Annotated in this window: 95 protein-coding genes, 2 tRNA genes, 1 pseudogene and 1 riboswitch (2 of these 99 only partly in view); of the genes and pseudogenes, 36 read left to right on the top strand and 62 right to left on the bottom strand. The window is 72.8% G+C overall.

Annotated features, from left to right (window positions below; translation table 11 throughout):
- Positions 1 to 669, bottom strand: partial view of a cystathionine beta-synthase gene (locus AB0A69_RS11080; protein ID WP_361418331.1) — the beginning only. The gene continues 717 nt to the left of window position 1, outside the view; only the first 669 of its 1,386 coding nucleotides appear in the window; its start codon is at positions 667 to 669; the stop codon falls past the left edge of the window.
- 105 nt (positions 670 to 774) lie between these two features.
- Here AB0A69_RS11080 and AB0A69_RS11075 point away from each other — a divergent pair, with 105 nt between their 5' ends.
- The 3 genes from AB0A69_RS11075 (at position 775) to AB0A69_RS11065 (ending at position 4,521) form a co-directional block, all read left to right on the top strand.
- Positions 775 to 1,809 (top strand): SGNH/GDSL hydrolase family protein, encoded by a 1,035-nt coding sequence (locus AB0A69_RS11075; RefSeq protein WP_361418328.1) that lies wholly within the window; start codon positions 775 to 777, stop codon positions 1,807 to 1,809.
- A gap of 140 nt (positions 1,810 to 1,949) precedes the next feature.
- Positions 1,950 to 3,170 carry an acetyl-CoA C-acetyltransferase gene (locus AB0A69_RS11070; protein WP_361418325.1) on the top strand — a complete coding sequence of 407 codons (1,221 nt, stop codon included), beginning with the start codon at positions 1,950 to 1,952 and terminating at the stop codon, positions 3,168 to 3,170.
- Positions 3,171 to 3,651: 481 nt separating this feature from the next.
- Positions 3,652 to 4,521, top strand: a complete 870-nt coding sequence (locus tag AB0A69_RS11065) for a hypothetical protein (RefSeq protein ID WP_361418471.1) — start codon at positions 3,652 to 3,654, stop codon at positions 4,519 to 4,521.
- Here AB0A69_RS11065 and AB0A69_RS11060 read toward each other — a convergent pair.
- Positions 4,505 to 4,840, bottom strand: coding sequence for a hypothetical protein (locus AB0A69_RS11060; protein ID WP_361418322.1), 336 nt, complete (start codon positions 4,838 to 4,840; stop codon positions 4,505 to 4,507). The genes AB0A69_RS11065 and AB0A69_RS11060 overlap by 17 nt on opposite strands.
- A 99-nt stretch (positions 4,841 to 4,939) precedes the next feature.
- On the opposite strand from AB0A69_RS11060, the gene AB0A69_RS11055 reads away from it, so the two are divergent.
- Entirely contained in the window at positions 4,940 to 5,170 is a 231-nt protein-coding gene (locus AB0A69_RS11055) for a DUF4287 domain-containing protein (protein WP_355362153.1), read from the top strand.
- Between the two features lie 95 nt (positions 5,171 to 5,265).
- Here the strand turns inward: AB0A69_RS11055 and AB0A69_RS11050 are convergent, their stop codons facing one another.
- Together AB0A69_RS11050 and AB0A69_RS11045 are read right to left on the bottom strand one after the other, a co-directional pair.
- The gene (locus AB0A69_RS11050; protein ID WP_361418318.1) at positions 5,266 to 6,144 is read right to left on the bottom strand and encodes a Bax inhibitor-1/YccA family protein; all 879 of its coding nucleotides are present in this window, start codon (positions 6,142 to 6,144) and stop codon (positions 5,266 to 5,268) included.
- Positions 6,145 to 6,495: 351 nt separating this feature from the next.
- Positions 6,496 to 6,576 (bottom strand) — tRNA-Leu (locus AB0A69_RS11045).
- Positions 6,577 to 7,047: 471 nt separating this feature from the next.
- On the opposite strand from AB0A69_RS11045, the gene AB0A69_RS11040 reads away from it, so the two are divergent.
- Complete coding sequence (locus AB0A69_RS11040; protein ID WP_361418315.1) at positions 7,048 to 7,818, top strand: ABC transporter ATP-binding protein; 771 nt, start codon at positions 7,048 to 7,050, stop codon at positions 7,816 to 7,818.
- Between the two features lie 110 nt (positions 7,819 to 7,928).
- On the top strand, positions 7,929 to 10,457 hold the full coding sequence (locus AB0A69_RS11035; RefSeq protein ID WP_361418312.1) for an ABC transporter permease: 2,529 nt from the start codon (positions 7,929 to 7,931) through the stop codon (positions 10,455 to 10,457).
- Between the two features lie 64 nt (positions 10,458 to 10,521).
- On the opposite strand, the gene AB0A69_RS11030 is transcribed toward AB0A69_RS11035, so the two are convergent.
- The 15 genes from AB0A69_RS11030 to AB0A69_RS10960 form a co-directional block, all read right to left on the bottom strand.
- A complete protein-coding gene (locus AB0A69_RS11030) occupies positions 10,522 to 11,829 on the bottom strand; it encodes a cyclopropane-fatty-acyl-phospholipid synthase family protein (RefSeq protein WP_361418309.1) in 1,308 nt (435 codons plus the stop codon).
- A 215-nt stretch (positions 11,830 to 12,044) separates the two neighbouring features.
- Positions 12,045 to 13,433: an NAD(P)/FAD-dependent oxidoreductase gene (locus AB0A69_RS11025; protein ID WP_361418306.1), complete on the bottom strand. Its 1,389-nt coding sequence runs from the start codon at positions 13,431 to 13,433 to the stop codon at positions 12,045 to 12,047.
- A 382-nt stretch (positions 13,434 to 13,815) separates the two neighbouring features.
- Complete coding sequence (locus AB0A69_RS11020; RefSeq protein WP_361418303.1) at positions 13,816 to 14,736, bottom strand: Ppx/GppA phosphatase family protein; 921 nt, start codon at positions 14,734 to 14,736, stop codon at positions 13,816 to 13,818.
- Positions 14,733 to 15,263 (bottom strand): DUF501 domain-containing protein, encoded by a 531-nt coding sequence (locus tag AB0A69_RS11015; RefSeq protein WP_361418300.1) that lies wholly within the window; start codon positions 15,261 to 15,263, stop codon positions 14,733 to 14,735. The genes AB0A69_RS11020 and AB0A69_RS11015 overlap by 4 nt, the downstream gene beginning before the upstream one ends.
- A gap of 14 nt (positions 15,264 to 15,277) precedes the next feature.
- A complete protein-coding gene (locus AB0A69_RS11010; protein ID WP_361418297.1) occupies positions 15,278 to 15,775 on the bottom strand; it encodes a septum formation initiator family protein in 498 nt (165 codons plus the stop codon).
- 103 nt (positions 15,776 to 15,878) lie between these two features.
- On the bottom strand, positions 15,879 to 17,174 hold the full coding sequence (gene eno, locus AB0A69_RS11005; protein WP_361418294.1) for a phosphopyruvate hydratase: 1,296 nt from the start codon (positions 17,172 to 17,174) through the stop codon (positions 15,879 to 15,881).
- A 242-nt stretch (positions 17,175 to 17,416) separates the two neighbouring features.
- Positions 17,417 to 18,124, bottom strand: a complete 708-nt coding sequence (locus AB0A69_RS11000) for a transglycosylase family protein (protein ID WP_361418291.1) — start codon at positions 18,122 to 18,124, stop codon at positions 17,417 to 17,419.
- Positions 18,125 to 18,127: 3 nt separating this feature from the next.
- Positions 18,128 to 18,298, bottom strand: a riboswitch (cyclic di-AMP (ydaO/yuaA leader).
- 273 nt (positions 18,299 to 18,571) lie between these two features.
- Positions 18,572 to 19,495, bottom strand: a complete 924-nt coding sequence (locus AB0A69_RS10995) for a transglycosylase family protein (RefSeq protein WP_361418288.1) — start codon at positions 19,493 to 19,495, stop codon at positions 18,572 to 18,574.
- A 165-nt stretch (positions 19,496 to 19,660) separates the two neighbouring features.
- Positions 19,661 to 20,938 carry a cytochrome P450 gene (locus AB0A69_RS10990; protein WP_361418285.1) on the bottom strand — a complete coding sequence of 426 codons (1,278 nt, stop codon included), beginning with the start codon at positions 20,936 to 20,938 and terminating at the stop codon, positions 19,661 to 19,663.
- Entirely contained in the window at positions 20,935 to 22,821 is a 1,887-nt protein-coding gene (locus AB0A69_RS10985) for a hypothetical protein (RefSeq protein ID WP_361418282.1), read from the bottom strand. The genes AB0A69_RS10990 and AB0A69_RS10985 overlap by 4 nt, the downstream gene beginning before the upstream one ends.
- A 32-nt stretch (positions 22,822 to 22,853) precedes the next feature.
- Entirely contained in the window at positions 22,854 to 23,822 is a 969-nt protein-coding gene (locus AB0A69_RS10980; protein WP_361418279.1) for a nucleoside triphosphate pyrophosphohydrolase, read from the bottom strand.
- A 9-nt stretch (positions 23,823 to 23,831) separates the two neighbouring features.
- A complete protein-coding gene (locus AB0A69_RS10975) occupies positions 23,832 to 24,467 on the bottom strand; it encodes a SurA N-terminal domain-containing protein (RefSeq protein WP_361418468.1) in 636 nt (211 codons plus the stop codon).
- 323 nt (positions 24,468 to 24,790) lie between these two features.
- The gene (locus AB0A69_RS10970; protein WP_361418276.1) at positions 24,791 to 25,321 is read right to left on the bottom strand and encodes a hypothetical protein; all 531 of its coding nucleotides are present in this window, start codon (positions 25,319 to 25,321) and stop codon (positions 24,791 to 24,793) included.
- 275 nt (positions 25,322 to 25,596) lie between these two features.
- Complete coding sequence (locus AB0A69_RS10965) at positions 25,597 to 26,058, bottom strand: GtrA family protein (RefSeq protein WP_361418273.1); 462 nt, start codon at positions 26,056 to 26,058, stop codon at positions 25,597 to 25,599.
- Complete coding sequence (locus AB0A69_RS10960; protein ID WP_361418270.1) at positions 26,055 to 27,029, bottom strand: glycosyltransferase family 2 protein; 975 nt, start codon at positions 27,027 to 27,029, stop codon at positions 26,055 to 26,057. The genes AB0A69_RS10965 and AB0A69_RS10960 overlap by 4 nt, the downstream gene beginning before the upstream one ends.
- A 126-nt stretch (positions 27,030 to 27,155) precedes the next feature.
- On the opposite strand from AB0A69_RS10960, the gene AB0A69_RS10955 reads away from it, so the two are divergent.
- Both AB0A69_RS10955 and AB0A69_RS10950 read left to right on the top strand, forming a co-directional pair.
- Positions 27,156 to 29,588 carry a YfhO family protein gene (locus tag AB0A69_RS10955; protein ID WP_361418267.1) on the top strand — a complete coding sequence of 811 codons (2,433 nt, stop codon included), beginning with the start codon at positions 27,156 to 27,158 and terminating at the stop codon, positions 29,586 to 29,588.
- Between the two features lie 10 nt (positions 29,589 to 29,598).
- Positions 29,599 to 30,411, top strand: coding sequence for a class I SAM-dependent methyltransferase (locus AB0A69_RS10950; protein ID WP_361418264.1), 813 nt, complete (start codon positions 29,599 to 29,601; stop codon positions 30,409 to 30,411).
- Positions 30,412 to 30,447: 36 nt separating this feature from the next.
- Here AB0A69_RS10950 and AB0A69_RS10945 read toward each other — a convergent pair whose 3' ends face one another.
- The 3 genes from AB0A69_RS10945 to AB0A69_RS10935 all read right to left on the bottom strand — a co-directional run bounded on the left by AB0A69_RS10945 (position 30,448) and on the right by AB0A69_RS10935 (position 34,728).
- Complete coding sequence (locus AB0A69_RS10945) at positions 30,448 to 31,980, bottom strand: protein kinase (RefSeq protein WP_361418261.1); 1,533 nt, start codon at positions 31,978 to 31,980, stop codon at positions 30,448 to 30,450.
- Complete coding sequence (locus AB0A69_RS10940; RefSeq protein ID WP_361418258.1) at positions 31,977 to 32,585, bottom strand: hypothetical protein; 609 nt, start codon at positions 32,583 to 32,585, stop codon at positions 31,977 to 31,979. The genes AB0A69_RS10945 and AB0A69_RS10940 overlap by 4 nt, the downstream gene beginning before the upstream one ends.
- 130 nt (positions 32,586 to 32,715) lie before the next feature.
- Positions 32,716 to 34,728: an N-6 DNA methylase gene (locus AB0A69_RS10935; RefSeq protein ID WP_361418465.1), complete on the bottom strand. Its 2,013-nt coding sequence runs from the start codon at positions 34,726 to 34,728 to the stop codon at positions 32,716 to 32,718.
- A gap of 318 nt (positions 34,729 to 35,046) precedes the next feature.
- On the opposite strand from AB0A69_RS10935, the gene AB0A69_RS10930 reads away from it, so the two are divergent.
- Positions 35,047 to 35,784 (top strand): hypothetical protein, encoded by a 738-nt coding sequence (locus tag AB0A69_RS10930; protein ID WP_361418255.1) that lies wholly within the window; start codon positions 35,047 to 35,049, stop codon positions 35,782 to 35,784.
- 394 nt (positions 35,785 to 36,178) lie between these two features.
- Here AB0A69_RS10930 and AB0A69_RS10925 read toward each other — a convergent pair whose 3' ends face one another.
- Both AB0A69_RS10925 and AB0A69_RS10920 read right to left on the bottom strand, forming a co-directional pair.
- The gene (locus AB0A69_RS10925; RefSeq protein ID WP_361418252.1) at positions 36,179 to 39,616 is read right to left on the bottom strand and encodes a hypothetical protein; all 3,438 of its coding nucleotides are present in this window, start codon (positions 39,614 to 39,616) and stop codon (positions 36,179 to 36,181) included.
- 71 nt (positions 39,617 to 39,687) lie between these two features.
- On the bottom strand, positions 39,688 to 40,452 hold the full coding sequence (locus tag AB0A69_RS10920) for an HNH endonuclease family protein (RefSeq protein ID WP_361418249.1): 765 nt from the start codon (positions 40,450 to 40,452) through the stop codon (positions 39,688 to 39,690).
- Positions 40,453 to 40,700: 248 nt separating this feature from the next.
- On the opposite strand from AB0A69_RS10920, the gene AB0A69_RS10915 reads away from it, so the two are divergent.
- On the top strand, positions 40,701 to 41,174 hold the full coding sequence (locus AB0A69_RS10915; protein ID WP_361418246.1) for a carboxymuconolactone decarboxylase family protein: 474 nt from the start codon (positions 40,701 to 40,703) through the stop codon (positions 41,172 to 41,174).
- A gap of 103 nt (positions 41,175 to 41,277) precedes the next feature.
- On the opposite strand, the gene mfd is transcribed toward AB0A69_RS10915, so the two are convergent.
- Complete coding sequence (mfd, locus tag AB0A69_RS10910) at positions 41,278 to 44,832, bottom strand: transcription-repair coupling factor (protein ID WP_361418243.1); 3,555 nt, start codon at positions 44,830 to 44,832, stop codon at positions 41,278 to 41,280.
- Between the two features lie 243 nt (positions 44,833 to 45,075).
- Here mfd and AB0A69_RS10905 point away from each other — a divergent pair, with 243 nt between their 5' ends.
- The 3 genes from AB0A69_RS10905 (at position 45,076) to AB0A69_RS10895 (ending at position 48,080) form a co-directional block, all read left to right on the top strand.
- Positions 45,076 to 45,819 carry a DUF2079 domain-containing protein gene (locus tag AB0A69_RS10905; protein ID WP_361418240.1) on the top strand — a complete coding sequence of 248 codons (744 nt, stop codon included), beginning with the start codon at positions 45,076 to 45,078 and terminating at the stop codon, positions 45,817 to 45,819.
- A 105-nt stretch (positions 45,820 to 45,924) separates the two neighbouring features.
- A complete protein-coding gene (locus tag AB0A69_RS10900; RefSeq protein WP_361418462.1) occupies positions 45,925 to 47,403 on the top strand; it encodes an MFS transporter in 1,479 nt (492 codons plus the stop codon).
- 32 nt (positions 47,404 to 47,435) lie between these two features.
- Positions 47,436 to 48,080, top strand: a complete 645-nt coding sequence (locus AB0A69_RS10895) for a hypothetical protein (protein WP_361418237.1) — start codon at positions 47,436 to 47,438, stop codon at positions 48,078 to 48,080.
- Between the two features lie 352 nt (positions 48,081 to 48,432).
- On the opposite strand, the gene AB0A69_RS10890 is transcribed toward AB0A69_RS10895, so the two are convergent.
- From AB0A69_RS10890 to AB0A69_RS10875, 4 genes are all read right to left on the bottom strand, one after another.
- On the bottom strand, positions 48,433 to 48,831 hold the full coding sequence (locus AB0A69_RS10890; protein WP_361418234.1) for a hypothetical protein: 399 nt from the start codon (positions 48,829 to 48,831) through the stop codon (positions 48,433 to 48,435).
- Between the two features lie 144 nt (positions 48,832 to 48,975).
- Positions 48,976 to 49,299 carry a hypothetical protein gene (locus AB0A69_RS10885; protein ID WP_361418232.1) on the bottom strand — a complete coding sequence of 108 codons (324 nt, stop codon included), beginning with the start codon at positions 49,297 to 49,299 and terminating at the stop codon, positions 48,976 to 48,978.
- Positions 49,300 to 49,434: 135 nt separating this feature from the next.
- Positions 49,435 to 51,972, bottom strand: a complete 2,538-nt coding sequence (locus AB0A69_RS10880; protein WP_361418229.1) for an SUKH-4 family immunity protein — start codon at positions 51,970 to 51,972, stop codon at positions 49,435 to 49,437.
- A 7-nt stretch (positions 51,973 to 51,979) separates the two neighbouring features.
- Positions 51,980 to 52,966, bottom strand: a complete 987-nt coding sequence (locus AB0A69_RS10875; RefSeq protein WP_361418226.1) for an SMI1/KNR4 family protein — start codon at positions 52,964 to 52,966, stop codon at positions 51,980 to 51,982.
- Between the two features lie 228 nt (positions 52,967 to 53,194).
- Between AB0A69_RS10875 and AB0A69_RS10870 the strand changes: the two genes are divergently transcribed.
- Positions 53,195 to 53,803 carry a YwqJ-related putative deaminase gene (locus AB0A69_RS10870; protein ID WP_361418223.1) on the top strand — a complete coding sequence of 203 codons (609 nt, stop codon included), beginning with the start codon at positions 53,195 to 53,197 and terminating at the stop codon, positions 53,801 to 53,803.
- 10 nt (positions 53,804 to 53,813) lie between these two features.
- Entirely contained in the window at positions 53,814 to 54,302 is a 489-nt protein-coding gene (locus tag AB0A69_RS10865; protein WP_361418220.1) for an SUKH-3 domain-containing protein, read from the top strand.
- A 36-nt stretch (positions 54,303 to 54,338) separates the two neighbouring features.
- Here AB0A69_RS10865 and AB0A69_RS10860 read toward each other — a convergent pair whose 3' ends face one another.
- Positions 54,339 to 55,670, bottom strand: coding sequence for a histidine kinase (locus AB0A69_RS10860; protein ID WP_361418217.1), 1,332 nt, complete (start codon positions 55,668 to 55,670; stop codon positions 54,339 to 54,341).
- 155 nt (positions 55,671 to 55,825) lie between these two features.
- Between AB0A69_RS10860 and AB0A69_RS10855 the strand changes: the two genes are divergently transcribed.
- The 7 genes from AB0A69_RS10855 (at position 55,826) to AB0A69_RS10825 (ending at position 61,499) form a co-directional block, all read left to right on the top strand.
- Positions 55,826 to 56,686, top strand: coding sequence for a hypothetical protein (locus AB0A69_RS10855; protein ID WP_361418214.1), 861 nt, complete (start codon positions 55,826 to 55,828; stop codon positions 56,684 to 56,686).
- Positions 56,687 to 56,711: 25 nt separating this feature from the next.
- A tRNA-Gln gene (locus tag AB0A69_RS10850) sits at positions 56,712 to 56,783 on the top strand.
- 118 nt (positions 56,784 to 56,901) lie between these two features.
- Complete coding sequence (glmU, locus tag AB0A69_RS10845; protein ID WP_361418211.1) at positions 56,902 to 58,353, top strand: bifunctional UDP-N-acetylglucosamine diphosphorylase/glucosamine-1-phosphate N-acetyltransferase GlmU; 1,452 nt, start codon at positions 56,902 to 56,904, stop codon at positions 58,351 to 58,353.
- A 109-nt stretch (positions 58,354 to 58,462) separates the two neighbouring features.
- Positions 58,463 to 59,440 (top strand): ribose-phosphate diphosphokinase, encoded by a 978-nt coding sequence (locus tag AB0A69_RS10840; protein WP_031068797.1) that lies wholly within the window; start codon positions 58,463 to 58,465, stop codon positions 59,438 to 59,440.
- A gap of 206 nt (positions 59,441 to 59,646) precedes the next feature.
- A complete protein-coding gene (locus AB0A69_RS10835) occupies positions 59,647 to 60,240 on the top strand; it encodes a 50S ribosomal protein L25/general stress protein Ctc (RefSeq protein ID WP_361418208.1) in 594 nt (197 codons plus the stop codon).
- 89 nt (positions 60,241 to 60,329) lie between these two features.
- Positions 60,330 to 60,926 carry an aminoacyl-tRNA hydrolase gene (gene pth, locus AB0A69_RS10830; RefSeq protein ID WP_361418205.1) on the top strand — a complete coding sequence of 199 codons (597 nt, stop codon included), beginning with the start codon at positions 60,330 to 60,332 and terminating at the stop codon, positions 60,924 to 60,926.
- A gap of 90 nt (positions 60,927 to 61,016) precedes the next feature.
- Complete coding sequence (locus AB0A69_RS10825) at positions 61,017 to 61,499, top strand: hypothetical protein (protein ID WP_361418202.1); 483 nt, start codon at positions 61,017 to 61,019, stop codon at positions 61,497 to 61,499.
- A gap of 67 nt (positions 61,500 to 61,566) precedes the next feature.
- Here AB0A69_RS10825 and ppc read toward each other — a convergent pair whose 3' ends face one another.
- Positions 61,567 to 64,296, bottom strand: a complete 2,730-nt coding sequence (gene ppc, locus AB0A69_RS10820; RefSeq protein WP_361418198.1) for a phosphoenolpyruvate carboxylase — start codon at positions 64,294 to 64,296, stop codon at positions 61,567 to 61,569.
- A gap of 228 nt (positions 64,297 to 64,524) precedes the next feature.
- Between ppc and AB0A69_RS10815 the strand changes: the two genes are divergently transcribed.
- Entirely contained in the window at positions 64,525 to 65,517 is a 993-nt protein-coding gene (locus AB0A69_RS10815) for an acyl-CoA desaturase (RefSeq protein ID WP_361418196.1), read from the top strand.
- Positions 65,514 to 66,191 carry a TetR/AcrR family transcriptional regulator gene (locus tag AB0A69_RS10810; RefSeq protein ID WP_084899105.1) on the top strand — a complete coding sequence of 226 codons (678 nt, stop codon included), beginning with the start codon at positions 65,514 to 65,516 and terminating at the stop codon, positions 66,189 to 66,191. The genes AB0A69_RS10815 and AB0A69_RS10810 overlap by 4 nt, the downstream gene beginning before the upstream one ends.
- 69 nt (positions 66,192 to 66,260) lie before the next feature.
- Here AB0A69_RS10810 and AB0A69_RS10805 read toward each other — a convergent pair whose 3' ends face one another.
- A complete protein-coding gene (locus AB0A69_RS10805; RefSeq protein WP_361418193.1) occupies positions 66,261 to 67,088 on the bottom strand; it encodes a trans-aconitate 2-methyltransferase in 828 nt (275 codons plus the stop codon).
- Positions 67,089 to 67,219: 131 nt separating this feature from the next.
- Here AB0A69_RS10805 and tamR point away from each other — a divergent pair, with 131 nt between their 5' ends.
- Complete coding sequence (tamR, locus tag AB0A69_RS10800; RefSeq protein WP_355361846.1) at positions 67,220 to 67,714, top strand: MarR family transcriptional regulator TamR; 495 nt, start codon at positions 67,220 to 67,222, stop codon at positions 67,712 to 67,714.
- Here tamR and AB0A69_RS10795 read toward each other — a convergent pair.
- From AB0A69_RS10795 to AB0A69_RS10760, 8 genes are all read right to left on the bottom strand, one after another.
- Complete coding sequence (locus AB0A69_RS10795) at positions 67,676 to 68,560, bottom strand: response regulator transcription factor (protein ID WP_361418190.1); 885 nt, start codon at positions 68,558 to 68,560, stop codon at positions 67,676 to 67,678. The genes tamR and AB0A69_RS10795 overlap by 39 nt on opposite strands.
- 221 nt (positions 68,561 to 68,781) lie before the next feature.
- Positions 68,782 to 69,927, bottom strand: coding sequence for a galactokinase (galK, locus tag AB0A69_RS10790; protein ID WP_361418187.1), 1,146 nt, complete (start codon positions 69,925 to 69,927; stop codon positions 68,782 to 68,784).
- On the bottom strand, positions 69,924 to 70,889 hold the full coding sequence (gene galE, locus AB0A69_RS10785; protein ID WP_361418184.1) for a UDP-glucose 4-epimerase GalE: 966 nt from the start codon (positions 70,887 to 70,889) through the stop codon (positions 69,924 to 69,926). Before galE ends, galK begins: the two co-directional genes overlap by 4 nt.
- Positions 70,886 to 71,929 (bottom strand): galactose-1-phosphate uridylyltransferase, encoded by a 1,044-nt coding sequence (galT, locus tag AB0A69_RS10780; RefSeq protein WP_361418181.1) that lies wholly within the window; start codon positions 71,927 to 71,929, stop codon positions 70,886 to 70,888. Before galT ends, galE begins: the two co-directional genes overlap by 4 nt.
- 112 nt (positions 71,930 to 72,041) lie before the next feature.
- On the bottom strand, positions 72,042 to 72,731 hold the full coding sequence (locus AB0A69_RS10775) for a LuxR C-terminal-related transcriptional regulator (RefSeq protein WP_361418179.1): 690 nt from the start codon (positions 72,729 to 72,731) through the stop codon (positions 72,042 to 72,044).
- 250 nt (positions 72,732 to 72,981) lie between these two features.
- Positions 72,982 to 74,757, bottom strand: a complete 1,776-nt coding sequence (locus AB0A69_RS10770; RefSeq protein ID WP_361418177.1) for a PQQ-binding-like beta-propeller repeat protein — start codon at positions 74,755 to 74,757, stop codon at positions 72,982 to 72,984.
- 46 nt (positions 74,758 to 74,803) lie between these two features.
- On the bottom strand, positions 74,804 to 76,597 hold the full coding sequence (locus AB0A69_RS10765) for a PQQ-binding-like beta-propeller repeat protein (protein ID WP_361418174.1): 1,794 nt from the start codon (positions 76,595 to 76,597) through the stop codon (positions 74,804 to 74,806).
- Between the two features lie 259 nt (positions 76,598 to 76,856).
- Positions 76,857 to 78,665 carry an ABC-F family ATP-binding cassette domain-containing protein gene (locus tag AB0A69_RS10760; protein WP_361418170.1) on the bottom strand — a complete coding sequence of 603 codons (1,809 nt, stop codon included), beginning with the start codon at positions 78,663 to 78,665 and terminating at the stop codon, positions 76,857 to 76,859.
- Between the two features lie 63 nt (positions 78,666 to 78,728).
- Here AB0A69_RS10760 and AB0A69_RS10755 point away from each other — a divergent pair, with 63 nt between their 5' ends.
- Complete coding sequence (locus AB0A69_RS10755) at positions 78,729 to 79,415, top strand: lipoprotein (RefSeq protein ID WP_361418168.1); 687 nt, start codon at positions 78,729 to 78,731, stop codon at positions 79,413 to 79,415.
- Positions 79,416 to 79,452: 37 nt separating this feature from the next.
- On the opposite strand, the gene AB0A69_RS10750 is transcribed toward AB0A69_RS10755, so the two are convergent.
- The 6 genes from AB0A69_RS10750 to rsmI all read right to left on the bottom strand — a co-directional run bounded on the left by AB0A69_RS10750 (position 79,453) and on the right by rsmI (position 85,162).
- Entirely contained in the window at positions 79,453 to 80,352 is a 900-nt protein-coding gene (locus tag AB0A69_RS10750) for a 4-(cytidine 5'-diphospho)-2-C-methyl-D-erythritol kinase (RefSeq protein WP_361418165.1), read from the bottom strand.
- Positions 80,349 to 81,212, bottom strand: coding sequence for a 16S rRNA (adenine(1518)-N(6)/adenine(1519)-N(6))-dimethyltransferase RsmA (gene rsmA / locus AB0A69_RS10745; protein ID WP_361418162.1), 864 nt, complete (start codon positions 81,210 to 81,212; stop codon positions 80,349 to 80,351). The genes AB0A69_RS10750 and rsmA overlap by 4 nt, the downstream gene beginning before the upstream one ends.
- A complete protein-coding gene (locus AB0A69_RS10740) occupies positions 81,209 to 82,618 on the bottom strand; it encodes a ubiquitin-like domain-containing protein (RefSeq protein WP_361418159.1) in 1,410 nt (469 codons plus the stop codon). Before AB0A69_RS10740 ends, rsmA begins: the two co-directional genes overlap by 4 nt.
- Before the next feature lie 163 nt (positions 82,619 to 82,781).
- On the bottom strand, positions 82,782 to 83,651 hold the full coding sequence (locus AB0A69_RS10735) for a TatD family hydrolase (RefSeq protein ID WP_361418155.1): 870 nt from the start codon (positions 83,649 to 83,651) through the stop codon (positions 82,782 to 82,784).
- A gap of 31 nt (positions 83,652 to 83,682) precedes the next feature.
- A complete protein-coding gene (locus AB0A69_RS10730) occupies positions 83,683 to 84,126 on the bottom strand; it encodes a hypothetical protein (RefSeq protein ID WP_361418152.1) in 444 nt (147 codons plus the stop codon).
- Between the two features lie 142 nt (positions 84,127 to 84,268).
- On the bottom strand, positions 84,269 to 85,162 hold the full coding sequence (gene rsmI, locus AB0A69_RS10725) for a 16S rRNA (cytidine(1402)-2'-O)-methyltransferase (protein ID WP_361418149.1): 894 nt from the start codon (positions 85,160 to 85,162) through the stop codon (positions 84,269 to 84,271).
- A gap of 61 nt (positions 85,163 to 85,223) precedes the next feature.
- On the opposite strand from rsmI, the gene AB0A69_RS10720 reads away from it, so the two are divergent.
- Together AB0A69_RS10720 and AB0A69_RS10715 are read left to right on the top strand one after the other, a co-directional pair.
- Entirely contained in the window at positions 85,224 to 86,963 is a 1,740-nt protein-coding gene (locus AB0A69_RS10720; RefSeq protein WP_361418146.1) for a phospholipid carrier-dependent glycosyltransferase, read from the top strand.
- A 97-nt stretch (positions 86,964 to 87,060) separates the two neighbouring features.
- The gene (locus AB0A69_RS10715; RefSeq protein ID WP_361418143.1) at positions 87,061 to 88,725 is read left to right on the top strand and encodes a penicillin-binding transpeptidase domain-containing protein; all 1,665 of its coding nucleotides are present in this window, start codon (positions 87,061 to 87,063) and stop codon (positions 88,723 to 88,725) included.
- A gap of 83 nt (positions 88,726 to 88,808) precedes the next feature.
- On the opposite strand, the gene AB0A69_RS10710 is transcribed toward AB0A69_RS10715, so the two are convergent.
- Positions 88,809 to 89,315 (bottom strand): SMI1/KNR4 family protein, encoded by a 507-nt coding sequence (locus tag AB0A69_RS10710; protein ID WP_361418140.1) that lies wholly within the window; start codon positions 89,313 to 89,315, stop codon positions 88,809 to 88,811.
- A gap of 161 nt (positions 89,316 to 89,476) precedes the next feature.
- Here AB0A69_RS10710 and AB0A69_RS10705 point away from each other — a divergent pair, with 161 nt between their 5' ends.
- Positions 89,477 to 90,373: an NAD(P)-binding domain-containing protein gene (locus AB0A69_RS10705; RefSeq protein ID WP_361418137.1), complete on the top strand. Its 897-nt coding sequence runs from the start codon at positions 89,477 to 89,479 to the stop codon at positions 90,371 to 90,373.
- 61 nt (positions 90,374 to 90,434) lie between these two features.
- Here AB0A69_RS10705 and AB0A69_RS10700 read toward each other — a convergent pair whose 3' ends face one another.
- The 5 genes from AB0A69_RS10700 to AB0A69_RS10680 are packed head-to-tail and all read right to left on the bottom strand — an operon-like array spanning position 90,435 to position 94,782.
- Positions 90,435 to 90,932, bottom strand: a complete 498-nt coding sequence (locus tag AB0A69_RS10700) for a peptidylprolyl isomerase (protein WP_361418134.1) — start codon at positions 90,930 to 90,932, stop codon at positions 90,435 to 90,437.
- Positions 90,933 to 90,942: 10 nt separating this feature from the next.
- Complete coding sequence (locus AB0A69_RS10695; RefSeq protein WP_361418131.1) at positions 90,943 to 92,115, bottom strand: serine hydrolase domain-containing protein; 1,173 nt, start codon at positions 92,113 to 92,115, stop codon at positions 90,943 to 90,945.
- Between the two features lie 39 nt (positions 92,116 to 92,154).
- Positions 92,155 to 92,943: an ABC transporter ATP-binding protein gene (locus AB0A69_RS10690; protein WP_361418128.1), complete on the bottom strand. Its 789-nt coding sequence runs from the start codon at positions 92,941 to 92,943 to the stop codon at positions 92,155 to 92,157.
- A complete protein-coding gene (cbiQ, locus tag AB0A69_RS10685) occupies positions 92,940 to 93,701 on the bottom strand; it encodes a cobalt ECF transporter T component CbiQ (RefSeq protein ID WP_361418125.1) in 762 nt (253 codons plus the stop codon). Before cbiQ ends, AB0A69_RS10690 begins: the two co-directional genes overlap by 4 nt.
- A gap of 1 nt (position 93,702) precedes the next feature.
- Entirely contained in the window at positions 93,703 to 94,782 is a 1,080-nt protein-coding gene (locus AB0A69_RS10680) for an energy-coupling factor ABC transporter permease (RefSeq protein ID WP_361418122.1), read from the bottom strand.
- A gap of 213 nt (positions 94,783 to 94,995) precedes the next feature.
- On the opposite strand from AB0A69_RS10680, the gene AB0A69_RS10675 reads away from it, so the two are divergent.
- Positions 94,996 to 95,346 carry an SsgA family sporulation/cell division regulator gene (locus tag AB0A69_RS10675; RefSeq protein ID WP_361418119.1) on the top strand — a complete coding sequence of 117 codons (351 nt, stop codon included), beginning with the start codon at positions 94,996 to 94,998 and terminating at the stop codon, positions 95,344 to 95,346.
- Between the two features lie 21 nt (positions 95,347 to 95,367).
- On the opposite strand, the gene AB0A69_RS10670 is transcribed toward AB0A69_RS10675, so the two are convergent.
- Both AB0A69_RS10670 and AB0A69_RS10665 read right to left on the bottom strand, forming a co-directional pair.
- Positions 95,368 to 97,536, bottom strand: coding sequence for an MMPL family transporter (locus AB0A69_RS10670; RefSeq protein WP_361418116.1), 2,169 nt, complete (start codon positions 97,534 to 97,536; stop codon positions 95,368 to 95,370).
- Between the two features lie 93 nt (positions 97,537 to 97,629).
- Positions 97,630 to 98,202 (bottom strand): TetR/AcrR family transcriptional regulator, encoded by a 573-nt coding sequence (locus AB0A69_RS10665; RefSeq protein WP_361418112.1) that lies wholly within the window; start codon positions 98,200 to 98,202, stop codon positions 97,630 to 97,632.
- Positions 98,203 to 98,375: 173 nt separating this feature from the next.
- Between AB0A69_RS10665 and AB0A69_RS10660 the strand changes: the two genes are divergently transcribed.
- On the top strand, positions 98,376 to 101,663 hold the full coding sequence (locus AB0A69_RS10660; RefSeq protein ID WP_361418109.1) for a S41 family peptidase: 3,288 nt from the start codon (positions 98,376 to 98,378) through the stop codon (positions 101,661 to 101,663).
- Between the two features lie 380 nt (positions 101,664 to 102,043).
- On the opposite strand, the gene AB0A69_RS10655 is transcribed toward AB0A69_RS10660, so the two are convergent.
- The 4 genes from AB0A69_RS10655 to AB0A69_RS10640 form a co-directional block, all read right to left on the bottom strand.
- A complete protein-coding gene (locus AB0A69_RS10655; RefSeq protein WP_361418106.1) occupies positions 102,044 to 102,238 on the bottom strand; it encodes a hypothetical protein in 195 nt (64 codons plus the stop codon).
- A gap of 98 nt (positions 102,239 to 102,336) precedes the next feature.
- Positions 102,337 to 103,233, bottom strand: a complete 897-nt coding sequence (locus AB0A69_RS10650; RefSeq protein ID WP_361418103.1) for an SDR family oxidoreductase — start codon at positions 103,231 to 103,233, stop codon at positions 102,337 to 102,339.
- A complete protein-coding gene (locus tag AB0A69_RS10645; RefSeq protein WP_361418100.1) occupies positions 103,230 to 104,099 on the bottom strand; it encodes an alpha/beta hydrolase in 870 nt (289 codons plus the stop codon). Before AB0A69_RS10645 ends, AB0A69_RS10650 begins: the two co-directional genes overlap by 4 nt.
- Positions 104,096 to 105,601: an NAD(P)/FAD-dependent oxidoreductase gene (locus tag AB0A69_RS10640; RefSeq protein WP_361418098.1), complete on the bottom strand. Its 1,506-nt coding sequence runs from the start codon at positions 105,599 to 105,601 to the stop codon at positions 104,096 to 104,098. Before AB0A69_RS10640 ends, AB0A69_RS10645 begins: the two co-directional genes overlap by 4 nt.
- A 381-nt stretch (positions 105,602 to 105,982) precedes the next feature.
- Here AB0A69_RS10640 and AB0A69_RS10635 point away from each other — a divergent pair.
- A pseudogene (locus tag AB0A69_RS10635) lies at positions 105,983 to 106,630 on the top strand (MerR family transcriptional regulator); the annotation flags it as partial.
- Between the two features lie 23 nt (positions 106,631 to 106,653).
- Here AB0A69_RS10635 and AB0A69_RS10630 read toward each other — a convergent pair.
- Entirely contained in the window at positions 106,654 to 107,688 is a 1,035-nt protein-coding gene (locus AB0A69_RS10630; protein ID WP_361418095.1) for a DUF6528 family protein, read from the bottom strand.
- A 152-nt stretch (positions 107,689 to 107,840) separates the two neighbouring features.
- The gene (locus AB0A69_RS10625; RefSeq protein ID WP_361418092.1) at positions 107,841 to 108,659 is read right to left on the bottom strand and encodes an exodeoxyribonuclease III; all 819 of its coding nucleotides are present in this window, start codon (positions 108,657 to 108,659) and stop codon (positions 107,841 to 107,843) included.
- 51 nt (positions 108,660 to 108,710) lie between these two features.
- Here AB0A69_RS10625 and AB0A69_RS10620 point away from each other — a divergent pair, with 51 nt between their 5' ends.
- Complete coding sequence (locus AB0A69_RS10620) at positions 108,711 to 109,196, top strand: GNAT family N-acetyltransferase (RefSeq protein ID WP_361418459.1); 486 nt, start codon at positions 108,711 to 108,713, stop codon at positions 109,194 to 109,196.
- 206 nt (positions 109,197 to 109,402) lie between these two features.
- Positions 109,403 to 110,386 carry a peptidase gene (locus tag AB0A69_RS10615; RefSeq protein ID WP_361418089.1) on the top strand — a complete coding sequence of 328 codons (984 nt, stop codon included), beginning with the start codon at positions 109,403 to 109,405 and terminating at the stop codon, positions 110,384 to 110,386.
- Positions 110,387 to 110,523: 137 nt separating this feature from the next.
- Here AB0A69_RS10615 and AB0A69_RS10610 read toward each other — a convergent pair whose 3' ends face one another.
- Positions 110,524 to 111,096, bottom strand: a complete 573-nt coding sequence (locus tag AB0A69_RS10610) for a TetR family transcriptional regulator C-terminal domain-containing protein (protein ID WP_361418086.1) — start codon at positions 111,094 to 111,096, stop codon at positions 110,524 to 110,526.
- Between the two features lie 61 nt (positions 111,097 to 111,157).
- Between AB0A69_RS10610 and AB0A69_RS10605 the strand changes: the two genes are divergently transcribed.
- Together AB0A69_RS10605 and AB0A69_RS10600 are read left to right on the top strand one after the other, a co-directional pair.
- Complete coding sequence (locus tag AB0A69_RS10605) at positions 111,158 to 112,348, top strand: FAD-dependent monooxygenase (RefSeq protein WP_361418083.1); 1,191 nt, start codon at positions 111,158 to 111,160, stop codon at positions 112,346 to 112,348.
- Between the two features lie 99 nt (positions 112,349 to 112,447).
- Entirely contained in the window at positions 112,448 to 114,100 is a 1,653-nt protein-coding gene (locus tag AB0A69_RS10600; protein ID WP_361418080.1) for an amidohydrolase, read from the top strand.
- Here the strand turns inward: AB0A69_RS10600 and AB0A69_RS10595 are convergent.
- Positions 114,085 to 114,187, bottom strand: the 3' end of a protein-coding gene (locus AB0A69_RS10595; RefSeq protein WP_361418077.1) for an FBP domain-containing protein. 392 nt of this gene lie beyond the right edge of the window; the window shows 103 of its 495 coding nt (coding positions 393–495); its start codon lies off the right edge, out of view; its stop codon occupies positions 114,085 to 114,087. The two genes, AB0A69_RS10600 and AB0A69_RS10595, sit on opposite strands and share 16 nt — an antisense overlap.

Raw genomic sequence — 114,187 nt, 5'->3', positions numbered from 1 at the left:
GATCAGGTACGGACGCCCGGAGCCGCCGGAGTACACCGAGCCCTCCGGGTCGGCGCCGATGACGCGGACCTTGCCGCCGCTGACCTCCTTCAGGTAGCGGCCGGTACCGGTGATGGTGCCGCCGGTGCCGACGCCCGCGACGAAGTGGGTGATCCTCCCGTCCGTCTGGTCCCACACCTCGGGACCCGTGGTCTCGTAATGCGAACGGGCGTTGTTCGGGTTCGAGTACTGGTCCGGCTTCCAGGCGCCCGGCGTCTCCCGTACGAGCCGGTCGGAGACGTTGTAGTACGAGTCCGGGTGCTCGGGGTCGACGGCCGTGGGGCACACCACGACCTCGGCGCCGTACGCCCGGAGCACATTGATCTTGTCCGTGGAGACCTTGTCGGGGCAGACGAAGACGCACTTGTAGCCCCGCTGCTGGGCCACGATCGCGAGGCCGACACCCGTGTTGCCGGACGTGGGTTCGATGATGGTGGCGCCGGGCTTGAGCTCACCGCTCTGCTCGGCCGCCTCGATCATGCGCAGGGCGATCCGGTCCTTCACCGAACCGCCCGGGTTGAAGTACTCCACCTTGGCGAGGACGGTGGCCTGCAGGCCCTCGGTCACACTGTTGAGCTTCACCAGCGGGGTGTTGCCGATGAGGCTGATCATCGAGTCGTGGAATTGCACCGTAGTTCTCCGGGGTCTCCGTAATGGTCCCGCCAGCGTATGCGTAGGACGAGGCGGTTACGGGGCAGTTAGCTCTTGTACTGCCTGGAGGAGGTGACTGCCCCTATGTCGAGGGCGAGGGTGGCGCGGCGGATCGCCGCGGGCGCGGCGTACGGCGGCGGGGGCATCGGGCTGCTGGGCGCGGCGGCGGTGGGGGTGCTGCTGGCGGAGGTCCAGCTGGCGAAGCGTTCCGTGGGCGGCGGGGTGGCGCCGCTGCCACCGGCGGCTGACGGGCTGTACGGCCGTGGTTTCGAGGGCTCCGAGCCGGTCAGGCTCGCCCTTCTGGGCGATTCTACGGCGGCGGGCCAGGGTGTGCGGCGGGCCGGCCAGACACCGGGCGCGCTGCTGGCCTCGGGGCTCGCGGCGGTCGCGGAGCGTCCCGTCGAGCTACGCAACGTCGCCCTGCCCGGCGCCCGCTCCGACGACCTGGAGCGCCAGGCCACGCTGCTGCTCGCGCACCCGGGGCGGGTCCCCGACGTGTGCGTGATCATGATCGGCGCGAACGACGTGACGCACCGGATGTCGCCGACCCAGTCCGTGCGGTACCTGTCGACGACCGTGCGGCGGCTGCGCACGGCGGGCGCGGAGGTGGTGGTCGGCACCTGCCCCGACCTGGGCACGATCGAGCCGGTGTACCAGCCGCTGCGCTGGGTGGCGCGGCGGGCCTCGCGCCAGCTGGCCGCCGCGCAGACGATCGTGGTCGTGGAGCAGGGCGGCCGTACGGTCTCGCTCGGCGACCTGCTGGGTCCGGAGTTCGAGGCGAACCCGCGCGAGATGTTCGGCGCGGACAACTACCACCCCTCGGCGGAGGGGTACGCGACGGCGGCGATGGCCGTCCTGCCCACGGTCTGCGCCGCCCTGGGCGTCTGGCCGGAGGAGGAGCGGCTGGAGGCCGACCGCCGCGAGGGCATCCTGCCGGTCGCGAAGGCGGCGGCGGAGGCCGCGGAGGAGGCCGGTACGGAGGTCACCCCGGCCCGCGCCCCCTGGGCCCGCCTCAAGCACCGCCGCCGCCGGCGCCTGCCCCCGGTCACGGGCCCGGCGCCCGCGCCGTCGCCGGACTGGCCGGACGCCCGCGGCGACGCCCGGGAGCGCCCCGCGTAGCAGCCCGTACACCCGGCACGCCTGAGCGAGCGCTTAGAAATGCGGCGCTCATCACACGTTCCGTGCAGTGACCTGCGCGATACGTGCGGGTAACTTCACCTCACAGGTCCGCCATCCGCCCCACCGCACCTGGAGCCCCGATGCCCGAAGCCGTGATCGTCTCAGCCGCCCGCTCCCCCATCGGCCGGGCCTTCAAGGGCTCCCTGAAGGACCTGCGGCCGGACGACCTGACCGCCACGATCATCCAGGCCGCGCTCGCCAAGGTGCCCGAGCTCGACCCGCGCGACATCGACGACCTGATGCTCGGCTGCGGCCTGCCCGGCGGTGAGCAGGGCCACAACCTCGGCCGTATCGTCGCCGTGCAGATGGGGATGGACCACCTGCCCGGCTGCACCGTCACGCGCTACTGCTCCTCCTCGCTGCAGACCTCCCGCATGGCGCTGCACGCCATCAAGGCGGGCGAGGGCGACGTCTTCATCTCCGCCGGCGTCGAGATGGTCTCCCGCTCCGTGAAGGGCACCAGCGACGGCCTGCCCGACACGCACAACCCCCTCTTCGCCGAGGCCGAGGCCCGCACCGCGGCCCGCGCGCAGCAGGAGGGCGCCGACTGGCACGACCCGCGCGAGGACGGGCTGCTGCCCGACGCGTACATCGCGATGGGCCAGACCGCCGAGAACCTGGCCCGCCTCAAGGGCGTCACCCGCCAGGACATGGACGAGTTCGGCGTACGGTCCCAGAACCTCGCCGAGGAGGCCATCAAGAACGGCTTCTGGCAGCGCGAGATCACCCCCGTGACACTGCCCGACGGCACGGTCGTCTCCCAGGACGACGGCCCGCGCGCGGGCGTCACGCTCGAGGGCGTCCGGGGCCTCAAGCCCGTCTTCCGCCCCGACGGCCTCGTCACCGCCGGCAACTGCTGCCCGCTGAACGACGGCGCCGCCGCGCTCGTCATCATGTCCGACACCAAGGCGCGCGAGCTGGGCCTGACCCCGCTGGCCCGCATCGTCTCCACCGGTGTCTCGGGCCTGTCCCCCGAGATCATGGGGTACGGCCCGGTCGAGGCCAGCAAGCAGGCGCTGCGCCGCGCCGGGCTGACCATCGGCGACATCGACCTGGTCGAGATCAACGAGGCGTTCGCCGCGCAGGTCATCCCGTCCTACCGGGACCTGGACATCCCGCTGGAGAAGCTGAACGTCAACGGCGGCGCCATCGCCGTCGGCCACCCCTTCGGCATGACGGGCGCGCGGATCACCACCACGCTGATCAACAGCCTCCAGTTCCACGACAAGCAGTTCGGCCTGGAGACCATGTGCGTGGGCGGGGGCCAGGGCATGGCGATGGTCATCGAGCGGCTGAGCTGAGCTGGAGCGCAGGGTAGGGGTCGCCCGAGGAACGAGGGCGGCACCTGCCCGCAGCGGTAGCGAAGCGAAGCGCGACCAAAAGACCGAGCGGCTGAGCTGAGCTGGAGCGCAGGGTAGGGGTCGCCCGAGGAACGAGGGCGGCACCTGCCCGCAGCGGTAGCGAAGCGAAGCGCGACCAAAAGACCGAGCGGCTGAGCTGAGCTGGAGCGCAGGGTAGGGGTCGCCCGAGGAACCGCCTGAGCCCTGAACTGGGCGGTTAATCGCACCGCATCCCAGTCGTGACCGAATCTCCCCCAGGATGTGACCTACATCCCGGGGGAGATCCATTTATGCAGGTCAACTGGGGAAGGAGTGAAATCCAGGTGACGAAAAACCTGTCCAATTCGTGACGTAATGCACTGACAGGGGGCGCGAGGACACGACAAGCTGATGTAGGAAGTGCGGGGGATCGATTGAAACCGGGAGTAAGTCAGTGAGCGCCATGTCTCTCGCCCTGCTGCTGACCACGGCCACCGCCACGGCCGTGGGCGCCGCCGCCCTGCACGCTGCGCACGGGCTGCGCAAGCAGGTGGTCGCCCTGCGCGCCGATCTCGCCGCCGCGCACGACCTCGCCGACCACGCCCCCACCGTGCCCCACGCCCGCGCCACCACCGACGACATACGCGCCGCCGTCGCCGAGGCCCTGGCCGAGGAGCGCGAACGCGAGCTCGCCGAGGCGCGCGCCTTCTGGGCCGCCCAGGAGGCCCGCGACGCCGCCGACGCCCCCGGCACGCTGCTGGGCGGCGGCCTGTCCGGCCTCCCCGACGACGGCCCGTTCTTCGTGCCGCGCCAGGCGGACTTCGTGGGCCTGGAGGCCCTGGGCCTCGACGGCGACCACGACCGTGACCGCGACGACGCGGACTACGCCGAGTACGCCGCCGAGTACGAGCTCCCCGAGTTCCCCGAGGACTCCCCCGAGCTGGCCGCCGCCCGCCGCCGGCACCCCTCGCACCCGGACTTCGTGCCGGTCCAGACGCCCGTCGTCACCGACCACGAGCGCACCGTGGCCCGCCTGGAGGAGCTCGCCGAGGCCCGTACGGCGCTCACCGACGTACGGCCCGGCCCCCTCGGCACGCTCGACGTGTACGTCTTCGCCGACGGCACGACGCTGTGCATGACCCCCGGCCACCGCGAGACCGCCGAGCGCCTCGCGGACGCGCTGCGCAAGGGCGCGGCGCCGGTCCTGCTCGGCGGCTCCGGCGTCTCCGGCGCGTACGCCCTGACCTTCTCGTGCGGCGACGGCGAGGGCGAGGGTGACGGCGGCTCCGAGAACGTCTACGTCCTCGCCGACCGCGTCATAGCCTCGCTCTAGCAGCCGCCCGCTCCACCAGCCCCACGGCCTCGTCCAGCTGCTCGGCGGCCGCACCGCCGGGGGCCGGGGCCGTCCGCAGAACCTCCGCCAGATCGTTACCGGCCACCACAAGTTGGTCGGCGACGCTGAAGACCCCCGCGTCCGGCATGGTCCGCGGCTCCGCCCCCGGGTCCTCGAGACGCTGCGCCCGCAGCGCCAACTCCCTTGCCAACGCGAGCCCTTCGGCGGCCGCGCCCCGTTGGAGGCGGCTCTGCGGGGCGGCCCGCAGCCAGTCGGCGAAACGTTCCACGGCGCGGGTCAATTCAGTCGTGTCCACCACGCCGCGACCCTATGCGCCGGTACGGCACTGTTGCCAATACGCGAACGCTCAGGCACGGTGACGTGAAGGAGCACACGCGCACAGCGTCCGGAGGCGCCGATGTCCCAAGTCTTCTCCGAAGAGACCCACCGAAATCTGCTCGCGCGCATTCCCGCCTGCACCGGCCGTGAAGTGGCCGACTGGCTTCGCACCGTCGAGGAAGGCCCCTCCCTCCTCCGCTTCGAGGAGAAGGTGAGCTGGCTCCGGGGCGAGCACAACCTCGCGTACGGGCACGCCAAGGCGATCATCCACGAGTACGACCTGCGCCGGGCGGCGCGCAAACTCCTCTGACGGCACTCGGACGGGACAGACGGGAAGGCCCCGTACCGGCTCTCGCCGGTACGGGGCCTTCCCTGTTCCGCGTGACGCGTTCCGCGTGGGCGGGGTCAGTCGTCGCCCTGCAGGATCGAGATCAGCCGCAGGAACTCCAGGTAGATCCACACCAGCGTCATGGTGAGGCCGAAGGCCGCCAGCCACGACTCCTCGCGCGGGGCACCGTAGGTGATGCCGTCCTCGACCTGCTTGAAGTCCAGGGCCAGGAAGCACGCGCCGAGGACGATGCCGATCACGCCGAACATGATGCCGAGGCCGCCGCTGCGGAAGCCGAGGCCGTCACCGCCGCCGAAGACGGCGAACAGCGCGTTCACCGCCATCAGCAGGATGAAGCCGAGCGCGGCCGCCATCACGAAGCCGTAGAAGCGCCGCGTGACGCGGATCCAGCGCATCTTGTACGCGATGAGCACGCCGGCGAAGACCGCCATGGTGCCGAGCACCGCCTGCGGGACCGCGCCCGGCGTGACGTACGTGGAGACGGCGCTGGAGATGACCCCGAGGAAAACGCCCTCGAAGGCCGCGTACGCCAGGATCAGCGCGGGCGACGCCTTGCGCTTGAAGGCCTGGATCATCGCGCAGACGAAGGCCACCAGGGCCGCGCCGATGCCGATGCCGTACGACTTGCCGATGTTCGCCGGGTCGACGGGCAGCAGGAGCCAGGCGAGCGTCGCGGTGACGAAGACCGTACCGAGCGTGATGCCCGTGCGGGTGACCACGTCGTCGATCGTCATGGCCCCCGGGCGCGCCGGTGCCTGCGGGGCGCCGAGCTGGACGGCGTCCTGCGCGTAGGGGTTGGTGGCGTAAGGGTTCGTCGCGTACGGGTTGGTTCCAGCGGCGGGGCCCCCGGCCGGCTGCTGCGCGTTGAAGCCCGCGTAGCCGCCGTTGTCGCGGCTGAACCCCCGTCGCGAGAAGACCGGGTTGCTGCTCCTCATCTCACTCCTCCATGGCCGCCGTGCGCGGCCTTGAGACAAGAGTAATGGGGACGCAAAAGAAACACCCTAGTGCTCGGGGAGGATCTTTCGGGCCGGAACGCACAGAACGCACGCTCAGCAGGCATACGGCCCTTTCCGGGGCGCCGCCTGTGATCGCCGGGCACCGCGCCGCCCGCCGCACCGCCCGTCCCCGCCGGCGCGGCCCGCCGACGACCGTGACCGCCGCTCGCGGCGGCCGGTCGCCGACCACCGGGTCGCACCTGCCAACGCCCGAGGACGGCATCGTCCGCTTCCTTCCGGGCGGGTCCCGGGCGAAGCCGTGGGACCGCTCCCGGCGGTGCGGACGGTGAGTGCCCGGAGCCGGACTCGAACCGGCACGGCCTAAGGCCAGCGAGGTTTAAGCTCGCCGTGTCTGCATTCCACCACCCGGGCGCGGAACGCGGCTCCGCATGGCACATGAGCCTATCCGGAGGCGTCCCTCGAACAGCGGAACACTGGCCCGATGTTGTCTTATTTTATTGACGCTTGAGGGTGCGTCAGCGCAGGTGAGGCGCGTGGCGCGGCAGCCGTGTCGGGCTCGCGGCAGCAAAGAACCGCGCAAAGGAATGACGGAAAGTCGCCGCCCCGCTCCGGCGCGCGGACCATCGGATGACAGACCGATGACCGACCGATGACCGGGCGATGACCGGCGAGGGGCACCGAGGGCCGCCCGCGGGGCGACCGGGCCCGGTGGCGGGGTGGTTCTCAGGGGTCGTGTCATACCTCAGGAGGAGGGGCGGAGCCTCCGGTCCGACTCGAGACTGCCCCGGATACGGGCACGCGGACGGACGTCCGGCGGGGTGGCCGGCGCGGACGATGGACGAGTCCTCGATTCGAACCGCCGTTCCCGACAGGAGCACCCTCGTGACCACCACCCCCCTCGCCCACCGCGCCACCACGGTGGCCGCCCGCGCCACGGATCTGTCCAAGGTCTACGGACAGGGTGAGACCCAGGTGGTCGCCCTGGACCGGGTCACCGTGGAGTTCGGACAGGGCGAGTTCACCGCGATCATGGGCCCGTCGGGGTCCGGCAAGTCGACCCTGATGCACTGCGTCGCCGGCCTGGACACCTTCAGCTCCGGCTCGGTCCGCATCGGTGAGACCGAGCTCGGCTCCCTCAAGGACAAGCAGCTCACCCAGCTGCGCCGGGACAAGATCGGCTTCATCTTCCAGGCGTTCAACCTGCTGCCGACGCTGACGGCGGCCGAGAACATCACCCTCCCGATGGACATCGCGGGCCGCAAGCCCGACAAGGAGTGGGTGCGCAAGGTCATCGACATGGTGGGCCTGTCGGGCCGCCTCTCCCACCGCCCCGCGCAGCTCTCCGGCGGCCAGCAGCAGCGCGTGGCGGTCGCCCGCGCGCTGGCCTCCCGCCCCGAGATCATCTTCGGCGACGAGCCCACCGGAAACCTCGACTCCCGCTCCGGCGCCGAGGTGCTGGGCTTCCTGCGCAACTCCGTGCGCGAGCTCGGCCAGACGGTCGTCATGGTCACCCACGACCCGGTGGCCGCCTCGTACGCGGACCGCGTGGTCTTCCTGGCGGACGGCCGCATCGTCGACGAGATGCTCCGCCCGACGGCGGACGGCGTGCTGGACCGCATGAAGGAGTTCGACACCAAGGGCCGCACCAGCTGACCGGCTGACCTGACCGGCTGACCGGACCGGCTGCCCAGCCACCCAGTCGGCCGACCGGTCGACCAGCCGACCGCCCCGTACGCCCGCACCCACTCCCAGGACCTCACCTCATGTTCCGTACCGCCCTGCGCAACGTGCTCGCGCACAAGGCCAGGCTGCTGATGACCGTGCTCGCCGTCATGCTCGGCGTGGCCTTCGTCTCCGGCACTCTGGTCTTCACCGACACCCTCTCCCACGCCTTCCGCAACCAGTCGGCCAGGAGTTACGACGACGTCGCCGTCGCCGTCACCTCGTACGCCGACCAGAACGACGCCAAGCAGGAGCCCGGCCTCTCCCAGCAGACCCTCGACAAGGTCGGGAAGCTGGACGGGGTCGCCTCCGTCACCGGCCGGGTGGACGGCTTCGCCGGCGTCGCCGACCCCGACGGCAAGCTCATCGGCGTCGGCTGGTCCAACAAGGGCTCCAACTTCGCCCCCGGCAAGGACGGCAAGGACGTCGCCTACGACTTCACCGAGGGCTCCGGCCCGGTGAGGGACGACCAGATCGCGCTCGACAAGGACACCGCCGCCAAGGGCGCGTACAAGGTCGGCGACCGGGTGCGGGTGGCCACCAACGGGCCGGTGAAGGAGTACACCCTCGCGGGCGTCTTCACCACCGAGGACGGCGCCGTGAACGCCGGCGGCAGCCTGGTGCTGTTCGACACCTCCGTCGCCCAGCAGCTCTACCTGAAGCCGGGCTACTACAAGGAGCTGACGGTCACCGCCGCGCCCGGCGCCGACGACGCGAAGATCCTCGACGCGGTGAAGCCGCTCATCCCCGAGAGCGCCACCGCACAGACGGGTGCCGCGCTCGCGGACGAGCAGGCGGAGATGATCGAGAGGGAGCTGAACAGCCTCAACCAGATGCTGCTGGGCTTCGCCGGCATCGCGCTCTTCGTCGGCGTGTTCCTGATCTCCAACACCTTCACCATGCTGGTCGCGCAGCGCACCAAGGAGCTGGCGCTGATGCGCGCCGTCGGCGCGTCCCGCAAGCAGATCACCCGCTCGGTGCTGGCCGAGGCCGGTCTGGTCGGCCTGGTCGCGTCCGTCGTCGGCTTCGCGCTCGGTGTGGCCCTGGCCGTGGGACTGCGCTCGGGGATGGCGGCGTTCGGCATGAAGATGCCCGACGGGTCGCTCGTCATCGGTACGACGCCGATGCTCGCCTCGCTCGCCGTGGGCGTCCTGATCACCATGTTCGCCGCCTGGCTGCCCGGCCGCCGCGCCGCGAAGATCCCGCCGGTGGCCGCGATGAGCAGCGTTCACGCGGTGGCGACGACGAAGTCCCTGGTGGTGCGCAACTCCATCGGCGCGCTCATCACCGCCGCCGGCGCGGCGCTGATCGTGGCGGGCGCCGCGGCCGGCTCCGACGGCCGGTGGCTGATCGCCGGCGGTGCCTTCCTCGCGCTGGTCGGTGTGATCGTGCTCATCCCGCTGCTCGCCCGCCCGGTCATCGCCCTCGTACGCCCGCTGCTGGTACGCGCCTTCGGCGTCTCCGGCAAGCTCGCCGGGCAGAACGCGGTCCGCAACCCGCGCCGCACCGGCGCCACCGCCTCCGCGCTGGCCATCGGCCTCACGCTCGTCACCGGTCTGTCGGTGCTGGGCGTCACGGTCGGCACGGCGCTGGACAAGATGACCACGGACCAGATCAAGGCCGACTACATGGTCGCCATGGCCAGCGGCGGCGCCCTCGACGAGTCCGCGCTGACCGCGCTGCGGAAGGCCCCGGGCGTCACGGCCGTCTCGCCGCAGCAGGCCACGTCCTTCGACATCAAGGACGACTGGGTCTCCGCGTCGGCCATCACGCCGGGCGACATCGAGCGGGTGCTGAAGGTCGAGCTGGTGGACGGTTCGCTGGCCTCCCTCGGCGAGGGGCGTATCGCGGTCGCCGAGAAGACCGCCGCCAAGCGGGGCTGGAAGGTCGGTGACACCCTGCCGGTCACCTTCGCCGACGAGAAGAAGGGCGAGCTGACCGTCGGTGCCGTCTTCAAGGACACCGAGTTCCTGTCGCCGGTGCTGGTGGACACCAAGGTCGTCGCGCCGCACGAGAACAAGCCGTTCATCCCGCAGATCTTCGTGACGATGGACGGCGGTCAGACCGCGGCGAACGAGAAGGCCCTGGTCAGCGCGCTCGGCGAGAACCCGGCGATCAACGTGATGGACAAGCAGGACATCCGCGACCAGTTCGGCGGCATGATCAACATGATGCTGAACATCATGTACGGCCTGCTGGCGATGGCGCTGATCATCGCGGTGCTCGGCGTCGTCAACACCCTGGCCATGTCGGTCTTCGAGCGGCAGCAGGAGATCGGCATGCTGCGGGCGATCGGCCTGGACCGGCGCCGGGTGAAGCGGATGGTGCGGCTGGAGGCCGTGGTCATCTCGGTCTTCGGCGCGGTGGTCGGCATCGGGCTCGGCACGTTCCTGGGCTGGGCGATCGGCCAGTCCATCAAGTCCGGCCTGCCCGACTACGCCCTGGTCATCCCGTGGGACCGGATCGGTGTCTTCCTGGTGCTGGCCGCGCTGGTCGGCGTCCTCGCCGCGATGTGGCCGGCGCGCAGCGCCGCGAAGCTGAACATGCTGAACGCCATCAAGGCCGAGTAGCTCCGCCGGTGAGGTGCCGAAGGGCCGGGTCCCCCCGTGGTGCGGGGGCCCGGCCCTCGGCGTGTCAGCGGTCGCCGCCCCCGGTCCACCGTCTGGGCCGCAGCGGCATCCCCGACGCCCCGCTCTCGGGCGTCTTCACCGCCAGGACCTGGTTGACGCCGATGCGGTTGCGCTCGAAGGAGACGGCGGACGCCGCCATGTAGAGGCGCCAGACCCGGGCGCGGCCGGGGGAGGTGAGGCGCTGCGCCCGGGCCCAGTCGGCCTCCAGGTTGGCCACCCACTGGCGCAGGGTGAGGGCGTAGTGATCGCGGAGGGCCTCGATGTCGCGGACCTCGAACCCGGCCTCCTCCAGGGTGGCGGTGGTGCGGCCGATGGGTGCGAGCTCCCCGTCGGGGAAGACGTACGCGTCGATGAACTCGTCCACGTGGTACGCGGTCTCGTCCGGCTCGGGGCGCCGCGAGATCTGGTGGTTGAGGAGCCGGCCGCCCGGCTTGAGCAGGGCGTACAGGTCGTCGGCGTACTCGCGGTAGCGGACGGCGCCGACGTGTTCGGCCATCCCGATGGAGGAAATCGCGTCGTACGGACCGTCCCTGACGTCCCGGTAGTCCTGGATGCGGATCTCGATCCGGTCGGTGAGGCCTTCCTCGGCGATGCGCTTGCGCGCGAAGGCGGCCTGTTCGGTGGAGAGGGTGACGCCGACGACTCTGGCGCCGTATTCGCGGGCGGCGTGGATGGCCATGGAGCCCCAGCCGCAGCCCACGTCGAGCAGCCGGTCGCCCTCCTTCAGGCCGAGCTTGCGGCAGATCAGGTCGAGCTTGTCGCGCTGCGCCTCCTCCAGGGTGCCGCCGTCCGTCCAGTACGCGCAGGAGTAGACCATCGAGGGTCCGAGGACGAGCTCGTAGAAGTCGTTGCCGACGTCGTAGTGGTGGCTGATGGCCTCCTTGTCGCGCCGCTTGGTGTGCAGCGGCCCGGAGCGCCGCCGGACCTCCTCGGCGGGCGGCGCGGGCGGCGGCCAGGGCCCGGCGATCTTCACCAGCCCGCGGACCGCCGCCCGTACCCGCGGGTCGCGCAGGGCGTGGACGGGGTCCTTCGCGTCGGCGCCGCGCTCCCAGAGGAAGCCGGCGAGCCGGTCGAGGGCCTCGTACAAGTCGCCGTCGACGTCGAGCTCCCCGGCCACCCACGCCCGCGCCAGGCCCATCTCCCCCGGCTTCCACAGCATCCGCCGCAGGGCCCGGCGGCTGCGGATGACGAGCACGGGGACGTCACCCGGAGGCCCCGCCTCACTCCCGTCCCAGGCCCGGACCCGGACCGGCAGGGGAACCCCCAGCAGGTCCTCGGCGAGAGTGGTGAGCCGCGACGCGGCGTCGGCCATGGTGCACACCTCCGTGACGTTCGATCCCAGAAATGCTCGTCACCACATAAACACCGACAGCGACGGGTGACAGTCCCGGAACGACGCAATGGAAGGGCAAAAAAGCGCGCAGGCCGGCGCTTGGGCAACGCGAAGGGGCCGCCCGCACCACGGATGGCGGGCGGCCCCTCGGTGAGCCGGACTCACGGTCGGTCCGGCTCAGCGCTGAGCGTGCGTCAGGAGGCCTTGGCCTTCTGCGGCGGCGTCGCGGAGGAGGACGACGCCTGCGGCGCCGGCTTGGCCGCCTCGTAGAACTCCTCGCGCGGCGACTCGATCGCGCCGAGCGAGACGACCTCGCGCTTGAGGAACATCGCGAGCGTCCAGTCCGCGAAGACGCGGATCTTGCGGTTCCAGGTCGGCATGGCCATGCCGTGGTAGCCGCGGTGCATGTACCAGGCGAGACGGCCCTTGAGGCGGATCTTCATCTTGCCCATGACGATCATCGCGACGCCCTTGTGCAGGCCGAGACCGGCGACCGCACCCTTGTTGGCGTGGCTGTACTCCTTCTGCGGGAAGCCCCGCATGCCGGAGATCACGTTGTCGCCGAGGACCCGGGCCTGGCGCAGCGCGTGCTGGGCGTTCGGCGGGCACCAGGCGTTCTCGTTGCCCGCCTTGCGGCCGACGAGGTCCGGGACCTGGGCGTTGTCGCCCGCGGCCCAGATGTAGTCGGTGCCCTTGACCTGGAGGGTGACGTCGGTGTCGACGTGGCCGCGCGGGCCCAGGGGCAGGCCGTAGCGGGAGAGGACCGGGTTCGGCTTCACACCGGCGGTCCAGACGATGGTGTTGGAGTCGACCTCCAGGCCGTTCTTCAGCACCACGTGGCCGTCGACGCAGGAGTCCATGGAGGTGTTGAGGTAGATCTCCACCCCACGGCTCTCCAGGTGCTCCTTGCCGTACTGGCCGAGCTTCGGGCCGACCTCGGGGAGGATCTTGTCGGCGGCGTCCACCAGGATGAAGCGCATGTCCTCGCGCTTCACGTTCTTGTAGTACTTCGCGGCGTCGCGCGCCAGGTCCTCGACCTCGCCGATGGTCTCCGCGCCGGCGAAGCCGCCGCCCACGAAGACGAAGGTCAGCGCCTTGCGGCGGACCTCCTCGTCGGTCGTCGAGTCGGCCTTGTCGAGCTGCTCGAGGACGTGGTTGCGCAGGCCGATGGCCTCCTCGATGCCCTTCATGCCGATGCCCTGCTCGGCGAGGCCGGGGATCGGGAAGGTGCGGGAGACCGCGCCGAGCGCGATGACCAGGTAGTCGAACGGCAGCTCGTACGCCTCGCCGACGAGCGGCGAGACCGTGGCGACCTTGCGGTCCTGGTCGATGCTGGTGACCCGGCCGGTGAGTACCTCGGCCTTGGGCAGCACGCGTCGCAGCGGGACGACGACGTGCCGCGGCGAGATGCTGCCGGCGGCGGCTTCGGGCAGGAAGGGCTGGTAGGTCATGTACGACCGGGGGTCGACGACCGTGACGGTCGCCTCGCCATAGCGCATCTTCTTGAGAATGCGCCGAGCTGCGTACAGGCCTACGTACCCACCGCCTACTACGAGGATCCTGGGACGCTCCGTGGTGCTCATGCCATCGAGTATCCACCCGCTGGAGGGGGGTCGCTCGTGCGCCCCTTCACAAGCTTCCGGGGGACCTCTGCTACACTCCGCCGCCCACGTGACCGAGGTCATGGCGCCGCAGGGGAACCGCGGTGTAACGGAAGACGTTGTTCACCCCCGTTGAACTGGGACAGAGAGCACCTTGCAACGGTGGACCGCACCGGAGTTCACGCCTGCGAAACATAGGTGAGGTGCCCCTCGCGGGGGCGGGAAAGGGCCCCGAAGGGGCCCTTGGAGGCCCCGAAACGCCTCCAGGACACCCCTCAGGGCCCTTTTCCTTGTGAAGAACTTCACGAACTTTCCCGACGGGCCGTCCGGCGACCCTTCCGGCCGGCCGTCCGGCGGTCCCGCGTCAGACCAGCGAGAGGGCGATTCCGTCCAGAATGTCGTGTTCGGAGACCACGACCTCCCGCGCCCCGATCCGATCCATCACGGCCAGCAGCACCAGCGCCCCGGCGGCGATGACGTCCACCCGGCCCGGGTGCATCACCGGGATCGCGGACCGCTCGTCGTGGGTGGAGGCGACCAGCCGCCCGGTGACCTCCGCGACCCGCTCGTAGGCGATGCGCGAGCCGTGGATCGCGGCCGAGTCGTACTCCTTCAGACCGAGCGCGATCGCCGCCACCGTGGTGACCGATCCGGCCAGCCCGACCAGCGTCCCCGCCTCGCGCAGCGGAACGGTCTCCTCCGCGAGGTCGAGGGCCGCCTCGACGTCCGCCCGGATCGCCGCGACCTCCGCCTCCGAGGGCGGGTCGCTGCGGACGTGACGCTCGGTCAGCCGTACGCAGCCGATGTCGACGGAGCGGGCCGCGCGCGCGTGCTCGGTGCCGACGACGAACTCGGTGGAGCCGCCGCCGATGTCCACCACCAGGTACTCCTCCCCGGTGCCGGGCAGTTCCTTGGTGGCCCCGGTGAAGGAGAACTCCGCCTCCTGGTCGCCGGTGACGACCTCGGGCTCCACGCCCAGGATCTCCCGCACGCCCCGGACGAAGTCGTCCCGGTTCTCGGCGTCGCGCGAGGCCGAGGTGGCCACGAAACGCAGCCTCTCGGCGCCGTACTCCTTGATGACGCCGGCGTACTCGCGGCACGCGGCGAAGGTCCGCTCCAGCGCCTCGGGGGCGAGCCGGCCGGTCCGGTCGACGCCCTGGCCGAGGCGGACGATCGTCATCCGCCGGTCCAGGTCGGTGACCTGACCGGTGGTCGGGTCGACATCGGCGACGAGCAGGCGGATGGAGTTCGTACCGCAGTCGATGGCGGCGACCCGGGTCGTCACTGCGCGTCCTCCCGGTGGGCGCCGACGCACGGGCCCTTGGCCCACCACTCCGGCAGCATCGCCAGCGCCTCGTCGCCCAGCGGGTTCACGCCGGGGCCGGCCACCAGCGAGTGCGCGACGAGCACGTGCAGGCACTTCACGCGGTCCGGCATGCCGCCCGCGCTCGGGAAGCCCTCCAGGACCTCGATGGCGTCCCGGCGCGCGATGTAGTCCTCGTGCGCGGCCCGGTAGGCGGCCGCCAGCTCCGGGTCGGACTGCAGCCGGTCGGTCATCTCCTTCATGACGCCGTTCGCCTCCAGCGTGCCGATCGCGGAGTTCGCGCGCGGGCAGGTGAGGTAGTACGTCGTCGGGAACGGCGTGCCGTCCGGCAGCCGGGGCGCGGTCTCCACCACGTCGGGGTTGCCGCACGGGCAGCGGTGCGCGATGGCGCGCAGGCCGCGCGGCGGGCGGCCGAGCTGTTCCTCGAACGCCGCGACGTCCGCCTCGGTGGGCTCGGTGCGTTCGGTCTGCGGAGGGGGCGTTTCCATGCCTGCCTTGGGTTCTACTTGCGGTCGGTGCGAGCGGCGCGGTCCGTGCCGTCGGTGCGGTCGGCGGAGTCCACGCCGTCCCAGAGGTTGGAGTACCAGGCGCGGTCGGCCGCGCCCTGGTCGGTGCGGCGCTGGCGCACCGCGTCGGGGTCGATGACCGTGTAACCGGTCTCCCCGGGGCGTACGTAGTGCAGGTGTGCGCGGGCGAGGCGCCTGATGTAGGCGTCGTCCTGGAGCCGCGCCTTCTCGTCGCGCAGCCGCTCGACGCGCTCGGCCGCCTCGTCCGCCAGCCGCTCCTGCTCGGCGATCTCGCTCTGCTGGGAGACCCACTGGCGCATCGGGTACGCCAGGGCCACCACCATCGAGCAGACCACGAGCGCGAGGAAGGCCGCGCGGCCGGTGAGCCGGGAGCGGCGGTCCTGACGGCGCGTCTGGGAGCGGTACACGCGGGCGGCGGTCTGCTCCGTGAGCAGCCGCAGCCTGGTCGCGGTGGAGAACCGGTCCCGGGCCATCCTCGCTCCTCCCCTGCACCCCGTTACGTACGTACGTCCCCGGACACGGTACGGGACCGTGGCCGGGGACGTACGTAACCGGGCTACTGAGGGCCTATCGGCCTTACTCGCCCGAGAAGCGGAAGCGCGGGAAGGCGCTGCGGCCGGCGTACACCGCCGCGTCGTCGAGGATCTCCTCGATGCGCAGCAGCTGGTTGTACTTGGCGACGCGCTCGGAGCGGGCCGGGGCGCCGGTCTTGATCTGGCCGCAGTTGGTGGCGACGGCCAGGTCGGCGATGGTGACGTCCTCGGTCTCGCCGGAGCGGTGGGACATCATGCACTTGAAGCCGTTGCGCTGGGCCAGCTCGACGGCGTCGAGGGTCTCGGTCAGCGAGCCGATCTGGTTGACCTTGACGAGCAGCGCGTTGGCCGCGCCCTCCTCGATGCCGCGGGCCAGGCGCTCGGGGTTGGTGACGAACAGGTCGTCGCCGACCAGCTGCACCTTGGCGCCCAGCTTCTCGGTGATGGTCTTCCAGCCGTCCCAGTCGTCCTCGAACAGCGGGTCCTCGATGGAGACCAGCGGGTACGCCTCGACGAGCTCGGCGTAGTAGTCGGTCATCTCGGCGGCCGAGCGGGACTTGCCCTCGAACGCGTACGCGCCGTCCTTGTAGAACTCGGACGCGGCGACGTCGAGCGCCAGCGCGATGTCCTTGCCCGGGGTGTAGCCGGCCTGCTTGATGGCCTCGAGGATGAGGTCGAGGGCGGCGCGGTTGGAGTCGAGGTTCGGGGCGAAGCCGCCCTCGTCGCCCAGGCCCGTGGAGAGGCCCTTGTCCTTCAGGACCTTCTTCAGGGTGTGGTAGACCTCGGCACCCCAGCGCAGGGCCTCGGAGAAGGACTCCGCGCCGATGGGCGCGATCATGAACTCCTGGATGTCCACGTTGGAGTCGGCGTGCGAGCCGCCGTTCAGGATGTTCATCATCGGAACGGGCAGCAGGTGCGCGTTCGGGCCGCCGAGGTAGCGGAAGAGCGGCAGGTCGGACGCCTCGGAGGCGGCGTGCGCGACGGCGAGGGAGACGCCGAGGATGGCGTTGGCGCCGAGCGAGGACTTGTCCGGCGTGGCGTCCAGGTCGAACATCGCCTGGTCGATCAGCCGCTGCTCCGTGGCGTCGTAGCCGACGAGCTCCGGGCCGATCTGCTCGATGACGGCGAGGACGGCCTTCTCGACACCCTTGCCGAGGTAGCGGTCCTTGTCCCCGTCGCGGAGCTCGAGGGCCTCGAACGCACCGGTGGAGGCACCGGACGGAACGGCAGCACGGCCGGTGCTGCCGTCGTCGAGGCCGACCTCGACCTCGACCGTGGGGTTGCCTCGGGAGTCCAGGATTTCCCGGGCTACGACGACGTCGATGGACGGCACGAGCATCTCCTTCTGGGATGTGACGCGAATTGTGACGCGAGCGGTGCAGGGTGCAGGGTCTCTTTGGCCTTGCGCCGTGCGACAAGAGCCTAACCGGCCGGGGGGCCGGGGCCAGCCGACGCCCGCCTCGTGGGACGAAAAACGACCCGAGGGCCCCGATTCCGGGGCAAAACCCCGCAAGGTTTACCTGCGGGTAACCGCAAAGGCCCCGGCCCGCCGCGTGAGCGGCGGGCCGGGGCCTTCCGGGGTCAGCTCAGGTGGAGCTGCTGGCCCGGGTAGATGAGGTCGGCGTCGTCGACGATGTCCTTGTTCAGCTCGAACAGCTTCTCCCAGCCGCCCGCGACCTTCTTCTCGGCGGCGATGGTGCTGAGCGTGTCACCGGCCTGGACCTTGTACTCGCCGTCGCCCTTCTCGACCTTCTTGCCGGTCGGGGTGGTGACGGTCTTCGACGCGGCCTTCGGCGCGGACTCGGCGGCCTTCGGCGCCTTGGGGGCGGCCTTGGGCGCGGTGCGCTGCTCGCTGCGGGTGGTGGGCTGCTCGGCCGTGCGCTCGGCGGCGCCGCCGTTGTACGCGGCGTTGGACAGGCCCACGCCGCACACCGGCCACGCGCCCTTGCCCTGGCCGGCCAGGACCTTCTCGGCGATCTCGATCTGCTGGGCCTTGCTGGCCTGGTCGGCGGTGGAGGCGTACGCGGTGCCGCCGTACGCGGCCCAGGTGGAGGCCGAGAACTGCAGGCCGCCGTAGTAGCCGTTGCCGGTGTTGATGGACCAGTTGCCGCCGGACTCGCACTGGGCGACCTTGTCCCACTCGGCGGAGGTGGCGGCCGAGGCGGAGGTGGCGCCCATCAGCGGGGCGGCCACGGCGACGCCGGTGATGCCGGCGAACGCGGCGAAACGGACCGCCTTGGACGGGCGACGGTGCTTGGCCTTGCCGGAAACCTTGCTGGAAAACAGCATGGAGCATCTCCTCACCGACGCCTACGAGGTGAGCTGTCGGGTTAGGGCTGATGAGCTGCCCCGCCGCGCGACTCGCGCGGCCTCACCCCAAGCCGGCTCACGGACCGTCATTCGACGGCCGGGGGCCGGCACCTACCTTGGGTCCCCCGCTCCTGCCTTCGGCGCATGACGCGACGACTGTTCCCTCGCGTCCGGCGGCAGGATTCGGCGTACCGGTCGGAGGGGCCCGCGGTGGCGAGCGATAAAGACCGTAAACACAGAGCCCGGCGAAGTTCAAAGACGGACATCCGGGTCAATCCGCCCCTACTGCCTTGCGCTTGACGGACGTTTGCGCAGGTGAGGGGCGGAACGGACACATCGTGCGTTCGTGAGGCACCAGTTGGCGCAAAGAGACTCATGTCTCACTGGCGCAGAACCGGACATAGGGGCACCAATAGCCCCGGTCAACTAGGGCTTCTCGGGCGCCAGATCGAGGCTCTGGCCGGGGAGGATGAGGTCCGGATCCTCGCCCACGGTCTGGCGGTTGGCGTCGTAGAGGGCGGTCCAGCCGCCTTCGAGATCCTGCTCCGCGGCGATGGCGGAGAGGCTGTCGCCGGGGCGGACGGTGTACGCGCCCGGCTGGGCGTCCGCCAGGTCGCGTGCCGCGCCGTCACCCCGCGACGTGTGGCCGTCCGTTTCGCGCCCGTTGACCGAATTGTCGGCGCCGGTGGTGGTGTCACCTTCCGGTGCGGCCGGGTCCGTGGCCGCCGGGTCCGTCGCCGCGGGGGGCTCCGCGGGGTCGGGCGCGCCGCGGTGCTTTCCGGTGCCGGGGCCGGCCGGGGCGGTCGCCTCCGGTGCGGCGTCCGGCGTGGCCTGCTCGGCGGGCCTGGCGGGCTCGGCGGGCTCCGTCGGCAGGAGGCTCTCGACCGGGTCGGCCGGAGCCACGGGCTCCGTGGGCTCCACCGGCTGCGTGGCGTCGGCCCCGGCCGGGGCGGGCGTCTCGGGAGCGGCGTCCGGCGTGGCCTCGGGCGTCGCGGCGTCGGTGGACACGTCGGGCTTGGCGCCCTTCGCCGGCGTGGCGGCGGTGCCACCCAGGCCGACGATGGGGGCGCAGGTCTCCCAGGTCTTCACGCCCGTCGCGGCGTAGACCTGCTCCGCCACGGCTATCTGCTGGGCGCGGCTGGCGAGGTCGGGGCGCAGGGCGTACTGCTTGCCGCCGTACGCGTCCCACGTCTCCTGCGACAGCTGGAGTCCGCCATAGAAGCCGTTGCCCATGTCGGCGCTCCACGCGCCGCCGGACTCGCACTCGGCGACCCGGTCCCACGTGTGGGCGTCGACGGCCGACGCGGAGCCGGCGCCGAGCAGCGGAAGGGCGATGGCGGATCCGGTCACCCCTGCCGCGACAACGATGGCGGGGGCCTGACGGGGTCGACGGTGCCTGCCGTTCCCGGAGCGCATGCGGTGTGCCTTTCGCGTGACTGCTGAGGTGACGGTGAACGTAGCGGCATTCGAACGCTAGTCACAAGTCGATGCAGCGGAGATTACGCGAAGATCACATTACTGACGGATCGTCACATCCGAGGGCTCCGCAAAGGGGGTGAACTCGACCGGGAGCGTGCGCAGTCCCCGCATAATGAGCCCCCCACGCCACCGCAAATCGGCAGGATCCACCGCGAGCCGGAGGTCCGGCAGCCGGGTCAGCAGTGTCGCCAGCGCGGTCTGCCCTTCGAGGCGGGCGAGCGGCGCGCCGAGGCAGTAGTGGATGCCGTGCCCGTACCCGAGGTGCTGGTTGTCGCGCCGCGCCAGGTCCAGGGTGTCGGGCTCCGCGAACCGCTCCGGGTCCCGGTCTGCGGCCGCGAGCACCACCAGCACCGGGTCCCCCGCCGCGATGCGCTCCCCGCCGATGGTCAGCGGCTCGGTCGCGAACCGCCACGTGGCGAGCTCCACGGGCCCGTCGTACCGCAGCAGCTCCTCGACCCCGGTCTCCAGCAGCCCGTGCTCGCCCGCGGCGAGGGACTCCTGCAGCCGGGCGCGCTGGCCGGGGTTGCGCAGCAGGGCGTACACGCCGTTGCCGATGAGGTTGACCGTGGTCTCGAACCCGGCGAAGAGGAGGATGAACGCCATCGCCGCGGCCTCGTTCTCGGTGAGGTGCTCGCCGTGGTCGCTCGCCCGGATGAGCCCCGAGATCAGGTCCTCCCCGAGGTCCTCGCGCTTGCGGTGGATCAGCTCGGCGAGGTAGCCCCGCATCTTCTTCACCGACCGCGCGACTCCGCCGCGCGGCCCGCCGCCGTGCCGGATCATCATCCCGGCCCAGTCCCGGAAGTCGTCCTGGTCCTCGGGCGGGACGCCGAGCATGTCGCAAATCGCGTAAATGGGGAGCGGGAACGCGAACTCGTGGATGAGGTCCGCGCTCCCTTTTGTAGCGAAGTTGTCGATCAACCGGTCCGTCAGCTCCTGCACCCGCGGCGCGAACTCCGCCACCCGCCGCGGCGTGAACGCCTTCGACACCAGGCGCCGGAGCCGGGTGTGGTCCGGCGGGTCGATGTTCAGCAGGTGCGTCATCAGTTCCGCCTTGCGCTCCCCCGGAATGCCGGTCTTGCCCTTGGCGTGCGCGGGCTCGTCGTGATGCGCCGGATTCTTGCTGAGCCGCTGGTCGGCGAGCGCCTGCCGCGCGTCCGCGTACCGGGTGACCAGCCACGCCTCGACCCCACTGGGCAGCTTGGTGCGGTGCACGGGGGCGTGCTCGCGGAGCCAGGCGTAGGCGGGGTAGGGGTCGGTGGCGAACTCCCAGGTGAAGAGCTCGGGTGGCGTGTTCGGGTGGTTCGGGGCGTTCACCCCTCGACGGTATCCGCCCCGCCCGCCTCGGCGGCGAGGGCCTTCACGGCACCGGGGTGACCGGCGTCGGCGGCTTTGCGCATCCAGGCGCGTGCCGCTTCCGGCTTGCCCTCCTTGGCGAGGAGGCGGGCGAGGCGGAAGGCGCCGTAGGGGTCGCCGAGGTCGAAGCCCTTGGCGTAGCAGGCACGGGCTTCCGTCTCGCGGCCGTTCTCTTCGAGAAGCATCCCGAGGTGGGTGGTGTCCATCGGTTCCTCCTGGCCGGCGAACTCGCGCAAGTAGTCTTCGACGTCCTCTGGTGACCAGGGCTTCGCGCCGAGTGCCGCCGCTCCGAGCTCGTCGCCCGCGTCGGCGGCACGCTGGAAGAAGAACCTGGCGTACACCTCAGCCCCTGTGTAGCGGTAGTAGGCGCCGTAACTCCGCGCGACGCCGTCATACCCGGCAGCAAACGCGTCTTCGTACAGGTTGGCGGCGCGCGTTTCCTCCCCCGCTCCTAGATACAGGTCGCCCAGTAGGTGCGCCGCCTCCGGACTTCCGCCGTCCGTGGCCTTGGTCAGCCAGGCCACCGCCCGCTTCAGAAGCAGCTCCCCCAACTCCAACGCCGCCTCCGTGTCCCCCGCCTCGGCGGCGGCCTCCAGGTACCGCTCCGCCTCGCGGGTCTCGCCACGCCCGGCGAGCGACCGGCCCAGCTCGCGACAGGCGCCGGTATGGCCCGCGTCGGCGGCCTTCCGGAGCCACGCGTCGTCGTCCCACAGCCGCGCGAAGCGGTACATCGCCTCCGCGTCACCGGCCTTCGCCTTCTTCAGGTAGTGCACGCCCGCGTGCGGTTTCACCGCCATGGGGTCGTATGCGAGAGCGGCTTCCCAGACCGCGTCCAGCGTCGGAAAGGCGTCCGCTTTCATCGCGTCCACGATGAGCGAGCCGTACGCACGCCACCGACCCCCCGGCTCCTCCACGAGCAGGCCGGTGATGCCGAGCCGGGGGCGGGCCGCCCAGGCGAGGGCGTCCTCGAAGGATTCGCCGGAGCCGGCATCGACGTCGTACAGCTCATGCGTCTGGCGCAGCAGCTCCACCGGTAGCGGTTTCGTGCTCCCGCAGCGGTGCAGGTCGATGGCCGCCCTGACCAGCCGGTGGCCGCGCGGGTGGTTGGCCGGGCGGCGGGCCCGCTGCCATTCGGCCCACAGGTCGGGGCCGAGGCCCCGGTACTGCGTCACGTTGGTCCGGCCCCGCTGCCCTTCGAGCACGAACCAGTGGCCCGGGTCGCCACTCTCCGTCAGCCGCATGAGCTCCGGCAGACTCCACTCCAGGCCCAGCTCCACCGTCCGGGCCCGGCTCAGCACCCGCGCATGCGGCGACGGCTCGAAGCGGTGCTCGTCGTACGCCGTGTCCGACATCGTCGCGAGCACCGGCACGCCGAGGCTCGTGAGCCGGGCCAGCAGCCCCGCGTCCAGGCCGCGTTCGTGGAGGTGGCCCTCCAGGTCGTCGAGCCACAGCACCCACGGGCCGCCCTCGTGCCGGGCCAGGGGGCGCAGGTCGGCGCCCGGCGGGGGGACGCACACCTGGTGGTCCGGCAGCGCGCGGACCATCGCCGCCCAGGCCGTCGTGGTCTTGCCGGACAGCGGCTCGCCGGTGACGACGACCAGGCCGCTCAGCTCCGCCAGTTCGGCGTCGCGGTCCCGGAGGACGTACGGGCCGTCATAGTGACGGCCGCCCAGCGCCACCGGGTCCGTCTCGCGGACCGGCAGCCAGAGGAAAGGATCGGGCGGCGAGGCCGCGCCGACGTGGACGGCGCCGATCGAGCCGGACTGGACGACGGCCGAGAACTCGCCGCCGGACACCTGATTACGCACGGCGGCGACCTCGGCCGCCCGCGTCTCCTCGTCCATGGCCCCCGCCCCATTCGTCCTTCAAGGACACGCTACTGAGCCGCGTGCCCCTCCGCCGCCCGGATCGCGTCCCGGTACGCCCGCCCCGCCGCCCGCAGCGCCGCCTCCGGGTCGACGCCCTCGGCCTCGGCGCGGACCGCGAGGGCGAGGAGCTCGTAACCGATGCCCTCGCCCGACGGCAGGGAGACGTCCAGTCCGGCGTTGCGCACGCGGCTCGCGAGCTTGGCGACGAGGGCGAGACCGGGCTGGCCCAGCGGGACGCCGTCGGTCACCGACTCGCGCTGTTTCTCGATCGCCTTCGTACGGAGCCAGTGCTCCTTGACCTCCTCCGGCGTCTCGGCGCGCTCCTCGCCGAAGACGTGGGGGTGGCGGTGGATGAGCTTGTCGACGATGGTGCCGGCGACGTCGTCGATCGAGAACGGCTCCTCGTCGTGCTCCTGCGCGATGCGGGCGTGGAAGACGACCTGGAGGAGTACGTCGCCGAGCTCCTCGCGCAGCTCGTCGCGGTCGCCGTCCTCGATGGCCTCGACGAGTTCGTACGCCTCCTCGATGCCGTACTTGGCGAGGCCCTCGTGGGTCTGCCGCGACGACCAGGGGCATTCGCGCCGGATGCGGTCCATGACCTCGACCAGGTCCAGCAGCCGGGCGCCCGGCAGGTCGTACGAGCCGGGGAGCAGCTCCAGGTCGGGCATGGCCACGCGGCCGGAGCCGGCCATGCGGGCCAGCCCGTCCGTGAGGGCGCTGTCGCCCTCGCCGGACGGGACGACCACGACGGTGCGGCCGCCGGCGCAGGCGTCGACGAGCTCCTGCGCGGTGGGCGCGGCGATCTCCACGGCGACGCCCGCCTCGCGGAGGTACGGCAGCTGCGGGTGGCCGGCGTCGGCGCACAGCACCCGGTCGGCGGCGTGCAGCGTCTGCCACGCGGGCCAGGACAGCAGCCCGGGCGCGACGCGGTGGCTGGCGGTGAGCAGGACGATACGGCCGGGGGTGTCAGCGTTCACCCCACGAACCTACATCTGCTGCTGGGCGCCCTGCTCCCGGATCCAGGGGGCCCGGTACTCGCCCAGTTGGATCTTGTCGTTGTCCCAGGTGCCGTAGCGGGGGTTCACCTCGATGTCGAGCGCCTTGGACGCGGCGGCGAAGACCTCGGTGAGCTTCTTCTGCCCCTCGGGCGTATTCGTGGCCCCGAGCTTCTCGGCGATCTTGTTCATGAGGACGTTGCGGCGGACGACGGCGTCGATCTCGTCGGGCGCCACGCCCTGCTGCTGGAGCAGCATCGCGGCCAGCTGCTCCTCGCCGCCGGTCTGCCGGGCCGCCGAGCGCCGGGTCTCCTGGACCTCCTTGCGGCTGGCGGTGATGCCGTGGTCGGCGGCGACCTTCTCCACCACCCGGTCGAAGATCATGCCGTTGAGCTTCTCGCGGTTGAGGTCCCCGGTCGCCTTCACCAGCTCCGCGGCCTGCGGCGACGCCTCCTGCGCACTGCGCACGTCCTTGACCTGTGCCTGGAGGGCGGCCACCTCGATCCGCTGCCCGTCGATGACGGCCGCGGCCCCTGGATGCGCCTGGCTCCCGCACCCCGCCAGCAGGGGCCCGGCCACGAGGAACGCGGCCGAGACGGAGAGCGCGGTGCGACGGCGTCGATGCAGGCGGTGCAAAGGAGCCTCCCGGCGTGGGTCGTGCGTCAGTAGGAACGACCTTGCGGTGATCGATGGTAGGCAGTGGACGTGGCCTGGGCCACTACTTCGGCAGCAATGCCGCGGCCGATTCGGTCGTCGCCGGCTCTTCCGGCCGCTTCGGACAACGATTCACCGGCCCACCGGTCGCGCCGAAGGGATGTGCGCGGGAACGAGCGTGACCCGGCCGGAATCCCCGGCGGGCCGATGGGGCACACGGCGCGGGTCGACCGGACAGACCGGACCGGCGGCGACCACGTGGCACCGCCCGGCCCGGATGTCACCGACTGCGCACGCTACTTGCAGAACTTGTCCGCGGCGAGCTTCGCGCCCGCGTTGTAGCCCTTCTCGTAGTTCGGGTCCACGGCCTTGATGTTCTTCGGCGGCTTGGCGTTGCAGTTCTTCTTGATGGCGTTGAAGCCGTCGGTGTGGCCCTTGCGGTACTGCTCCTTCGCCTTCTTGTCTTCCTTCTTCTTGTCTTCCTTCTTCTTCTTGTCCTCCTTCTTCTTCTCCTCCTTCTTCTCGTCCGGCACATTGGCCTTCGCGCACGTCACTTTGCCGAACTTGGACGTCACGGTGTAGGTGTCGTTGGGCAGCCCGGTGAACTCGAACCCGCCACCCGGCACCGTGGTGGTGGTGCCCACCACCACACCCTTGGAGTTGGTGGCCGTCACCTTCTCGTTGTCCGGGAAGCCGCTCCCCGAGACGCCGAACGTCTTGCCCGCTCCCTGGGTCACCTGGCAGGTGATGGCCGGTGCCGCGGACGCCTCCGCGGCCAGGGCGCCGACGCCCACGCTTCCGGTGAGGAAGCATGCCGCTGTCGCCACCGAAATGATCCTTCTCTTCATCGCTCGTCTCCCATCGAGCGCACGCAGCCGGGGCTACCGGCAGGTGGCCTTGGATGGATGTGTCTGCTGATGTGAGACGGCCGTCGGGTGCGGGCCGGCCGGGCTCGGCCCGGTCCCGTCGCCCGCGGCCGTGAAGCACCGCGCTTCGGGTGCGGCACCGCCCTCTGGCCGCGTCGCCGGGCGACTGCGCCGGTGCGCGGCCCACTGATGTGCACGAGGGTTACCGGTGCGAGTTGTCCTCTTCAGGATCTCGCTCATACCTCGCCATGTCGAGCGCAGGGCACAGCCTCGGCTCGCTCCGCCGGAGGGGCGCTCGGCGGCTCGGGTCGCAGCATGATCGTCCGCGAGACGACGAAGGTGATCGGGATCGCCGCCGCCGCGGCGAGGAGCGGGGCGTAGCGGCTTGAGAAGCCCGCCACGTCGACCAGGAGCCAGACGCCGCTCGTCGTGATGACGAAGTTGGCGGCGTTGGTGAGGGGGAACAGCAGGAACTTCCGCCAGGTCGGCCGGGTGCGGTAGGTGAAGTGGCTGTTCAGGAAGAAGGAGCCGGTCATGGAGAGGAGGAACGCGACGACGTGCGCGGCCACGTAGGGCAGGCTCAGGGACAGGAACAGCAGGTAGAAGCCGTAGTACGTGGCGGTGTTCACCACGCCCACGAGCGCGAACCTGACGATCTGGCCCCGGACCTTGCCCTGGACCCGGCCCTGGACGGTCATCGGCGTACGAGCTCCCCGTGCTGCTGCTTCGGTACGGCGGCGTTCGTCGCCTTCACCAGGAAGTGCGGGCGGCGCTTCACCTCGTAATAGATACGCCCCACATACTCCCCGACGACCCCGAGCATCACCATCTGGACCCCCGCGAGCGCCGTCACCGTGACCAGCAGGGTGACGTAGCCGGGGGTGTCGACGCCCTTCACCAGGGCCGCGCCGACGATCCAGGCGGCGTACGCGGCGGCGAGGGCGACCAGCAGCAGGCCGAGGTGGAGGGCGGCGCGCAGGGGGCGGTCGTTGAAGGAGAGCAGACCGTCGAGGCCGTAGTTCAGGAGCTTGCGGAAGCTCCACTTCGAGCGACCCCGCTCCCGGGCCGCGTTCTCGTACGCGAGGGTCGTCGTGGGGAAGCCGACCCAGGCGAAGAGGCCCTTGGAGAAGCGGTTGTACTCAGTGAGCTCCAGGACCGCGTCGACGGCGCGCCGCGACAGGAGGCGGAAGTCGCCGACGCCGTCGACGAGCTCGACGTCGACGAGGCGGTTGATCAGCCGGTAGTAGGCGCGGGCGGCGAGGGTGCGGGTGACGCGGTCGCCCGTGCGGGTGCGGCGCGCGACGACCTGGTCGAAGCCCTCGCCGTGCAGCTCCAGCATGCGGCGCAGCAGCTCGGGCGGGTGCTGGAGGTCGGCGTCCATGACGACGACGGCGTCCCCGGCCGCGTGGCGGAGGCCGGCCAGCATGGCGGCCTCCTTGCCGAAGTTCCGGCTGAAGGAGACGTAGCGCGTACGGGAGCGGGGGTCGCGGTCCGCCATCTCCTGGAGCAGCGGGAGCGTACGGTCGTGGCTTCCGTCGTCCACGTAGACCAGCTCGAACTCGGTCCCGGTCTCGGCTTCGAGGCGTTCGAGTTCCGTGGTCACGCGTGCGTGGAAGCGGCCGATGATCTCCTCTTCGTTGAAGCACGGCACGACAATCGAGATCAGCACGGAAGTACGACAACGGACGCGCGTGTCACCGGCGGGCGACGCACATGGCGGTCCGGCGACCATTGAATGAACTGGCGTACGAAGCCCGCTTTCCGGGTGCCGGGCGCTGGCATATTCGGCGCCATCATGCAGAGAGACGCCTTCCGGGCGCGTGCGCGCGCCGGTGTGTTGGCCGGTGTGTTCGCGGGGCTGCTCACCGCGCTCGCGGTCTGCGCCGGTGACGCCGTCGCCCGCACCTTCCCCTTCGGGCCGGGTACACGCGCGGTCAACGACCTCGGCAACCAGTTCGTGCCGTTCCACGCCCACCTGTGGGACCTGCTGCACGGGCGGGCGGACGGCGGGCTGCTGTTGAACTGGCGGTCGGGGTACGGCACGGCCTTCCTGCCGGACCTCGGCACGTACCTGTCGAGTCCCTTCGCACCGCTCGTCGCGCTCTTCCCGCGCGACGAGATCGACCTCGCGGTGTACGTGATCACCGTCCTGAAGACGGCGGTCGCCGCGGGCGCCATGGCCGCCCTGCTCCTCGCGCTCCACCCGCGCGGTCCGTGGTGGGGTGCGGCGGTGCTCGGCGCGCCGTACGGGCTGTGCGGCTGGGCCGTCGTCGAGGCGTCGTACAACCCCATGTGGCTGGACGGGCTGATCGGCTTCCCGCTGCTGTGCCTGGTGGGCGAGTGGATCCGTACGGGGCGGCGCCCGCTGCTCGGGCCGCTGGTGGTGGCGCTGGTCTGGGTGGCGAACTTCTACACCGCGTACATGGCCACGCTCGGCGCCGCGCTGGTGCTGCTGGCACGGGGGCTGGGCGGGTGGCGCGCCCTCGGCCGGGCCGCCGGGACCGTGCTGCTGGGGGTCGGGCTGGCGGCGCCCGTGCTGGTGCCGGTGTTCCTGGGGTCGCGGCACGCGTACCCGGGGTGGACACGGGAGTTCCGGGCGGCCGGGTGGGCGGAGGTGGCGGCGCGGGCGCTCCCGGCGACGTACGGCTTCTTCACCCCGGCGCTCTTCGTCGGTACGGGCGCGCTGCTGCTCGCCGCGGCGCTCCCCTTCCACCGCGCGGTGCCGGTGCGGGAGCGGTGGGTGTTCTCCGGCCTGGTGGCGGGGGTCCTGCTGTCCCTGCAGTGGGAGCCCACGCACCTGGTGTGGCACGTGTTCGCCACGCCCAACGGCAGCCCGTACCGCCAGACGTTCGTGCTCGCCGGGGTGGTGGTCATCGCGGCGTGGACGGCCGTGTCGTACGGCTGGCCCGGGCGGCGGGCGCTGCTGGGCGGGACGCTGGTGTTGGGCGTGGTGGCGGCGGCCTCGGTGTCCGGGACCTCCGCGACGCGGTGGTCGTACGCGCTGTTCGCGGGCGGGCTGGCGGCCTCGGTGGGCGCGCTCGCGCTGGTACGCCGCCGGCCGTCCGGCGGCGCGGTGGCCGGGGCCGTACTGCTGGCGGGCGCGCTGGCCGTGCAGGCGGCGGCCACCACGGCGTACGCCGACCGGGAGCGGCCGGCCCGGCTGGACGACTACCCGGCGTGGGGCGCGGAGCACGCGGCGCGGGCGGCGGCGGTGTCCGGGGCGGACGGGTGGCCGCGGTACCGCACCGACCCCGGGCGGCCGCAGCTGACCGGGAACGACCCACTGCTGGTCGGCGGGCAGGGCGCCGCGTATTACAGCAGTCACACGCCCGCCGTGCTGACGCGCACGCTGGCGGCGCTCGGCGGCGGCTGGACGTCGAACGGGCGGAGCGTGCAGTCCCTCGACAACCCGGTGACGGACGCGCTGTTCGGGGTGGGCGCGCGGGTACGGGGGCCGGATGCCGTACGGCGGGACGGAGGCGCGCTGCCGCTGGTGACGTTCCGGACCCGGAGTGCGGAACTCCGGTACGGGGACTCGGCGTTCCACAACCAGGAGCTGCTGCTCGGGTCGCGCGTCTACGACCTCCCCGCCGATGGTGTGTGCCCGGTCGGCAGCGAGGTCTTCGTGTGGGCGCCCGACTTCACCGGGACGGCGCGGCTCGGCGCCGCGGGCGGCCCGCCCGTGGAGCTGCGCGGCGGCCTGCCCAAGCGGCGCGCGGCGATGGCGCCGCTCGGTACGCAGCGCACGGCTGGCGCGCGGGTGGTGCTGGAGGGCCGCGGCTCCGTGCCGCCCTCCGGCAGCGTCGGATGCCTGGACCGGGCGCGGCTCACGGCGGCCGTCGCGCGGCTGCGGGCGACCGCGGCGGTGGCGGTCGACGTCACGCCCGACGGCGTGCGCGCGGAGCTGCCGCCGGGCACCCGGACCGCCGGCACGGCGGTCCTGGCGGCACCGCGCATCGCGGGCTGGCGGTGCGAGGGCCGCCCGGCGGACGCGTACCTGGGTCTCGTCGCCATACCGGTGACGGCGGGTCAGACGTCGGTGAGCTGTACCTTCCGGCCGCCGGGGCTGCGGGCGGGGACGGCGGTCGGCGCGGCGGCGGTGGTGGTGTGGGCGGGCTGGGGTGTCGTACGGCGGTGGCGACGGGGCGGACGGGTGTCCACTGGGCGCCACCAAGACTTCACCGGAGCGGCACCGTCCGGTGGCCCGCGCGCGGGCGGTGCCGCGTAGCTTGCGGCGCATGCCCTCTCTACTGAGCAACCGGCTGGCGAAGCGGGTGCTGAAGCCCGCGTTCGCCCTGGTCGAGCAGCGCCTGGAGCGCGCCACGACCGCGCTCCAGTCCGACCTGGACGCCCTGCACCACGAGGTGGCGGACCTGCGGCGGCAGAGCTACGGGCTCGGGCTGCTGCTCGACCGGGCCGGGCGGGACGGCGACCGGATGCCGACCGCCACCCAGGTCGACACGCTGGTGCGCGAGGTCGCCGCCGTCACCGGGGAGCGCGGCGAGCGCGTGCGGCACGACATCACCGTCGCGTACCGCCACCTGGTCGCGCTGGAGGCGCTCGGGGCCGGCGGGCTCGGCGGGTCCGTGTCCGACGTGTGCGGACGGCTCGCGACCGTGCCGCTCCTCGCGCCGCCGAACGGCGAGGTCCTGGAACTCGGCACGCGGCACGGCCTGTTCGCGGCGGCGCTGCGGCGCATGCTCCAGCGCGGCGGCCTCGACACGCGGCTGACGGTCGTCGTCGACCCGCTGGGCGGCCCGCCCGCCCGCGAGGACGTCGTACGCGGCAACCTGGCGCTCGGCGGCGGGCATCCGGCCGGCGACGCGGCACGCCTGGTGCGGGGCTCCCTCGCCGAGGCGGCCGTACGGGACGAGGTCGGCGACCGGCGCTACGGCGTGATCGTCGTCAACGGCGACGGGCACGACGTGGCGGCGGCGCGGGAACTCGCCGCACCGGGCGCGGTGGTGGTCCTCGGCGACCAGCCGCGACCCGCGGGCCTCACCGGCCTGGGGCGGGTCGCGGACTCGGTGTACTGCCGGGCGGAGGCGTAAATCGTCCGCCTGACGACGTCGTCGTCGTACCACCCGCTAGAAGGTGCGTATCTGCTGCTGGCGTTCCAGCGCGCGCCGCAGCTCCGCCGCCTGCGGGTGGTACGGCCCGTAGACCCGCTCGGTGTCGTACAGCAGGCTCTGCAGCTGCTGGTACGCGGCCGAGTGGTCGCCCATCGCCAGCAACAGGTGGCCGATGCGGTGGCGCAGGTCGAAGGCGCGGCCGGGGTCGGGGGCGCCGGTCGTCTGGGTGCCGTTCTCGTAGTACGGGAGGAGCGCGCGGTACTCGGCGAGGGCGGCCGCCGTCTCGCCGAGCTGCTCCAGGCAGAGCGCCGCGTCGTACCGGAACTGAAGCGTCTGCGGGTCGCCCGGACCGGCCTCGGCCGCCCGGTCGTCCGCGAGGCGCCGCAGCTCGGGCAGGGCGCGGCGGTACTGGCCGTCGTCCATCAGGGTCGTCGCGTACTGCTTGCGCAGGATGCGGACGACCGGGGAGTGCTCGCCGTGCTCGGCGGCGGCCGCCGGGAGGATGCCGCCGAGGATGTCCACGGCCTGGGTGATGCTCCCCTCGCCGAGCAGCCGCTTGACCTCGTCCACGGCTGCGGCGACGTCGGGCCGCGCGGTGGCGGGCGGCACCGGCGGGCGCGCAGGCGGCGGGGGCGCGGCGGCACGGTCCGGCCAGGGCGCGTACGGGCGCAGGAAGGGGCGCGTCGGGTCGAGGGGCCCGGCCGGGGTGCCGCGCACGGGCAGCATCGGCGCGAGGGCCTCGTACACCTCCTGCGCTCCGGACGGCCGGTGCTGCGGGTCCTTGGCGAGCAGCCGCAGCACCAGGGCCTCCAGGGCCTCCGGTATCTCGGGGCGCAGGCGGCGCACGGGCAGCGGCGGCTCGTACAGGTGGCGGTGGAGAACGCCGAGGGCGGTGGAGCCGGCGAAGGGCACGTTGCCGCTGAGGAGTTCGTGGAGGAGGACGCCGAGGGCGTACAGATCGGTGTACGGGCCGACGGCGCCGCCCATGGCCTGCTCGGGCGCCATGTAGGCGGGGCTCCCCACGGGCGAGCCGGTGTGGGTGAGGCGGGTGGTGTCGGTGTCGATGACCGAGGCGACGCCGAGGTCGAGGACGGTGAGGGTGCCGTCCGGTTTCACCATCACGTTGCGGGGCTTGAGGTCGCGGTGGACGATCGGCACGGCGTGCACGGCGGCGAGCACGGCGCACAGCTGCGCGGCGACGGCGACGGCCCACTGCCAGGGGTAGGGGTCGTGCTCGGCGAGGTGGTCGGCGAGGTCGGCGCCCTCGACGTACTGCATGACGAGGTACAGGTCGTCGCCGTCGCTGCCCGCGTCGTGGACGGTGACCAGGCCGGGGTGGGAGACCTGGGCGGTGACGCGGCACTCGCGCACGAAGCGGCGGCGCATCTCCTCGGCGGCGGTGGCGGCGGCCATGTGGTCGGGGCGCAGCAGCTTGACGGCGACGCGGCGGTCGAGGCGGCCGTCGTAGGCCGTCCAGACCTGGCCCATGCCGCCCTGACCGATGACGGTGGACAGTTCGTACCGGTCGGCGATGATCCGTCCGCTCACCGGCGCTCGCCCCCGCCGGTCCCGGGGTCCTGGCGGAGGAGCTGGCTGAGCTCGTCGAGCTCGGCACGGACCTGGTCGATGCGGGGCGGCGGCTGGGACTGCGACGGCTGAGGCTGCTGAGGCTGCTGAGGCTGCTGAGGCTGGGGTTGCGCGGGGGGTGTGGGCGGCTGGGGCTGCGTGGGCGGCGGGCCGTATCCGTACGGCTGCGGCTGCTGCTGCGGCGGGCCGTAGGGAGGCGTGTGCGGTACGGGCGGCACGGGTGGCGCCGGGTGGAAGGGCGCCGCCTGCGCCGCCACGCGCCCGCGGTGGTGGATGTCGACGATCAGGTAGTACACGACGACACCGACCATCTGCAGCAGCAGCCCGGCCATGCCGACGTTCGAGATCCAGTGGTCCGCGAAGCGCTGCTCCAGGGTCACCAGACAGCCGATGTTCAGCGCCAGTTGGCACCAGAACAGCGTCCAGTCGCGGCCCGTGCGGCGCACGATCGCGATCCGGAGCATGGCCACCCAGGCGAGCATACCCAGGGTCAGCACGATCAGCATGCAAATGATCACGCGCACGGCGATCACGCCCGCCGTCACGGCGGGACGCGGTGGCGTCATGGGCGCGTGCCCGTGCATACGTCGCTCCAGGGGGTGCGGATCAGAGGAACTCGAGCGTATACACCGACACCGACAGCCGCCCCAGGGTTGTACGAAACGGCCGACCAGCTGATCACTCGGCTCGCTCAGCTCACTCGGGAAGCACCGTGCCGTCCGCCAGACCGTCGTACAGGCCCTGCACCAGCTGCTCGCCGAGCCGTCCCGCGAGGCGCAGCGCGTCCTCGAACTCCGCGAGGGCGCGGAAGCGTTCGCCGTAGCGGTGCTGCTCGGCCAGGGGCAACCGGGGCAGCCTGAGGCGCCGTACGTCGAGCCGGGTGGCGGTGGACGCATAGCTGCTGGCGCGGCGGTTGTTGGCGGTGCCGCGCAGGAAGCCGGCGAGGAACCAGGGGTCCAGGGCGGTGCGGTCGGGCCGCAGCAGCTGGAGGTTGCGGCCGAGTGCGACGCCGGCCGTGGCGGCGTCGACGACGCGCGCGACGGAGCCGCCGCCCAGGACGGGGACGACGACGTCACCCTCCTCGGTGAGCACCGGTTCTTCCGGGGGGCCGTCGGGGAGGGTGCCGGAGGGGGCCGTGCCGGCGAGCACGTCGTGCTCGGTGAGGACCGCGACGGGGTGGCCGGAGGGGGCCGTGCCGGCGCCGCCGGCGCGCAGCTGGAGGGCTCCGGCGCGGGCGAGTTCGCCGACCGTGGTGAGGGGCCGGGCGGCGGCACCCCCGGCGGGCGCGGCGGGCGGCGGCGTGAGCTCCATGGTGCGGCGCAGGGTGGCCCCGAGCCGGTCGCGTACGGCTTCCAGGCCGGCCGCCGAGCCGCCGGGGGCGGGGACGGGCAGGTGGCGGGCGGGGGCGAGGTCGACGTCGTCGTCGAGGAGTTCGATGACCGGTACGGAGCGGCTCACGCCCGGGACGCCGGGGTGGTCCCCGCGGCCGCGCCAGGCGTCGAGCACCGCCGACTGGAGCGCGGGCCAGGGCAGTTTGTCGCGACCGCCGTCCGGGACGACCCCGGTCGTGTCGACGAACAGCAGCTCCGGGGCCGGTCGCTGGTCCGCGCCGGGCCGGCACAGCACCCACAGGTGCAGCGGGATGCCGTACGGGGGCGCGGCCCCGGCGGGCAGGGCGATCACGGCGCGCAGGGCACCGCGGCGCAGCAGGTCGGCGCGGATGCGGCGGCCGGAGCGGCGGGAGGCCACGGCCGGGGGCATCAGGAGGACGGCGGTGCCGCCGTCGCGGAGACGGGCGAGGGCGTGCTGGACCCAGGCCAGTTCGGACTCCGTACGGGCCGGGAAGCCGTACTCCCAGCGGGGGTCGTAGGCGAGCTCGTCGTGGCCCCAGTCGCGTTCGTTGAACGGCGGGTGGCAGACGACGGCGTCGGCGGCGAGGCCGGGGAAGGCGTCGCGGCGCAGGGTGTCGGCGGCGGCCGTGCGGATCTCGGCCGACGTGTGCAGGGCGAGGCGCAGCGCGGTGAGCGCGGCGAGGTCGGGGTCGGCGTCCTGGGCGTGGAGGGTGCCGGCCCGGTCGACGGCGCGGTCGACGGCGCGCAGGAGCCCGCCGGTGCCGCAGGCCGGGTCGAGCACGGTCCGCGGGGACGGGCCGGCGAGGGCGGCCATCAGCTCGGCGAGGCCGGGCGGGGTGAGCGTGTACTGGCGGGGGTTGGCGTCCAGGTGCCGTCCGAGCAGGAACTCGAACGCCTGGCGCGCCCCGCCGAGCTGGGCGGCGAGTTCGGCGGCGCCGCGCAGCAGCGGCAGGGAGGGGGCGAGGTCGGCCGCCGTGGGGGTGCGTACGGAGCGGGGGGTGCCGAAGCGGGCGGTGAGCACCTCTTCCAGGGCGGTCGGCAGGGCGTCGGCGAGGCGGTCGTCGGGGAGGGCGGACCGCTCCAGCCAGCCGGTGGGCCGCTCGTGTACGAGGAGCAGGGCGCAGCCCGCGTGGACGAGGGCGGTGAGGGGCCCGGCGGGGTGGGCGGTGACCTGCTGCCAGACACGCTCGCGCAGCGGTACCTCGGCGAGCTTGCCCTGGTCGCGCAGCCATCGCTCGACGTCGGCGAGGGCGAAGGAGGGGCTGGTCTCGGTGCCGCCGACGGGCTTGGGGAAGTCGGCGTGGCGCCTGCGCCAGTTGCTGACGGCGGCGCGGCCCACCCCCGCGAGCCGGGCGATACCGGCGGCGGTGACTTCCGGCGCGACTGCTGCGGCCGGCGCGGCCGCCGCACCCGCCGCGGCCGTCGCGGCCGTCGCGCTCGCCGCTGCCGGCGCGCCCCCTGTGCCTGCTGTGCCTGCTGTGCGTTCCTGCGGCACGTGTCCGTCTCCCCTCGTCCGCGCTCTCACCGCGCTGAAGAAACGAGCATACCGATCCAACGGTTCACAGTGTGAGTCGATCCGATTTTCATGAACCGTGTTGACTCGGTTCACAGGCTCTGCTCTGATTGACCCATCGAACAACGGAGCAACTCCAGCGCCCGGGAAGGTGCCACAGCCATGTCTCAGTCCATGTACGCCCCGCAGCAGCCCCAGCAGCCGCAGCACGGCCGGCCGGAGAAGAAGCGCGGCTGGTTCGCCCGCCACAAGGTCCTCACCGGCCTGGGCGCGGTCGTCGTGGTCGTCGCGATCGCCTCCGCGGTCGGCTCGGGCGGTGACGACTCGTCCCCCAAGGCGGCGTCGGGCGACACCAAGGGCAAGCAGGAGCAGCAGGCCAAGCCCGAGGAGGCGAAGAAGGCGCCCTCGATCGCGGGCGACGGCGACCACGAGGTCGGCAAGGACGTCCAGCCCGGCCTGTACCGCACGAGCGGCAACGACGACGGTCTCTGCTACTGGGAGCGGGCCAAGGACTCCACCGGCGAGACCGACTCCATCCTCGCCAACGACAACGTCACGGGCACGAGCTACGTGCTCCTGAAGGCGAGCGACAAGATCTTCAAGTCCTCCGGCTGCAAGGACTGGGAAGCCGTCGACGAGAAGGCCGCCGGGACGCCCAAGGCGGAGGCGAAGGGCGACGGCGGCATGTACAAGGTGGGCGCGGACCTCGCCCCCGGCACGTACAAGTCCACGGGCAACGAGGACGACATGTGCTACTGGGAGCGCGCGAAGGACGCCTCCCACAGCTCGGACGCGATCCTCGCGAACGACAACGTCTCCGGCACGGCCATCGTGAAGATCACCGCGAGCGACGCGTACTTCAAGACGACCGGCTGCAAGGACTGGGTCAAGACGGGCTGACGCCCCCCCTGCGGGGAGCACCACTCCCGGCACCGGCCCCAGGAGCCTCCCTCCAGGGGTCTCCCGCCCCGAAGCCTCGGCCCCAGGTGCCTCGTCCGGGGCACCTCGCACCCAGGCGCCCCCTCGGAAACCTCTCCGCCGGCCTCACCCCCCGGGTGATGCACCTCCGGGGGACCTCGCCCCCAGGCGCCCCCTCCCGGAAACCTCTCCGCCGGCCTCACCCCCCGGGCGACTCACCTCCGGGGCACCTCACCCCTGGGCACGCCCGGGCGCCTCACCTCCGGGCACCCTCACCTCCGGGACCGCCTCACCCCCGGGCACGCCTGGGCACCTCCGGGCACCCCCGGGACACCCCCGGGCACCTCCACCCAGGGGCGCCTCGCCCCCGCCGGCCTCACTCCTGCTCCACCGTGACCGTCAGCGCCGCGTCCCGTACGTCCGCCACCGGGTGGCGGCGCAGCGCGCGCAGGGCGGCCCGCCAGGACGCGGGCCAGCCGAGGCGGACGCCGAGGGTGTGCACCAGGTCGACGGCCAGCAGTCCGGCCCCCGGGTCGCCCGCCGCCGCGCACCCCTCGGCGGCGGCCAGCAGCGGCGCCGGGTCCTGCGCCCGGTGCATGACCGCGACCCGCGAGCCCAGCCGGCCGGCGATCCGGGCGGCGAGCACCGGCCTGCCGTCGACGGCGTCGGCGACGGCGCGCAGCCGGGCCGTCAGCTCCGACGGCTCCGCGTCGAGGTCCACGAGGCTCACGAGGAGCTGGGCCCGGGCGGCCGCGAGGGACGGCTCGGCGGCCAGCTGCGCGGCGACCGCCTCCACCACAAGGCGGGCGCCGGCCGCCTGGCCCTGATCCGCGGGCAGGTTGCCCACCAGGGACAGCAGCCGCTGCCGGGCCGGCAGGTCACGGTCCTCCAGCGCCTCGTACTCCCCGGCCGCGACGGCCCTGAGCAGCCGGGCCACCGTGTCGTGGAGCAGGCTCCCGGGCGCCGCGCCGCCCAGCGGGTGCGGCAGACCGGAGACGGCGAGCGTCGCGACGGCCTGCGCGGCGCTGCGCCACGGGCGCTGCCAGTTGTCCGCTCCGAAGCGCTCCTCCAGCGCGGTGACCGTGCCGACCAGGACGTCCGCCACCTCGGGTGCGTCCGCGGCCCAGCGCGGCAGTCTCTCCAGCGCGGCCACCGCGACATCGCGGTCGGCGGACCGGCACACCTCCCCCACCAGCCGCGCGTACCGGGCCCGGTGGGGGGCCGGCACGGCCCCGTACTCCGCGCCCACCAGCGCCCGCAGCACCTGGTCGGCGCCGGCGCGCGCGGCCTCCGTGAGGACCGCCCACGCCTCCTCGCGCCCGAGGAGTTCAGTGCTCGCGGCGACCACGGCCGCCTGGACGTCCGGGTGGGCGCCGGGCGCGCGGTACGCGGCCGCCAGCAGCGCGGCGGCGCGGTGCGGCGGCAGGTGGCGGGCCGCGAGCCGGACGGCCTCCTTGCGGCTGGTCACCTTCACGCCGTCGCTCGCGGTCAGCAACGCCCGCAGTCGGCCGTCCAGTTCGGAGGGCGCGGCATAGCGGGCGGCGCGCCCCGCGGCGTACACGGCGACCCGGGCGCGGTCGCCTCCGGCGTGCGCCAGCAGCAGCGGCAGGGCGAGCTGTGGCTGCTCGGTCCACACCAGCGCGCCGAGAGCGGCCTCGACGAGCACCACCTCGGCCGGCCCGTCCCCCTCCGCTCCCCGCGCGTACCGCAGCGCGAGCGCCCGCCCGTGCACCGGCAACGCGGCCGACGCCCGGAGCACCGCGGCCCGCTCGTGGAGCGGCAGGGTCGCGTCCGCGACGGCCTCGGCGGCCAGCCGGGCCGCCGCCGCCTGCTGGCGGGGCAGCCACCGGTGGGCGTACCCGAAGAGGGGCAGGGGGCGGCGGGTGCCGGGCTTGAGGAACCGCCCGTACGGCGGGGTCCCGCCGATCACGGTGTCGAGGAGGTCGGTGCGGCGGGCCGCCAGCACGTGGTGCAGGGACGGCAGGACGGCCGCCGACGGTTCGAGGGCGAGGATCCGCCCGGCCCGCTCGTCGCGGGTCGCGGAGGGTTCGAGCCACAGCCGCGCCGCGGTCTCGAAGGCGCTGTCGTCGCCGGACTCCAGGACGTCCTCCAGCATCCGCTGGAGGGGCTCCATCCGGTGGGCGCGCGGCCCGAGCGCCTGGACCAGCGCGAGGAGCGGGCGGTGGTCGCCCTTGTGCGCGGCCGCTTCCAGCCAGGGCCGCAGGGCTTCGAAGAGCCGCTGTTCCTGGCCGCGCGGCAGGCCGCGGTGGAGGGCGCCGAGGTCTCGGACGCCCACGTGCCCGGCGATCCGCTCCAGCGCGGACAGGGCCCAGTCGCGCAGGGCCGCGTCGCCGTCCGGCACGTGGGCGCGCAGCACCGCGAGGGCGAGGCGGCGCAGCGCGCCCCGGGTGCGCGGGGAGCCGTCGCGCGCCTCCAGCGCGTCGCGCACGACCTGGTCGAGGGCGCCCACGCACGGAGCCGTGAACAGCTCGGCCCGTACGCCGGCGAGCGCTTCGAGCGCCGCCGCACGCACCGGCTCCTGTTCGTTGCGGAGCCGTGTGCTCATCAGGTCCAGCAGGTCGCGTACGTCGGCGGCGTCGCCGGACGCGTCCACGTTGGCGGCCAGCAGCGGCCAGACCAGCGCCCGTTCGGTCGCGTCGGGCCGCCGCAGCGCCTCCAGCAGTTCGGGGCGGGCCTCGGCGACCGGGCAGTGGGCGAGCGTCTCCAGGATCTCGGTCCAGTACCACCCCTCCGCGCGGCCCTTGCGCACCCAGTGGCGGGCCTCCGCCCACCGCCGTTCGCGCGGCAGCACGGCGAGCACCGCGTCCGCGATCGTGGCCCTGCCGTCCGTCCCCTCCATCGCCGTGTCGAGGAGGTCATCGCGGCGCCCCGGCGCCACCGCCTTGAGCAGCGCGGCGAACTGCTCCGTGCGGCGCACCCAGTGGCGGGCGAGCGCGGGCAGGGAGGGCGGGTCGGCGCGCGCGATCCGCCGCAGCACCGAGTGCGACAGCAGCGGCTCGTAGCGCTGCGCCGGGCGTTCCGGCGAGATCAGCCACCGTACGACGCGCTCGGCGTCGGCATCGGCCAGTACGCCCAGCTTGTCCCACAGCGGCGCCGGCAGGACGCCGGGCCCGTACGCCTCCAGCAGTGCGAGCACCCGCAGCGGCCGGGCGGGCGCGGCGGCCGCGACCCCGCGCGCGTGCGCCTGCCACCAGGCCGCGCGCAGATGGAGCGGCTGCGCGGCGAGTTCGCGTGCGGCGTGGTCGAGGACGGCGTCGGGGTGACGGCGGCCGAGCTGCGTCCACGACTCGACGGCGTACGCGAGCGCGGGCAGCGTCCGCGCCACGAACGGCGCCGAGCACACGGACAGCAGCCGCGCGGCCTCCGCGTCCCCCCACTCCTCGCGCAGCCGCTCCACCAGGCGCTCGGCGAGCGCCGTGCGCCGCCCCCGCTGTACGACGCGGGTGAGGGCGCGCCGGGTGGCCTCGGAGGCGTCCCCGTACGCGGCCTCGATCACGGCGTCCGGCAGCGGGAGGGTACGGGCGGCGCGCAGCGCGTACCCGCGCACCACCTCGTCGGGGTCGGTCAGCCGCTCCGCGAGGAAACCGGCCTGCCGCCCGGCGAGCGCGGCCATCGCCGCGAGCCGCCGCGCGTAGGGGCCCTCGTCGCCGCCGAGGCCGTCCCACTCCGCCAGGACCTCGGGGAGTGCCCCGTCCCGCGCCAGATCGCGGGCCGCGCGGGCGAGGTGCCGCAGCCTCCGCGCGTGCGGGAGGGGTTCGAGGTCGGCGAGCAGGCGTGCGGCGGTACGAGACATGGGGGTGATTGTGTCCTGAAACGGCCACCGCGCCGCACTGATTATCGGACCACTGGCTGCTGTACGGGGGTTCAGCCCTCGCCGCACTGCCGCAGCATCGCCTCCTTGTCCGCCGCGGTCACCGGGAGCGCGTACTTGACGGCCACCTGCGAGAAGCGCACGGCGTAGGCACACCGGATCCCCTTGTCCGGTGGCAGCCAGGACGCCGGACCGGAGTCGCCCTTCGCCGAGTTGGCGCGCCCTTCGACCGGGAGGAGGTTCAGCGGGTCGTTCGCGAGCTGTTCGCGCTTGCTCTCCGGCCAGCGGGAGGCGCCCATCTGCCAGCTGTACGACAGCGGCACCACGTGGTCTATCTGCACCTCGGCCGCGTCCTGCTTGCGCCACTCGATGGTCCGGCCGGTGTACGGGTCCGCCAGCGTCATCGCCATGACCACGCAGTCGGACCCGTCGCGGAACCGCAGTCGCCGCCCGTCGCGCCGCAGCAGGTCGTTGCGGGTGTCGCAGCCGTTGCGGGCCAGCGGTACGCCGTCGGCCGTGTCCATCCAGGCGTAGCCGAACTCGTCGCGGTCGTACCCGGTCTTCGGCCCGCGCCCCTTCACCGCCACGCGCTCCAGGAGCCGCCGGGCCTCGGCGCGCTCGCCCTCGGAGGTGAGGGGCGCGAGGCCCGGCTTCGTACCGTCGGGGTTGTCGAGCGGCCGGACGGCGCTCGACGAAGAGCCCGGCGGCCCTGACGCACCGTCGTCCGCACCGCCGTCCGCACCGGGACCGCACCCGGCGGCGAACGTCGCGGCACCGGCCAGCAACACGGCGGGCAGAACCCTTCGGGGCGTACGCATGCCCGAATCGTAGGGGCTGGGCGGGAGCCGGACCCCGCGGTGCTCCACCTTTCCGGTCCCGAGGGCCCGTCAGCCCCAGGGGAGCGGGACACCCCCGGCGGCGGCCCTCCTCACCGGCGCGCGTCCATCCCCACGTGACGCCGACCCTCGTGACACACGTCACACGCGTCCGGCCCGTCGGCATGTCACATCCGGGCCGGGCCGCTCCGTCCTTGCCGTGTAACCGTCACCACGGCAAGGAGAACACCATGGACGCCCGCCTCAACCTCTTCAGCAGCCCCCTCGCGCCCCAGCTCATGAAGTACCTCGGCGCGGCGGGCAAGGTCATCACGGACTCGGCCCTGCCGGCCGCGACGCAGGAGCTGGTGAAGATCCGGGCCAGCCAGATCAACGGCTGCGGCTTCTGCCTCGACATGCACACCAAGGAGGCCGCCCACGCCGGGGAGACCGCCCTGCGCCTGAACATGGTCGCGGCCTGGCGGGAGGCCACCGTCTTCACCGACGCCGAGCGCGCCGCACTGGAGCTCGTCGAGCAGGGCACGCGCATCGCGGACGCGGCCGGTGGCGTCACGGACGAGGCGTGGGCGAACGCCGCCCAGCACTACGACGAGGAGCAGCTCGCCGCGCTGGTGTCCCTGATCGCCCTCATCAACGCCTACAACCGCCTGAACGTGATCGCCCGGCAGCCGGCCGGCGACTACGTGGTGGGCCAGTTCGGCTGACCCACCACGCCGCCACGCCGCCAGACCGCCAGGCCGCCACGAGGGCACGGCCCACCCGGCGCCACGCCCACCCGGCCGCGCGGGCCCACAAGCCCCACGGGCCCTACGAGCCCAGGATCGTCGTCAGGAACTCCCCCGTCCACGCCAGCAGTTCGCGGCCCACCACCGGCTTGCCGCCGATCTTGCCGGTGGTCGGGCGGGGGACCAGGATCTGGTGCGTCTGCGGCTTGATCACCGTGCGCGGGTACAGGCGCTTGAGGCGCAGCTCCTGCGACTCGCGCAACTCCACCGGCCCGAAGCGGATGTTGGGGCCCTGCAGGACGATCTCGCCGACGCCGCAGGCGCGGGCCAACATGCGCAGGCCCGCCACCAGCAGCAGGTTCTCGACGGGCTCCGGGAGCTTGCCGTAGCGGTCGGTGAGCTCCTCGCGGACCGCCTTGACGTCCTCCTCCGAGTTCGCCGAGGCGATCGCCCGGTACGCCTGGAGGCGCAGGCGCTCGCCCGGCGCGTAGTCGTGCGGGACGTGCGCGTCGACCGGCAGCTCGATCTTGACCTCCAGCGGCGGCTCCTCCTCCACGCCGCCCTCCAGCGACGCGCGGTAGTCCGCCACCGCCTCGCCCACCATGCGGACGTACAGGTCGAAACCGACGCCCGCGATGTGGCCGGACTGCTCGCCGCCGAGGAGGTTGCCCGCGCCGCGGATCTCCAGGTCCTTCATGGCGACGTACATGCCCGCGCCCATCTCCGTGTGCTGGGCGATCGTCGCCAGCCGCTCGTGGGCCGTCTCCGTGAGCGGCTTCTCCGGCGGGTAGAGGAAGTACGCGTACCCGCGCTCCCGGCCACGGCCGACGCGGCCGCGCAACTGGTGCAGCTGCGACAGGCCGAAGTTGTCGCCGCGCTCGACGATCAGGGTGTTGGCGTTGGAGATGTCGATGCCCGACTCGACGATGGTCGTGGAGACCAGGACGTCGAACTTCTTCTCCCAGAAGTCGACCACGACCTGTTCGAGGGCGGCCTCCGACATCTGGCCGTGGGCGATGGCGATGCGCGCCTCGGGCACGATGTCCCGCAGCCGGGCCGCCGCCCTGTCGATCGACTCGACGCGGTTGTGGATGTAGAAGACCTGGCCCTCGCGCAGCAGCTCGCGGCGGATCGCCGCGCCGATCTGCTTCTCCTCGTACGGGCCGACGAACGTCAGGACCGGGTGCCGCTCCTCCGGCGGGGTGGTGATCGTCGACATCTCGCGGATGCCGGTCACCGCCATCTCCAGCGTCCGGGGGATGGGGGTCGCGGACATCGTCAGCACGTCGACGTTGGCGCGCAGCTTCTTCAGCTGCTCCTTGTGCTCGACGCCGAAGCGCTGCTCCTCGTCGACGATGACCAGCCCCAGGTCCTTGAACTTCGTCTCGGACGAGAAGAGGCGGTGCGTGCCGATGACGACGTCGACCGAACCGTCCTTCAGCCCCTCCAGCGTCGCCTTCGCCTCCGCGTCGCTCTGGAACCGGGACAGCGCCCGCACGACGACCGGGAACTGCGAGTACCGCTCGGAGAACGTCCCGAAGTGCTGCTGCACCAGCAGCGTCGTGGGGACGAGCACGGCGACCTGCTTGCCGTCCTGCACCGCCTTGAACGCGGCGCGCACCGCGATCTCCGTCTTGCCGTAGCCGACGTCGCCGCAGACCAGGCGGTCCATCGGGACCGTCTTCTCCATGTCCTCCTTCACCTCGGCGATGGTGGACAGCTGGTCCGGCGTCTCCGCGTACGGGAACGCGTCCTCCAGCTCCCGCTGCCAGGGCGTGTCCGGGCCGAAGGCGTGGCCGGGCGCGGCCATCCGGGCCGAGTACAGCTTGATCAGGTCGGCGGCGATCTCCTTGACCGCCTTCTTCGCCCGGGCCTTCGTCTTCGTCCAGTCCGCACCGCCCAACCGGTGCAGGGTCGGTGCCTCACCGCCCACGTACTTGGTGACCTGCTCCAGCTGGTCGGTGGGGATGTACAGCCGGTCGCCGGGCTGGCCGCGCTTGGCGGGGGCGTACTCGACCAGCAGGTACTCGCGGGTCGCGCCCTGCACCGTGCGCTGCACCATCTCGATGTAGCGGCCGACACCGTGCTGCTCGTGGACGATGTAGTCGCCGGTCTCCAGCGTGAGCGGGTCGATCGTCTTGCGGCGCCGCGTCGGCATCCGCTGGCCGTCCTTGCCGGCGGCCTTCTGCCCCGACAGGTCCGTCTCGGTCAGGACGGCGATCTTCAGGCCCGGGTCGACGAAGCCGTACTCGATCGAGCCGCACGCCACGTGCACGACGGACGGCGAGATGTCGGTGAGGTCCCCCTCGAGGCGGGCCGCGATGCCCTCGCCGCCCAGCACCTCCACCGTCCGGGCCGCCGGGCCGTGCGCCTCCGTCACGAAGACCGTGCGCCAGCCGTCCGCCAGCCAGCCCTTGGTGTCGGCGAGCGCGCGGGCGGTGTCACCGCGGTACGACTCCGGGGCGTGCATGCCCAGTTTGAACGTGTCCCCCGCCGCGTCAGCGGCAAATGTCTCCGTCAGCTCGTCGTCGGCGGCGAACGGCGACACCGACCACCACATCATCCCCAGCTCGCGCGCCCGGTCCCGGACGTCCGCGATCCCCCACAGCGACGCCGCACCGAGGTCGATCGGCGCCTCGCCGCCCCCGGCCGTGGCCGCCCACGACGCCTGCAGGAACTCCTGCGACGTCGCCACCAGGTCCGCCGCCCGCGTGCGCACCCGCTCCGGGTCGCACACCACCGCCATCGAGCCCTTCGGCAACACGTCGAGCAGCAGCTCCATGTCGTCCACGAGGACCGGCGCCAGGGACTCCATGCCCTCCACGGCGATCCCCTCGGCGATCTTGCCGAGCAGCTCGCCGAGCTCCGGGTGCTCCTCGGCCAGCGCCGCCGCACGCGCCTTCACCGACTCCGTCAGCAGCAGCTCCCGGCACGGCGGCGCCCACAGCCCGTGCTCGGCGACCTCCAGGGACCGCTGGTCGGCCACCTTGAAGTAGCGGATCTCCTCGACGTCGTCGCCCCAGAACTCGACCCGCAGCGGGTGCTCCTCGGTCGGCGGGAAGACGTCCAGGATCCCGCCGCGCACCGCGAACTCGCCGCGCTTCTCCACCAGCTCCACGCGCGCGTACGCCGCCGCCGCGAGCCCCTCGACCACCTCGTTCAGGTCCGCCTGCTGCCCGGTGCGCAGCGACACCGGCTCCAGGTCGCCGAGCCCCTTCACCTGCGGCTGCAGCACCGACCGCACGGGCGCGACCACCACCGAGACGGGGCCGGCCGCCGGGTCGTCCGCCGACGGGTGCGCCAGGCGCCGCAGCACCGCCAGCCGGCGGCCCACGGTGTCGGAACGCGGCGAGAGCCGCTCGTGCGGCAGCGTCTCCCACGCCGGGTACTCCACGACCGTGTCCGGGGCCAGCAGGCTCCGCAGCGCCGCCGCCAGGTCCTCCGCCTCCCGCCCGGTCGCCGTCACGGCGAGCACCGGCCGCCCCGCGTCCCGGGCCAGCGCGGCCAGCGCGAACGGGCGTGCGGCGGGCGGGCCGACCAGGTCGACATGGCTCCGGTCACCGTCGGCCGCCGCCTTCACCGCTTCGGCGAGGGCGGGGTCCTTGACGACGGCGTCGAGCAGACCGTGCAGGCTCATGGAGGCTTCCATCCCGAGGTAATGGGGCCCCGACGTGTGGGGCGAGGGGCAACGCGAACCGCCCGACACGTCTCACGGGCCGGGGGTTCCCAGCCTACGACGTCGTCGGCACACCCGCGTTCGAAACAACCCCCGGCCCGTCCCGGACACGTGCCACCCCGATGTCAACCGGAACCGTGTCCCCCTGCGTATACGTCACGAAACCCGTTCCGCCCGATTCCACCCGCGCCGCTGGGAGCCGCATTGACCGAAGAGGAGTTCCACGACCTCTACGCTCGCTCCGTCACGCGGCTCGTCGGCCAGCTCTACCTGATGACCGGCGGCTACGACTACTGGACCAAGCTCGGCGACGGACCCGGACCCCTCACCGGCGCCGAGACGAAACTGCGCACCCTCGCCTGGGTCCTGCTGCCCACCAGCGGCCTGCTCGCCCTGCGCTCCCCGCTCCTCCTGGCCGCCGCCCCCACCCTCGGCTGGCGCTTCCTCTCGGGCGACCCCCACTACTGGTCCACCGCGTGGCACTACAGCGCCGTCCTGATGCCGGTGCTCTTCCTCGCCCTCACCGACGCCGCCGACATCGCCCGCCGCAGCCCACGCCCCTGGCTGCGTACGTACGCGGACCGGCTGCCCGCCTGCACCGCCGCGGCCGCGCTCGCCCTGACCACCACGCTGCCCCTGGCGTCGCTCACCGAGGCGCGGACCTACCGCGAACCACCCCGGGCCGTCGCCGCCGAACAACTCCTGTCCCGGATCCCGGACGGCGCCACCGTGGAGGCGAACGTCGGCCCCATCAGCCGCCTCGCGGGCCGCTGCCGGGTCCTGTGGATCGGTGACCCGCGCAACCCCGCCCCGGAGTGGATCGCCATCGACAACGCCTCCGGCTGGGTCCGCGACCCGCTCGCCTACGCCGAGCGGCTCCACCCCGACGCCCGCTACCACGCCGCGGACACGGCGGCCGGCTTCGTACTCCTCGAACGCCGCGCCTGACCACCGGACGGCTCGCCGGGGCTTCTCCATCCGCGGGGCGGGGTGAGAAGCTGGGCCGACGGATATACATGCATAGGGAAAGGACCCGACTCGGTGACCGACGCGATACCCGACGCCGCGTCCCCGGACACGGGTCCCACCACCCCCGCCCGGCCCGGCACCCGCGGCCGACGCGGCCCGGTCGTCGCCGCGCTCATGCTCGGCATGGCGCTGGCCGCGCTCGACGGCACCGTCATCGCCACCGCCGTACCGCAGATCGTCGGCGACCTCGGCGGCCTCTCCGTCTTCTCCTGGCTCTTCTCCGGCTACCTCCTCGCCGCGACCGTCACCCTCCCCGTCTACGGCAAGCTCTCCGACACCTTCGGCCGCAAGCCCGTCCTCATCGCCGGCATCATCCTCTTCCTCCTCGGCTCCCTCCTCTGCGCCGCCGCCTGGAACATGGCCTCCCTGATCGCCTTCCGCATCGTCCAGGGGCTCGGCGGCGGAGCGCTCCAAGGCACCGTGCAGACCATCGCGGCCGACCTCTACCCGCTCAAGGAGCGCCCCAGGATCCAGGCGCGGCTCTCCACCGTCTGGGCGACCTCGGCCGTCGCCGGCCCCGCGGTGGGCGGCCTGCTCGCCGGGTACGCCGACTGGCGCTGGATCTTCCTCGTCAACCTCCCGGTCGGCGCCCTCGCCCTCTGGCTGGTCGCCCGCCACCTGGTGGAGCCCGCCCGTCCGCGTACGACGCCGGTACGCGTCGACTGGCCCGGCGCCCTCGCCGTCTTCGCCACCGGGACGCTCCTGCTCACCGCCCTCGTCCAGGGCGGTGTCGCCTGGCCGTGGCTCTCCGCCCCGTCCCTGGCCCTCTTCGCGGGCGCCGCGCTGCTCGCCGCCCTGGCCGTCGTCATCGAACGCCGGGCGGCCGACCCGATCATCCCCGGCTGGGTCTGGCGCCGCCGCACCATCGCGGCCGTGAACCTCGCCCTCGGCGCACTGGGCCTGCTGATGGTGGCCCCGACCGTCTTCGTCCCCACGTACGCCCAGACCGTCCTGGGTCTCGGCCCCATCGCCGCCGGGTTCGTCCTCTCCGCGATGACCCTGTCCTGGCCCATCACCGCGGCCTTCTCCAACCGCCTCTACACCCGCATCGGCTTCCGCCTCACCGCGGTCACCGGCATCACGCTGGCCATGCTGGTCCTGCTGGCCTTCCCCCTGCTCCCCTACCCCGGCGAGCCGTGGCAGCCCGCCCTGATCATGCTGCTGCTCGGCGGGGCGCTCGGCCTCTTCCAGCTGCCGCTGATCGTGGGCGTCCAGTCCACGGTCCCCTGGTCCGAACGCGGCACCACGACCGCGTCCGTGCTCTTCTGCCGCCAGGTCGGCCAGAGCCTCGGCGCCGCCCTCTTCGGCGCCCTCGCCAACGCCGTACTCACCGCCCGCCTGCCCTCCGGCGACCTCAACGACCCGGCGACGCTCACGCCCCGGGCGGTGGACGCGGCCGTCGACCACGTCTTCACCGCCGCCGCGGGCGCCGCGCTCCTCGCCCTCCTCGTCCTGCTGATCCTCGCGCCGCGCCGCTTCCCGGTTCTGTCGGCCGACGAGTGAACGCGCCGCGGGCGGACCGCATCTTCTCCGGCATGACGTTCGGGATGAAGACGATCGGGGCGGGTCTCGCGGGTGGGGCTGCGGGCGGGGCTGCGGGTGGGGCGGTTTTCGGGGCGGCCACCTCTGTCGTCAACGCGCTCTCCTCCCCGTACGTCGGGCTCGGCACCCCTCTGGCGGGCACCGTCTGGGGCGATGCGGCCAAGGTGCTCAGCCTGCTGATGGACGTCGGCTGGGCCTGGGCCGCCCTCGCGGTGCTGATGGGCTTCGCGGCCGCGAGCCCGGCCCGCGGGGCGGTGACCGGCGCGCTGGCGCTGCTCGCGGCGACGGCGACGTACTACCTCACGGACTCCGTGGTCCGCGGTGAGCCGCTCACCTGGTACGCGGGCGACCTGGCCCTGTGGTGGACGGCGAGCGTGCTGCTCGGGCCCGCGCTCGGTGCCGTGGGCGCGTCGATCCGGCGCCCCGGGGCGACCGGCCTGCTCGCCGGACTGACCGTACCGGTCGGGGCGGCCGCCCAGATGCTCCTGCTCCCGCCCCGGCCGGGCCCCGTCCTCACCCCGCAGATCGTGGTGGCCGAGGCCCTCGTCTGGACGGCCGCGGCGATCGGCGCCGCCTGGGCCGTCCACCGCTACGTGACGACCCGGCGCGCGCTGTCACCCAGGACGACGGCGGGGTAGGACGGGGCGGCGGGCGTCAGCCCCCGCCGCCCCGCCCCGGCGGACCGGGGCCGCCGCACGGCACACGCCCGGAGGGCGGTGCGGGCGCGGGGCCCTGTGGGCAGGGGCGGTTGGACCCGTGCCCACCACGGCGGCGGCGCCGGGGCCGCAGGCCCCGCCGCGGGGAGCCCGCCCCGCCGGGAGCCCCGGGTCCCGTGCCTCCCACGCCCCACGCCGCCACGAGGGCCATGAGCCGCAGGCGCGTACGGTCCCGGCCCAGGAGCCCGTGCGTTCCGCACCCACACCGTCAAGAGGGCTGCGAGCCCCGGGTCCCGTACGCACCCGGACCCGAGGCCCGTCCGTCGCGTACGGCTCACGCCGCGTCCGGGTCCGGATCCGCCGGGCGGCCCGTCAGGGACGCGAGGCTTTCCCTCACGTGGGCCATGTGCTCCCGCAGCCCCTCGCGTGTCTCCGCGTGCTCCAGCAGCAGCCGCTCGGTCTCCTGCTCCACGCGCTGCTCCTCCACGCGCGCCTCGGCCAGCAGCTCCGCCGCCCGCGCCTCCGCCTCCCGCTCGCGCTGACGCGCCATCTCCTCCGCCTCGGCGTACACCTTCTCGGCCTCCGCCAAGTGGCCCTCCGCCTCCGCGATGAGCTCCGCCAGCCGTTCCTTCTCCTCCGCGCGCCGCTCGGCCAGCTCCTGCTCCACCGACTCCCGCTGCTCCGCGTGCACCTTCTGCTGCGCCGCCATCAGCGCCTCCGTGCGCTCCCGCACCTGCCGGAGCTCCGCCTGCGCCTCGCCGCGCGTACGCTCGGCCTCCGCCCGGGCCTCGGCCCGTACCTCCTGCGCCTTCTCCCGGGCCGTGAGCAGGATCTGCGCGGCCTCCTCCTCCGCCGCCGCGCGCAGCGCGTCCGCCGCCTAGCGCGCCGCGTCCCGGGCCTGCCGCCCCGCCTCGTCCGCCGCGTCGGCCATGGCCTGCGCCTCGGCCGCCGCCCCGGCCCGTACCGCCCCGGCCTCCTCCTCCGCGAGCACCAGCAGCTGCTGGGCCTGCGGCCCGAGCGACTCGTACCGCTGCGGCTTCAGCCCGGCGACGACCTCCCGCAGCCGGGCGGCCTCCTTGTCCATCTCCTTGGCCAGTACGGTCAGCCGCGCCGCGCGCTCCCACGCGCCGTCGCGGTCCGCCGAGAGCTGGCCGATGTAGTGGTCGACGTCCTTCGGGCGGTAGCCCCGCCCCTTGGCCACGACCCCGAACCCGTGCGGTGATGTTGATGCAGTGTCAGGACTCATAGGCCCAGAATGCGTCAATCATCACAAAAAGGGACGTAATGACCGGCCTGCCGGGTGCAAGCCGGTCACCCCCATCCCCTCCGGCTCACCTCACAGCAAGCCGTCCCACATCTGCTCCAGCAGCACCGACCACCAGCTCTCCGGCGACGCCAGCGCCGCCGGGTCCAGCATCGCCAGCTGCGCCTGGAAGTCGACGGTCCACCGCCCCGCCTGCTCCGGCGTCAGCCCGAACCGCAGCCGCCACATCCGCCCCAGCAACGCCAGGCACCGCGTGAACTCCGGCAACCCGCTGTTCACGAACTGCGGCGCCACCGGCTGACCGCCCGGACCCGCCTCCACCGGTACGGCGACGATGTGCGCGGTCCCGTACTGCACACACAGCGCCCGCCCGAAGTCCGAGCCCAGCACCAGGTACGAACCCGCGTCACCCGCCGGCTGCACCTGCCGCTGCGCCGCCAGCTCGGCGAGCGTCGGCACGACCGGCTGCGCGGGCTGCGCCCAGAAGAACGGCCCGAAGTCCGCCGGCAGCCCCGCCCACACGAGCGTGCGCGCCACCAGCTCCGGCACCCCCTGCCGCGACACCGCCCGCTGGTCGAACCGGCAGATGCCCTGCGGCCCGAACGCCCCCGCCAGCTCCTGCGCGATGCCCTCCGGCGGGATCGGCGGCGCGGGCTGCACCGGCGGCAGCGGGGCACGCAGCGGCGCCGGGCGCGCCGGACCGTCCGCGACCTGGTGCAGCTCACCGTGGTGCGCGATGAGCTGCGCCATGCCCTGCTGACGGCTCGCGTGGTCACGCCCGTACGAGGCGATCGACGTGATCCGCGCCTGCGGCCAGGTCTCCCGGATCATCCGGGCGCAGTAGCCGCCGGGCAGATCGCACGACTCCAGCTCGGTGTGCAGCTCCAGCACCTGGTCCGGCGGGATGTTCATGGCACGCAGCTCATGGAACATCTGCCACTCGGGGTGCGGCGTACCGGGCGCCGAACGACGGATGAGCTGCTGCTCGGAGCCGTCGGGCGCGCGGTAGCGCAACACGGCCTGGTAGCCCGGACCGACGGTCGGCTGCCCGGTCGGCTGCCCCGGGGGCGGCCCCATGGGCTGCCCCATGGGCTGACCCATCGGCTGGCCCGTCGGCTGACCCATCGGCGGCTGCGGCTGCGGGAACGCCGGCGCGGCGGGCGCGGGCGGCGCCGGAGGCTGCGGCCCGCCGGGCCCCGGCTGCGCCAGCATCGTCGCCGCATGGTGCACCCCACCGCCCGGCGGCGGCGTGGCACCCGGCGGCCGCGGCACCCCGGGAGCCCCGGGAGGCCCGGGCGGAGCCGGCGGCTGCGGACCACCCGCACCACCGGTACCACCGGTACCGGCTGCAGAACCGATCCCGCCCGGCCCCGGATGGGCCAGCATCGTCGCCGCATGGTGCGCTTCGCCACCGACCGGCCCCGGCGGCGCCGGAGGCGGCGGCGGACCCCCAGGACCCCCAGGCCCTCCAGGCCCCCCGGGACCCGGGTGCGCCAGCATCGTCGCGGCGTGGTGCACCCCACCCCCCGGCGGCGGCGTCGACCCAGGCGGAGCGGGCGGAGCCGGAGGCGCGGGCGGCGCAGGCGGCTTCGGACCCTCGGGACCCAACTGCGCCACGAGCTGCGTCGGTACGTAGCCCCCGGCCGGCGCACCCGGAGCACCCGGGCCCGACGCGGGCGGCCTGACCCCCGGCGCACCGGGCGCACCGGGCGGCGGCGGAGGCGTCGCACCGGCACCCCGCGAGGCCCGCGCGGCACGCGGCGGCAGGACGGCCTTGCTGGTCGCGGCGTCCGCGATCTCACCCGCCGACAGCCCCGGCGCACCCGGCGCGGCACCGGGCAGGGACTGCGGGTCCACCGCGGGCGCGATGGCGGTACGCGGCAGCTGGCTGCCGCCCGGCAGCAGCGCCGTCGGCGCGTCGGCGCCGACCGCCGGCGGCGGCGTCTCGTCGTCGTCCGCCCCGGTCAACGGCGGCGCGAACACGGTCGCGGGCAACGGCACGGACCCGTCGTCCCCGCTGCCGTTCCCCCCACTGGTGTCGTTCCACGACGGCGTGGCGGGCGCGGCCGGTACGCCGTCGGAGGCGGTCGGCTCGTAGTCGACACCCCCGCGCGTACCTCCGCCCGCCGGAGGAGCCCACACGTCCTCGGCAGGCGCACTCACCGAAGCGCCCGCAGCGTCCGCGGGCGCTGGCGCAGGCGCAGGCGCAGGCTCCGAAGGCTCCGCCCGCGGAATGCCCCGCCTGTCCGCCGCGTCCTGCAGCCACTCCGGCGGCGTCAACAGGAACGACGTCTGATTCAAGTCGATGCGCTCCGGCGCGGGCGCCGCCACCGGGGCCGCGTCGGCCGGCGGAGCCCCGTACTCCTCCTCATACCGGCGGATCACCTCACCCACCGGCAACCCCGGCCACAGCGTGGCCTCGCCGCTGTCCCGGGCGATCACCAACCGCTGGCGGCCGCCGTCCGACGTCGGCCCCTCCTCACGGTCCTCCGCCCACACCACGAACCCCAGCTCGAACTCCCGCACCCGCACCTCACGGTGCTGGTACGCGGGCACGTCGCCGTTGACCCACTCTTCCGCGCGCTCCTGCGCCTGCGCGAAGGTCACCACCGGACCGTCACCCCTCGTCCGAAACCGGGACGGCCCGCGCGAAGCCGCCGTCCACCATCAGGTTCGCCACCGTCTCCAGCTCCGGCGGATTGCCCGCCAACCGCTGCAAGAACTCGTCGAAATCCGCCCCACACGGCAACAGCAACCGCTCCACGCGCTCCTGCACCGTCAAGCCGTCCTGATCCCGCGCGTCGTCATACGCGCAGAACCACACCGACCCCGCACCCGCGCCCCTCACCTTGACCGCGAGGATCCCGCCCTGGACGAAACCGACACCCAGGTAATCCTTCGTCAGGTGGTCCCGCAGGCACTTGTTCACGTACACCAGGTCATTGACCGCCGCCTCCTCACGCACCGTGAAGAACGGCTGGTCCACCAGCAGCCCCAGCTCCGCGTCGAGCGCCGCACCCACCGGCGCACAGCCACCCGCCGCCTTCAAAAACGAGCGGTACGCACCCGGCAACCGGTAACCGAGGTCCTCCTCCACGCCCTGCACCTGCGACTCGGACACCGACAGCGCACCCTTCGGCAACCCGAAATGCGCCGGACGGGTCTCCTGCAGCGGCCGCGTACCGCGCTTGCCGTGGTCCACCGCGGCCGTCGCCAGCCCACCGTGGTGCCGCAGCAGCGCCTTCACCTCCACCGGCACCAGCTCCATACGGCGCGTGCCCGCCACGTGGTGCCACGTCCAGCCGTGCGGCGTCGCCACCGCCGGAATCGTGTCCCACAGCTCGTGCCCCGACGCCGCGAGCGCCGCGTTCGCCGACACGTAGTCCGTCAGCCGCAGCTCGTCGACACCGAAACCCTCCGGCGGATCGGCGATCTCCGCGGCCGCACGCGCGTACGGCGAGAAGACCGGACGCCCGTGCTCGTCCACCCGCACACCCCTGGGGTGCCGAGCGGCACGCACCGGGTCCGGGAAATGCACGACCTGCCCGGCGTAGGCCGCGTTCGGTGGCGCGGCATGCTGCTGCCCGAGCCGACCTGTCGTCATGGCGGTTGCCCCCTGCTGCTGCTGGCTTGGTCCGCACAGCCTATGCGGTGGGGCAACAGGGGGAACCCGTCCTCCGTTTCAGTGACCCGACGTCACCCCCAGGTGACCCACTGACGACCCCACGACACACCGATCACACGTTTCAGCGCCCCCGCTTCCCCATCACCTCACCCATTTGGCAGGCTGTTGATCGCAACTCGGGGGATTGCAGAGGGGACGACAAGCACCATGTACACAGCGCAACCAGCGACCACACCCGCGGTCGGCACGACCGGCGGGACTCCCGGGACCGCCGGGACTCCCGGGACTCCCAGGACCGCCGGGGCTGCCGGGGCTGCCGGGACGCCCGCCACCGGCGACCCCCGCCTCACCTGGAGCAGCAGCACCCCCGACCGCACCCCCACCCTGCGCCACCGCCGCGACGGCATACTCCCCACCGTCGGCGCCGCCCTCTCCGTACGCGGCGAAACCCTCACCTGCACCGCCGGACGCGGCAACCGCCCACCCGCCCTGCACCCCCTCGTCCAGGACTTCCTCGACACCCTCACCAGCGGCCAACGCGAACGCTTCACCGGCCGCTGCCCCGAAGCCATCCTCCTCTCACGCCACCTCACCGCCACCGAGACCAACCGCTCCAAACGCGCCCAACGCAAACCCCTCACCCACAGCGAAGCCCGCCGCGCCCTCAAACACGCCAAACTCACCGCACGCCGCATCCGCGAAGACGGCGACCCCCTCCACGGCAGCTACACCGCACCCTGCCGCTCCTGCGCCGCACTCCTCGCCCACTTCGGCGTACGCCCCGTCGACCCGACGACCACCGACCGGAACGGCTGACCCCACCCCCATGCCCGACCTCAACACCACCCGCTTCCCCGTCGCCGTCGACGCCGCCCTCCGCGAAGCCGGCTGGCAACCCGGCCGCTGGGACATCAAGCAGGCGGAACACTGGGCCGACGCCCTCCGGGCACACGTCTCCCCCGCCGGCCACCGGCACAGCGTCTTCCCCGCCGCCGTCGAAGCCTGGGCCGAATTCGGCGGCCTCCACATCGCAGGCCCCGGCCCCGGCCGCCAGATCGCCCCCACCCCCATCCACTTCGACCCCCTCGCCGGACTCCACCTCGCCCGCAGCCTCGCCGACCTCGGCCGCGCCCTCGAAACCGAGATCGCCCCCCTCGGCGAAGAAGCCGACCACCAGGCCATCCTCGCCATCGACACCCAAGGCCGCGTCTACAGCCTCGACCACGCCGGCGACTGGTACCTCGGCCCCGACATCGACCACGCCCTCGGCACCCTCATCACCGGCACCCTGCCTACGCGCCTCACATCGCCCTGAGAGCTACGCCGCGGATCGGCGGATCGGCGCATCGGCCTAGGCGGCCCTCACCGGCAACACCGCCGACACCTTGAAACCACCCTCATCCGTCGCACCCGACACAAACACCCCACCCAGCGCGGTCACCCGCTCCCGCATCCCCACCAGACCGTTCCCCCCACTCGGCAGACCCGCATCCGCCGCCGCACCATCCGACGGACCGTTCTCCACCTGCATCGCCACCTCATCACCCCGATGCGCCAGCCGCACCACCACCTTCGCGCCCGCCGCATGCTTGTGGACGTTCGTCAACGCCTCCTGCACCACCCGGTACGCCGTCTGCTCCACATCCGGCGCATACGACCGCGCCTCCCCCATCACCCGCAGCTCCACCACCATGCCCGCCTGTCGCGACTGCTCCACCAGCTCGTCCAAGGCGTCCAGACACGGCCCGTCCTCAGCCGCCGCCTCTGCGGCAGCGGCGGCCGCCCGCCCCACGGCCTCCAGCGGCACCGACGCGGACTCCACGGTCTCCACGGCCCGAGGCGCCACCGGCTCCCGGTCCTCCGCCCGCAGCACGCCCAGCATCTCCCGCAACTCCGACAACGCCTGCCGCCCCATGTCACCCACCAGCGCCGCGTTCTTCACCGCCTTCTGCGGATCCTTCAACGCCACCGCCTGCAACGCCGCCGCATGCACCACCATCAAACTCACCCGGTGCGCCACCACGTCGTGCATCTCCCGCGCGATCCGCGTCCGCTCCTCCACCCGCGCCATCTGCGCCCGCTGCTCCGCCCGGTCCGCCAGCAGCGACAACTCCTGCTCCAGACTGTCGGCCCGCTCCCGCAGACTCTCCATGAGCCGCCGCCGCGCCCCTATGTACAACCCGAACAACACGGGCGGGGCGTTCAGCCCCAGCGACAACATCACCGACACCAGCGGCACGTACCACGACGACGTCTCGAAGTCCGCCGCCGCGACGTCCTGCCGCACGCGTACGTACGTCACGATGAACACCGCCGCCAGCGACATCCCCGCCAGCGCCGCCGTGATCCGCCGAGGAACCTCCGAAGCCGCGAGCGTGTACAGCCCGACGATCCCCATCAGATAGCCCATCTCGGCGGGCGTGATCGCGATCGACACCAGCACCACGGCGATCGGCCACCGCCGCCGCACCAGCAGCGCCGCCCCGGCCACCAGCCCGAACAGCACCCCCACCGGCACCGGCAGCCCCGCGTTCTCCGCGAAACCGACCCCCTCGCCGGCACACTCCAACGCCGACACCGACGCCAGCGCCACATCCAGCACGGCACTGCGCCGTCTCCCCCACCACCACCAGCCACGGGCGGTCGTGCCCGCAGCGTCCTGGTGTGCCCCCGTTGTGGTCATGTCTTCCAGCCTACGGGCGGCGACCACCCGTTTTCCGGCGAGTCCAGCAGCACAGAACGGGACGATCCGCACGCGAAACGCACGCCGATCCCTCGAACACGTGAATCGCCCGCGCATTCGACCCGGACGTCCGCATTCCGGACGAAGCTGTCCGCGTGACCACCGCCATCGGCAAGTACGCCGACTTCGAGAGCCTGCGCGAGCAGGCTGTGGCGCTGCGCCGCGAAGGGCTCAGCCGCCGCCAGATCCGCGACCGCCTGCGCGTCGACAACAACGACATCCTCAACCGCCTACTAGAAGGAGAACCCCCACCGGAGTGGACCAAACGCCCCAACGCCAAGGACGACCTCCGGGCCCGCGCCCGCGAGCTGCGCCTGCAGGGCATGACCTACGACCAGATCCAGGTCGAGCTCGGCTGCTCGAAGAGCTCGATCTCCCTATGGGTGCGAGACCTGCCGAAACCGGAGCGCCGCGACCCCGGCGAACAGGCGCGGCTGGCGTCAGCCAAGCGGTGGGAACACGAACACGCGGTTCGGGAAGCCGCACGGCAACGGACCAAGGCGGCTGCCCGCCAAGAGGTCGGCCAGCTCTCCGACCGCGAACTGTTCCTGATCGGCGTGGGTCTGTACTGGGCCGAGGGGGCCAAGGACAAGCCTTACGCCCGCCGCGAGTCAGTGCTATTCGTCAACAGCGACCCAGGCATGATCACGGTGTTTCTCGCCTGGCTCGATCTGCTCAAGATCGATCGGGAGCGCCTGCGCTTCCGCGTCCTTATCCACGAATCGGCTGATGTGGAGGGCGCGAAGGGCTACTGGGCGAACCTCGTCGGGGCCGACCCCACGACCTTCAACAAGACGACCCTCAAGAAGCACAACCCGAAGACGGTCCGCAAGAACGTCGGCGAGACCTACAGAGGGTGCCTGGTGATCAATGTCCTGCAGAGCGCCGACCTATACCGTCGCATCGAAGGGGCGTGGTGCGGCATAGTAGGGGAGGCTCAGCCGTCCGCCTCCTAGGAGGTTCGACGGCTGGGTGCTGCAATCCGCCGTGGTGTAAGTGGCAGCACTGGGTCTTTTGGTGTCCTCAGTCCGGGTTCGAGTCCTGGCGGCGGAGCCCCAACGGGCATACATGCGGGTCCTGACCTATCCGGTCAGGACCCGCCCTCGTTTCCTCCCCGAAACCCCCCGGTATCCTGCGGTTGTCCACCACCCGAAAGCCGAAGGGCATTCCCGTGAGCGCCAACCGCCCGGCAGCCGTCGTCGTCCTCGCAGCGGGTGAGGGCACCCGCATGAAGTCGAAGACCCCCAAGGTCCTGCACGAAATCTGCGGGCGTTCGCTCGTCGGCCACGTCGTCTCGGCGGCGCGTGAGCTGGAGCCCGAGCACCTGTGCGTCGTCGTCGGGCACGCACGCGAGCAGGTCACCGCGCACCTCGACGAGTACTACGCGGGCACCCGGACCGCCGTGCAGTACGAGCAGAACGGCACCGGGCACGCCGTGCGCATGGCGTTGGAGGAGCTCGGGGCCGGGGCGCTGGACGGGACGGTCGTGGTGGTGTGCGGGGACACGCCCCTGCTGTCGGGCGAGACGCTCGGCGCGCTGGCGGCGACGCACGCGGCGGACGGGAACGCCGTCACGGTGCTGACGGCCGAGGTGCCGGACTCGACCGGCTACGGGCGGATCGTGCGCGATGCCGGGACCGGCGCGGTGACGGCGATCGTGGAGCACAAGGACGCGACCGACGAGCAGCGGGCGATCCGGGAGATCAACTCCGGGGTGTTCGCGTTCGACGGGAAGCTGCTGGCCGAGGCGCTGGGTCAGGTGCGGACGGACAACAGCCAGGGCGAGGAGTACCTGACGGACGTCCTCGGCATCCTGCGGGAGGCCGGGCACCGGGTGGGTACGTCGGTGGCGCCGGACCACCGGGAGATCCTGGGGATCAACAACCGGGTTCAGCTGGCGGAGGCGCGGCGGCTGCTGAACGAGCGGCTGTTGGAGCGGGCCATGCTGGCCGGTGTGACGGTGGTGGACCCGGCGTCGGTGTTCGTGGACGCGACGGTGACGTTCGAGCGGGACGCGGTCGTGCATCCGAACACGATTCTGCTGGGTGCCACGCATCTGGCGGAGGACGCCGAGGTGGGCCCGAACAGCCGGCTGAGGGACACGCGCGTGGGTCGTGGGGCCCGGGTGGACAACACGGTGGCGGACCGCGCGGAGGTGGGCGAGGCGGCGTCGGTGGGCCCGTACGCGTATCTGCGTCCGGGCACGGTCCTGGGGCCGAAGTCGAAGGCGGGTACGTACGTCGAGATGAAGAACGCGCAGGTGGGTGAGGGGTCGAAGGTGCCGCATCTGTCGTACGTGGGTGACGCGACGATCGGTGAGTACTCGAACATCGGCGCGGCGAGTGTGTTCGTGAACTACGACGGTGAGGCGAAGCACCACACGACGATCGGGTCGCACTGCCGGACCGGTTCGGACAACATGTTTGTGGCTCCTGTCACGGTGGGGGACGGGGCTTACACGGCCGCCGGCTCGGTGATCACGAAGGATGTGCCGCCGGGTTCGCTGGCCGTCGCCCGTGGCCAGCAGCGGAATATCGAGGGTTGGGTGGCGCGGAAGCGTCCTGGAAGTGCTGCCGCGCAGGCTGCGGCGGAGGCCTCCGAGCAGGCTCGACGCGAGGACTGACCGGAAACGGGTGCGTCGAACTCGGCGTACCGTGATACGTGCACACAAATTCGGCTGGTTCGCGCGGAAGTGGCTCGCGGCCAGGGAACACGTCTGAGGAGACAGTGCTGTGACCGGGATCAAGACGACCGGCGAGAAGAAGCTGATGCTCTTCTCCGGCCGCGCCCACCCCGAGCTGGCCGAGGAGGTCGCACATCAGCTGGGTGTCGGTCTCGTGCCGACCAAGGCGTTCGATTTCGCCAACGGTGAGATCTACGTCCGCTTCCAGGAGTCGGCGCGCGGTGCGGACTGCTTTCTGATCCAGAGCCACACGGCTCCGATCAATAAGTGGATCATGGAGCAGCTGATCATGATCGATGCTCTGAAGCGGGCTTCGGCCCGGAGCATCACCGTGATCATCCCGTCGTACGGCTATGCGCGGCAGGACAAGAAGCACCGTGGTCGTGAGCCGATCTCGGCGCGTCTGATCGCGGATCTGCTGAAGTGCTCGGGTGCGGACCGGATCCTGACGGTGGACCTGCACACGGACCAGATCCAGGGCTTCTTCGACGGTCCGGTGGACCATCTGTCGGCGCTGCCGGTGCTGGCGGACTACGTAGGTGCGAAGGTCGACCGGAACAAGCTGACGATCGTGTCTCCGGACGCGGGTCGTGTGCGGGTGGCGGACCGCTGGTGTGACCGGCTGGACGCGCCGCTGGCGATCGTGCACAAGCGGCGTGACAAGGACGTGGCGAACCAGGTCACGGTGCACGAGGTCGTCGGTGAGGTCGAGGGCCGGGTGTGTGTCCTGGTGGACGACATGATCGACACGGGTGGCACGATCTGTGCGGCGGCCGAGGCGCTGTTCGCGCACGGTGCGGAGGACGTGATCGTCACGGCGACGCACGGCATTCTGTCGGGTCCGGCGGCGGACCGTCTGAAGAACTCGAAGGTGAGTGAGTTCGTGCTGACGAACACGCTGCCGACGCCGGGTGAGCTGGAGCTCGACAAGATCACGGTGCTGTCGATCGCGCCGACGATCGCCCGTGCGGTGCGTGAGGTGTTCGAGGACGGTTCGGTGACGAGCCTCTTCGAGGAGCAGGGCTAGTACGCGTGCGAAGGGGCCGTTCCGACCGTGTGTCGGGGCGGCCTTTTCGTTTCGGTTAAGCTGGTGTAGTTGCTCGGCGAGGGAGGCCGTATCCGGTTGATCCGGTACGGCGGTCCGTTATCGACGCGCTCTTCGTAGCAGGCCAAGTCCAGTCGTGGCCGGGTAACCACGACCGTTGATCCGTCTGACACTTACGAGGAGTGCATATGTCCGAGGTGAAGATCACCGCGCAGACCCGTACCGAGTTCGGCAAGGGTGCGGCCCGTCGCATCCGCCGCGCGAACCAGGTTCCGGGTGTTCTCTACGGCCACGGTTCGGACCCGATCCACCTGACGCTGCCGGGTCACGACCTGCTGCTGGCGCTGCGTACGTCGAACGTCCTGATCTCTCTGGACATCGACGGCAAGAGCACCGAGCTGGCGATCCCGAAGGACGTGCAGCGTGACCCGCTGAAGGGCTTCCTGGAGCACGTCGACCTGCAGCTGGTGCAGCGTGGCGAGCAGGTCACCGTCGAGATCCCGGTCGTCGCCGAGGGCGAGCTGGCCCCGGGCGGCAACCTGCTGGAGCACGTGCTGAACGCGCTTCCGGTCGAGGCCGAGGCCACCCACATCCCCGAGTCGCTGACGGTCTCCGTCGAGGGCCTGGAGGCCGGTGCCTCCGTCCTGGCGAAGGACATCCCGCTGCCGAAGGGCACCACGCTCGCGGTCGAGGGTGACACCGTCGTGCTGCAGGTCCTGGCCGCGCAGGCCGAGGAGCCGGCTGCTGAGGGTGCCGAGGGTGACGAGGCCGCCGAGGCCTGAGCCCTTGCGGGTTCCGCTTGACGGGGTGGTGGGCTGTGGCCCGCCGCCCCGTTTCCCTGTTCGGTACGTGTACGAGGAGACGTGACGACATGACGACGGACGCCGGCGCCCCCTGGCTGATCGTGGGTCTGGGCAATCCGGGGCCTGAGTACGCCGGTCATCGGCACAACGTCGGGTTCATGGTGGCCGATCTCCTCGCGGAGCGGATCGGCGGGAAGTTCAAGCGTGCGCAGAAGGCGCAGGCGCAGGTGGTGGAGGGCCGGATGGGGCCTGTGGGTCCGGCGAACCGGCGGGTGGTGCTGGCGAAGCCGATGTCGTACATGAATCTGTCGGGTGGTCCGGTGACGGCGCTGCGGGATTTCTACAAGGTGCCGACGGCGAACATCGTGGCGATCCATGACGAGCTGGACATCGATTACGGCGTGCTGCGGCTGAAGCTGGGTGGCGGGGACAACGGGCACAACGGGTTGAAGTCGATGACGAAGGCGATGGGTGCGGAGTATCACCGGTTGCGGTTCGGTATCGGGCGGCCGCCGGGGCGGATGCAGGTGGCGGACTTCGTGTTGAAGGACTTTTCGTCGGCGGAGCGCAAGGAGCTGGACTACTTCGTGGACCGGGCGGCGGATGCGGTGGAGTGTCTGGTGACGGAGGGGTTGGAGCGGGCTCAGTCCGCGTACAACTCCTGAGCATTCTCGCGACCGATCTATTGACCGATCTCCTGACCGTTCTCGACCGAGATTGACCGGGCGCGGTCGTATCACCGAGGATCGCGCCCCATGAGCAAGCCCTCGCGCAAGAAGCGGACCTCAGCGTTCCTCCCGTTCGCCCGTGCCGCCGCCATGGCTCTGGTCGCCCTGCTGCTGATGGTGGCGGGCGTCTGGGCGTCCTGGGGCACGGCGCAGCACGTTCTGCTGTCCAAGGGGCGGGAGCACGGCGTCCTGACGGTGACGGGCTGCTCGGCGGACGTCTGCACGGGGCGGTACGACCCGGAGGGCCCGGCGGGGCCGCGTACCGACATGTCGATAGCGCACACGGTCGCGGTGCGCGAGGACGGTGTCTATCCGGTGGTGGTGAAGCCGGACACGACGGTACTGGTCCGCACGGGCTGGGCGGGCGGTCTGCACGCGTGGCTGCCGCTGGGCGGGGCGCTGCTGCTGGCGGCGCTGGTGATCGGGGGCGGGCTGCGGTTGCCGCGGCTGGCGTCGGCGGCGGCGTTGGGGGGCGCGGTGCTGCTGGTGGGGACGTTCTTCGCGCTCTGAGGCGCGTACGCGAGGGGGCGCCCGGGTGATCCCGGGCGCCCCCTTTTCGTCGCGGTGTCGTGGTGGGTCAGCCGGTGTTGCGCAGGCCGGCCGCGACGCCGTTGACGGTGAGCAGCAGGGCGCGGGCGAGCAGCGGGTCGGGCTCTTCGCCGCGTTCGGCGGCGGTGCGCTGGCGGGCCAGCAGGGCGACCTGGAGGTAGGAGATGGGGTCCAGGTAGGCGTCGCGGATGGCGAAGGTCTGCTGGAGGACGGGGTTGGAGTCGAGGAGCTTCTCGCCGCCGGTGACGCGCAGGACCTCGGCGACGGTGAGCTCGTGCTCGGCCTGGATGGTGTCGAAGACGTGCCGGAGGTTTTCGGGCACGAGGGTCTCGACGTAGTGGCGGGCGATCCGCAGGTCCGTCTTGGCGAGGGTCATCTCGACGTTGGAGAGGAAGTTGCGGAAGAAGTGCCACTGCTCGTACATCTCGTCGAGTACGGCGTCGAGGCCGGCTTCGCGCAGGGCCTTGAGGCCGGAGCCGACGCCGTACCAGCCGGGGACGATCTGGCGGGACTGGGTCCAGCCGAAGACCCACGGGATGGCGCGCAGGCCGTCGAGGCCGGCGCCGGAGTCGGGGCGGCGGGAGGGCCGGGAGCCGAGGTGGAGGTCGGCGAGCTGGTCGACGGGGGTGGAGGCGAAGAAGTACGCCGGGAGGTCGGGGTCCTCGACGAGCCTGCGGTAGGCGGTGTGGGCGGCCTCGGATGCGGTGTCCATGGCCGCGTCCCAGCGGGCGAGGGCCTCGTCGGACTGGCGGGGCGCGGTGTGCAGGGCGGATGCCTGGAGGGTGGCCGCGACCGTGAGTTCCAGGTTCTCCCGGGCGAGGGAGGGGATGAGGTACTTGTCGGAGATGACCTCGCCCTGTTCGGTCACCTTGATCTCGCCCTCGAGGGTGCCCCAGGGCTGGGCGAGGATGGCCTCGTGGGTGGGGCCGCCGCCGCGGCCGACGGTGCCGCCGCGGCCGTGGAAGAGGCGGAGGCGGACTCCGTAGCGGTGGGCGACGTCGCGCAGGCGGCGCTGGGCGCGGTGGATCTCCCACTGGCTGGTGGTGATGCCGCCGAACTTGGAGGAGTCGGAGTAGCCGAGCATGACCTCCTGGACGTCGCCGCGCAGGGAGACGAGGCGCCGGTAGGAGGGGTCGGCGAGCATGTCGTTGAGGATGACGTCGGCGGCCTTGAGCTCGTCGGTGGTCTCCAGGAGCGGCACGATGCCGATCTTGGCCCAGCCGGCGTGGAGGTCGATGAGTCCGGCCTCGCGGGCGAGGACGGCGGCGGCGAAGACGTCGTCGGCGCCCTGGCACATGGAGATGATGTAGGACTCGACGACTTCGGGGCCGAAGCGTTCGAAGGCGTCCTTGATGGTGAGGAAGACGCCGAGGGTCTTGGTGCCGGCCGCGTCGAGGGGGGCGGGCTGGGGGGCGAGGGGCCGGCGGGAGCGGAGCTCCTTGGCGAGGAGCTTCTGCCGGTAGTCGCGCGGCATGTCGGCGTAGCGCCAGGATTCCTCGCCGAGTCGGTCGAAGAGCTGGCCGAGGGCGTGGTGGTGGGCGTCGGCGTGCTCGCGTACGTCCATGGTGGCGAGCTGGAGGCCGAAGGCGGCGAGGGTGCGGATGGTGCGGTCGAGGCGGCCGTCGGCGAAGAGGCCGCCGCGGTGCTCGCGCAGGGAGGTCTGGATCAGGGTGAGGTCGGCGAGCAGCTCGGCGGTGCCGAGGTAGTCGCGGCCTTCCTGGTGGGGGGTGCCCTTGGCGAGGCGCTCGCGGGTGTTGAGGAGCTTCTGGCGGATGCAGGTGGCCTTGAGCCGGTAGGGCTCTTCGGCGTTGAGGCGCTTGTAGCGGGGGCTGATCTCGGGGAGGTTCTCGAGGTCCTGCTGGAGGGAGTCGAGGAGTTCCCGGGTGGCGCCGGCGTAGCGGATGGAGTTGGAGAGCTGCGCGCGGAGCTGGTCGATCAGCTCGATGGCGTCGGTGATGCCGTGCTCGTGCTGGAGGATCAGCACTTCGCGGGTGACGGTGGGCGTGACGTTGGGGTTGCCGTCGCGGTCGCCGCCGATCCAGGTGCCGAAGGTGAGGGGGCGGGTGCCGGGGGGCAGCTCGACGCCGACGCGCTCGAGTTCGGCGGCGAGGTCTTCGAGGACGTCACCGACGGCGTTGGCGTGGAGTTCGTCGAGGTAGTAGATGGCGTTGCGGGCTTCGTCGGCGGGCTCGGGCCGTACGACGCGGAGCTCGTCGGTCTGCCAGACGAGGTCGATGGACTCGGCCAGGCGCAGGTCGTGGCGGCGCCGGTCGGAGGCGATGACCGGGGTTTCGAGGAGCTCGGCGATGCGGCGGAGCTTGTTGAGCACGGAGCGGCGCGCGGCCTCGGTGGGGTGCGCGGTGAAGACGGGCCGGACGTTGAGGTTCCGGACGGTCTCGCGTACGTGCTCGGGGTCGCCGTCCTTGAGCATGTCGGCGGTGCGGGCGAGGAGGCCGCCTTCGGCGGCGCGCTTCTCGCGCAGTTCCTTGCCGCGGTGCACCTGCTCGGTGACGTTGGCGAGGTGGAAGTAGGTGGAGAAGGCGCGGACGAGCTTGGCCGCGGTCTGGAGGTCGGTGTCGCCGAGCAGCTCGGCGGCGGCCTCGCCGTCCTCGCGGGTCAGGCGGCGGACCTTCTCGACGAGCTCGAGGAGCTCGGGGCCCTCCTGGCGCACGAGTGTTTCGCCGAGGAGGTCGCCCAGTCGGCGGATGTCGGAACGCAGCTCGGCGTTGGCGGTGGAGGTCTGGTCTGCACTGCTCACAGGTGCGGCTCCTTGCAGTGTTCGAGCACGTCTGGAGGGGTACTGAAAGCTCGCGGACCGCGCTGTCCGACGACTCCCAGGATAGGTGGCGCGTGGTGTGGCGGTGTCCACTGCCCCCTTGCCGCGCGCCCGTGCGCTGACATACTTACGACGCCGTAGGTTACGGGGCCGTAGGAACGGGTACCCGAGACCCGGTTTCCTTCGTATCCCTCACCCCCAGGGGACCCTATGACCACAACCCCCGACATGCTTCACACCGCGGACCCGGCCGCTGACGCTGCCGCTTCCCCGGATGCGCCCTCCGCCACGCTGGGCGGAGACAACAAGCGTTCGATCGAGCAGATCGCGCTGCTGCTCTTCATCACGGTGCCGTTCCTGGCCCTGCTCGCGGCGGTGCCGCTGGCGTGGGGCTGGGGCGTGAGCTGGCTGGACCTCGGCCTGCTGGTGGCGATGTACTTCATCGGCTGCCACGGCATCACGATCGGTTTCCACCGGTACTTCACGCACGGTTCGTTCAAGGCGAAGCGTCCCCTGCGGATCGCGCTGGCGATCATGGGGTCGCTGGCGGTGGAGGGCCCGCTGGTGCGGTGGGTGGCGGATCACCGCAAGCACCACAAGTTCTCGGACGCGGAGGGCGACCCGCATTCGCCGTGGCGGTTCGGTGAGACGGTGCCGGCGCTGATGAAGGGCCTGTGGTGGGCGCACATCGGGTGGATGTTCGATGAGGAGCGCACCCCGCAGGCCAAGTACGCACCGGACCTGATCAAGGACCCGGCGATGCGGGCGATCTCCCGGGGCTTCATCGGCTGGACGGTGCTCTCGCTCGCGATCCCGCCGCTGGTCGGCGGTCTGGTGACGATGTCGTGGTGGGGCGCGTTCACGGCGTTCTTCTGGGGCTCGCTGGTGCGGGTGGCGCTGCTGCACCACGTGACGTGGTCGATCAACTCGATCTGCCACGCGGTGGGCAAGCGGCCGTTCAAGTCGCGGGACCGTTCGGGGAACGTGTGGTGGCTGGCGGTGCTGTCGTGCGGTGAGTCGTGGCACAACCTGCACCACGCCGACCCGACGTCCGCGCGTCACGGTGTGATGCGGGGGCAGATCGACTCCAGCGCGCGGCTGATCCGCTGGTTCGAGAAGCTGGGCTGGGCGTACGACGTGCGCTGGCCGAGCGCGTCGCGGATCGAAGCCCGCCGCCAGGACCGCGCCGCGAACGCGGCATGATGGACGGTGTGGCGATCGACGGCAGCAGTACCAGCAGCAGTGACAAACCGAGGCGCGGTCGGCGGGTCCGGATGACGGGAGCCGAGCGCCGCCAGCAGCTGCTCGACATCGGCCGCACCCTCTTCGCGGAGCGGGGCTTCGAAGGCACGTCGGTGGAGGAGATCGCGGCGAAGGCCGGGGTGTCCAAGCCGGTGGTGTACGAGCACTTCGGCGGCAAGGAAGGTCTGTACGCGGTCGTCGTGGACCGCGAGATGCGCCAGCTGCTCGACATGGTGACCGGCGCCCTGACCGCGGGGCACCCGCGGGAGCTCCTGGAGCAGGCGGCGTTCGCGCTGCTGGACTACATCGAGACGTACACGGACGGCTTCCGGATCCTGGTCCGGGACTCCCCGGTGGCGCAGTCCACGGGTACGTTCGCCTCGCTGATCTCGGACATCGCCACGCAGGTGGAGGACATCCTGGGCCTGGAGTTCAAGGCCCGGGGCTTCGATCCGAAGCTGGCGCCGCTGTACGCGCAGGCGCTGGTGGGGATGGTGGCCCTGACGGGCCAGTGGTGGCTGGACGCCCGCAAGCCGAAGAAGGCGGAGGTCGCCGCGCATCTGGTGAACCTGGCCTGGCACGGGCTGGACGGGCTGGAGCCGAAGCCGCGGCTGATAGGTCACCGCAAGAGCTGATCACCCTGGTACCGGCGGAGGGGCGCCGCGCTCGACGCGCGGCGCCCCTCCGTGTTGCTCCCGGGCCCGTCACCCGGGCTTGCGGGCGACGGCGAAGATCCGGCGGAACGGGAAGACCGTGCCGTGCGGGCCCGGCGGGTAGGCCTTGCGCAGCAGGTCGCGGTACTGGGCGAGGAACTCGGCGATGGCCTCGTCGTCGCCCTCCAGGGCGGTGAGGACGGGGCGCAGGGCGGTGCCCTTGACCCAGTCGAGGACGGGGTCCTCGCCCTGGAGGAGCTGGGAGTAGACGGTTTCCCAGACCTCGGTCCGGCAGCCCAGGTCGGTGAGGCGGGCCAGGTAGTCGGCGGAGGTGAGGATGTGGACGAAGCGGCGGCCGTGGTCCCCGAGGCGGTCGCGCCACTGCGGGGACTCGCACAGCTCGCCGAGGAGGGCGTGGCTGGGCGAGGTGAAGTTGCCCGGGACCTGGAAGGCGAGTGTGCCGCCGGGGGTGAGGCCGTCGATCCACAGGGGCAGGGACTCGGGGTGGTTGGGCACCCACTGGAGGGCCGCGTTGGAGACGATCAGGTCGTACGGTTCGTCCGGCGTCCAGTGCGCGGCGTCGGCCGGGCGGAAGTCGAGCCAGCCGCCGCCGGGCGTGGTGCCGGCGTAGCGCTGTTTGGCCTGCTCCAGCATCTCGGGTGAGAGGTCGAAGCCGGTGATGTGGGCGTCGGGCCAGCGGTCGGCGAGGAGCGCGGTGACGTTGCCGGGGCCACACCCGATGTCGGCGATTCGGGCCGGCCTGCCGTGCGCGGTCGCGGGCAGCTCGGGTATGCGGTTGAGGAGGTCGATGAACGGGCGGGTGCGGTGATCGGAGTGGCGCAGGTACTGCTGTGGATCCCAGATTGGTGCGGAATGCATGGACAAGCCCCCTTGCTGGAACGGCGTACCGAAGCGGAACAGAGTCCCGGCCCCGTCATGCCCAATGGTCAAGGCGAGTATTTCTTGACGTCAAGAGACTTCACATCGACAGAGCGCCTACACTGATCGCCATGGAGGACGAGGTCGATCGACTGGTCGCAGCATGGCGCCGCGAGCGCCCCGACCTCGACGTGGAACCGCTCGAGGTGCTCAGCCGTGTGTCCAGGCTGGCCCGGCACCTCGACCGCGCTCGTCGGCTGGCGTTCTCCGAGCACGAGCTGGAGCCGTGGGAGTTCGACGTCCTGACGTCGCTGCGCCGCGCGGGCGCCCCCTATCAGCTCTCCCCCGGCCAGCTGCTCACGCAAACGCTCGTCACCTCCGGCACCATGACCAACCGCATCGACCGGCTCGCCAAGAAGGGCCTCGTCGAGCGGCTGCCCGACCCCAGCGACCGCCGCGGTGTCCTCGTGCGCCTCACCCCCGAGGGGCGCGACCGGGCCGACCAGGCGCTCGCGGGGCTGCTGGACCAGGAGCGGGCGATCCTCGTGGAGCTGTCCCGCGCGCAGCGGGCCGAGCTCGCCGCGCTGCTACGCCAGCTGACCGCCCCGTTCGACAACATCCCCTAGCCCCGGGCCGAGATCGGCCGGGCCCACGCCCGCCCGGCGCGCCAGCGCGACGGCCGCCAGCGTGGAGTGCACGCCGAGCTTGCCGAGCACGTTCTGCATGTGCGTGCGCACGGTGTGCGGGGAGAGGAAGAGCCGTTCGGCGACGGCCTTGCGGCCGAGGCCAGCGACCATGCAGCGCAGCACCTCCCGCTCGCGCGGGGTCAGGGACTCCACCAGCCGCTCGCTCTCGGTGCGGTGCTTGCGCGCGGCCGTCAGCTCGCGCAGCACCCCGGTGAGCAGGGCCGGCGGCAGGTGGGTCTCGTCGCGCAGCACGCCGCGGATCACCGCCAGCAGCCGCTGGAGCGAACAGTCCTTGGCGACCCAGCCGGAGGCTCCGGCCTGGAGGGCGAGCGCGGCGCGGCGCGGGTCGTCCTTCTCGGCGAGCACGACGGTCCGCACGGTGGGCTGGGTGGAGCGGACGCTCGCGACGAGCGAGATGCCGTCGGCCGGTTCCTCGCCGTGGGCGCCGTGGCCGCCGTGGTCCGGGACCGCGTGCGGCGAGGCGGCGGGGGGCGGGGCGGTTGCGGAGAGGACGGCCGGGGGCGGGGCGTTCCGGGGGGCGGGCACCCGCACCGGCGGGCTCGCGGCGGTGAGGCCGCCCGCGCCGAGGTCGGCGTCGATCAGCAGGACGTCGAACGTACGGCCCTCGGAGGCGGCCCGCTCCAGGCAGCGCAGCGCGGCGGGGCCGCTGCCGGCCGCCGCGACGTCCACGTCGGGCTCGGCGGCGAGGGCCGCCGCGAGCGACTCGGCGAAGATGCGGTGGTCGTCCACCACCAGAACCCGGATACGGACCACTGACACCCCCATGTGTCGCCGCTGTGTCGAGGAAGGCGGAGCAGCCGCGGATACGGCGCCCGGAGAGGAGGTCCCATGGTCGTCGCACGGCCGCCGCCGTGCAGTGACTGTTACCCCACCCCGGGCGCCGTACCCGACTGTCTCGCCCCTGATCAGCGCCGGCCCCCACCGGCACCGTGCATCAGAGTACGGCCGGCGGCCCGGAGGGGAGGGCGGTTTGCGGAACTGACCGGTTACGCGAGGCGACGCGCTCCCGCCGACGGGACCGCCGGGAAGACGCGCGGAGCCGCGAACCCGGCCCCGGCGAAGGCCGTTCGGACGGCTTTCGTCACGGTTTCCTCGCCGTCCGCCTCGGTCAGGACGATCGCCGAGCCGCCGAAGCCGCCGCCCGTCATCCGCGCGCCCAGCGCGCCCGCCCCGGTCGCCGCGGACACCACCAGGTCCAACTCCGGGCAGGAAACCCGCAGATCGTCGCGGAGGGACGCGTGCCCCTCGGTGAGCACCGGCCCCACCGCCCGTACGTCGCCGGCGTCGAGCAGCGCGATGGTCCGCCGTACGCGGTGGTTGTCGGAGACGACGTGGCGGACGTACGAGCGAATCGTTTCGCCGGGCAACCGCCGCAGGGCGTCGAGTAGTTGCACGTGGTCGATGTCGCGCAGCGTGCGCACGCCGAGCGCCCGCGCGCCCGCCTCGCACCCGGCGCGCCGCTCGGCGTACGCGCCGTCGCCGAGCGCGTGCTTCACCCGGGTGTCGACGACGAGGAGGCGCAGCCCCCGCGCGGCGAGGTCGAACGGGACCTGGCGGTGCGACAGGTCGCGGGTGTCGAGGTGGAGGGCGTGCCCCTCGGTGCAGCACGCCGACGCCATCTGGTCCATCACGCCGCACGGCACGCCCACGAAGGCGTTCTCCGCGCGCTGTGCGAGCACGGCCAGCTCCTCGCGAGCGAGCCCGAGGCCGTACAGCTCGTTCAGCGCGAGCGCGGTGACGACCTCCAGGGCGGCCGACGACGACAGGCCGGCGCCGGTCGGGACGGTGGAGGCGAGGTGGATGTCGGCACCGGTGACGGGGTGCCCGGCTTCGCGCAGCGCCCACACCACCCCGGCCGGGTAGGCGGCCCAGCCGGTGCCCGCGCGGGGGACCAGCTCGTCGCACGCGAGCTCGACGACCCCCTGGTCGACGTCGGCGGAGTGCACGCGCAGCCGCCCGTCGGAGCGCCGCGCCACCGCGGCGACGGCGGTGTGCGGGAGAGCCAGCGGCAGTACGAAGCCGTCGTTGACGTCGGTGTACTCACCGATGAGGTTGACCCGGCCGGGCGCGGCCCACACGCCCTCGGGCGCGTACCCGTACAGCGCCCGGAAGTCCTGCGCTGTGTCCGTCACTTCCCCGCCTCCCGCTTCTGCGCGAACTCCCACGCGTCCGCCACGATGTGCGCGAGGCCGGGGCGGGAGGGCCGCCAGCCCAGCCGCTCCCGGGCGGTGGCGGCGGAGGCGACCAGCACCGCCGGGTCGCCGGCGCGGCGCGGGGCGACGGCCTCCGGGACGGGGTGGCCGGTCACCTCGCGGACGGTCTCGATGACCTCGCGGACGGAGAAGCCGTTGCCGTTGCCGAGGTTGCAGATCAGGTGCTCGCCCGGTGCGAGCGCGTCGAGGGCCAGCAGGTGCGCCTCGGCGAGGTCGGCGACGTGGATGTAGTCGCGGACGCAGGTGCCGTCGGGGGTCGGGTAGTCGTCGCCGTAGACGGAGATCGACGGGCGCTTGCCGAGGGCGACCTGGAGGACGAGCGGGATGAGGTGCGACTCGGGGTCGTGGCGCTCGCCGCACTCCCCGTACGCCCCGGCGACGTTGAAGTAGCGCAGCGAGGCGGCGGCCAGGCCGTGGGCGGCGGCCTCGCCGGTGAGCATGTGGTCGACGGCGAGCTTGGAGGCGCCGTAGGGGCTGGTGGGGGCGGTCGGGTCGGTTTCGGTGAGGGGCGTGGAGACCGGTTCGCCGTAGGTGGCGGCCGTGGAGGAGAAGACGAGGCGGCGCACGCCCGCGTCGCGCATGGCGGCGAGCAGCGCCATGGTGCCGCCGACGTTGTTGGCCCAGTACTTCTCGGGGTCGGTGACCGACTCGCCGACCTGCGAGAAGGCGGCGAAGTGGAGCACGCCGTCGTACGAGGCGTCGAGGTGGCGGGCGGCGTCCTGGACGCGGCCCTCGATGAAGCGGGCCCCGGCCGGGACGCCCGCGCGGAAGCCCGTCGACAGGTCGTCCAGGACGGTCACGTCGTGCCCGGCCTCCAGCAGGTGTGCGGCGACCACACCGCCGACGTAGCCGGCTCCGCCCGTCACCAGGTACTTGCTCACTTGCTCGCCACCTCTCGCAGTCGCCGGGCCGCGGCCTCCGGCGGTACGTCGTTGATGAACACACTCATGCCCGACTCGGAGCCCGCCAGGAACTTGAGCTTGCCGGAGGTGCGCCGGATGGTGAAAAGCTCCAGATGCAGGGCGAAGTCGGCGCGCCGGGGGTCGCGCAGCGGCGCCTGGTGCCAGGCGGCGATGTACGGCGTGGGGGGTTCGTCGGGGCCGAAGATCCGGTCGAAGCGGCGCAGCAGCTCCAGGTAGACGCCGGGGAACCCGTCGCGCGCCGCGTCGTCCAGGGCCCGCAGGTCGGGCACGCGCCGTGTGGGGTGGAGGTGCACTTCGTACGGCCAGTGCGCGGCGTACGGCACGTAGGCGACCCACTCGTCGGTCTCCAGGACCACCCGTTCGGCGTCGGCGCGCTCGCGGGCGAGGAGGTCGTCGAAGAGGTTGCGGCCGGTGGCGGCGCGGTGGGCGTCGAGGGAGCGGAGCATCGCCGCCGTGCGGGGGGTGGTGAAGGGGTACGCGTAGATCTGGCCGTGCGGGTGGCCGAGGGTGACGCCGATCTCGGCGCCGCGGTTCTCGAAGCAGAAGACCTGCTCGACCTGGTCCAGCGCGGCGAGTTCGGCGGTGCGGTCGGTCCAGGCCTCCAGGACGAGGGCGGCCTGCTCTTCGGTGAGGTCGGCGAAGGAGGCGTCGTGGTCGGGGGTGAAGCAGACGACCTCGCAGCGCCCGGAGTCGCCGGCGAGGGAGGGGAAGCGGTTCTCGAAGACGACGACGTCGTAGTCGGCGTCGGGGATCTCGCTGTGCCGGCCGTCCCGGGAGGGGCACAGGGGGCACTCGTCGGCGGGCGGGTGGTAGGTGCGGCCCTGGCGGTGCGAGGCGATGGCGACGGAGTCGCCGAGGAGGGGGTCGTGCCGGATCTCGGAGGTGGTGGAGATGGGGTCGAGGGGGCGGGGGTCGACGGCGTCGCGTACGGCGTCGTCCCGCCGGTCGTAGTAGACCAGCTCGCGCCCGTCGGCCAGCCGGGTCGACGTTTTCTTCACTACGGACTCCTGCCGTGTGCTGTTCAAACACAACCACACACAAGGAACCACAATCGAACATCGCAGTCAATGCCGGCGCCCCGCCCCGGCGGGGGGTCTCTCACGGCCAGTCTCAGTCGGTGGGCTGGGCCGCGTGCCGCAGGGCCGCGCGGTCCAGGAGGCCCGTACGGGCGGCGAGGGCGGCGGCCTCCAGGCGGGAGCCGACGCCCAGCTTCATCAGCACGCGCTGCACGTGCGTGCGCGCGGTGCTCGGCGCGATGTGCATGCCCGCGGCGATCAGCCGGGTGTCCTCGCCCTCCGCGACCCGGACGAGCACCTCCACTTCCCGCGGCGTGAGCATCCGCAGCAGCCGCTGGCCCTCGTCGTCGGGCTGCGCCGCCGGGTTCAGCAGTTCGGTGAAGGCGCCCTGGAGCAGCTGGGGCGCGATCGCCACCTCGCCCGCCCTGGCCTTGAGCATCGCCCGCTCGACGCCTTCGATGCGCTCGTCGTGGCGTACGTAGCCGGACGCGCCCGCGGCGAACGCCGCCGCGATCCCGCGCGGGCTCGGCACGGGGCCGAGGATGACCACCGCCACCTGCGGGCGGTCCTGCTTGATGCGGACGACCGGGTCGAAGGCGCCCGGTTCCGCGGGGGCGGCCGTGCCCAGCAGGCACACCTCCGGCGCGCGGCTCACCACCAGCTCGGCCGCGCCGGCGGCGGGTGCGGCGGCCGCGAGCACCCGGTGGCCGCGCAGTTTCAGCGCCGAGGCGAGCGCCTCGGCGAGCAGGCGGTGGTCGTCGACCACCATGAGCCGCACGCCCATCGAGCAATCCCCCATCCCCGCCGGTCCCGGCTCCCCGCCGGCTCCGGCCCCCCGCCGTCCCCGGCACTGTTGACCCGGCAAGCTACACGCTTGTTCGACATCGCGCGCCCCCTACTTGTCAGAAGCCCCCCGGAATGTCGAATTCTTCGCTGATAAGGGCTACTTGAGTCCCTTTATGCTGACGGCCCGGCACCTCGCTCGTGCGAGGTGCCGGGCCGGGCGACGGACCCACCCCAGGGGCGGGCGGGCGTCAGTGCGTGGTGTACGCCAGCACGAAGTACTGCTTGTCGTCGACGGAGGAGCTGCTCGGTTCGGAGATCATCCGCTCCGAGATGAACAGCCGTCCGGCGGTGTAGCGGATCTCCGCGTGGTCGAGCGAGAAGCTCGACTCGGCGTCGCGCACCGCTTCGTCGGCCGGGTTCTCCAGCAGCACGGTCTGCTTGAAGGTGGACCCGTCGATGCTGACGATCTGGCCGCCCTTGTCGTAGGGCGGTTCCTTGTACGCGATGATGTTGCCGCCGTCCATGCGCAGCGGGAACATCGAGTAGCGGTCGCCCGCCTCGGCCTTGTCGCTGGTGGGCTTGCCGGTGGTGAGGTCGAAGGAGACGATCTCGTTGGTCTGGCCGTAGCCCTCGCCCGCGCCCTCGTGGTCCTCGGTGGGGAGGTAGACGCGGCCGTTGCCGACGACGACCTTGCTGCACGCCTCGACCAGGGTCGAGTCGCAGTCGCCTGCGAACCGTTCGGCGTCCACGGCGATCTTGGCCTTGAGCTTGCCGGTCTTCTCGTCGAGGGAGAAGAGGTCGGAGATCCCGGAGCCGTCACCGGCAGTGTCGCCGACGTCGGCCGCGACGACCAGCGGCTTGGTGGAGACGACGCTCGCGTACTCCACCCCGTCCGGCATCTTGAACTGCGCGAGCGGCCGCCCGGTCTTCGGGTCGAGGTTCTGGATCAGCACGTACTGCTGGTCGCGCGGGCCGCACTTGCGGGCCGCGACGAGGGCCGCGCCGCCGCCGTACCCCATGTCGTAGCACTGCTCGGCGTTGATCTGGGGCTTCCAGAGCTCCTTGCCGGTGGCCAGGTCCCAGGCGCCGCCGCCGTCCGTGCCGCCCGCGGCGACCGCGCCGGCGCCGACGGTGACCTCGCTGAACCGGATCTTGGGCCCGTTGCCCGTGCCGGCCGCGGACTTGCTCCACAGCAGCTTGCCCGTGGTCAGGTCGATGACGCCGACCTCGGTGCACGGCTGGTAGTACTTCGGGGCGACGCGCTTGGTGGCCTCGAAGGCGATCGCCGTCTTGTTGTCCTGGACGTGGCGGGACGCCGCGCAGACCTGGCCGGGCAGGGGGAGGGTCCACAGCGGGGTGCCCTTGTCGAGGTCGTACCCGACGACCGAGTCGATGCCCGACTTCACGTACGCCTTGTCGGTGATCCAGGAGCCGGCCACGGTCGTCACGTCCGCGACCTTGGGGTGCGGCATCTGGAAGGCCACCTTCGAGCGGGTGTTGGCGGGCGCCTTCTCCTTGCCCGGCCCGTCGGGCGCCGTGCCGCCGCCACCGCCGCCGCCCCCTCCGGCGGTGGCACCGGCGGTGGCGCCCTTGGCCTCGTCGCCCTTGCCGCCGTCGTCGCCGCTGGTGCCGGCGTACCAGATGCCGCCCGCGATGATCAGGGCCACGGCGACGGCCGCGGCGATGATGATCCGCAGCTGCGTGGACGGCTTCCTGCCGCCCGGCGGGGGCAGCGGCGGCTGCCCCGGGGGCTGCTGGTGCACGGGGGCGGTCGGGTAACCGTAGCCGTACGGCTGCTGGCCGGGGACCTGGCCGGGAGCCTGACCGGGGGCCTGGGGGTAGCCGTAGCCGGGGGGCTGGCCCGGGGCCTGGGGGTAGCCGTAGCCGGGGGCCTGGCCCGGAGCCTGGGGGTAGCCGTAGCCGGGGTTCGGCGGCGGGGTGGGGGCGCCGAAACCGCCCTGGGGCGGCTGGCCCGGCGGGGAGCCAGGCGGATGGTTCGGCGGCGGCGGGGGTGGCTGCGTCATGGTGTGAGTCCCTCTGGGGTCCGGTTCGGGCCCTGCTGCTGGTGCGTCACTTGGAGAAGGCCATCATCGTCTTGGTCTGCTTCTCCTGTTCGTCGTTGCTCGCGCTCACGCGACCGCTGACGATGAAGAACCGGCCGTCGGCGTAGGCGTACTGCGCGTCGAAGAAGGACCGTTCGATCTGGGCCGTCGACTGCGGGTGCTGGAGCAGCACCGCGGGCTTGCCGCCGGTCGGCGCGAGCGTGGCGACCGCGCCGCCCCGGTCCCAGGAGCCCTCCATGTAGAGCAGCACGTTGCCGCCCTCCATGCGCAGCGGCGTCATGGTCTTCTTCGGGCCCGCCGAGGAGCGCCACTTGGGCTTGCCGGTGTCGAGGTCGAACGCCACCACGTCATTGGTGCCGTCGGTGACCGAGGTGGGCGCGGTGGCCATGTAGAAGGTGGAGGCGTCGGCGGCGACGCCGACGCAGCCCTCCAGGTTCTGGCCGAAGACGATGAAGCTGCCACCGCAGTTGATCTCGAACTTGTCCTTGCCGCCGTCGAGGGTGGAGCGGAGCTTGCCGGTGTCCGTCAGCGCGAAGACGGACCACTTCTTCTCCTTGCGCTGGGTCGCCGAGACGACCAGCGGGCTGACGGAGTAGACCTTGTCGACCTCCCAGTTGGGGGCCAGCTTGTACGACCACTTGGGCTTGCCGGTCGCCGGGTCGACCTCGCTGATCTGGTGCTGCTGCTTCTCGTAGTCGCCGGTGGGGCAGCTGGCGGCGGCGATGAGCTTGGGGCCGCCGGCGAAGGCGTACGGCTGGCAGCCGCCGGACGGCTTGCCGAAGAGCTGCTTGCCGTCGGTGAGGGAGTAGCCGTAGGAGTTGTTGGTGCCGGCGGCGGTCACGGTGGTGCCGCTGATGGCGAGCGTGACGTCGGAGAGCGCGCTGAAGCCGGTGCCCTTGGCGATGGTCTGCTTCCAGCCCGCCTTGCCGGTCTTGAGGTCGATCTGCTGGAGCTGGAGGCAGTCGGCCCGGTCGCCGTTGCCGTCCTTGACGCCGATGACGAGGGTGCCGTCGGCGGCGGGCGCGACGGGGGCGGCGCACACCTCGGTGGTGAACGGCACCTCCCACTTCTTCTTGCCGTCGGCGACCGAGTAGCCGGTGACGCTCTTGTACATGGCCTTGACGAGGGTGTCGCCGACGACCCAGGGGCCGTACACGTCCGCGCCGTTGCGCGGGAGGTCGACGTCGTTGGTGCCGAGCCAGGCGACCTTGGCCTCGCCGTCCTTGCGACCGGCGTTGAGGTCGTCCCCGGCGTCGCGGCCGTCGCCGCTGCCGTCGCCCTGGTCCACCTCACCGGAGCCGGTGGGGGCGGGGGCGGCGCTGGAGCCCTTGGCGTCGGACTTCTTGGGGTCGGTGTCGTCGCCGCTGACGGCGAACCAGGTGCCGCCGCCGATGACGAGGAGGGCGGCCACGGCGGCGCCGATGATGACGCCGGGCTTGCCCTTGAAGGGGTTGCGTCCGCCGCCGGCGGGCCCGGGCGCGGGGGCGCCGGGGTACTGCGGCTGCCCCGGGTAGCCGCCGTAGGCGCCGGGCTGCGGCTGGCCGTAGGGGCCCGGCTGGGCGCCGTAAGGTCCGGGCTGGGGGGCGTACGGGCCCGGCTGCTGGGGGTAGCCGTAACCGGGCTGGGGGCCCTGCGGCGGGGCGGCGGGCGGCGGGCCGGCCGGGGGCTGCGACGGCGGCATGGGCGGCTGGGCCGGCGGCACCGGCGGCTGGCCGGGGGGCTGAGGGAAGCCCTGCTGCGGGTCCTGAGGAGACCCGAAGCCGCCCCCCTGCGGCGGTTGCTGGCTGGGCGGCTGAGTCATCAGCGCTTCCCCCTTCGTGCGGTCCGGTGACCGACCGGCCTCCCCCGCGATTCCGGGGCGTCGCACGTACGCGCACGCGTACCGCCGGAATGGAGCGAATCGGACACGGATTCCGCAGTATTACGTGAGTCGAGCGGGGTTTCTTTCTATCACTCGGCCATGACGACGAACGGGCCGGTCCGCCCCTGTTCCCAAGGGAGGACCGGCCCGTGATGCCCTCGTTATCCGCTCTCCACGCCTTCGCCGCGTCCCCCTGAGGTCAGGCGTCCTCGGCGAGTTCCAGCCAGCGCATCTCCAAGTCCTCGCGCTGGGCGGCCAGTTCCCTCAGCTCGGCGTCCAGTTTCGCCACCTTCTCGAAGTCCGTGGCGTTTTCGGCGATTTGGGCGTGGAGCTTGCCCTCCTTCTCGGAGACCTTGTCGAGCTGACGCTCGATCTTCTGCAGCTCCTTCTTGGCCGCGCGGGAGTCGCCCGCCGACTTCTCCTTCGCGGGTGCCGGCGCGGACGCGGCGGCCGGTGCCGGGGCGGCCGTCTCGATCATCCTCTGGCGCCGCTCCAGGTACTCGTCGATACCGCGCGGCAGCATGCGCAACGTGGCGTCGCCGAGGAGCGCGAACGTCTTGTCCGTCGTGCGCTCGATGAAGAACCGGTCGTGGGAGATGACGACCATGGAACCGGGCCAGCCGTCGAGGAGGTCCTCCAGCTGGGTGAGGGTCTCGATGTCCAGGTCGTTCGTCGGCTCGTCGAGGAAGAGGACGTTCGGCTCATCCATCAGCAGCCGCAGCAGCTGGAGGCGGCGGCGCTCACCGCCGGAGAGGTCGCCGACGGGCGTCCACTGCTTCTCCTTGGTGAAGCCGAACTGCTCGCACAGCTGCCCCGCGGTCATCTCCCGGCCCTTGCCGAGGTCGACGCGGTCGCGGATCTGCTGGACGGCCTCCAGCACGCGCAGCGTCGGCGGCAGTTCGGCGACGTCCTGCGACAGGTACGCGAGGCGTACCGTCTTGCCGACGACGATCCGCCCGCCGGCCGGCTGCTTCTCGCCCTGGGTGGTGGCGGCCTCGGCGAGGGCGCGCAGCAGGGAGGTCTTGCCGGCGCCGTTGACGCCGACCAGGCCGATGCGGTCACCGGGGCCGAGCTGCCAGGTCAGGTGCTTCAGCAGCACCTTGGGACCGGCGGTGACGGTCACGTCCTCCAGGTCGAAGACGGTCTTGCCGAGCCGGGCGTTGGCGAACTTCATCAGCTCGCTGGTGTCGCGCGGCGGCGGTACGTCCGCGATGAGCGCGTTCGCCGCCTCGATGCGGAACCGCGGCTTCGACGTGCGCGCCGGGGCGCCGCGCCGCAGCCAGGCCAGCTCCTTGCGCATCAGGTTCTGCCGCTTGACCTCCTCGGTGGCGGCGATGCGCTCGCGCTCGGCGCGCGCGAAGACGTAGTCGGAGTAGCCGCCCTCGTACTCGTGCACCGCGCCGCGCTGCACGTCCCACATGCGCGTGCAGACCTGGTCGAGGAACCACCGGTCGTGGGTGACGCAGACGAGCGCGGAGCGGCGGGCCCGCAGGTGCTGGGCGAGCCAGGCGATGCCCTCGACGTCGAGGTGGTTGGTCGGCTCGTCGAGAACGATGAGGTCCTGCTCGGCGATGAGCAGCTTGGCGAGCGCGATGCGCCGCCGCTCGCCGCCGGAGAGCGGCCCGATGACGGTGTCGAGGCCCTGGGGGAAGCCGGGCAGGTCGAGGCCACCGAACAGCCCGGTGAGCACGTCGCGGATCTTGGCGCTGCCGGCCCACTCGTGGTCGGCGAGGTCGCCGATGACCTCGTGCCGGACGGTGGCGGCGGGGTCGAGCGAGTCGTGCTGGGTGAGGACGCCGAGGCGGAGTCCGCCGCTGTGCGTGACGCGGCCGGTGTCGGCCTCCTCCAGCTTGGCGATCATCCGGATGAGGGTGGTCTTGCCGTCCCCGTTGCGCCCGACGACACCGATCCGGTCCCCCTCGGAGACGCCGAGGGACACACCGTCCAGCAGGGCACGGGTGCCGTACACCTTGCTGACTGCCTCGACATTGACGAGGTTGACTGCCATTTCACTCCTGTACGGGGGGACGGGCCGACCTACCAGGGTAGCCGCCGCGGACGGTGCGATAGCGTGCGCGTTCCTTCGATCGAACTCTGGGTGGGGATCTTCATGCGGCGGTACGTGGTGCGGGGCGCGGTTCCGGCGGTTGTGGTGGCGGCGGGGCTGCTGGTGAGCGGGTGCTCGTCGGAGCCGGAGAAGCCGGCCGAGAAGAAGGCGCAGGCGTCCGCCTCGGGCTCGCCGTCGCCTTCGGCCTCCGCCCCGACCGCCGCCGCCGCCAAGGGCGAGACCCTCGGCGGCGCGGGCTCACCGTGCGTCCTGCCCGCGTCGTTCGACACCGCGAAGGGCTGGACGGCCGAGAAGGTCGACATCTCCAACCCCGACTTCGTACTGAAGCAGGGCCCGGTCACGCTCGTGTGCGAGGTGGACGCGAAGCCCGCCGGGCACATCGGTTTCCTCCGCGTCTGGACCGGCACCGAGAAGGGCGGCACCCCGCGCGAGGCCCTGGAGGCCTTCGTGACCGCCGACCAGGGCGCGAGCAAGGCGCAGTACCGCGATACGAAGGCGGGCGCCCTGCCGGCGACGGAGGTCACGTACACCAGCGGGCTCCTCGACGAGGCGAAGCCCGAGCGCGCCTTCGCGGTGACGACCCCGGGCGGCCCGGTGGTCGTCCACCTGGGCGGCCTGGACGCCGAGGAGCACACGGCGATGCTCCCGGCGTACGAGCTGGCGAAGAAGTCGCTGACGCCGGCCGGCTGACCGGCGCCTGCCCCGCGGGCCCTGGCGCGGCCCGCCCTCAGACCACCGTCGCCCCCGGCGCGGGCGACGTCGCCACCCGGGCCGTACGGCAGGTGCCGGAGGCGAGCAGGGCGTCGGCGACGGCGGCCGCCGCCTCCGCGTCCTTGGCCAGGAACGCGGTCGTCGGGCCGGAGCCGGAGACCAGGCCCGCGAGGGCGCCCGCGTCCGTGCCCGCCGCGAGGGTGGCGGCGAGGGAGGGGCGCAGGGAGAGCGCGGCGGGCTGGAGGTCGTTGGCGAGGGCGGCCGCGAGGGCGGTGGCGTCGCCGGTGCGCAGGGCCTCCAGCAGGTCGGGCGAGGCGGCCGGGGCGGGGACGTCCGTGCCCTCCACGAGCCGGTCGAACTCCCCGTACACCGCCGGTGTCGACAGGCCGCCGTCCGCGACGGCGAACACCCAGTGGAAGGTGCCGCCGACCTCCAGCGGCTCGAGGCGCTCGCCCCGGCCGGTGCCGAGCGCGGCGCCGCCGATCAGCGAGAACGGCACGTCGCTGCCGAGCTCGGCGCAGATGTCGAGGAGTTCCCCGCGGGTGGCCCCGGTGTCCCACAGGGCGTCGCAGGCGAGCAGCGCGCCCGCGCCGTCGGCGCTGCCGCCCGCCATGCCGCCGGCGACGGGGATGTCCTTGGCGATGTGGAGGTGGACGTGTCCGGGGATGCCCCGGCGCGCGGCGAGGGCGAGGGCGGCGCGGGCGGCCAGGTTGGTCGCGTCCAGCGGCACCTGGCCGGCGTCCGGGCCCGAGCAGGTGATCCGCAGCTCGTCGGCGGGGGTGACGGTGACCTCGTCGTACAGGGAGACGGCGAGGAAGACGTTGGCGAGGTCGTGGAAGCCGTCGGGCCGGGCCGGGCCGACCGCCAGCTGGACGTTGACCTTCGCCGGGACGCGTACGGTGATGCTCTCGGTCACGCTGCCTTGGCCTCCGCGATGCGGGCGAACTCTTCCACGGTGAGGGCCTCGCCGCGCGCCTGCGGCGAGATGCCGGCGGCCACCAGGGCGGCCTCGGCGGCGGCGGGCGAGCCGGCCCAGCCGGCGAGCGCGGCCCGCAGGGTCTTGCGGCGCTGCGCGAAGGCCGCGTCGACGACCGCGAAGACCTCTTCCTTCGTCGCGGTGGTCTTGACCGGCTCGGTGCGGCGGACGAGCGAGACGAGCCCGGAGTCGACGTTCGGCGCGGGCCAGAAGACGTTGCGGCCGATGGCACCGGCGCGCTTGACCTCGGCGTACCAGTTGGCCTTGACCGACGGCACGCCGTACACCTTGTTGCCGGGGCGCGCGGCGAGCCGGTCGGCGACCTCCGCCTGGACCATGACCAGGGTCCGGTCGATGGTCGGGAAGCGGTCGAGCATGTGCAGCAGGACGGGCACGGCGACGTTGTACGGCAGGTTCGCGACGAGCGCGGTGGGCGCCGGGCCGGGCAGCTCCCGCACGTGCATCGCGTCGGAGTGGACGAGCGTGAAGCGGTCCTTCTTCGCGGGCATGCGGGCGGCGACGGTCGACGGCAGGGCGGCCGCCAGCACGTCGTCGATCTCGACGGCGACGACCCGGTCCGCCGCCTCCAGCAGCGCCAGAGTCAGCGAGCCGAGGCCGGGTCCGACCTCCACGACGACGTCCTCGGGGCGCACCTCGGCCGTCCGGACGATCCGGCGGACGGTGTTGGCGTCGATGACGAAGTTCTGGCCGCGCTGCTTGGTGGGGCGTACGCCCAGCGCGGCGGCCAGTTCGCGGATGTCGGCGGGGCCGAGGAGGGCGTCGGGATCAGTGGTGCTCACCGATACAGCCTACGGCCGCAGTGCGGCCACGGACTCGACCCCTGCTGCACGTAGAGCTTCTTCGCCCGGTATGTCTGTTCCGAGGCGGGGGCGTCCTGCGGAACGCCGCGGCCGCCGAGCCGCTGCCAGGTGCCGGGGTCGAACTGGTACAGCCCGCCGTAGGTCCCGGAGGCGTCGACGGCGTCCGGGCGGCCGCCGGACTCGCACTGGGCGAGGGCGTCCCAGTTCAGGTGGTCGGCTCCGGCGACGGAGGTCGGCATCGGCTTCGTCCCGACCAGCACCCGCTGGGTGACCGGCTCCCGTACGACCTCGTCGTCGATCTTCCGGGGCCGCTGGCGCACGCCGTTGACCGTGCGGACGGCGTAGGTGACGCGGCGGGCGCCCGGGCGGCCCTGCCGCTCCACCACCTCGGTGCCCACGTGCAGGGACGGGTCGCGGACCCGTTCCACGGCGTACGGGATGGACTCCTCGCGCACCTCCTGGGAGCCGGTGATCCGCAGGACGGTGATCGTCTGCCCGTCGCGCGGGAAGCTGCCGGGCTCCACGGAGGTGGTGTCCTCGCCGCTGAGGACGATGCCGGCCTGCTCCACCGCCTCGCGGACGGTGGCGGCGTTGGTGCGGATGGTGCGTTCGCGGCCGTCGGCGAGGAACGTCACCGTCCGTTCCGTCCGGACGTCCAGGGTCAGGCCGCGGCGGGGGATCCCGGCGGTGCGGGAGACGGACAGGTAGGCGCCCTCCGCCCGCACCCCGAACTGGCGCAGCGCCTCCTCGACGGTGCGGGCGGTGGTCCAGACGCGGCGGCTGTGGCCGTCGAGGGTGAGGGCGAGGGGGCGGCCGTACCGGACGACCACCTCGTCGCCGTTGCCGAGCTCGGCGCCCGGCGCGGGGGCGACGACGTCGTGCGCGCCGACGCGCAGGCCCTCGTCGGCGAGGAGCTCGGAGACGTCGTCGGCGAAGGTGTGCAGGGTGCGCGGTACGCCGTCGACGGAGAGGCGGACCGCCTTGTCGCTGGCGACGAAGGCGCTGGTGCCGCCGGCGAGGAACGCCACGACGAGCGCCTGGGGGACGAGGCGCCACACTCCGTCGGGAGCGGGCCCGTGCCACGCGGCGCGGGCGCCCCCCCGCCGCGCCCGGGCCCGCCGGGCTTCGGCGCGCCCGCCGTGAAGCGCGGGGGCGGTGGCGTTGCGCGCGGCGGCCGTTCCGGCGCCGAAGGCGGCCTGGGACTCGGGCCCCGGGGCGGTCGGGGCCTCGCCCCGGGCGCCGCCGTGCCGTCCCTGCCGTGCCCGGCGGGCCGCCGCGCGGCCGGCGGAGGGCGCCGGCGCCGGGGCCTGGGGGAGCGCCGCCAGGGTGGGGGCCTCCGGGTCGGCCGCGGCTCCCTGGCGCGGCACGCCGGGGTGGGCGGGCACGGGCGGAGGGACCGGGGCCGGGCCCGTAGGGGCGGGCTCGAAGGGCGCTCGGAATCCGTTCACGAGGCCGGGACCCTAGCGGAGCGCCCGTCACTCTCCAAAGCGGCTCGACTACGCAGGGTCGTACCGTTACCCTGCGCCCGGTCCCCGCGCCCGTGATCCGTCAGTAACCAAACGCGCGCGCCGTGTTGACGCCGATCGCCGTCGACATGGCCTCCTCGTCGATGCCCCTGACGGCCGCCATCGCGCGGACCGTGATCGGAACGAGATACGGCGCGTTGGGCCGTCCGCGGTACGGCGCGGGCGTCAGGAAGGGCGCGTCCGTCTCCACCAGGACGAGGTCCAGCGGGGCGACGGCGAGGGCGTCGCGCAGCGGCTGGGCGTTCTTGAAGGTGACGTTCCCGGCGAAGGACATGTAGTAGCCGGCCTCGGCGCAGGTGCGGGCCATGTCGGCGTCGCCGGAGTAGCAGTGGAAGACGGTCCGCTCGGGGGCGCCCTCTTCGGCGAGGACGCGCAGGACGTCGGCGTGGGCCTCGCGGTCGTGGATGACGAGGGCCTTGCCGTGCCGCTTGGCGATCTCGATGTGGGCGCGGAAGGAGCGTTCCTGGGCGGCCATGCCCTCGGGGCCGGTGCGGAAGTAGTCGAGGCCGGTCTCGCCGACGGCCTTGACCTCGGGCAGGGCGGCGAGCCGGTCGATCTCGGCGAGCGCGTCGTCGAGCGCCGCGTCCCCGCCGCCTTCCCGGGCCCCCTGCCGGGACCAGCCGTCGGGATCTCCCAGGACGATGCGCGGGGCCTCGTTGGGGTGCAGGGCGACGGCCGCCCAGACGTTGTCGTACGCGGCGGCCGTCTCCGCCGCCCAGCGGGAGCCCTTGAGGTCGCAGCCCACCTGCACGACGGTCTCGACCCCGACGGCGGCGGCCTTGGTGAGGGCCTCCTCCACGGTGCCGGACTGCATGTCGAGGTGGGTGTGGGAATCGGCGACCGGCACCCCGAGGGGCTCGGGCAGCGGCGGCGGGGCATCCTTCGCACTCATGCCCCGATCGTACGAGCCACCCGGGAGCCGGTTACTTGCGGTGCCAGTGGCGCAGGAGGTCGCCGAGGTGCCAGTGGTGCGGTTCGCGCCGTGTCTGCTCCTCCGGGCCGCGCTCGGTCTTCGGCCCCTCGGCCTTCTGGCCGAGGGGCCCGGCGGGGGCGACCGGTTCGGCCTCCTGACCGGTCTCCTTCTTCTTCTCCGTCGTCTCGTACGCCTGCGCCATCAGGTCCAGGACGGACGACACCCGGCCGGACCGCATGATGCGAACACGGTGCGACTCGCAGTTGGGGCACGTGGGGTTGGAGAGCGGCGAGGGAACGCGGCGCCCCTCGGCCCTGTAGACCACGAACTCGTGTCCGCTCGCGTCCGTGTAGTGCTCGATGTCGTAGGCCTGCTCCCAGCCGTATCCGCACTTCATACACGCGAAGGAGTACGCCTCGTGGGCGACTGGAGGAGTGCTGGTGGTCTCGCTCATGCTGGCTCCTTTCCACTGCTGCCAGTGGACGCCTTTACGGGCGGGAGCGCATCGCCGCATGCCGGAAATTGGTCCGGCTTTGGGGCATCCCATACCGAAAGGCCTGCCGAGCGGTCGGGGCTTTGCTTTTTACGATAGTCCTTTACTCTCCGGCGGGCTTGGCCGAGCTTCCGCCTGGCGCGTTCTTTGCCGCCACGACGGCATCGAACACCTCCCGCTTGGGAAGGCCCGCCTCGGCGGCGACCGCCGCGATGGCCTCTTTCCGCCGCTCCCCCGCCTCCTCGCGCGCCCGCACCCGGCGCACCAGCTCCTCCGCGTCGAGGTCGCCGGGCGCGGGCTCCGGAGCGCCCTCCACGACGATGGTGATCTCGCCGCGCACGCCGTCGGCGGCCCACGCCGCCAGCGCGCCGAGCCCGCCGCGCTTGACCTCCTCGTACGTCTTGGTCAGCTCGCGGCAGACGGCGGCGCGCCGCTCCCGGCCGAAGACCTCGGCCATCGCGGCGAGCGTGTCGTCGAGGCGGTGCGGGGCCTCGAAGTAGACGAGGGTGCGCCGCTCGGCGGCGACCTCGCGGAGCCGGCCGAGCCGTTCGCCGGCCTTGCGCGGCAGGAAGCCCTCGAAGCAGAAGCGGTCCACGGGCAGCCCGGACAGCGCGAGCGCCGTCAGCACGGCGGACGGGCCCGGCACGGCGGTCACCCGGATGTCCCGCTCGACGGCGGCGGCGACCAGCCGGTAGCCGGGGTCGGAGACGGACGGCATGCCCGCGTCGGTGACCAGCAGCACGCGCGCCCCGCCCGCGAGCGCCTCGACCAGCTCGGGGGTACGGGCGGACTCGTTGCCCTCGAAGTACGACACGACCCGGCCGCGCGTGTGCACGCCGAGCGCCTGCGTCAGCCGCCGCAGCCGCCGGGTGTCCTCGGCGGCGATGACGTCGGCGCCCTCCAACTCGGCGGCCAGCCGCGGCGGGGCGTCCGCCACGTCACCGATCGGGGTCCCCGCGAGGACGAGCGTTCCGGTTACCGTTCCCGTTCCTGTCACAGGTGCCATCCTCGCAGCCCGGAGAGGCGACGCGCACAGGCGCGTTCCCTACGATGGCGCGGTGACCAGTACTGCTCAGAAGGCCCTGCGCGCGCAGGGCGCCGACGGCATCGGGAGTCCGCCCTCCTGGCAACGGCGCCTGCGCCGCTTCGGCTACGCCCCGCGGCCCGTGCCCGGCCTGCGGGAGCGGCTGGTTCCCCCGTACACGCGCCCCTCGGGCCGGATGTGGACGGTCCTCGGGGTGCCGCCCACCGCGGCGGACGTGCTGGTGCGCCTGACGGCGTGGGGCGGACCGCTGCTGGTGGCTCTGGTGGCGGGGGTGCTGCGGTTCTGGAACCTGGGCCGGCCGCACGCGGTGATATTCGACGAGACGTACTACGCCAAGGACGCCTGGGCGCTGATCAACCAGGGGTACGAAGGGGCCTGGCCGAAGGACGTCGACAAGTCGATCCTGGCGAACCCGGACGCGGTGACCGTGCCGACGGACCCGGGCTATGTGGTGCACCCGCCGGTCGGCAAGTGGGTCATCGGGCTCGGCGAGTGGATCTTCGACTTCACGCCGTTCGGCTGGCGCTTCATGGTGGCGGTGCTCGGCACGCTGTCGGTGCTGATGCTGTGCCGGATCGGGCGGCGGCTGCTGCGGTCGACGTTCCTCGGGTGCCTGGCGGGCGCGCTGCTCGCGGTGGACGGGCTGCACTTCGTCATGAGCCGGGCGGCGCTGCTCGACCTGGTGGTGATGTTCTTCGTGCTGGCGGCCTTCGGCTGCCTTCTGGTCGACCGGGACCGGGCGCGGGCGCGGCTGGCGGCCGCCCTGCCGGTCGACCCGGACGGGGTGCTGCGGCCGGACGTGCGGATCGCGGAGACGCTGGGCCTGGGGTGGCGGCCGTGGCGGATCGGCGCCGGGGTGCTGCTGGGGCTGGCGTGCGCGACGAAGTGGAACGGCCTGTACTTCCTGGCGGCGTTCGGTGTGATGACGGTCCTGTGGGACGTGGGCGCGCGCCGTACGGCGGGTGCCTTCCGGCCGTACGGGGCGGTGCTGACGCGCGACCTGCTGCCCGCGTTCGTGTCGACGGTGCCGGTGGCGGTCGTGACGTACATCGCCTCCTGGTCGGGCTGGATCTTCACGGGCAAGGGCTACTTCCGGGACTGGGCCACGAAGGACGGCAAGGACAGCATGTGGTCCTGGCTGTTCCCGGACTGGTGGCGCAGCCTGTGGCACTACGAGACGCAGGTCTACGACTTCCACATCCAGCTCACCTCGGGGCACACGTACCAGTCGAACCCGTGGAGCTGGATGGTGCTGGGCCGGCCCGTCTCGTACTTCTACGAGGACCCGGCGCCGGGGACGGCCGGCTGCCCCGCGGACGCCACGGAGAAGTGCGCGCGCGAGGTGCTGGCGATCGGTACGCCGCTGCTGTGGTGGGCGGCGTGCTTCGCGGTCCTGTACGTCCTGTGGCGCTGGCTCTTCCGCCGCGACTGGCGCGCGGGCGCGATCGCCTGCGCCTTCGCCGCCGGGTGGGTGCCGTGGCTGCACTACGAGCACCGCACGATCTTCCTCTTCTACGCCGTGGTGTTCGTCCCCTACCTGTGCCTGGCGGTGGCGATGATGGCGGGGGCCATGCTGGGCCCGCCGGGCCACGACGGCTCGGCGGAGCGGCGGCGCACGCTGGGGGCCGTGGGGGTGGGCGTGCTGGTGCTGCTGATCATCTGGAACTTCATCTACTTCTGGCCGCTGTACACGGGTCAGTCGATCCCGATGGACGAGTGGCGGGACCGGATGTGGCTGGATACGTGGGTGTGAGCCGGGACTGACGTTCCGTTCGGATAACGACGGGCACCGTTGTCACTACCGTCCCGTAGCGTTACTGCCGTTTACGGGGCGGAGGGGGACTGCACGGATGCGCAGCGGAGCGAAGGTAGCCGTCGTCGGGAGTGTGTTCGCCGTGGTGGCGGGCGGCGTCGGGTACGGCGCGTACAACCTGTGGAACGGGGTGATGGGGACGACGGCCGCGTCCTCGTCGAAGGCCGCCCCCGGGACGCGGAGCGCCGGGAGCGGGCCGGTCACCGGCGACGAGGTGGAGCGGACGGCGAAGGAGTTCCTGGCGGCGTGGGCCGGGGGCGACGCGGACGCGGCGGGCGAGCTGACCAACGCCGCCGGCACCGCGACCCCGGCCGTACGGGGCTTCCGCGAGGAGGCCCACGTCTCCAAGGCGGTCATCACGCCGGGCAAGGCGATCGGTCCGAAGGTGCCGTTCACGGTCGACGCGACGGTGACGTACGAAGGCGTCTCGCAGCGCTGGACGTACGCCTCCGAGCTGACGGTGGTGCGGGGCGTCACGACGGGCAGGCCGCTGGTCGACTGGCAGCCGGCGGTCATCCACCCGAAGCTCACCAAGGACGCCGTCCTGCGGACGGGCGAGGCGCCCGACCCGCCGGTGAAGGCCGTCGACCACGAGGGCCGGGAGCTGACGAAGGAGAAGTACCCCTCGCTCGGCCCAGTCCTGGACCAGCTGCGCGAGAAGTACGGCTCCGAGACGGGCGGCAAGCCGGGCGTGGAGACGTGGATCGAGCCGGCGGCGGGGGGCGCGGCCGAGGGTGCGGCGAGGGAGACGCTGCTGACGCTCGCCAAGGGCGAGCCGGGCGAGCTGCGGACCACGCTGGACGCGGACGTGCAGGCCGCCGCCGAGCAGGCGGTGCGGCGGTACGGCGAGTCGTCGGTGGTGGCGATCAAGCCGAGCACCGGGGAGATACGGGCGGTCGCCAACAACCGGAAGGACGGCTTCAACGCCGCGTTCCTCGGCCTCCAGGCGCCCGGTTCGACGATGAAGATCGTGACGGCGGCGATGATGCTGGACCAGGGCGTGGTCTCCGGCCCCGGCGACCGCGTGGAGTGCCCGGCGAACGTCACCTGGGACGGCGTCCCCTTCCACAACCTGAACGGCTTCGACATCCAGGGCGGCACCTTCCGGGACAGCTTCCGCCGCTCCTGCAACACCGCCTTCATCAAGGCCGTCAAGCCGCTGAACGACAAGGGCGTCGCCGGTACGGCGCTGGGCGCCACGGCCCGCACGTACTTCGGCATCGGCGAGGAGTGGAACACCGGCGTCCGCTCCATCGACGGCAGCGTGCCGCAGTCGGCGGGGGCCGAGACGGCGGCCTCGTACATCGGCCAGGGCAAGATCACGATGAACGCCCTCAACGTCGCCTCGATCGCCGCCACCGCGAAGAACGGCTCCTTCAAGCAGCCGGTCATCGTCCCGCGCGACCTGCTCGACCGCGCGCCGGCCACCGCCCGGCCGCTCCCCGGCTCCATCGCGAGCGCCCTGCGCGACATGATGCACGCGACGGCGACGACCGGGACCGGCGCGCGGGCGATGTCCGGGCTCGGTACGAACGACAAGGGCGCGAAGACCGGTTCGGCCGAGGTGGACAGCCAGTCCTCCTCCAACAGCTGGTTCACCGGGTACGCCGACGACCTCGCGGCCGCGGCGGTCGTCCAGTCCGGCGGCCACGGCGGCGACGCGGCGGGGCCTCTGGTGGCGTCGGTGCTGAAGGCGCGGTAGGGCGCGCGGGCCGAGACCCATGGGGCGTACGCCTACCGCCGGCGTACGGGCCATGGCTCCGGCCCTGACGGACGGACCGTCCCTCAGTCGTCGTCGAACTCGGCGGAGGAGGTGAGGCCCTCGATGAAGGAACGGAAGTCCGGGGCGAGGGCCAGTTCGGCGTGGTCGTCCGCGTCGAACCAGACCACGGACGGCTCCCCCTGCCGGCCGCAGGCCCGGTAGTCCAGTGCGATCCAGTAGTGCCCGCCACCCGAGATCAGGACGACGTCCGCGGGCAGCCCCCACTCCTCCACCAGGTACGGGCTGTCCAACAGGGACAGCGCCTGCTCATCGTGGCCGATGCCCATCACGAAGTCGAAGGGGACGTGGTCAGGCGCCCACGAGGTCGGCCGACTGGTGGGAAAGGCGTCCCGGCTCGACGCGACCAGGCCGCCGTTCTGTTCGCGGAGGAGTTCGAGCAGAGAGTCGGGAAGCACGACGTCCAACAGCCGTTGTGCCTCCGCGATCGACTGCTCGGTCAGGGGCGGCTGCACCTGGCGGTCGCTGCCCGTGTCCCAGAACGGCCGCTGAAGCTGCTCGGCGTTTGTCATGAGCGTCATCGTAGGGGCGGTGTACGGCGCCGACGCCCGAGCCCTGATCGTCGAAGACGACTCCCTTGACCTCAAGTGCGGTTCAGCTTCTAGCGTGACGTTCCACGACACCGTGTCGCCCTGCACCAGCCGGGCTCACGGCGACCTGAATGAGGATGACGATGACGACGACTGCCTCAGCACAGACCGATGCCCAGCCGGCCGTGACCGTGCTCGGGTTGGGCGAAATGGGCTTCGCCCTCGCGAGCGCCTTCCTGGACGGCGGGCATCCGACCACGGTGTGGAACCGTACGCCGGAGAAGGCCGACGCCCTGGTGGCCAGGGGGGCTCAGCGGGCCACGACCGTCCGGGACGCCGTCGCCGCCGGTTCGCTCGTGGTCGTCAGCGTGAAGGGCAACGCCACGGCCCGCGCACTGTTGGAGTCCTCGGGGGACGCGCTGGCCGGTCGCGCCGTGCTCAACCTGACGGACGGTACGTCGGCGGAGGTCAGGGCGGTGGCCGACTGGGCCGGGCGCCAGGGCGCGCAGTACCTCCACGGGCAGATCATGACGATCGCCCCGGCCGTCGGAGGCGCGGAGAGCGTGGTCTTCTACGGCGGCTCCGACGCCGTGTACGACCGCTTCCAGCCGACGCTCCGGCTCATCGGCGGCCGGGGAGCCCTGATCGCCGCCGACGCCGGTATACCGGCCCTGTACGGGATGGCCGTGCACGACACGATGTGGGGCGCGCTCAACGGGTTCCTGCACGCGGCCGCCCTGCTGTCCAGCGAGGGCATCGAGGTGAAGCGGTTCCTGGACGACGCCGCCCCGTCCCTCTCCGCGCTGCTGGCCTTCCTGCCGATGACCGCCGACGAAGTGGACCGCGGCGCGTACGCGACGGAGTACGGAGCACTCCAGCACCACCGTCCCTCGCTCGAGGACCTCGTCCGCGAGAGCGAGGCGCGGAACATCGATGCCGCGTTCCCCGGCTACACCCTCGGTCTCGTGAACAAGGCCGTGGAAGAGGGGCACGCCAAGGACAGCTACGCGCGGCTGGTCGAGCACTTCAGGAAGCGGTGAGCAGGGGCCGGCGGCCGCAGGGACCGGCCGCGCGGCGGCCGGTCCCGTTGCGGCGGGGGGCTCAGACCGTGCCGGACTTGGCGATGGTGACCTTGGCCTTCGGGGTGCCCGCGCTGGTGCCGAGGGACTCGATCTTCTTGACCAGCTCCATGCCCTCGACGACCTCGCCGAAGACGACGTGCTTGCCGTCGAGCCAGTCGGTGACGATCGTCGTGATGAAGAACTGCGAGCCGTTGGTGTTGCGGCCCGCGTTGGCCATGCTCAGCAGGCCCGGGCGGTCGTGCTTGAGCTGGAAGTTCTCGTCGGCGAACTTCTCGCCGTAGATGGACTTGCCGCCGGTGCCGTTACCGGCGGTGAAGTCACCGCCCTGGAGCATGAAGGCGGGGATGATGCGGTGGAAGCTGGAGCCCTCGTAGCCGAAGCCGTGCTGGCCGGTGGCGAGCTCGCGGAAGTTGCGGGCCGTCTTCGGGACGACGTCGTCGTACAGCTTGAAGACGATCCGGCCGGCCTCCTTGCCGTCGATCGTGATGTCGAAGAAGACGTTGCTGTTGTCAGTCATGGGAATCACCCTAGGTGACGTCTCCGGCGATCGCCGCACGGACCGCCCGTATCAGCGCCTGGGCCCGCGGGTCGGCCGTGACGCCCTTGCGCATGCCGTTGGTGACGTAGCCGAGGGCGATGCCCGACGCCGGGTCGGCGAAGCCGAGGGAGCCGCCGCGGCCCGGGTGGCCGAAGGAGCCGGGGGACAGCAGGGGCGAGGCGGGGCCGTGGAGCATGTAGCCGAGGCCGAAGCGGGTGTTCACCACGAGGACGCGGTCCGGGCCCACGGCCTCCTCCGTGCGGGCCATGGCGAGCGTCGCCGGGGCGAAGAGGCGGTGGCCGTCGACGGGGCCGAGGGTGGCGGCGTAGAAGCGGGCCAGGGCGCGGGCGGTGGAGATGCCCGCCGAGGCGGGGAGTTCGGCGGCGCGGTACGCGGGGTCGTTCTCGTCGGGGGCCGGGGCGATCGCCCCGAAGGCGCGCCGGGTGAGCGAGGCGGGGTCGGCGTAGGCGTCGGCGACCGACCGCTTGGGCCGCAGTTTGAGCGCTCCACCGCCCTGGACGGGCTCCTCGACCGGGCCGACGCGGCCGACGCGGTGCGCCTCGTCGTCGGGGAGGCCGATCCACAGGTCCAGGCCGAGGGGGCGGGCCATCTCCTCGGCGACCCACCGGCCGATGGTGCGGCCGGTGACCCGCAGGACGAGCGCGGCCAGCAGCCAGCCGTACGTCTGGGCGTGGTAGCCGTGGGCGGTGCCCGGCTCCCACGCGGGCGCCTGCGCGGCGACGGCGGCCGCGGCGGCGTCCGGGTCGGCGGCTTCGGCGAAGCTCAGCGGCCGGTCGACGGCCGGGACGCCCGCCTGGTGCGCCAGCAGGTGCCGGACGAGGGCCCGCTCCTTGCCGGCGGCCTTGAACTCCGGCCAGTACGTGCCCACGGGCGCGTCCAGGTCGAGCTGCCCGCGCTGGTGCAGCAGCAGGGGGACGGCGGCGGCCACGCCCTTGGTCGCGGAGCGGACGATCTGGGCGGTGTCCACGGCCCAGGGGGCGGTCCCGTCCACGTCCTTGGCGCCCGCCCACAGGTCGACAACCTTGCGGCCGTCGCGGTAGACGGCGACGGCCGCGCCCCGTTCACCCCGCTGTTCGAAGTTGCGGATGAAAGCGTCCTTGACCGGTTCGAAACCCGCCTGCACTGTGCCCTGGACGTCCACGCCCACCCCTTTCGCTCACACCCATGGTGCAACGCGCAGTTACGAGGCCGGATTCCGGGTGGGGGTGGGCGCGGGGGCGGGGGTGGCCATGGGGTCGAAGCCGAACGGCAGCTCCAGGCGGTGGCGCCGCATGAGCGCGTCGTCGCAGAGCAGCTCCCGGGTCGGGGCATCCGCCGCGATGACGCCCTCACTGAGGATGACCGAGCGGGGGCAGAGCTCCAGGGCGTACGGCAGGTCGTGCGTGACCATCAGGACGGTGACGTCCAAGGAGCGCAGGATGTCGGCGAGTTCGCGGCGGGAGGCCGGGTCCAGGTTGGACGACGGTTCGTCGAGGACGAGGATCTCCGGTTCCATGGCGAGGACGGTCGCGACGGCCACGCGCCGCCGCTGCCCGAAGGACAGGTGGTGCGGCGGCCGGTCGGCGTACGCCTCCATGCCGACCCGGGCGAGGGCCTTCATGACGACGGCCTCCAGCTCGGGGCCGCGCATCCCGGCCGCCGCCGGGCCGAAGGCGACGTCCTCACGGACGGTCGGCATGAAGAGCTGGTCGTCCGGGTCCTGGAAGACGATGCCGACCTTGCGGCGGATCTCCGCGAGGTTCGCCTTCTCGACGGGCAGCCCGGCGACCGTCACCGTGCCGACCCCGCCGCCGAGGATGCCGTTGAGGTGCAGGACCAGGGTGGTCTTGCCGGCGCCGTTGGGCCCGAGGAGGGCGACCCGCTCGCCGCGCTCGACGGTCAGGTCGACGCCGAAGAGCGCCTGGTGGCCGTCGGGGTAGGCGTACGCGAGGCCGCGCACCTGAAGCGACGGGACGAAACTGAGACTCATAGCGTCCATCCCAGCAGACAGACGGCGAGAGCCGTGAGCGGAAGGGCCGCGGCCGCCGACCACTGGGCCCGGGAGGCCGTCACCTGGTCGATGACGGGCATGGTGCCGGCGTAGCCGCGGCTGACCATCGCCAGGTGGACGCGTTCGCCGCGTTCGTACGAGCGGATGAAGAGCGCGCCGGCGGACTTGGCGAGCACGCCCCAGTGGCGTACGCCCCTGGCTTCGAAGCCGCGCGAGCGGCGGGCGACGGACATGCGCCGCATCTCGTCGGTGATGACGTCGCCGTACCGGATCATGAAGGAGGCGATCTGGACGAGGAGCGGGGGCAGCTTCAGCCGCTGCAGCCCGAGCAGCAGGGCGCGCAGCTCGGTGGTGGCGGCGAGGAGGACGGAGGCGGCGACGCCGAGGGTGCCCTTGGCGAGGACGTTGAAGGCGTCCCAGAGGCCCGGTACGGAGACGGAGACGCCGAGCACCTCCGTCTGGTGCCCCGGCACCACGAACGGCATCAGGAACGCGAAGGCCACGAACGGCACCTCGATCACCAGCCGCCGCAGCACGAAGCCCGCCGGGACGCGGGCGGCCGCCGCGACCGCGCCGAGCAGCGCCGCGTACAGGCCGAAGGCCCATACGGCCTCGCGGGGCGTGGAGACCACGACCACGACGAAGCAGAAGACGGCGGCGAGCTTGCAGTGGGGCGGCAGCCGGTGCACGGGCGAGTGCCCGTGCCGGTAGAGCTTGTGCGAGTGGCCCGCGCCCATCTCAGACGGTTTCCCGCTCGGCCGTGCCGGCCGGCGCGACTCCCGCCCCGGCCGACGCCGCCGCCTCTGCGCGGCGGCGCCGTACGGCCCAGAAGACGCCCGTGCCGACCACGACCGTGGCGCCCACGCCGATGGTGCCCGCCAGCCCCCCGGACAGGCGGGCGTTCGTGACGCCGCTGACGCCGTAGTCGGCGAGCGGCGAATCCTTGGCGGCGTGGTCCTCGACCTTCGTGTCGATGCCCTGGTCGGCGGCGACCTTCTCCAGGCCGTCGGGGCTGGCGGAGGCGTAGAAGGACACGATTCCGGCGAGCGCGAGGGCGGTGGCCAGTCCGGTGGCCCACACCTTCTTGGTGGAGCGGGGCGCGGCGGCGGCCGGAGCCGCGGCCGGGGCGGCGTCGACCAGTTCCCCGCCGACCCGCAGCTTGAGCGGCGCGGTCAGGCCGCGGGCGCCGTACACCAGGTCGGGGCGTACGGCGATGACGGCGCCGACGGTCGCGGTGGTGATGGCCGCCTCGCCGATGCCGATCAGGACGTGGACGCCGACCATCGCGGTGAAGACCTTGGTGACGGGGACGTCGGTGGTGCCGCCGACGGCGTAGATCAGGGTGAACGCGGCGGCCGCGGCGGGCACAGAGACGAGCGCGGCGACGAAGGAGGCGACGGTCACCGAGCGGCGGGTGCGCGGCAGGACGCGGACGAGGCCGCGGAAGAGCACGTACGCGGTGAGGACGGTGACCGCGCCCATGACGGTGATGTTGACGCCCAGCGCGGTCAGTCCGCCGTCGGCGAAGAGGATGCCCTGCATCAGCAGGACGACGGCGATGACGAGCACGCCGGTGTACGGGCCGACGAGTATCGCGGCGAGCGCGCCGCCGAGCAGGTGTCCGCTGGTGCCGGCGGCGACGGGGAAGTTCAGCATCTGCACGGCGAAGATGAACGCCGCGACGAGCCCCGCGAGCGGCGCCGTCCGATCGTCCAACTCCCTGCGGGCCCCGCGCAGGCTGACGGCCACCGCGCCCGCGGCGACGAGGCCGGCGGCCGCGGAGACGGGCGCGTTGATGAAACCGTCGGGGACATGCATGGCGGGGACCGCTTTCGGACAGGGTGGGGGCCCGGTGTGGACCGTTCGATGATGGGGCTTCTTGCGAACAAGTTGCAAGAGCGTACCCGTCACAGAAACGAGCCGGGGCGCACGCGCTAGACAAATAGGACATAAGGTATAGGTCTGGCGAGTGTGAGGAGTCGCACGATGGTCCCCGCCGAGGAAACCCCTCCTGAGGGGCACACGTACCCCATGGTCGAAGTCCACGCCAAGGGGCTGATCGTCGATGACGGCCCCCTTTCCCGCCCCGTCCCCGTCGCGCTGCGCTGCGACCCCGCCGACACCGAGGCCGACGATTCCGCCACCGTCCGCCTCGTCTTCCCCGAAGGCACCACCTGGACCTTCCCCCGGGCCGTACTGGAGCGGGGCCTGCGCGCCCCCGCCCGCCACGGCGACATCGGGGTATGGCCCTGCGGCCGGGTCCAGACGGTGGTGGAGCTGCACTCCTCCGGCGATGTCGCGATGGTGCAGTTCGACTCCTCCGCCCTCCTGCGCTTCCTGCGGCGCACGTACGCCGCCACCGCGTCGCACGTGACACGGTGACGGCGTAGCGTCCCTCGGGGCTCAGGCGCGGACGAGCTCCCGCTCCCCCTCCTCCGGCGCGGCCGCGAGCTCCTTCCGCAGGCCCTCGCCCTCCACATCCACGTTGGGCAGGACGCGGTCGAGCCAGCGCGGCAGCCACCAGGCGGCGCGGCCGAGCAGGGCCAGGACGGCCGGGACGATGGCCATCCGCACGATGAACGCGTCGAAGAAGACGGCGACGGCGAGCCCGAAGCCGATCATCTTCACCATCTGCTCGCTGGAGCCGATGAAGCCCGCGAAGACCGCGATCATGATCACCGCGGCGGCCGTGACGACGCGGGCGCCGTGCCGGAAACCGGTGACGATGGCCTGGCCGGGCCGCTCGCCGTGGACGTACGCCTCACGCATCCGGGTGACGAGGAAGACCTCGTAGTCCATGGCCAGGCCGAAGACGACGCCCACCATGAAGATCGGCATCATGCTCATGATCGGGCCGGTCTGCTCGACGCCGAAGAGCGAGCCGAGCCAGCCCCACTGGAAGACCGCCACGACCGCGCCGAGCGCGGCGACGACCGAGAGCAGGAAGCCGAGGGCCGCCTTCAGCGGCACCAGCACCGACCGGAAGACCACCATCAGCAGCAGGAAGGCGAGGCCGACGACGAGCGCCAGGTAGGGCAGCAGCGCGTCGTTCATCTTCTGCGAGAAGTCGATGTTCATCGCGGTGGCGCCGGTGACGAGCACGTCGTCGCCGGTGGTGTCCCGGATGGAGTGGACCAGCTCCTCGGTGGCGGTGGAGGAGGGGCGGTCCTTCGGCACGACGGTGATGATCGCGGTGTCGCCCGCCCTGTTGGGGGTGGGCGGGGTGACGGCCGCGATGCCGTCCAGGCCACGGATGGTCGTGACCGTACGGTCGGCCGCGGCCTTGTCGCCGTCGACGACCACCATCAGCGGCCCGTTGGAGCCGGGGCCGAAGCCGTCCGAGAGCAGGTCGTACGCGCGGCGCTGGCTGGTGGAGGTCGGCTGGGAGCCGTCGTCGGGCAGGCCCATCTCCAGCGAGGCGGCGGGCAGCGCGACCGCGCCGAGGCCGACGACGCCGACCAGCAGCACGACGAGCGGGCGGCGCAGGACGAAGCGGGCCCAGCGGGTGCCCATGTTGGGCTTGTCCTCGTCCGACGCCGGAACGGGGTTCTTGCGGGCCTTGCGGCCGTGGACGCGCTTGCCGACGTAGCCGAGCAGCGCCGGGATGAAGGTGAGCGCGATGAGGACGGCGATCAGGACCGTGCCGGCGGCGGCGAAGCCCATCTTCGTCAGCATCGGGATGTTGACGACGGCCAGGCCGACGAGCGCGATGACGACGGTGAGGCCCGCGAAGACGACCGCGGAGCCGGCGGTGCCGACGGCGCGGCCGGCCGCCTCTTCGCGGTCGCGGCCCTCGGCGAGCTCGGCGCGGTAGCGGGAGACGATGAAGAGCGCGTAGTCGATGCCGACCGCGAGGCCGATCATCATCGCGAGCGTGGAGGTGGTGGAGCCGAGGTCGAGGACGCTCGCCAGGGCCGTGATGGCCGAGACGCCGATGCCGACGCCGACGAGCGCGGTGAGCAGCGGCAGTCCGGCGGCGACCAGGGAGCCGAAGGTGATGACGAGGACGATCCCGGCGACGATGACGCCGATGATCTCGCCCGAGCCGGTCTCGGGCACGGTCTGCAGCGCGTCACCGCCGATCTCGACGGTGAGCCCGCCCTGCCGCGCCTCCGCGCCGGTCTCCTTGAGCGCCTCGCGCGTCGAGTCGGTCAGCTCCATACCGTTGACCTTGTACGACACCTGGATGTAGGCCGTCGTGCCGTCACGCGAGACCGCCTGGACGGCGTACGGGTCGGTGACCGAGGCGACCTGGTCGGAGCCGGAGCGCAGCTCGCCGACGGCCTTGTCGACGGCGGCCTTGCGCTCGGGGTCGGTCATCTTCGCGCCGTCCGGCGCCTTGAAGACGACACGGGCGGTGGCGCCGTCGGCGCCCGCGCCCGGGAAGCGCTGTTCGAGGAGGTCGAAGGCCTTCTGGGCCTCCGTGCCGGGTATGGAGAACGAGCTCGACGTCGCGGCGGGCGCGGAGGCCGCGCCGACGCCGGCGAGCGCCAGCAGCGCGACCCAGAGGAGGGTCACGACATGGCGGCGCCGGAAGGCGAGCCGGCCGAGTCGGTAGAGGAACGTGGCCACGGGGGCGACTCCCGAAAGGTGTGGATCGGACAGGGTCGTGGGGAGACGGCCCGACAGCGTGAGCGGTACGTGTCAGGTAGGTGGGGGGGACGTTCAGAGGCCGAGGGCGGGGAGCACCACGGCGTCGACGTACGCGGTCAGGAACGCCTGGTCCACCGGCCGGTCCTCGACCAGGGGCCGGGCGACGAAGGCGCCGATCAGCATGTGGGGGACGAGCTTCAGCGCCGGGTTGTCCACGGCGACCTCACCGCGCTCGACCGCGCGCCGCAGGACGCCGTCGAGGCCGGTCATCTCGGGTTCGATGAGCAGCTCGCGCAGCGCCCGCAGCAGTTCGGGGTTGTCGTGGACGGCGTGGGCGAGGCCCCGCATGAGCGCGGAGTCCTGCTCCAGCCGGCAGTCGTCGGAGCGCGACAGGATCTCGTGGAAGTCGCCCCGCAGCGAGCCGGTGTCGATCTCGTCGAGGCGGACCGGCTTGTTGTTCCGCAGGGCGCGGGCGACCAGCTGCGGCTTGCTCCCCCACTGGCGGTAGAGAGTGGCCTTGCTGGAGTGGGTGCGGGCGGCGACGGCGTCCATGGTGAGGGCGTCGTAGCCGACCTCGCGGAGCAGGTCGAGCACGGCGTCGTACAGCTCGGACTCGCGCTCCGGGGTGAGCCTGGTACGGGCCATGTGCGCCGGCCTTCCTTCGCGAACGTCGATACGAAACGGTTTCGTACACCTCATACGGTACACCGACCGGACTACGAAACGAAACGGTTTCGTACAGAAGCGTCCGGCGTCACGATCGAGACGCGTGCGTCAGCCGAGTTGCCAGGGCCCGGCCGCGCCGAAAGCATGGCTGTGTGAGCAGCGACGGCGCGTACCTCCGGTATCCCCACCTCCACCAGGACCTGTTGTGCTTCGCGGCCGAGGACGACGTGTGGGTCGCCCCGCTCGCGGCCGAGGGCGAGGCGCCCGGCCGCGCCTGGCGGCTGACCGTCGACCGGACCAGAGTCGGACACCCGCGCTTCTCGCCCGACGGGCGGCACATCGCGTACACGAGCTGGCGCAGCCTGGACCCCGAGATCCACCTGGCGCCGGTCGAGGGCGGGCCGGCGCGGCGGCTGAGCTACTGGGGGTCGCTCGACACCCGGGTGTGCGGCTGGACGCCGGAGGGCGACATCCTGGCGGTGGCCTCGCACGGGCAGCCGTTCTCGCACTTCTCGTGGGCGTACAAGGTCTCCACGGACGGCTCGCCCGGCAAGCGCCTGCCCTGGGGCCCGGTCTCCGACATCGCCGTCGCCGACGTCGACGGGCGGCACCTGACGCTGCTGCTGACCGGCAAGCCGCCGCACGAGCCGGCCGCCTGGAAGCGGTACCGGGGCGGGGCGACCGGACGGCTCTGGCTGCACGGCGAGCGGCTGCTGCCGGACCTCGGCGGCCACCTGGACTGCGCGATGTTCGTGGACGGCCGCATCGCGTTCCTCTCCGACCACGAGGGCGTCGGCAACCTGTACTCCTGCCTGCCCGACGGCACCGACCTCCGGCGCCACACCGACCACGACGAGTTCTACGCCCGGCACGCCTCCTCGGACGGGCGGCGGGTGGTCTACCAGTGCGCCGGGGACCTGTGGATCGTCGACGCCCTGACCCCCGACTCACAGCCGCGGAAGCTCGCCGTCCGGCTCGGCGGTCCGCGCACCGGGCGCCGCCGCTACCAGGTGCCCGCCGCGAGCCACGTGGACGGGGTGGCGGTGGACGAGACCGGGCGGGCGAGCGCCGTGTCCGTACGGGGCAGCCTGTACTGGCTGACGCACCGCGACGGGCCCGCCCGCACGATCGTGGACACCCCGGGCGTGCGCGTACGGCTGCCGGAGATGCTCGGCAGCAGCGGGCGGATCGCGTACGTCACGGACGCGGAGGGCGAGGAGGCCATCGAGATCGCCTACCTGCCCCGGGCGAGCGGCGCCCGCGAACGGCGGCGACTGGCGGCGGGCGAGCTCGGGCACGTACGGGAGATGACCGCCGACGCGGACGGGGAGCGGCTGGCGATCGCGTCCCACGACGGGCGGCTGCTGCTGCTCGACGTGTCGGAACCGGAAGAGGAGACGGCGACCGGCACCGAGTCCGATCCCGAGGGGTCCACCGGCGGGCTCACCGAGCTGACCCGCTCCCTCAACGGCCCGGTCCGCGACCTCGCCTTCTCCCCGGACGGCGCGTGGCTGACCTGGTCCCACCCGGGGATCGGCCGGTCCCTGCGGCAGATCAAGATCGCCCGCATCAAGGACCGCACGATCGTCGACGTCACCAACGGCCGCTTCGAGGACGAGAGTCCCGTCTTCACCCGCGACGGCCGCTACCTCGCCTTCCTCTCCTGGCGGGGCTTCGACCCGGTGTACGACGTCCACACCGGCGACCTGTCCTTCCCGCTCGGCTGCCGCCCCTACCTCGTACCCCTGGCCTCCACCACGCCCTCCCCCTTCGCGCTGTCGCCCGAGGGACGGCCGGCGGCCGGCGGGCTGGACCTCTCCGAGGAGCAGGAGGGCGACGGGACGGTGGTGGTCGAGTTCGAGGGCCTGGCGAACCGGGTGACGCCGTTCCCGGTCGCCGCGTCCAAGTACTCCTCGCTGGCGCCGGTCAGCGGCGGCGGCCTGGTGTGGCTGCGCTGGCCCATCTCGGGCGCGCTGGGCGAGACGTTCGTGAACCCGGCGGACACCTCCGGGCGGCCCACCCTCGAACACTTCAACCTCACCAAGGCCCGCAAGACCGAACTCGTCGGGAACCTCGACTGGTTCGCCCTCAGCGGCGACGGCTCACGGCTCGTCGTGGTCGACGAGGGTGAGCTGCGCGCGGTCCCGGCGACCGAGGTCGGCGACAGCGACACCACCGTGTACGTCGACGCGCGGCGCATCCAGCACGAGGTGGACCCGGGCGCGGAGTGGCGGCAGGCGTACGCGGAGGCGGGGCGGATCATCCGCGCGTACTTCTGGGACCCCGGGATGAGCGGCATCGACTGGGACGGCGTCCTCGACCAGTACCGGCCCCTCGTCGAACGCGTCGCCACCCCCGACGAGTTCGCCGACCTCCTGCGCGAGGTGCTCGGCGAACTCGGCACCTCCCACGCGTACGTCACCGCCGCCCGCCGCAACGAGGGGCCGCCGCACTACCAGCGGGCGCAGGGCCTCCTGGGCGCCAACTTCGTGTGCCGCGACGGCCGGTGGACCGTCCAGCGCATCCTCCCCGGCGAGTCGTCCGACTCCAAGGCCCGCTCCCCGCTCGCCGGTACGGGCATCCGGGAGGGCGCGGTCCTCACCCACGTGGACGGCCGGCCCGTCGACCCCGTCGCCGGGCCCTACCCGCTCCTGTCGGCGGCCGGCGGCACCACCGTCGAGCTGACCTTCCAGCCCGCCGAGGGCCGCTCCCGGCGCGTCGCCGTGGTCCCGCTCATCGACGAGCGGCCGCTGCGGTACCAGGACTGGGTCGCCAAGCGCCGCGAGGTGGTCCGCGAACTGAGCGGCGGCAAGTGCGGGTACCTCCACATCCCGGACATGGGCGGCTCGGGCTGGGCCCAGTTCAACCGCGACCTGCGCCTCGAAGTGGCGCGGCCCGCCCTCATCGTGGACGTCCGCGGCAACGCCGGCGGCCACATCAGCGAGCTCGTCGTCGAGTCCCTCACCCGCAAGATCCTCGGCTGGGACCTCACACGCGGCGCCCAGCCCGTCTCGTACGCCTCCAACGCCCCGCGCGGCCCGATCGTCGCCCTCGCCGACGAAGCCACCGCCTCGGACGGCGACATGATCACGGCCGCCTTCAAGCTGCTGAAGCTCGGGCCCGTGGTCGGTCAGCGCACCTGGGGCGGTGTCGTCGGCATGACGGGGCGCCACCGGCTGGGGGACGGCACGGTGATCACGGTGCCGATGAACGCGGCGTGGTTCGACGAGTACGGGTGGTCCGTGGAGAACCACGGCGTCGCGCCGGACATCGAGATCCTGCGCACCCCGCTGGACTGGGCGGAGGGCCGCCACCGCCAGCTCTCCGACGCGGTCGAGGTGGCCCTCGACCTCCTCGACTCCCACCCCGCGTCCCGCCCCCCGGACTACTCCCAGGCCCCCTCCCTGAAGCGCCTCCCACTGCCGCCGCGACCCGCTTGAGCGGGCCCCTTTCCCCTACCCCGCCCCTTCCCGAAACTGGGGGCTGCGCCCCCACACCCCCCGGTGCGCGGCAGCTTCGCGCCGCGAGGCGGTGCGGAACGGCCCTGGGACGCCCACCGGGGGACGCACGCACTGGCGGCGGAAACGACCACCCGCGTGAGGGGGACGGGGGTGGAGCGTGGGGGGTGGTCGGACGTAAAACGACTGAACTCGCGCGAAGCGCGGTGAACGAGAGTCCGACCACCCCCCACCGGAACCCCCGGCACCCGCCCGGAGCACCGGACAGCAAGCACCGGGCAGGAGCACGCGCGCGACAACGCAAGGGGCGCACCCGCGTCCGGGTGCGCCCCTGCTTCAACCGCGCGTCACGTCACGTCGCTTCAGACGTCGTAGCTCCGGTCCGCCCGCTCCTGCGCCAGGCGCGCGTCCTCGTCGACGTCCTGCCGACGCTCGTCGCGCTGCTGGCGGCCCTTCTGCGTACGCTGCTGCGCCTCGCGCTTCGCGTCCTGCGCACGCTGCTTGGCCTGCTCCTTGAGCTCCTGCGACTTGTCCTTGAACTGGTCCGAGATGCCCATCGAGGTCACTCCTGAAAGTGGTGGTGTGGGGGGTGCGGGGGCCCTTCGGCCCCCGGCCTCGACCAGCCTGGCACGCCCCGACACACCACGCATTTCGATCAAGCGGTAACGGTTCCGTCACGCTCCGTACGCGCCTTTTCGTCGGCCTCTCCCCCCGCCCCGACCAGCCCCGTCCGCACGCTCCCGAGCCGCGGCTCGAAGCGCCGCATCTCGCGCTGCCCGACGGTGGCGATGAGACCGGGCAGGTAGCCGCGCACGGACTGCATGCCGCGCAGCCACCACTGCGCGTACACGTGGGCCGAGCGCCGCTCGATGCCGGCGACGATCCGGTCGACGGCCGGCCCGAGGGGGTACGTGCGGTTCGACGGCCACGGCAGCCGCTGCCGCAGCTCGCGCATCACGTCGTCCTGGTCGGCGCCCCGGACCATGTCGGTGTCGGTCCACGACAGGTAGCCGACGCCCACGCGTACGCCCCGGTACCCGACCTCCGCGCGCAGGCTGTGCGCGAAGGCCTCGACGCCGGACTTGGAGGCGCAGTACGCGGTCATCATGGGCGCCGGGGTGATGGCGGCGAGGGAGGCGATCTGCAGGAGGTAGCCGCGGCTTTCCAGCAGCACCGGCAGGAAGGCGCGGGCGGTGACGGCGCTGCCGATGAGGTTGACCTCGATGACGCGCCGCCACGCGTCCGGGTCGGACGCGGTGAAGGGGCCGCCGGCCGCGACGCCCGCGTTGGCGACGACGATGTCCACCTTCCCGAAGCGTTCCTTCACCTCGGCCGCGACCCGGGCCATCGCCTCGTGGTCGGTCACGTCGACGTGCCACCAGTCGCTCTCGGTGTGCAGCCGCCCGGAGACCTGCTTGAGCTGCTCGGGCTCCAGGCCGAGGAGCGCGATCCGCGCGCCGCGCGCGGAGAGTTTGCGCGCCAGCAGCTCGCCGACGCCGCGCGCGCCGCCCGTGATGACGGCGACCTGGCCGTCGAGGCTCACCTTGCTCATGCCGCTTCCTCCTTGTGCGTCAGGTACGTGGTCACCAGGGCGCGGATCCGGGCGGTGACGGCGTCCGGCGCCTCCACGGGCGTCATGTGCCCGACGCCCACGAGTTCGTCGAACCCGACGCAGCGGGGCAGCGCGGCGGCGATCGCCCGCGCGTGCACGGGCGGCGTGAGCCGGTCGGCGGCGCCGACAAGGACGACGGTCGGCGCCGTCAACTCCCGTACGCCCGGCTCGACGTCGAGCTCGGCGAGCACGTGCGACCAGGCGACCCGGACCGCTCGGGGGCAGGCGTGCACGATACGGGCGCACTCGGCGACGGCGGCGGGCGAGGAACCGGGGCCCATGGTCCCGTACTTGAGGATCGCCTTCGACAGCGGTGTGACGGGCCCGAAGGGCGCCCGTACGCCGAGGACGGCACGGGTGAGACGGGTACGCAGCCGTCCGGCGCGCAGCGGCAGTACGAGCGACTCGGCGACGAGGCGGGAGGCGCCGGTGCTGCACAGCAGGACGGCGGCGGCGCGTTCGCGTACGCCGGGACGCGCGGCGGCGGCCATGAGGGTCATGCCGCCCATGGAGTGCCCGGCGAGCACGGCCTTCTCGCCGGGTGCGAGGGTGGCGGCGAGGACGGCTTCCAGGTCGTCGGCGAGGGCGTCCGTCGAGTACCCGTCGCGCCCCACGGCCGGTGTACGGCCGTGTCCGCGCTGGTCGTAGACGATGACGCGGTGGTCGGCGGAGAGGTCGCGTATCTGCGCGGCCCAGAACTCCGTGGAGCAGGTCCAGCCGTGCGCCAGCACGACCGCGGGCGCGCCGTCGGCGCCGTACACCTCGACGTGGAGGGAGGAGCCGTCCGCGGAAGTCACCCGGATCACGCGACAGCCCCTTCCCGCACGCGGACGACCTCGTACTCGCTCAGGTCGACCGTCCGCGTCGCACGCCGGAACTCGCTGGTGGTGCCGGGCCACAGCGTGGTGTTGCGGCCGTTGGCGTCGAGGTACCAGCTGTCGCAGCCGCCGGACTTCCACACGGTGCGCTCCATGCGGGCCTGGACGCGCCGGTTCCAGGCGGCGACGGCGGAGGGCCGGGCGGCGAGGGCGGCGCGACCGCCCTGGCCGTCGAGTGCGTCCAACTGCTTCATGTAGTCGGCCAGGTAGTTCAGCTGGGACTCGATCATGAGAATCATGGAGGAGTTCCCGAGCCCGGTGTTGGGCCCGATGATGGTCATCCAGTTGGGGAACCCGGCGGCGGTCGCGCCGCGCAGCGCCTCCATGCCGTCCTTCCACGCCTCGGCGAGGGTGATGCCGTCCGCGCCCACGACCCGCTCGGCGATGGGCATGTCCGTCACGTGGAAGCCGGTGGAGAAGACGATCGCGTCGACCTCGGCCTCGGTGCCGTCGGCGGCGACGAGCGTCCGCCCCCGCACCTCGGAGAGCCCGGACGCGACGACGTCCACGTTGGGCCGCGCGAGGGCCGGATAGTAGTCGCTGGACAGCAGGATCCGCTTGCAGCCGATGCGGTACGAGGGCGTGAGCTTGGCCCGCAGCGCCGGGTCCTTGATGGCCCTGGCCATGTTCGCCTTGGCGATGGACTCGACGAGTCCGAGCTCGGCGGGCCGCTTGGTGAAGGCGCTGACCTGCAGCTCCCGGATACCCCAGAGCAGTCCGCGCCGCGCCTTGCCGGTGAAGGGCAGCTGCCGGTGCAGCCACCGCTCGGCGCCGGTGATGGCGCGGTCCATGCGGGGCATGACCCACGCGGGGGTGCGCTGGAAGAGGGTGAGCCGCCCGACCTTCGGCTGGATGGACGGCACGATCTGGATGGCGGAGGCGCCGGTGCCGATGACGGCGACGCGCTTGCCGGCCAGGTCGTAGTCGTGGTCCCAGCGGGCGGAGTGGAAGACCCGGCCGCCGGTCTCCTCGAAGGAGGCGAGCCCCGGGATGTCGGGGATCTTCGGGTCGGACAGCGGCCCGGTCGCGGAGACGACGACGTCCGCGGTGAGCGTGCCCCGCGAGGTCTCGATCTTCCAGCGCAGCGCGTCGTTGTCCCACGTCATCATCTTCACTTCGTGACGGAAGCGGAGGTGGGGGCGCAGCCGGAAGGTGTCGGTGACGTGCTCCAGGTACGCGCGGATGTGCTGCTGACCGGAGAAGGTGCGCGGCCAGTCGGGGTTGGGCGCGAAGGAGAAGGAGTACAGGTGGGAGGGCACGTCGCACGCGCACCCCGGGTAGCTGTTGTCGCGCCAGGTGCCGCCCACGGAGTCGGCGCGCTCCAGGACGACGAAGTCGGTGATCCCCTCGCGGCGCAGCCGGACGGCGGCCCCGAGGCCGCCGAATCCCGATCCGATCACCGCCACTCGTACGTGCTCGTGCTGGCCCATGCCGCCTCCGCATAACCGGTCCGCAAGACTTTGCCAGCAATCGCTGGCACGATTCGGAGAGTAGAGCAGGTCCTTACCGAGCGGTAGGGGTCGCGCGGGGAAAAGTTACCGGCGGTACGACATAGGGTTGCGTGTGTGGCAGACGACGGGACGACGACCGAGGGGACGGCCGGGGGAACGGCCGGGCAGCCGCCGCACGAGCCGCGCGGGGACCGCGAGCAGCGGGCGTCACGCGAGCACCGCGACCACCGCCAGCACCGCCATGACCGGCAGTCGCAGGAGCCGCAGGCGCAGGCGCAGCGCGAGGCCCACGAGCAACACGAGGCCCACGACCGGCGCGAGCAGCGCGAGACCCACGAGCAGCGCGATGACCACACGTCGCGCGAGTACCGCGTCGAGGAGCTGGCCGCCGCCGCCGGCATCACCGTGCGCACCCTGCGCTTCTACCGCGAGCGCGGTCTGATCCCGCCGCCCCGCCGCGAGGGCCGCATCGCCTGGTACGGCCCCCACCACCTGGCCCGGCTGCGGACCATCGCCGCCCTCCTGGAGCGCGGCCACACCCTGAACGGCATCGCCGACCTCGCCGCCGCGTTCGAGAGCGGCCGCGACGTCGGCGAGGTGCTGGGCCTCGGCGAACCGACCGAGGAGGAGCCCGTCCGGCTCACCCCGGAGCAGCTCGCCGACCACTTCGGCGACCAGGTCACGCCGGAGAACTTCGCCGCCGCCCTGGAACTCGGCTACCTCGCCACGGACGGCGAGGAGATCGTCCACGTCAGCCGCCGCCTGCTGGACGTCTCGGCCGCGCTCGTCAAGGAGGGCATCCCGCTCTCCGCCGTCCTGGCCGCCGCCGCCCGCGTCCGTGAACACGCCGACGCGCTCGCCGGGCTCTTCGCCGCCCTGCTGCGCGAGCACGCCGACGGAGAGGCCGACGCCGTACGGCTGCGGCCGCTGGCGAAGAGCGTGGTGGAGGCGGAGGTGTCCATGGCCCTGGACCGCCACCTGCACCGGCTGCGCGACCTCCGGCCGTAGAGACGCCGCCGTGAGACGCGACCTCAGGCCGTGAGGACGGGCACGGGCAGCCACCAGCGCGCCTTGTAGATCCCGCCGTTCGCGAGCTCGTACGTCCCGGCCGGCCGGTGCACGGCCACCTTCCGGGTCCACCAGCTCTCCCCCAGCCCGCTCTCCGGCACGGTCGAGACGACCTGGCCGGTCGCCGGGTCGTTGCCGGCCGCCTTGACCCGGGCGCGGCTGATGTCCGCCGCACCCGCGAAGTCCTGCGTGAAGGCGCGGGCGCTCTTCATGTACTGGTAGACGGCCGTGCCGCTGCTCACCCACAGCCGGTCCGGCCGCCCGGCGACCTGCCCGAGGTCGTGCCCGTGCGGCGTCGGCAGCGGCACCTCGAAGGCCTTGATCAACGCCGGCCTGGCCGCCGTACCGCCGACCCTCAGCGCCACGAGCCGCTCGCCGCCCAGCGCCCACAGCACCCGCCGCGCGCCGTCCCACTGCAGGCCGTGGGCGTCCTCCAGGGCGTACGACGCGAACGGCACGTCCGCCGGCCCCTGGGAGGCCGCGTAGAGGCGCACGACATCGCCGGTGCTGCCCGCGACGGCCACGTTGCCGTTCGGCAGCAGCTCGATGCTGTGCGGGTTCACGCGCGTCGTGCCGGGCGAGAGGGCGCCGCCCCAGTGACGCCGCCCCGAGGGGTACTCCACGACGGCGGCGAAGCCGTACGAGGCGACGGTGAGGACGTACGTCCTGCCCTGCCAGACGCGCGCCTTGGCCTCGCTGGGGTGCACCCAGCTGAGGCCCGGCTCCAGGTCGGCGTACCGGGGGTCGCCGAGGGGCGAGAACGCCCACCGGACGGCGGAGGCGTCGGCGGCCGGGTCCCAGGCGCGCCGCGCGCCGTCGAGCAGCAGGATCCGCTTGGACGCCTGGTCGGTGAGGAGGACGTCGGGCGTCCCGGCGGGGATCTCGGAAGCGGGAACCGGGACGGAGGCCGACGTCGGCACGGGGGCGGTCAGCGGCAACGCGAGCGTGACCGCGGTGAGCAGAGCGGACCGGAGCGTTCGTACGGTGGCGATGCGCACGAGAGCTCAGCGTGCCAGAAGCATGCCCAGGAAGTGATGCTCCCCACACCTGCTCTGACAGATCATCACTTCCGGAACCGGAACCGCCGGAACCCACCGGTCTCCGGGTTTCCGGTTTCCGGTTTCCGGTTTCCGGGCTTCCGGGCTTCCGGCTACCGGTTGCCGTACGCCGGCTCGTACACCGCCGTCACCGGCGCGTGGTCGCTCCAGCGCTCGCCGTGGGACGCCGCGCGCTCGACCCAGGCCTTGACGGCGCGGGCGGCGAGGCCCGGGGTGGCCACGTGGTAGTCGATGCGCCAGCCGGAGTCGTTGTCGAAGGCGCGGCCGCGGTAGGACCACCAGGAGTACGGACCGTCCTGGTCGGGGTGGAGGGCGCGGACCACGTCGACGTAGCCGCCGTCGCCCTCGGCGAGGACGCGCGAGAGCCAGGCGCGCTCCTCGGGGAGGAAGCCGGAGCTCTTCCGGTTGGCCTTCCAGTTCTTGAGGTCGGCCTCCCGGTGGGCGATGTTCCAGTCGCCGCAGATGAGCACCTCGCGCCCCTCGGACGCCGCCCGCTCCCGCAGCTCCTTGAGGTAGGGGAGGAAGGCGTCCATGAAGCGGACCTTCTCGTCCTGCCGCTCCGTACCGACCTCCCCGGAGGGGAGGTAGAGGCTGGCGACCGTGACGCCCGGCAGGTCGGCCTCCAGATAGCGGCCGCTGCCGTCGAACTCGGACGAGCCGAAGCCCACGCGTACCGCGTCCGGCTCGCGCCGCGTGTAGAGGGAGACGCCCGCGCGGCCCTTGGCGGCGGCCGGGGCGTGCGCGGCGTACCAGCCCTCCGGCGTGCGGACCGCCTCGGGGAGCTGGGACTCCTCGGCCCGCACCTCCTGGAGGCAGAGCACGTCGGCGGCGGTCCCGGCCAGCCACTCCACGAAGCCCTTCTTCGCGGCGGCACGCAGGCCATTGACATTGGCGGACGTCACAGTGAGCATTCCGGCACGATAACCGAGACCGGACGCCCGCATACATGTACCATCCACCGTATACTTATCCGCCCGGTCCCCTTCGACCATCCTGACGCCGTCAAACTCAACGACGCCGTCCAGCTCGAGTACGCCGAGCGGTACGGCGACGAGGGCGATCTCACACCGCTCGACCCCTCGATGTTCCGTCCGCCGCGCGGTCTGTACCTGCTCGCGTACGACGAGCGGGACCGTCCGGTCGCGACCGGGGGCTGGCGCACGCAGGACGAGAACGACGAGGGGTACGCCGACGGGGACGCCGAGCTCAAGCGCATGTACGTGATCCCCGAGGCGCGCGGCCTGGGCCTGGCCCGCCGCATCCTCGCCGCCCTGGAGGAGGACGCGCGCGCCGCCGGGCGCACCCGCATGGTGCTGGAGACCGGCGACATGCAGCCGGAGGCGATCGGGCTGTACACGTCGAGCGGGTACGCGCCGTGCGCCAAGTTCGGCTACTACCGCGAGTACCCGAACAGCCGCTGCTTCGCGAAGTCGCTGACGCGCTCCTGACAACCAGGCCCCGCCCGTGGGACCCTGCCTCACGCACGACACGTACGGCACGTACGGCACGCGCAGCACGCACAGCAGGCACCACACGTACGGCACGCGCAGCACGCACAGCAGGCACCACACGCACCGCTGATCCGCACCGCTCTTCGTTCCCCCACCCTGCCCGGCCGCGCGACCGCGCCCGGGCACGGCAGAAGGAGACATGCGTGAGACGCCACCGCACCGCCACGGGCATCCTGCTGACCGTCGGAGCCCTCCTCACCGGCGCCCTGTCCGCCACCGCCGCCACCGCGGCCGCCCCGGCCGGACCGGCGCCCGCCCCGCAGGCCGAGAACGCCCCGTCCGCCCGGACCGTCACCACCGCCGAGCAGCAGGGCGCCCGGGCCTTCTGGACCGCCGAGCGCATGCGCGCGGCCACCCCGCTGGACCTGGAGCTCACCCCGCGGGCGCTGAAGAAACTCACGGCGCCGCGGCCGGGCAAGGAGACCACCACCGTCGCGCCCACGGCGTTCCCGCAGCCCGGCGGCGCGTGGACCGGTGGCGGGGCGGTCGTGAAGACGTCCGGGCGGGTGTTCTTCACCTTCCAGGGCCGTACCGCCTCCTGCTCCGGCAACGCCGTGACCAGCCAGAACGCCTCCACCGTCATCACGGCCGGCCACTGCGTGAAGTACCAGGGCAGCTGGCACACCAACTGGGTCTTCGTCCCCGCCTACGACAACGGCCAGGCGCCCTACGGCCAGTGGACCGCCACCAAGACGCTGACCACCCCGCAGTGGGAGGCGAGCGAGGACATCAACCACGACATCGGCGCGGCCGTCGTGGCCCCGCTGAACGGCCAGAAGCTCACCGCCGTCACCGGCGCGCAGGGGATCCAGTTCAACGGCGGCTACAACAAGCCGATGTACGCCTTCGGCTTCCCGGCCGCGTCCCCGTACGACGGTTCCAAACTGATCCACTGCAGCGGGAACTCCTCCAAGGACTTCCTCTTCTCGCAGGACCACAGCCTGGCCTGCAACATGACCGGCGGCTCCAGCGGCGGTCCCTGGTTCACCGGCTTCAGCGAGTCGACCGGCACGGGGCTGCAGGTCTCGGTGAACAGCTTCGGCTACACCTTCCTGCCGAACCGGATGTTCGGCCCGTACTTCGGCGACGTGGCGAAGGCGCTGTACGACAAGGCGCAGGTGTCCTGAGTCCCTGAGGGTCCGGCGGGGGGCCGCCCCGCCGGACCCAGGGCCTGTCTTCCGGGTCTTGCCGGGCCGCGGGGTCTGGCACCGCGCCCTGATCCGGCCTGATCCGGCCTGATCCGGCCTGATCCGGAAGACAGGCCCTACGGCCGCAGCGCCGCGTCCACCAGCGCGCGGATCTCGGCACGCAGCCCACCGGCGCCGGCCTGGCCGGTGAGCCGCTCGAAGACCAGCCCGTCGACGCACGCCAGCAGCGTGACGGTCCGCCCGTCCGGGTCCGCGGCCCCGTGCGCGGCGAGCACGGCCCGTACGGCGTCGCGCGCGGCGTTCTCGCGCGGTACGAGGACCTCCCGCAGCTCCGGCTGGTGGACGCTCTCCACCGCGCACGCGTACCGGGCCAGCGTCCGCCGCCGCCCCTCACCGGTCAGGCGCGCCTCACTGAACCGCGCCAGGGCGTCGGCGAGTTCGTCGGGGCCCGCTCCGGGCGGGAGCGGCGCCCGCCCGGCCGCCTCCCTCAGCTCCGTCTGGTCGAGTTCGACCAGTCGTACGGCAAGGGCGGTCAGCAGCGCCTTGCGGGTGCGCAGGTACGCCGACGTCGTACCGGTCGGCAGCCCGGCGGCGGCGTCGACGGCGCGGTGCGTGAGGGCGCGCATGCCGCCGTCCGCGAGGACGGAGAGGGCGGCGTCGGCGAGGACGGTACGGCGATCCCGGGTCATGGCCCCTTTCTACACCCGTAGTAGCCTTCTTCTACATCTGTAGAAAGTGCGAGGGGGAACGATGCGGCCTGGACGAGCAGTGGTGATCGGCGGCGGAATCGGCGGGCTGGCGGCGACCCTCGGACTCGTGCGCACCGGTTGGCGGGTCACCGTCGTCGAGCGCGCCCCGGACGCCCTCGCCGACGCGGGCGCGGGGATCTCCCTCGCCGCCAACGGCATCCACGCCCTGGACGTGCTCGGCGCCGGGCCCGCCGTCCGCGCCGCCGCGCGCCGCCAGCTCACCGGCGCCACCCGCACCCCGGGCGGCCGGGTGCTCGCGCGGATGGACGGCCACACCCTCGAACGCGCCCTGGGCGCACCGATCCTCGGGATCCCGCGCGCCACCCTGCACCGGCTGCTGCGCGCCCCGCTGCCGCCCGGCGCGCTGGTCACCGGCGCCGAGGTGACGGCCGTCGACGACGACCCGGAGGCGCCGCACGCGCGCGTGCGCACGGCCGACGGGCGGACGTACGACGCCGACCTCGTCGTCGCGGCGGACGGCGTCAACAGCCGCGTCCGGGCGCGGCTGCTGCCCGGCGCGCCGGGTCCGGCGTACAGCGGCTCCACGGTGCTGCGGGCCATCACGGAGCACCCGGTGGACGTGGGCGGCGCCGACTTCCAGCTGACCTGGGGGCGGGGCGCCGAGTTCGGACACATCCTCTTCGCCGACGGGCGCGTGGAGTGGCACGCGGTGCTCAACGCCCCGGCGGGCGTGCGCCCGCGCGACCCGCTCGACGCCGTGCGCCGCCGGTTCGCCGGCTGGCACGACCCGATCCCCGCGCTGCTGGCGTCGACCGCGCCGGGCGCGGTGCTGCACCACGACATCAACGAGCTGGTCACGCCCCTGTCCACGTACGCCGTCGGGCGCGTCGCGCTCCTCGGCGACGCCGCGCACGCCATGACGCCGCACCTCGGCCAGGGCGCCTGCCAGGCGCTGGAGGACGCCGTGACCCTGGCCGCCGCGGCCGCCGAGGCGCCCGACGTCCGTACGGCGCTGGCCCGTTACGACGCCGAGCGGCGACCGCGCAGCCAGGCGGTCGCGCTGGCGGCCCGCCGTGCGGGGCGGATGGGGCAGCGGCTCGCGCACCCGGCGGCCGTCGTCCTGCGCAACGCGGCGATGCGGCTCACCCCTTCCGGGGTGGCGATTCGGACGATCCTCCGTCATGCGTCCTGGACACCCCCGGAGCTTCGGCCAGAGTTGGCCAACTCGTAGGGGTGCGGGGGTCGAAACGTTCATCCTGCGCATGGACACCGCCGTGTCCCGCCGCAGACTGAACGACGAACGACACCTCCGTGAACCAGGAGTACGCCCATGGCCCCTCACCGCACCGCGGACCTCGTCTTCACCGGTGGCCCCGTCCACACCGTGGACCCCGTGCGCCCCCGGGCGAGCGCGGTGGCCGTCCGCGGCCGGCGCATCGTCGCCGTCGGCGGCTCCGAGGTCCACGGGCTGATCGGCCCGCGCACCGAAGTCGTGGACCTGCGCGGCCGGCTGCTGATACCCGGCTTCCAGGACGCACACGTCCACCCGGTGGGCGCCGGCGTGGAGATGGGCCGCTGCGACCTGAGCGGGGCCACGACGGCGGAGGCGTACCGCCGCCGCATCCGGGAGTACGCGGACGCGCACCCGGAGGCGGAGTGGATCACCGGGGGCGGCTGGTCGATGGAGGCGTTCCCCGGCGGTACGCCCGACCGCCGGTTCCTGGACGAGCTGGTCCCCGACCGGCCGGCCTACCTCGTCAACCGCGACCACCACGGCGGCTGGGCCAACTCCCGTGCCCTGGAGCTCGCCGGGATCACCGCCGACACCCCCGACCCGGCCGACGGGCGCATCGAGCGGGACGCCGACGGGCACCCCACCGGCATGCTGCAGGAGGGCGCGATGGCCCTCATCGCCGACCTCGCACCGGCGCCGACGCTGGACGAGCTCACCGCGGGGCTGCTGCGCGCGCAGGAGCTGCTGCACTCGCTGGGCGTCACCGCCTGGCAGGACGCGCTGCTCGGCGACCACGCGGGCATGGCCGACCCCGCCCCCGCGTACGCGGCCGCCGCGCGCTCCGGGAGGCTCACCGCGCGGGTCGTCGGCGCGCTGTGGTGGGACCGTGCGCGCGGCCTGGAGCAGCTGCCGGAACTGGTCGCCCGGCGCGAGGAGTTGACGCACGGCAACCTCCGCGCCACCACCGTGAAGATCATGCAGGACGGCATCGCCGAGAACCACACGGCCGCGCTGCTCGGCCCCTACCTGACCTCGTGCGGCTGCGCCTCCGACAACTCCGGCATCTCCTTCATCGACCCGAAGGCGCTCGCCGAGTACGTCACCGCCCTGGACGCCCACGGCTTCCAGACGCACTTCCACGCGCTGGGCGACCGCGCGGTGCGCGAGGCGCTCGACGCCGTGGAGGCCGCCCGCGAGGCGAGCGGCGGCGCCACCGACACCCGGCCGCACCTGGCGCACCTCCAGGTGGTGCACCCCGAGGACGTACCGCGCTTCGCGCGGCTGGGCGCGACCGCGACCATCCAGGCACTGTGGGCGGCGCACGAGCCGCAGATGGACGAGCTGACGATCCCGTTCCTCGGTCCGGAGCGGGCCGCCCGGCAGTACCCCTTCGGCGACCTGCTGCGCGCCGGGACGCGGCTCGCGGCGGGCAGCGACTGGCCGGTCAGCAGCCCGGACCCGCTCGCCGCGCTGCACGTCGCGGTCAACCGCGTCCTGCCGGAGGACGGCCCGGACGCGCCGGTCTTCCTGCCGGAGCAGCGCATCGGCCTGGACGACGCCCTCACCGCGTACACCGCGGGCAGCGCGTACGTGAACCACCTCGACGACACCGGCGTCATCCGCGCCGGAAACCTCGCCGACCTGGTGGTCCTGGACCGCGACCCGTTCGCCGCACCGCCGGAGCGGATCGCCGAGACGCGGGTGCTCCAGACGTTCGTCGGCGGGGCACGCGTCTACGCGTACAACTGATCCAGGAACGCGGCGAGCTTGCCCCGGGTCCGCTCGATCTGCTCCTCCACCGTGAGGCGCTCGTCGAAGCGCGCACCGGACTCGGGG

The sequence above is a fragment of the Streptomyces sp. NPDC045431 genome, assembly GCF_040646655.1.
In the GTDB taxonomy this organism is placed as follows: Bacteria; Actinomycetota; Actinomycetes; order Streptomycetales; family Streptomycetaceae; genus Streptomyces.
The sequence above is the reverse complement of the archived record's forward strand: the minus strand, read 5'-3'. Positions and strand labels throughout refer to the sequence as shown.

Excerpts from the sequence above, each read along its gene's own strand:
- AB0A69_RS11075 (WP_361418328.1), top strand. The coding sequence starts at position 775 with ATGTCGAGGGCGAGGGTGGCGCGGCGGATCGCCGCGGGCGCGGCGTAC.
- AB0A69_RS11070 (WP_361418325.1), top strand. The coding sequence starts at position 1,950 with ATGCCCGAAGCCGTGATCGTCTCAGCCGCCCGCTCCCCCATCGGCCGG.
- AB0A69_RS11065 (WP_361418471.1), top strand. The coding sequence starts at position 3,652 with ATGTCTCTCGCCCTGCTGCTGACCACGGCCACCGCCACGGCCGTGGGC.
- AB0A69_RS11055 (WP_355362153.1), top strand. The coding sequence starts at position 4,940 with ATGTCCCAAGTCTTCTCCGAAGAGACCCACCGAAATCTGCTCGCGCGC.
- AB0A69_RS11050 (WP_361418318.1), bottom strand. The coding sequence starts at position 6,144 with ATGAGGAGCAGCAACCCGGTCTTCTCGCGACGGGGGTTCAGCCGCGAC.
- AB0A69_RS11035 (WP_361418312.1), top strand. The coding sequence starts at position 7,929 with ATGTTCCGTACCGCCCTGCGCAACGTGCTCGCGCACAAGGCCAGGCTG.
- AB0A69_RS11030 (WP_361418309.1), bottom strand. The coding sequence starts at position 11,829 with ATGGCCGACGCCGCGTCGCGGCTCACCACTCTCGCCGAGGACCTGCTG.
- AB0A69_RS11025 (WP_361418306.1), bottom strand. The coding sequence starts at position 13,433 with ATGAGCACCACGGAGCGTCCCAGGATCCTCGTAGTAGGCGGTGGGTAC.
- AB0A69_RS11015 (WP_361418300.1), bottom strand. The coding sequence starts at position 15,263 with ATGGAAACGCCCCCTCCGCAGACCGAACGCACCGAGCCCACCGAGGCG.
- AB0A69_RS11010 (WP_361418297.1), bottom strand. The coding sequence starts at position 15,775 with ATGGCCCGGGACCGGTTCTCCACCGCGACCAGGCTGCGGCTGCTCACG.
- eno (WP_361418294.1), bottom strand. The coding sequence starts at position 17,174 with ATGCTCGTGCCGTCCATCGACGTCGTCGTAGCCCGGGAAATCCTGGAC.
- AB0A69_RS11000 (WP_361418291.1), bottom strand. The coding sequence starts at position 18,124 with ATGCTGTTTTCCAGCAAGGTTTCCGGCAAGGCCAAGCACCGTCGCCCG.
- AB0A69_RS10985 (WP_361418282.1), bottom strand. The coding sequence starts at position 22,821 with ATGGACGAGGAGACGCGGGCGGCCGAGGTCGCCGCCGTGCGTAATCAG.
- AB0A69_RS10965 (WP_361418273.1), bottom strand. The coding sequence starts at position 26,058 with ATGACCGTCCAGGGCCGGGTCCAGGGCAAGGTCCGGGGCCAGATCGTC.
- AB0A69_RS10955 (WP_361418267.1), top strand. The coding sequence starts at position 27,156 with ATGCAGAGAGACGCCTTCCGGGCGCGTGCGCGCGCCGGTGTGTTGGCC.
- AB0A69_RS10950 (WP_361418264.1), top strand. The coding sequence starts at position 29,599 with ATGCCCTCTCTACTGAGCAACCGGCTGGCGAAGCGGGTGCTGAAGCCC.
- AB0A69_RS10940 (WP_361418258.1), bottom strand. The coding sequence starts at position 32,585 with ATGACGCCACCGCGTCCCGCCGTGACGGCGGGCGTGATCGCCGTGCGC.
- AB0A69_RS10930 (WP_361418255.1), top strand. The coding sequence starts at position 35,047 with ATGTCTCAGTCCATGTACGCCCCGCAGCAGCCCCAGCAGCCGCAGCAC.
- AB0A69_RS10925 (WP_361418252.1), bottom strand. The coding sequence starts at position 39,616 with ATGTCTCGTACCGCCGCACGCCTGCTCGCCGACCTCGAACCCCTCCCG.
- AB0A69_RS10920 (WP_361418249.1), bottom strand. The coding sequence starts at position 40,452 with ATGCGTACGCCCCGAAGGGTTCTGCCCGCCGTGTTGCTGGCCGGTGCC.
- AB0A69_RS10915 (WP_361418246.1), top strand. The coding sequence starts at position 40,701 with ATGGACGCCCGCCTCAACCTCTTCAGCAGCCCCCTCGCGCCCCAGCTC.
- mfd (WP_361418243.1), bottom strand. The coding sequence starts at position 44,832 with ATGAGCCTGCACGGTCTGCTCGACGCCGTCGTCAAGGACCCCGCCCTC.
- AB0A69_RS10895 (WP_361418237.1), top strand. The coding sequence starts at position 47,436 with ATGACGTTCGGGATGAAGACGATCGGGGCGGGTCTCGCGGGTGGGGCT.
- AB0A69_RS10875 (WP_361418226.1), bottom strand. The coding sequence starts at position 52,966 with ATGACGACAGGTCGGCTCGGGCAGCAGCATGCCGCGCCACCGAACGCG.
- AB0A69_RS10870 (WP_361418223.1), top strand. The coding sequence starts at position 53,195 with ATGTACACAGCGCAACCAGCGACCACACCCGCGGTCGGCACGACCGGC.
- AB0A69_RS10865 (WP_361418220.1), top strand. The coding sequence starts at position 53,814 with ATGCCCGACCTCAACACCACCCGCTTCCCCGTCGCCGTCGACGCCGCC.
- AB0A69_RS10860 (WP_361418217.1), bottom strand. The coding sequence starts at position 55,670 with ATGACCACAACGGGGGCACACCAGGACGCTGCGGGCACGACCGCCCGT.
- AB0A69_RS10835 (WP_361418208.1), top strand. The coding sequence starts at position 59,647 with ATGTCCGAGGTGAAGATCACCGCGCAGACCCGTACCGAGTTCGGCAAG.
- pth (WP_361418205.1), top strand. The coding sequence starts at position 60,330 with ATGACGACGGACGCCGGCGCCCCCTGGCTGATCGTGGGTCTGGGCAAT.
- AB0A69_RS10825 (WP_361418202.1), top strand. The coding sequence starts at position 61,017 with ATGAGCAAGCCCTCGCGCAAGAAGCGGACCTCAGCGTTCCTCCCGTTC.
- AB0A69_RS10815 (WP_361418196.1), top strand. The coding sequence starts at position 64,525 with ATGACCACAACCCCCGACATGCTTCACACCGCGGACCCGGCCGCTGAC.
- AB0A69_RS10810 (WP_084899105.1), top strand. The coding sequence starts at position 65,514 with ATGATGGACGGTGTGGCGATCGACGGCAGCAGTACCAGCAGCAGTGAC.
- AB0A69_RS10805 (WP_361418193.1), bottom strand. The coding sequence starts at position 67,088 with ATGCATTCCGCACCAATCTGGGATCCACAGCAGTACCTGCGCCACTCC.
- tamR (WP_355361846.1), top strand. The coding sequence starts at position 67,220 with ATGGAGGACGAGGTCGATCGACTGGTCGCAGCATGGCGCCGCGAGCGC.
- AB0A69_RS10795 (WP_361418190.1), bottom strand. The coding sequence starts at position 68,560 with ATGGGGGTGTCAGTGGTCCGTATCCGGGTTCTGGTGGTGGACGACCAC.
- AB0A69_RS10775 (WP_361418179.1), bottom strand. The coding sequence starts at position 72,731 with ATGGGCGTGCGGCTCATGGTGGTCGACGACCACCGCCTGCTCGCCGAG.
- AB0A69_RS10770 (WP_361418177.1), bottom strand. The coding sequence starts at position 74,757 with ATGACGCAGCCACCCCCGCCGCCGCCGAACCATCCGCCTGGCTCCCCG.
- AB0A69_RS10765 (WP_361418174.1), bottom strand. The coding sequence starts at position 76,597 with ATGACTCAGCCGCCCAGCCAGCAACCGCCGCAGGGGGGCGGCTTCGGG.
- AB0A69_RS10760 (WP_361418170.1), bottom strand. The coding sequence starts at position 78,665 with ATGGCAGTCAACCTCGTCAATGTCGAGGCAGTCAGCAAGGTGTACGGC.
- AB0A69_RS10735 (WP_361418155.1), bottom strand. The coding sequence starts at position 83,651 with ATGAGTGCGAAGGATGCCCCGCCGCCGCTGCCCGAGCCCCTCGGGGTG.
- AB0A69_RS10730 (WP_361418152.1), bottom strand. The coding sequence starts at position 84,126 with ATGAGCGAGACCACCAGCACTCCTCCAGTCGCCCACGAGGCGTACTCC.
- AB0A69_RS10715 (WP_361418143.1), top strand. The coding sequence starts at position 87,061 with ATGCGCAGCGGAGCGAAGGTAGCCGTCGTCGGGAGTGTGTTCGCCGTG.
- AB0A69_RS10710 (WP_361418140.1), bottom strand. The coding sequence starts at position 89,315 with ATGACAAACGCCGAGCAGCTTCAGCGGCCGTTCTGGGACACGGGCAGC.
- AB0A69_RS10705 (WP_361418137.1), top strand. The coding sequence starts at position 89,477 with ATGACGACGACTGCCTCAGCACAGACCGATGCCCAGCCGGCCGTGACC.
- AB0A69_RS10700 (WP_361418134.1), bottom strand. The coding sequence starts at position 90,932 with ATGACTGACAACAGCAACGTCTTCTTCGACATCACGATCGACGGCAAG.
- AB0A69_RS10690 (WP_361418128.1), bottom strand. The coding sequence starts at position 92,943 with ATGAGTCTCAGTTTCGTCCCGTCGCTTCAGGTGCGCGGCCTCGCGTAC.
- cbiQ (WP_361418125.1), bottom strand. The coding sequence starts at position 93,701 with ATGGGCGCGGGCCACTCGCACAAGCTCTACCGGCACGGGCACTCGCCC.
- AB0A69_RS10680 (WP_361418122.1), bottom strand. The coding sequence starts at position 94,782 with ATGCATGTCCCCGACGGTTTCATCAACGCGCCCGTCTCCGCGGCCGCC.
- AB0A69_RS10675 (WP_361418119.1), top strand. The coding sequence starts at position 94,996 with ATGGTCGAAGTCCACGCCAAGGGGCTGATCGTCGATGACGGCCCCCTT.
- AB0A69_RS10665 (WP_361418112.1), bottom strand. The coding sequence starts at position 98,202 with ATGGCCCGTACCAGGCTCACCCCGGAGCGCGAGTCCGAGCTGTACGAC.
- AB0A69_RS10655 (WP_361418106.1), bottom strand. The coding sequence starts at position 102,238 with ATGGGCATCTCGGACCAGTTCAAGGACAAGTCGCAGGAGCTCAAGGAG.
- AB0A69_RS10650 (WP_361418103.1), bottom strand. The coding sequence starts at position 103,233 with ATGAGCAAGGTGAGCCTCGACGGCCAGGTCGCCGTCATCACGGGCGGC.
- AB0A69_RS10640 (WP_361418098.1), bottom strand. The coding sequence starts at position 105,601 with ATGGGCCAGCACGAGCACGTACGAGTGGCGGTGATCGGATCGGGATTC.
- AB0A69_RS10625 (WP_361418092.1), bottom strand. The coding sequence starts at position 108,659 with ATGCTCACTGTGACGTCCGCCAATGTCAATGGCCTGCGTGCCGCCGCG.
- AB0A69_RS10610 (WP_361418086.1), bottom strand. The coding sequence starts at position 111,096 with ATGACCCGGGATCGCCGTACCGTCCTCGCCGACGCCGCCCTCTCCGTC.
- AB0A69_RS10605 (WP_361418083.1), top strand. The coding sequence starts at position 111,158 with ATGCGGCCTGGACGAGCAGTGGTGATCGGCGGCGGAATCGGCGGGCTG.
- AB0A69_RS10600 (WP_361418080.1), top strand. The coding sequence starts at position 112,448 with ATGGCCCCTCACCGCACCGCGGACCTCGTCTTCACCGGTGGCCCCGTC.